The following is a 115,343-nucleotide window of genomic DNA, read 5'->3' on the forward strand; positions in this document are numbered from 1 at the left end:
CCGTACCGAGCGCGGCCGAACCCGTACCCGCCAATCCCGAACCCGCACCGACACCGGCAGAACCCACTGCAGCAGAACCAGTTCCAAGTACCGCAGAACCCGTACCGAGGGCGGCCGAACCCATGCCGGCGGACGCGGATCCGACTGCGGCGGAACCGGTTCCGAGAATGGTGGCGACACCGGCCGAGCCGGTGCCGATGATCGCGCCGACGCCTGCGGAACCGGTGCCGATGATGGTGCCAACATCCACCGAGCCACCGCCGAGGAGCATTCCGAGCAGACCGGTGGCGCCGACCGTGGCGGAACCGGCCGCTGCCGAACCCGCGGCCGCAGCAGGACCGGCGGCTGCCTCGGTGGTATCGACCGTTGACCTCACATTCGACTGGCCGGGAATCGCCAGCGGCATCCAGACATCGCCATTCGAATCCGGTGTCGGATTATTCGGGTCCGTGCATGGCGGACAGGTACCCCCGGGCTGTGCCTCGGCCGAAGCCCCTGCGAGTAGCGCAAAGCCGGCAACAGTCGCGAGTAGTGCGACCACACGCGACGTGCGACCAACGGCCATGCGCCAGCCTTCCCCTCATCGAAATAGCGCAGATCTCCTGCCCGGGTCGCAACATCTCAGTTCCGGGACTTTGACGGACGGGAGCCCATAGTAAACCTCAGTCCGAATCCGCGCAGTGGCTCGGGCCACGCCCCCCATTCGACACGACCGACCGGCCACGCGCCCGTTCTCTGCCGCCAACGCAGAACATATCTTCGGAAGTCCGGCTGTAATCCCGAACGCAGTTCCGCGTTAATCCTTACGAGCGCTGTGCAAACGGCCAGACCAGTACGTATGTCGATGCCGCGCAGACGCGAATAGAACACGCCCGCAGCGAAGGGCTGCCGGTCCGGCACCGAACCCGCCGAGCGACCACACCAGCGCACCCGCGACCGGAATACGAATCAGGGACGCGCCGACATGGCCGCATCGTGTCCAGGAGACGATTGGTACGGCTGTGCCGATCTGCGTTGGAAGAAGCAAACGCCGAGCGGCCTTTACGACAGCCGCTCGGCGCTGCCGCGATTGCTCGGCAGATCGGTCGACGCTCAGGCGCCGTATACCGCCTCCGGCGGAACGGACTTGGCGATCAGATCGGCGACCACGGGGCCGAGTTCGGCGGGATTCCAGCGAGCGCCGCGGTCCACGGCGGTGCCGTGGCGCCATCCGTCGGCCAGCGCGACCTTGCCACCCTCGACCTCGAACATCCGACCGGTGACAGCCGCGGATTGCGAACTGCCGAGCCAGACCACGATCGGCGAGACATTCTCGGGAGCCATCGCATCGAAACCGTCCTCCGGAGCGGCCATGGTGTCGGCGAAGACAGTTTCGGTCATGCGCGTGCGTGCGGAAGGGGCGATGGCATTGACTGTGACGCCGTAGCGCGCGAATTCGGCCGAAGCAGTGAGGGTCAGGCCCGCGATACCCGCCTTGGCGGCACCGTAATTGCTCTGGCCGACACTGCCCTGCAGACCCGCGCCGGAACTGGTGTTGATGATGCGCGCGTCGACGGGACGGCCCGCCTTGGACTCACCGCGCCAGTACTCGATCGCATGGCGCATGGTGGCGAAGTGGCCCTTGAGATGGACCCGGATGACCGCATCCCATTCGTCCTCGCTCAGGTTCACCAGCATGCGGTCGCGCACGAAACCGGCATTGTTGACCAGCACGTCCAGGCCGCCGAAAGTATCTACGGCCTGGCGGATGAGATTGCGGGCGCCGTCCCAGTCCGCGACGTCGTCACCATTGGCGATGGCCTCGCCGCCGAGTGCCTTGATTTCGGCCACGACCTGTTCGGCGGGCGTCTCACTGGTCGCCGCGCCGTCCAGCGCGGAGCCGAGATCATTGACGACCACCCGGGCTCCGGCGGCGGCGAAGGCGAGCGCGTGCGCCCGGCCGATACCGCGGCCGGCGCCGGTGACGATGACAATGCGCCCCGCGCAGATCTGCTCGGTGTCCATAACCTGTTGTGTCCTCTTCGTCGGATTCGATTGTTCAGGCCCGAGCGCTCTGCTCGGCAGTGTTGTTTCGAGCGACCTGCAAGCAGTCGCTAGCGGCGTTGTTTCGAGCGACCTGCAAGCAGTCGCTAGCGGCGTTGTTTCGAGCGACCTGCAAGCAGTCGCTAGCGGCGTTGTACCGAGCGACCTGCAAGCAGTCGCTAGCGGCGTCGTTCCGAGCGACCCGCAACCAATCGCTAGCGGACGTTCGCATTCGAGGCCGCGAGGAATGCAGGACGCTCACCCCCGCCGTGCACTAGCAGCGTCGCGCCGCTGACATAGGCGGCCAGCGATGAGGTCAGGAATGCGGCGCAGCGGCCGATGTCCTCGGGGCGGGCCATCCGACCGAGTGGGATGGTCGCGCCGACAGCGTCGATACCGTCTCGATCGCCATAGTGCAGTTCGCTCAGTTCGGTGACGACCGGGCCCACGACCAGCGAATTGACCCGCACCTTCGGCGCCCATTCGACCGCGAGCGAGGAGGTCAGGCTGTCGATGCCCGCCTTCGCCGCGCCGTAGGCGGCGGTACCGGGCGACGGTCGGTGACCGCTCACGCTGGACACCATCACAATGGAACCGCCGCTCGACTGCCGCTGCATCACCGCATTGGCGGCCTGCGAGACCAGCAGGGGTGCGAGCAGATTGAGCTCCACGATCTTGCTGTGGAAGTTCTTGCTGGCATCGGCGGCGAGCGCGAACGGGGCGCCGCCCGCATTGTTGACCAGGTGATCGAGGCGGCCGTGCCGTGCCACGATCGCATCGACCAAATCCTGTACGGCATCGGCATCGCGCACGTCGCAGGGCAGGTATTCGATCTCACGCCCCTCGTGTTCCACCAACTCTTCACCGGGTCGCCGCGCGCACGCCACAACGGTCGCCCCTGCGGCCAGGAAGGCCCTGCTGACGCCCGCGCCCACGCCGCGCACACCGCCGGTGACCAGGACGACGTTGCCGGTGAGGTCTATTTCGAGTGCCACCGTGCTAACCTACCAAGCAACTGCTTGCTTCGCCACACCGTAGGCACTGCTCGCAGGTCGCTCGGAACGATCGGCAGCGACTGCTCGCAGATCGCCCCGAAAAGAAGCGACTGCTTGCAGATCGCCCGAAAAGATCAGCGCCGAGGTTCGGACCATCTCGGCACACAAGATGGGACATGCGATGGGGATCAACCGTCACTCCGAATCAACCGGCATCACCGTGGTCACGGTCGACTATCCGCCCGTCAACGCCATACCGTCCGACGGCTGGTTCACGCTGGCGGATGAGATCCGCGCGGCCGGGCGCGATCCGGAAACCAAGGTGGTGGTGTTGCGCGCCGAGAACCGCGGGTTCAATGCCGGTGTCGATATCAAGGAGATGCAGCGCACCCCGGGCCATCAGGCGCTGATCGACGCCAATCACGGCTGTTTCGAGGCATTCGCGGCCGTCTACGACTGCCCGGTGCCGGTGATCGCGGCGGTGCAAGGCTTCTGCCTCGGCGGCGGCATCGGTCTGGTCGGCAATGCCGATGTCGTAATCGCCTCGGATGACGCGACTTTCGGACTGCCCGAGGTCGACCGCGGCGCGCTCGGCGCGGCCACCCACCTGTCCCGGTTGGTGCCGCAGCATCTGATGCGCGCGCTGTTCTATACCGCGAGCACCATCACCGCACAGCAGTTGCAGCACTTCGGCTCGGTGTACCAGGTGGTGCCGCGCGCCGAACTCGACGCCGCCGCACTGGAAGTCGCCAAGAACATCGCGTCCAAGGACGGCCGGGTCATCCGGGCGGCCAAACGGGCGCTCAACGGTATCGATGTGCAGGACGTGCACCGCAGCTACCGCTACGAACAGGGCTTCACGTTCGAACTGAATCTGGCCGGTGTCGCGGATGAGATCCGTGCGCGGTTCGACGACGATCTGGCCGCGCGCAAGGAAGAGAGCAAGGAAAACTGATGCGGGACAAGCGAATGTCGCTCGACGAGGTCGTCGGCGAGCTGCGCAGCGGTATGACCATCGGCATCGGCGGCTGGGGCTCGCGGCGCAAGCCGATGGCGCTGGTGCGGGCCATCCTGCGCTCGGATATCACCGATCTGACTGTGGTCAGTTACGGCGGACCCGATCTCGGTCTGCTGTGTTCGGCGGGCAAGGTGCGCAAGGCGTACTACGGCTTCGTCTCGCTGGATTCGCCGCCGTTCTACGATCCGTGGTTCGCCAAGGCGCGCACCTCCGGCGCCTTGGCGGCGCGCGAGATGGACGAGGGCATGTTGAAGTGCGGGCTGGAGGCGGCTGCGGCGCGCTTGCCGTTCCTGCCGATCCGCGCCGGACTCGGATCTGATGTGGTGAATTTCTGGGATGGCGAGCTGAAGACCGTCGCATCGCCGTATCCGGACGGCGACGGACGAACCGAAACGCTGATCGCGATGCCCGCACTGAATCTCGATGCGGCGCTGGTGCATTTGAATATCGGCGATAAGCACGGCAATGCGGCCTACACCGGTGTCGATCCGTATTTCGACGACTTGTACTGCCTGGCCGCCGAGCGTCGCTACGTATCGGTGGAGCGGGTGGTGGAGACCGAGGAGCTGGTGAAAGCCGTTCCGCTGCAGTCGCTACTGCTCAACCGACTGCTGGTCGACGGGGTGGTCGAGGCGCCCGGCGGCGCGCACTTCACCCTGGCCGCCGATAGCTACGGCCGCGACGAGAAGTTCCAGAAGCATTATGTGGAGTCGGCCAAGACGCCGGAGTCCTGGCAGCAGTTCGTCGACAAGTATCTGGCGGTCTCCGAGGACGAATACCAGGCCGCCATTCGCGAGTTCGCACAGGAGGCATCGAAGTGACGTCCACCGAAACTGTTACCCGTGCGGAGATCTGCGCGATCGCCTGCGCCGAGATCTTCAGCGGCGCAGGGGAAATCATGGCCTCGCCGATGTCACCCATGACGATCATCGGGGCACGGCTGGCCAAGTTGACCACCGAACCGGATCTGCTGCTCTCCGATGGCGAGGCGCTGTTGTTCGCCGACACTCCCCCGTTCGGCGCTAAAGCCCCGATCGAGGGGTGGATTCCGTTCCGCAAGGTCTTCGATGTGGTGGCCTCGGGACGGCGTCACGTGGTGATGGGCGCCAATCAGCTCGATCGGTTCGGCAATCAGAATCTGTCGGCATTCGGTGCGTTGCAGCAGCCGACCCGGCAGATGTTCGGTTCGCGCGGTGCGCCGGGCAACACCATCAATCATCCGACCAGCTACTGGGTCTCGCGGCATACGCGTCGGGTGTTCGTCGATCAGGTGGATATCGTCTCCGGCGTCGGCTACGACAAGGTCGATCCGGCCAATCCGGCGTATCGGTTCCACCACCTGCACCGGGTGGTCACCAATCTCGGCGTCTTCGATTTCGGGGGGCCAGACCACACGATGCGGGCACGCAGTCTGCATCCAGGCGTCACCGCCGACGAGGTCGCCGAGAACACCTCGTTCGAGATCGCCGGACTGGCGCAGGCTGGTCAGACCCGGCTGCCGACCGCGGAAGAACTGCGGTTGATCCGGGATGTGCTCGATCCCAAAAGGGTCCGGGAATCGGAGGTGCCGTCATGAGCGCTCTGCGGACACCGCTGACCGAGTTGGTCGGCATCGAACATCCGATCGTGCAGACCGGTATGGGCTGGGTGGCCGGGCCGAGTCTGGTGTCGGCGACCGCCGAGGCGGGTGGGCTCGGAATTCTGGCCTCGGCCACCATGACCTTCGCCGAATTGGAAGCCGCTATCGCGAAGACCAAGGCGCATACCGACAAGCCATTCGGGGTGAATATCCGCGCGGACGCCACGGATGCGCCGGACCGGATCGATTTGTTGATCCGGGAGAAGGTGGCCGTCGCATCATTTGCTCTGGCACCGAAACAGGACCTCATCGCCAAGCTGAAAGATGCCGGTGTGGTGGTGATTCCGTCGATCGGCGCGGCCAAGCATGCGGTGAAGGTCGCCGCATGGGGTGCCGATGCGGTGATCGTGCAGGGCGGTGAGGGCGGTGGGCACACCGGTCCGGTGGCGACCACGCTGCTGCTGCCGTCGGTGCTGGATGCGGTCGATATTCCGGTTGTCGCGGCGGGCGGATTCTTCGACGGACGTGGCCTGGCAGCCGCCTTGGCCTATGGCGCGGCGGGTGTCGCGATGGGGACGCGCTTCTTGTTGACCAAGGAGAGCACCGTGCCCGATGCGGTCAAACAGGAGTATCTGAGGCGGCAACTGCAGGACACCGTGGTCTCGCTCAAGGTCGACGGTATGCCGCACCGGGTACTGAATACCGAACTCGTTGATCGCCTGGAACATTCGGGTCGCTGGCGCGGACTGGCAGCCGCGGTCTCGAATGCGGCGAAGTTCAAGGGTATGACCGGGATGAAATGGTCGACCATGGTCCGCGACGGGCTCGCCATGCGAAAGGCCAAGGACCTCAGCTGGTCTCAGGTCGTCATGGCCGCCAATACCCCGATGCTGTTGCGCGCCGGACTTGTCGAGGGCAATACCCAGGCGGGCGTACTGGCCGCAGGTCAGGTCACCGGCATCATCGATGACCTGCCCACCTGTAAGGAACTCATCGACCGCATCGTCGCCGACGCTGTTGCGCGGATCGACAGCATCGCCGCGCTCACCGCAAGCTGACATCACAGCGCCCTGAATTCCCGTCGACGGTAGTCAGATGACGGTTGGGATCATCGAGCCGCCGCTCGATGATGGTTTGGTTCCGCTGTCCTGGGATGGTTTGCGGTCCGGTGGTTTACCGGGCCGTGCTGGGCACGTCGTATCCCGTACCCGGCTCACCTCCCACCGTCAGGCCCACAGGCTTCCAGCCCAGTGACCTGCTGTGGTTGCGCTCTCGAGCGCTAGGAGGCGAGTCGAGAGGTGGTTGCGATCGGTAATTCGCGCAACCATTCGACTCGCCTCGAGGGCCGAACAGCCAGTTGACTCCGCTCGATGGTATGGGGGCACGGGGCGTACCCGATCGGTGCCGAGGGTAGTCGAAGGGGTATGCAGCGCCCCTTTGACTACTTTCAATGGGTGAGCTGCGCTTGACGGCTCTCGGATGTGAGGGGGCTGCCGGACGTGCCGGATGGCTGTCGAGGGCAGTCGAATGGTTGTTGCGGCGGGGGATGACTGCCGCCATTCGACTACCCTCGGCGGGCTGTTAGGTGAGGCGTTCGATGATGGTGGCGTTGGCGGTGCCGCCGCCTTCACAGATGGTGAGCAGGCCGTAGCGGCCGTTGCGGCGTTCCAGCTCGTTCAGCAGAGTGGCGAACAGCTTTGCGCCGGTGGCGCCGAGCGGGTGACCGAGGGCGATCGCGCCGCCGTTGACGTTCACTTTCTCCGGATCCGCGCCGGTCTCCCGTAGCCAGGCCAGCACGACCGGGGCGAAGGCCTCGTTGATCTCGACGACATCGATATCGTCGATGGTGAGACCGGTTTTCTCCAGCGCCCATTTGGTGGCCGGAATCGGGCCGGTGAGCATCATGATCGGATCGGCGCCGCGGGCGCTCACATGGTGGATGCGGGCGCGCGGACGCAGCCCGTATTCCGCTACGGCCCATTCCGAGGCGAGCAGGGTCGCACTCGCGCCATCGGAAATCTGGCTGGCGACCGCGGCCGTCAGCGTGCCGCCCTCGGCGAGCACCGGCAGTGACGCCATCTTCTCGAGCGAGGTCTCGCGTGGACACTGATCGATCCAGAACTCGCCAACCGGCACGATCTCACGATCGAAACGGCCGTTCTTGATGGCGTCCCTGGCACGCTCGTGGCTGCGTAATGCCCAGCGCTCCATCTCTTCTCGGCTGATATTCCACTTGTCGGCGATCATCTGCGCACCGTTGAACTGCGAAACCTCGCCGGTGCCGTAGCGATGGTCCCAGCCTTGCGCGCCGACGAACGGCGAGTCGAAGCCGTACTCCTTGCCCGCCAACATGGCCGCCGAGATCGGTATGGCGCTCATGTTCTGCACACCGCCCGCGACGATCACCTCGGCGGTTCCGCTCATAATCGCCTGCGCGCCGAAATTGATGGCCTGTTGGGAAGATCCGCACTGCCGATCGACCGTGACACCCGGAACGTCCTCCGGATAACCGGCGGCAAGCCACATGGTGCGACCGATATTGCCCGCCTGCGGACCGATATTGTCGACGCAGCCGACGATCACATCATCGACCACCGCCGGATCAACGGGGTTGCGATCCAGCAGCCCACGCAATGCGGCCGCGCCGAGATCGGCCGGATGCACCGCGGCCAGTGCGCCATTGCGCTTGCCGACCGGCGTGCGCACCGCGTCGATCACATAGGCATCCCGCATCGGGGCGTATGGGCGGCGAGCAGATGGTGCTGACATGGAGAACTCCTACTTGGTGTTGCCCGGCGGCAGCGACGGGCCCGGAGGCGGTAGCTCGCGTAACCACGGAGGGTCCGCGACCGCCGAGATCGACTACGGCACGGTGAGGCCGTCGAGCACGATGGTCAGGTACTGCTTGGCGAGGTTCTCGACGGTGATCGAACCGCCGGGCTCGTACCACCGCACCGCAACCCAGACGGTGTCCCGGAGGAATCGGTAGGCCAATTCGACGTCGAGTTCCGGCCGGAAGCTGCCGTCTTCGACACCATTGGTCAATACCCGGTGCCACAGCTCGCGGAATTCGCGGTTGTAGTCCGCGATATAGGTGAACCGCTCCGAATCACGCAGGCGCTTGGCCTCAGCCTGGTAGATCGCCACCGCGGCGTGCGAGCGATCGAAGGATTCGTAGGAGGCGATCACCAAGGCTTCCAAGGTATCTCGCGAGCTGAGCCCGGCGGCCACGATCTCCCGATACCGCCCGAACAGGTCATCGAGGAAGCCACGCAGAATCTCGTCGACCATCGACTCCTTGGAATCGAAGTGGTGATACAGGCTCCCCGATAGAATCCCGGCCGCATCGGCGATATCACGCACGGTGGTCGCACGCAGGCCACGCTCGGCGAACAGTTGGGCCGCCAGTGCGAGCAATTCATTGCGCCGTGCTGATTTCGAGGCGTCTGGTGCGGTCACACGGCTCATAATACAACCAAGCATTTGCTTGGTCTAGCCCGCCTCCCCCGGCTCAGACGCCAGACCCGATTGCCGCGGCGACCGCGGACATCGGTGGAGTTCCGTTGGCCCGTCCCCGACGAGCTACCCATGTACCAGTGAAATCAGTGGTTCGGGAAGTATCAGCGCATCGAATAGCGCAGGGGTGACGACACCGACAGATCGGCAAGTAGTCGGTCGCAGATGACGACCGGGGAAACGCCCGCGCGCGCCATCCGCGCCACCAGCGCGAGTCTGCGTTCACAGCTGTCCCATTCGACGGTCAGCGGTCCGCGATCCGGACCAGCGTCAACGGTGGCCAAGACGCGCGGCGGACCGAAGGGGACCGGCTCCTCGATGAGTTTGAGGATCATGCCGCGCTGCCAGGCTCGGTAGGTATCCATATCCGCGCCGACGACGAGCTTGTCCGTGGCTGCGCACAGGCCCTGGGCGATCTCGTCGGCGAACTCCACGCGATCGAACCGGTACTTGCGGCATTTGCGAATGACGTCGAGCAGATCCGCTCGCACCTCACACAACAGCGCCGTCTGCCGTCGTCGTCTACGGTCCTGCTCGGACCCGAGCGATGCGACATCGAGCCCGATGCGGTAGGCGCGTTCATAATCGCGTGCCATATCGGCACGCAACGCACCACGCGGATCGCGAGCTACCTCGGATTCGTCGATCGCGCATTGCTCGAGAATCTGAGCGGCCCGGGTCGCGGTCGCGCGCTCACAAGTATGGTCCAAGAGTTCGGCGCCGAGGGTGAGCGCCGCAAGCACCATGCTGTCCATCCGTCGCCTGGCCAGCACGACTTCGCGCACCAATTCGAGTTCCAGTTGTTCGCGGGCCTGTGGGCGATCCAGCCCCATAGCCATCGCCCCTTAGGGAGTACGGGATTCGGCCACACCCAGCATTGCACAGGTGCACGGCCCGCGTCCCGGCCTTTTTAGCTGATCAGGAGGTGTGAGGTGAGGTGTCTTTGGCAGCGCCTTCGGCGCTGCGTGTTCGCTCGTAAGACTCGCTCCGTTGGGTCGCCGGAGCGAGGAGTTCAGCCTCGGCCACTGTTCTGCCGCGACGTTGGGCGTTCCTCAGGCGCGCTGACTGCTGATCGATACCACTTCGCCGGTGAGGTAGGTGGTGTAGTCGCTTGCGAGCATGGCGATGGTGGCGGCGACTTCCCAGGGTTCGGCGGCGCGGCCGAAGGCTTCGCGCTCGGAGAGGCGGTCGAGCAATTCGGTCGAGCTGACCTTGTCCAGGAAGGCGTGTCTGGCGATGCTCGGGGCGACGGCATTGATGCGAACACCGAGTTCGGCGGCCTCGACGGCGCTGCAGCGAGTCAGAGCCATGACACCGGCCTTGGCTGCGGCGTAGTGGGCCTGGCCGTATTGCGCGCGCCAGCCGAGCACGCTGGCGTTATTGACGATGACGCCGCCGTGGCCCGCATCGCGGAAGTAGCCGAGCGCGGCGCGGGTGCAACGGAAGGTGCCGTTGAGGGTGATGTCCAGGACGCGGTCCCACTGCTCGTCGGTCATGTCGACGACCGGGGTCTCCCCGCCGAGGCCTGCATTGTTGACCATGATGTCGATGCGGCCCAAAGCGGTTGCGGCACCACGGACCAGTTCGTTGACCTGTTCGGTGCTCTGCACATCGCATGCGATCGAGGCGACCCGGCGCTGCGGGAATTCCGCCTTCAGCTCGACCTCGGTTTCCGCGAGACGCCGCTCATGCCAGTCGGATACGACGACATCGGCGCCCTCCGCGAGCAACCGGCGCGCGGTCGCGGAGCCGATGCCGGTACCCGCCGCCGCGGTAATGACGGCATTGCGCCCGGTCAGCAGTCCGTGCCCCGGAATGGGCTGCGGCGCAATCGAAAGCGGTCCGGGTCCACCTGTCACCTGAGCGCCACCCTCCGTCGAATCGCTCCCCGATGCGGTATTCATCGAGCCTCCCGCGGCAGGCCGAGCACGCGCTCGGAGATGATATTGCGCTGCACTTCGTTCGAACCTCCGTAGATGGTGTCGGCGCGGGTGAACAGATACAGCCGCTGCCATTCGTTGAGATCGTGCCCATCGGCGAGAAGACCGGCGGGACCGAGCACGGCCATGGCCAATTCACCGAGGCCGCGATGCCAATTGGCCCATAGCAGCTTCGAAACCGAAGCCTGACCACCGTCGTCGGCGGTGCTGTCCTGCATGGTGCGCAGCGCGTGGGCGCGCAGCACGCGCAGGCCGACCCATGCCTTATCGATGCGGTCGGCGATCAACGGATCCTCGGCCGCACCGGTGCGACGGGCGAGTGCTTCGATGTCGGCCAGTTCGCGGGCGAATCGGATCTGCTGGCCCAGGGTGGAGATGCCGCGCTCGAAGGTGAGCGTGCCCATGGCGATGCGCCAACCGTCACCGGGTTCGCCGACGACCAGGTCGGCGGCGGTGCGGGCATTGTCGAAGAAGACCTCGTTGAATTCCGAGGTGCCGGTCAACTGAATGATCGGACGGACCTCGATACCCGGCTGATGCATCGGAACCAGCAGGTAGGAAAGGCCCTTGTGCCGGATCGACCCCTTTTCGGTGCGCGCGATGACGAAGCACCAGTCGGCCACATGGGCCAGCGAGGTCCAGATCTTCTGGCCGTTGATCGACCATTCCTCGCCGTCGAGCCGGGCGCTGGTGGTGATGGCGGCCAGGTCCGAGCCAGCGCCGGGTTCGGAATAGCCCTGGCACCACAACTCGGTCACATTCCGCACGCCCGGCAGGAACCGCTGCTTCTGTGCCTGAGTGCCGAAGGCCAAGATGGTCGGACCGAGCAGTTCCTCACCGACGTGGGAAACCCGCGCGGGCGCATTCGCCTTGGCGTATTCCTCGTGGAAGATCACCTGCTGACGCACCGAGGCCTCGCGCCCGCCCCACTCCTTGGGCCAGCCGAGGCAGGTCCATCCGGCGGCGGCTAGATGCCGGTCCCAGGCGAGGCGTTCCTCGAAGGCCTCGTGTTCGCGGCCGGGCCCGCCGAGTCCGCGCAACGCACGGAACTCGCCATCGAGGTTCTCGGCCAACCACTCGCGCACTTCTGCGGAAAACCGCGCGTCCTGTGCTGCGGTGTCGGAATCTGAGGTCTGGATCGCACCCACGCCGGTAGGATAACCTACCAAGCACTTGCTTTGTTAGAGCCGGACCGCTTTTATCGAGCAAAGGCAGCAAAAGACCCCGCCAACGGTGAGGACACCCGTGACAACCCCTGCACAAACGACACCCATGGCACTGCACGATGCCGCGCACACCTTTGGCACCTCGCCCGCCCTCGGCGACGGCGAGGTGCGGTTCGACTGGGCGCAGTTGCTATCGGCGGTGCAGGAGGTGGCGCGGGCACTCATCGCGCGCGGCGTGCAGTCGGGTGACCGGGTCGCCATGTGGGCGCCGAACACCTACCACTGGGTGATCGCCGCGCTGGCCGCCCACTACACGGGCGCGGCCTTGGTGCCGCTGAATACCCGCTACGTCGCGGATGAGGCCGCCGACGTGCTGGAGCGGGTCGAGGCCAAGGCGCTGTTCATTGCCGGGACCTTCCTCGGCCGTGACCGGTTGGCCGAATTACGTGCCGCCGCACCGGAATTGCGTATCGATACGGTCGTGGTCATTCCGGTCGAGTCGGATACCGTCGATCCCACCGCGCTGAACTGGTCGCAACTGGCGGGAATAGCCGAATCGGTCCCATTGGCGGACGCCGTTGAACGCGCCGAAGGCGTCGACCCCGAGGATATTTCCGACATTCTGTTCACCTCCGGCACCACCGGACGCAGCAAGGGCACGTTGGTCGCGCATCGGCAGGCGCTCTCGGTGGTGCGGGCATGGGCCGAATGCACCACCCTCGACAGCTCCGATCGGTATCTGGTGGTGAGCCCGTTCTTCCACAACTTCGGTTACAAGGCCGGCATTCTCGCGTGCCTGGTGACCGGCGCGACGATCATTCCCCAGGCCACCTTCGATGTGCCGGTGACCATGCGATTGGTCGGCGAAGAGAAGATCACGGTTTTGCCAGGACCGCCGACCATCTACCAGACGATCCTGGACTTCCCGGACCGAGACGACTACGACCTGAGCACCCTGCGGGTCGCCGTCACGGGTGCCGCGACCGTACCGGTAGTGCTGGTCGAGCGCATGCGTTCGGAACTCGACTTCGACGTCGTCATCACCGGCTACGGACTATCCGAGGCCGCCGGATTCGGCACCATGTGCCGCGCCGACGATGATGCCGCGACCATCGCGGGCACCTGCGGTCGCCCGATCGCCGATTTCGAATTGCGGCTGAGCGAGCAGGGCGAAGTACTGCTGCGCGGCCCGAATGTCATGCTCGGCTACCTCAACGATCCGGAAAGCACCACCGAAACCATCGATACCGAGGGCTGGCTGCACACCGGCGATATCGGCACGATCGACGAGCGCGGCTATCTGAAGATCACCGATCGACTCAAGGATATGTATATCTCCGGCGGCTTCAATGTGTATCCGGCGGAGGTGGAACAGGCGCTGGCCCGGCTCGATGGCGTTGCCGAATCCGCGGTCATCGGGGTGCCGGATACGCGAATGGGCGAGGTGGGCAAGGCATTTGTGGTGCGCAAGCCGGGCGCGGCACTGACCGAGGAGCAGGTGCGCGCACATGCGAGCACGGTGCTGGCGAATTTCAAGGTGCCGCGGTTCATCGAATTCCGGAACCAATTGCCGTATAGCGCGGCCGGGAAAGTGCTGAAGCGTGAACTACGTGAGGAGAAGTCGTAATGTCCGAGATCCCCTATGAGCCGGACGTGGTCACGTATGAACGGCGCGGGCGGGTCGCCATCGTGACGCTCAACCGGCCCGACTACCGCAATGCGCAGAACTCGGTGATGACCTACGCCATCGACGCCGCCTTCGAGCGCGCGGTCGAGGATCCCGAGGTCGGCGTAATCATCTTGGCGGGCAACGGAAAACACTTCAGCGCCGGGCACGATATCGGTACTCCGGGCCGCGATCACCATGTGCGCTATCAGAACAAGGCCGCACTCTGGTGGGATCACGTCGACAAGGTCGGCGGCGATCAGCGTTTCGCGCGCGAGCTCGAGGTGTATCTGGGCATGTGCCGACGCTGGCGCGAAATTCCGAAACCGACCATTGCCATGGTGCAGGGCGCCTGCATCGCGGGCGGGCTCATGCTGGCCTGGGTCTGTGATCTGATCATCGCTTCCGATGACGCCTTCTTCTCCGATCCCGTGGTGCGCATGGGCATTCCGGGTGTGGAGTACTTCGCGCACCCGTGGGTGATGGGTCCCCGCGCGGCCAAGGAGTTCCTGTTCACCGGTGACCGCTTCGACGCGGCACAGGCCAAGGAATGGGGCATGGTCAATCGCGTCGTACCGCGCGAGGAGCTCGAAACCGAAACCCTCGCACTGGCCGAAAAGATCGCCGCCATGCCGCAATTCGGGCTCGCGCTGACCAAGAAGGCGGTCAATCAGGCCGAGGATCTGATGGGCATGCGTGCTGGCATGGATTCGGTATTCGGCCTGCACCACTTCGCGCACGCGCACAATGCCGAGGTCGGCGCGGATTCGCTCGGCGGTATGAACGCCAAGTCGATGAAGGCTAATGCGACAACCGCGGCCTCGACGTCCGAACAGAACGGGACAACGTAGTGGATCTGGATCTCGATCAGGCGACACAGGAATTCCAGCGCGAAGTCCGCGCATTCCTCGCCGCCAACAAACCAGCGAAACCGCTGCCCTCGATGGATACCAAGGTCGGGTTCGAGGCGCATCGCGAATGGGAGCGCACGCTCGCCGAGGCGCGGCTGTCGGTCGTCGCTTGGCCGCAGGAGTACGGCGGGCGCGATGCCTCGCTGCTGGAGTGGGTGCTCTTCGAGCAGGAGTATTACGCCGCGGCCGCACCTGGGCGCGTCAGCCAGAACGGCATATTCCTGCTGGCGCCAACGCTTTTCGAACACGGCACGGCAGAGCAGTTGGAACGGATCATGCCGCGGATGGCGCGCGGTGACGATATCTGGGCGCAGGCATGGTCCGAGCCGGAGGCTGGCAGCGATCTCGCGGGTATCCGCTCGACCGCGCGGCGCACCACCGGCGGCTGGTTGTTGAGCGGCCAGAAGACTTGGAGTTCGCGCGCATCGTTCGCGGACTGGGCATTCGGCCTGTTCCGCAGCGATCCCGAGGGCGAGCGGCACCGTGGACTCACCTATGTGATGTTCCCGCTGTCCGCGGAGGGTGTTTCGGTGCGGCCGATTCCGCAGTTGGATGGGGAACCGGGATTCGCCGAAATCTTCCTCGACGATGTCTTCGTGCCGGATCAGGATGTGATCGGCGCGCCAGGCGAGGGCTGGAAGGTCGCGATGAGCACGTCGAGCAATGAGCGCGGACTGTCGCTGCGGTCCCCTGGCCGCTTCAGCGCCACCGCGCAGCGGCTCATCGATCTGTGGCTCGACACCGGCGACCGCACCAATACCGCACAGCGAGATGCGGTGGTGGACGCTTGGATCGGTAGCGAGGCCTACCGGCTGCACACCTTCGGCACGGTCACCCGGTTGAACGAGGGCGGCAAGCTGGGTGCGGAATCCTCGATCACCAAGGTGTTCTGGTCCGAACTGGATATCGCCATGCACGAGACCGCGCTGGAGGTGCTCGGCGGTGCGGCCGAGCGGTCCGGACCGTGGACCGATGGCTATCTGTTCTCGCTGTCGGGCCCGATCTACGCCGGTACCAATGAGATTCAGCGCAATATCATCGCCGAGCGGCTGCTCGGACTACCGAGAGGGAGCAGCCGATGAGATTCGCGCTCAGCCCGGAACAACTCGACTTCGGCACCAGCCTGCGCAAACTGCTCGATGCCGGAAAGACTCCCGCCGCCGTACGCAACTGGGCCGCGGGCGATCCCCAGCCCGGACGCGGACTTATCCGGCAGCTGGCCGGTGCGGGTGCGCTCGGTCTCACCGTCGAGGAGCGACACGGCGGTGCCGGCGCGGAGCCGATCGATCTGGTCGTCGCATTCCAGGAGATCGGCCGGGCCGCCGTGCCCGGACCGCTGGTCGAGACGGCGGCCGCGATACCCGCTCTGCTGCAGGCTCTTCCGAATACCGAATTGGCCGAACGCTGGCTGCCCGGGTTCGCGGAGGGCGCCGCGCTCGGTACGTTGGCATTCACTTCACCGGATCACGGCACGGTCGCATTGGATGCGGATACCGCCGAGGTGTTGCTGATCGCCGACGGTAATCGGATCCGCACCGGACATCCCGCGGGCCTGGTGCGATCGGTCGATCCGGCGCGGCGGCTGTTCGTCGTCGAATCCGATGCGGTTGTCGTCGAGGGTGAGCAGGTGCTCGAGGCCGTCGCGGTGGCCTTCGATACCGGTGCGCTGGCCAATGCGGCGCAGCTGCTCGGCGCGGGACGGGCACTACTGGCTGCGGCGACGGAATATGCCAAGCAGCGCAAGCAGTTCGGTAAGCCGATCGGCGAATTCCAGGCGGTGAAGCAGAAATTGGCCGATGTGCTGGTCGGGCTCGATCTGGCTGAACCGCTGCTCTACCGGGCGACATTGACAATGGGTGAAACCACACGCGCTCGCGACGTTTCGGCGGCCGTGATCGCCTGCGGTGATGCGGCTTATCGGGCGGCGCGGGCTGCCCTGCAGGTACACGGCGCGATCGGTTACACCGCCGAGTACGACCTTTCGCTGTGGTTGACCAGGGTGACCGCGCTACGGTCGGCTTGGGGCACACCGGATCTGCATCGTTCCCGCATTGCCCGCGCACTGCGCGATGAAACTGTTCGGGACCGGGCCTTGCGAGGTACGAAATGACTACATCGCGTGGCGATTCGATGGCGGGTGGCGGTCGGGTGACGGGTGGGCCGAGTACCGAACATCAAGAATTCATCGCCTCGGTTCGGGCACTGCTCACCAAGCACGCCGGATCTGCCGCGGTGCGCGCGGCAATGGATACCGAACTCGGCTATGACGCGACGCTGTGGCGGCTGCTGTGCGAGCAGGTCGGTGTGGCGGCGCTAGCGATTCCGGAGGAATACGGCGGGTTCGGTGCGAGTCTGGTCGAATCCCTGCTGGTGGTAACCGAGTTGGGGCGCACGCTGGCCGGTGTGCCGATGCTCGGTTCGGCCGTGCTCGGTGCGCAGGCGGTGCTGTTGTCCGGTGACAACGAGGCATGTGCACGGCTGCTGCCCGAGGTCGCCGAGGGTGCTCGCACGATTGCCGTGTGCTGGGCGGGGACCGGCGGCTGGGATGAGCCGGGTGTGCATTCCGAAGACGGAATACTTTTCGGCACAGCGCATTACGTGCTCGACGGGTTACCTGCCGACACACTCGTCGTGGTGACTTCTGATGGCCTGTTCGAGGTCGAGTCGGGTGCTGCGGGCGTCACGCGGCGCGCGGTTGCGACCATGGACCCCACTCGCAAGCTGGCCGAAATCACGTTCGCGGCGGCCGCGGCGCGGCGGCTCGGTCCGGCGGATCCGGCACTCATCGCACGCCTGCATGAAATCGCTTGGGCCGCGGTAGCTGCCGAACAGGTCGGTGCCGCGCGGCGGTGTCTGGAGATGACGGTCGACTACGCCAAGTCCCGGGTGCAGTTCGGACGGCCGATCGGCAGTTTCCAGGCGCTCAAGCACCGCATGGCGGATATGTATGTGCTGGTGGAGTCCGCTGAATCCGCGTCGTACGCGGCGACGGTCGCCGTGGCGGAGCAGAGCCCGTCCGCCGCCGAGGATGTCTGGGTGGCGCGGACGCACTGCTCGGAGGCGTTCACGACCATCGCGGCCGAGATGGTGCAATTGCACGGCGGCATCGCCATTACCTGGGAACATGACGCGCATTTGTTCTTCAAGCGCGCACACGGTGATGCGCAGTTGTTCGGGCAACCCCATCGGCCGCTGCCACGCCCCGCCTGACAGCCGCGGCGCATACCCTGGCCATAGATAGTTAGCGTATGTAATAATATTGTGTGCAGCAGGCTCGGGTGGCAACAGCAGATGACATCGTGGTCAACCTTCTCGTCACCGCGGGCCGGCTGACCCGGCTGGCCGGGGTGATCAGTGGCGATGATCTGCCGCGAGCCGTGATGCGGGCCCTTGCGGTGCTCGACGAACACGGCGCGGTCCGCGTCAGCGAATTCGCTCGCATCGACCGATGTTCACAGCCGGCGGCAACGGCGCTGATCGGCAAGCTCGTCGCGGATGGATACGCCTCCCGACGCAAGGATCCGGATGATTCCCGGGCCGTCGTCGTCGAGCTCACCCCGGCCGGACGTACTCGTTTGACGCGTGCCCGCGCCGCCTTCGGCGAGGCGATGGCGGCGGGGCTCACCGGTTTCGATATCGAACGGTTGGCACGGATGGAAAGCGATATGAAGGAACTGCTGGAGGCACTGAAGAAGTCGGTGCCGCGGCATCTGTCCACGTCGCGCTAGTCGATCCGGCCAGTCGGACCGGAGTACGGTCGGAGAGTATGACCGATGAGAAGCGTGGCCGGGTCAAGGTAGCGACCAGCCAGAAGCGAGTCCGGGTCTACCTCGGCGGCCAGTTGGTCGCCGATACCGCCCACCCGGTCCTGGTCTGGGAGAGTCCGCACTACCCGACCTACTATCTGCCCGTCGCGGACCTGCACGCGAAACTCGAGCCGAACGGCACCAGCGCGAAATCACCGAGTCGAGGCACCGCGACCGGCTACGACGTGGTCGTCGACGGCACCACCGCTGCTGGAGCCGCCGTTCGCTACCACGACTCCCCCTTCACCGAACTGAACGAGCTGGTGCGCCTGGACTGGAATGCCATGGACGAATGGTTCGAAGAGGATGAGCCGGTCTACGTCCACCCGCGTGATCCGTACACCCGCGTCGACATCCTCGCCAGCTCGCGCCATATCCGCGTCGAAGTCGACGGCACCACCGTCGCCGACTCGCACTCCCCCCGCATCCTCTTCGAAACCGGCCTTCCCGCAAGGTATTACCTCCCCCTCACCGCTGTCCGCCAGGACCTACTGAAGCCCTCCGACACCCATACCAGCTGCCCCTACAAGGGCACCGCCGACTACTGGTCCGTCCACATCGACGGCAAGGACTATCCGGACATCGTCTGGGGCTACCGCACCCCACTGCCGGAAAGCCAGAAGATCGCGGGCCTGGCCTGCTTCTACAACGAAAAGGTCGACATCTACCTCGACGGCGAACTCCAAGACCGCCCGAACACCCCGTTCAGCTGACCGCTTACCGCATCAGAGCGCAACGATCTCGAGCATGCTCTCGAGCCCACGGAAATCCTTGCCGTTGCGTGTGTAGAGCGGCAGCCCGCGGGCCGACGCTATCGCCGCGATCAGGAGATCCATCCTGCGCGGTTTGGGATCACGCTTCGCCGCAATGGTCAGCGCCACCAACGTGCCGTACCGCGTGGCCGCGTCCGCGTCGAACGGCAGCGGATCGAAGTCCACGATGGCAGCGCCCAATTGCTCCGATCGCGCGGAACGAGTCGTGGCATCCTTGGCCATCGCGACGCCTTGGTTCAGCTCAGCCAGGGTGATCGCGGTGATCTCCGGCATCTTGGGCAAGACATCCGGATCCAGCATGTCCAGATCGAGGTACGTGCAGGTATCCAGGACGCCGGAAGGATATTGGTTTGTCATCGACGGGATTCCCATGCGTCGTCATCGCCGATGCGATCCTCAGTACCGAAAAACTCGTCGGCCTCCTGCCGCATCGCCGCATAATCCACCCGAGGCAGTTTGCGATGCCGCTCCACGAGTTCCGCAGCGGTCAATCGGCGGCGACGGCCGACCGGTCGCAGTTCGGCGACCTCCACGCCATTTCGGGTAACCCGAAACACCTCACCGGCCTCGACGGCGTCCATGACCGCCGCGGAGTTATTGCGGAACTCCCGCTGCGTGATCACCTTCATGACCAATAGCGTAGCCCGACGTAGCACAGAAGGCTACAAGGCTCCTACCAACGGCCAGCGTTCGCCATTCCCGGCGTGCGGCAACCACAGTGGGCGTGAGCAAATTCGGCTGATCAGACCGCGATCAGTGGGGGCTGGTCCTCGGCGCGGCGGTATTGGCCAGGGGCTTGGCCGTATTCGCGTTTGAAGGCCTTGGCGAAGGCGAATTCTGAGGTGTAGCCGACCTGACGGGCGATGGTGCCGAGCGGGCTGTCGGTGTCGCGGAGCAGGCGGGCGGCGGTGAGCATGCGCCAGCGGGTGACGTAGGCCAGCGGCGGTTCGCCGACCGTGGCGGTGAAGCGGCGGGCCAGGGTGGCTCGCGAGACGCCCGCGATATCGCTGAGGTCGGGGACCGTCCAGGTCCGGGCGGGCGCTTCGTGTACTGCGCGCAGCGCGGCCGCTACCGCCGGATCGGCGAAGGCGCCCGCCCAACCGGTGGCGGGTTCGTCGGCGGCCTGCTCGTCGAACCAGGCGCGCAGCATGAACAGGAGCAGGGTCTCCAGAATGGCGGGCACGGCGGCATCGCTGCCCTGTTTCGGCTCGGCGACCTCGGCGGCGAGCAGGTCGACGGCGGCTCGCAAGGACGGGTGACGACCGGGACGCGCTGGCAGATGGATGAATTCGGGAAGTTCGTCGAGCAGCGGGTGGCTGCGTTGCCTGCCGAGTTCGTATGCGCCACAGAGCAGGGCGGTACGCGCACCCGGTCCGGTGATCTCGCGCGGCTCCCCCGGTTGCGCCTTCTCGGTGACCGGGCTATCGAGGCGGTCGAGTAAGTCGTGGTCGGCACCGCGCGGCATGAAAAGGACGTCGCCGACACCGAGGGCAATGGGTTCGCCGCCGGTAGGCACCGCCACGCACGAACCCTGCAGCACCACATGGAAACCCGCACCGGGGACGACCGGATAGGCGCGGCCCCACGGCGCATGCCGAATGAACAGACCCGAGGTCGGGTTGCCGGTGCGGATGGCGGCAATGGTTTCGCTGAGGATGTCCACCTCTGCACCATACCTCTCCACGATGAGTGTTTCAGACATGATTCAGAGCAGACCAGCCATTTGTTTACTCACATACTGCTCATAGTGTCGTACTCATGACAACGACGAAGATTGCCGTCTACGGCGCGACCGGCCACACCGGCCGCTACCTGCTCACCGAATTACACCGGCGCGGGATTGCCCCGATCCTGGTCGGCCGCAGTGCCGCTCGGATGCGGGCGACGGCCGAGGAAGCCGGGATCCCGGACGCCGAGATCCGAGTCGCGACACTCACCGATCACGACGCCCTGGTCGCCGCCTTCACCGGCGCGGCCGCCGTCATCAGCAGCCTGTCCGCGTATGTGCACAATGGCGAGCCGGTGCTCGCGGCAGCCATCGCGGCCGGGGCGCACTACACCGATCTGTCCGGCGAACAGCTTTTCCTCAAGCGCGTTTTCGACGAGTACGGCGCGAAGGCCGAGGCCGCGGGCGTCACGGTGATCCCCGGTGTCACCGATAACAATGTGGCGGGCGACTTGCTCGCCCACCTGACCGCGCGCCGACTGACCGGACCGGTCGAGATCGTGCTCAGCCATCTGAGCAAGAGCGGTGGCAACGGTTCCAAGGGCAGCGCGAAAACGGTCTTCGCCAGCCTCGACTGGTTCCGCGGCGGCGGCTGGCACTTCCAGGACGGCGAACTGCGCACCGGCACCGCCGCCCGTCACGCCGAGATGACATTCCCCGGCCACACCGCGGCCACCACCGTCGCGAAATTTCCACAGCCGCCGGTGATCACTATCCCCAGGCACACCGATGTGTCGTACGTGGAAGGCGTCCTGGACGTCGCCATCCACGACCTCCTCGGCTCTTTCACCGAGGAAATCATCGAATCGCTCCCTGACGAGCCGAGCTCCGACCTGCGCTACGACGTGGTCGTGGATGCCTATGACACCAAAGGACATTCGGCCCGTGGGGTCGTCAGCGGCGTCGACTCCTACCGCGACTCAGCGTTGGAAGCAGTAGAAATCGCAGTCCGCCTGGTCGACGGGACCACCAAGCCCGGCGCCTTGTCCGTAGCCGAAGCCTTCGATGCCGAGGAACTTCTGGACGCACTCGCCCGCTTCGACATCACCTGGCGCATCAGCGATTAACCTTCGCCCGGCGCACCGCGTACAACAGGTCGCGATGCACACCCGCGCGGGCATTCGTCGCATCTTCGGATCCGACAACGACGGACGGAATGCCGCGAGCTGCAGCACCAGCGTCTGCGCCGATCAGCCCGCCCGCGCCGGTGCTTGCCGCAGCGATCGCCGAGGCACTCACATGCGGCCGGTTCGCGGCCCGGCCGCGCCGGTACTTGCCGCAGCGCGATCGCCGAGGCACTCACATGCGGCCGGTTCGCAGCCCGCCCGCGCCGGTACTTGCCGCAGCGCGATCGCCGAGGCACTCACGTGCGGCCGGTTCGCGGCCCGCCCGCGCCGGTGCTTGCCGCAGCGATCGCTGAGGCACTCACGTGCGGCCGGTTCGCTCAGCTGGCCCCGCCGGAGGACTCACCGCGCATCAGCGCCCCGAGTGACTCGCGGTCGGTGACGTCCATCTTGATGCAGGCGCGGTAGAGGTGTCCCTCGACCGTACGGACGGAAACCGTGAGGCGATCGGCGATCTGACGGTTGGAGAGCCCCGCCGCAACGAGATTCGCGATTTCACGTTCGCGGGAGGTCAGCGGCAAGGGCTGGGCGGCCTGGCGTAGAGCAGGGGTGCTCGCACCGCCGCAGGCCGCGGCGAGTCGGTTGGCGGTGGTGGCGGATTCGAGCAGGCGACGGCGGTCACCGGCGCGTTCGTGGGCGGATGCGGCCTGGGCTGCGGCATCGGCGGCCGAGAGCATGGCGCCGATGCGCTCGAATTCGGCTGCGGCCGCGTCCAGACCGGGTCCGTCGTGAGCGGCGAGCGCCACCGCATGGCGGGACTGGACCTGCACCAGCCGCCCGTCGACCCGGGCGGCCAGGTCGGCGAGTCGGCCTGCCACGGAATGGTCGCCGAAGCGGGCGGCGGTATGCAGTGCCATGGCCTCGATGGCGTGCTGATGTGCGCGCGCCGCCGCGTCGGCGGCGCCCATGGCCAACCGGATGGCCGGGGTGACGGTGCCTTCCGCGGCGGCCGCGCAGGCCCGCGCGAGCTCCAACTGCGGGTCGTAGACCGCGCTGTGCCTGCCACCACGAGCGGCCGCCTCGGCAATGGATTCGGCGGCCTCCGCGGGTCGGCCGAGTGCCGAATATGCCTCGGCCAGACGGATTCGCGCCGGAATGTGCCAGGCGGCGGCGCCCTCTGCGGTGAGCGCGGCCAGTGCCTGCTCGAGATGTTCGATACCATCCAGGAAGCGGCCCTGCGCCACGTCTACGGTGCCCTGCAGGATTTTCGACATGCCCCACGCCAGGTACTGGCCGGGTGCCGAATAGCCGAAATACCCGGTGGCGCGGCGGCGTGCGGCATCGAGATCACCGGTGCAGATCAGCGCGAGCACCTCGGCATGGGTCGAGATGAACCGGTTGAGTCCGTCGATATGCGACTCCACCTGATGCCCGCGGGCCGCGTACTGCCGCGCCGCCTCGCCCTTACCCATCAGCGCGAGCGCCAGGCCACCGCCAAAAGACGCCCACCAAACCGCCCATGGCGGTGCGCCTTCGGTCTCCATCACCGACTCGGCTCCGGAAAACGCGTCTTCCAGCAGATTTTCGTGGACCGCACACGCCGCGGCCAAGCCCGCGAAGGTGGCGATGGTTTTCGGATGCTGCACCTTGCCGCGCAACACCGCGAGCACCTCGTCGGCGCGCTCGGCATCACCCATGGCCCAGAAAAGATTCGAGACCCGGGTGCTGCCCCAGCGGCCCAGTTGCACCTCGTTCATCTGATCGGTGTCGAAGCTGGCGAGGGTGCGTTCGGCCTCGATGCGATGGCCCTGCCACAGCAGCGCGCGGGCAAGCAGATCCGCCGCCTCTACCCCGCCGCGACGTTCCACCGCCGCCCTGGCGAAACGTTCACCGAGCGGCATATTGGCCAGTCCGATCGCATCGGCGGCGGCTGCCTCGAAGAGTTCGAGATCGGCGGATTTATCACTGTCCAAAGCCAATTCGGCCAACCGGATGCGGTCCGGCGCGGAATTGATCGGCCGTTCCTTGAGCGAGGAGTACAGCCGACCGCGCAGCCGCCGGGCCGAGGCGATGCCGAGCCTGCGCCGGATGACCTCGCCGAACAGCGGATGGTTGTAGCGCACGATCAACTGGTGGGTGTTCTCGACGACCCTGATGAGACCGCGGGTTTCGGCGGCCTCCACGGCCTGCTCGCCCGCCAGTTCGGAGAGCACGTCGAGATCTATGGGCTCGCAGAAGGTGAGCAGTTCGAGCACCCGCAGCACCGGTTCGGGCAACTGCTCGACCCGATCCTCCAGTAGCGCAGCCAATTCCGAGGTGACCGCGGCCCGGCCGCGCAGCTGCCAGACGCCGTTCACCTGCCGCAGCGCGCCCGCCTCCAGCGCGCCCTCAACCAAATGCCGGAGAAACAGGGCGTTTCCGCCGGAGGACTCCCACATCAGGTTGGCGGTGAACCCTTCCAACTGCCCGCCCAGCATCGACTCCACCAGATCGACGCTCTGCTGCTGGGTGAACGGCGTGAGGTCGATACGCAGCAGATGGCCGTCTTTCCATAACGAGGTGACCGCATCGGGCACCTGCACCCCGCTGCGCACGGTCGCGACGATATGGGCGGCCTTATCGATGGCCAGCTGCAACAGCAGCGTGGCCGAGAGCTGATCGAGCAGATGCGCGTCGTCGACACCGATGATCGCGTGCCCGTCGGCGAGCAGCGCCTCGCGCGCGGCGGACATGAAGGTCACCGGATCGTGCGCCGTATAAATGCCCACCATATGGGCGAATACGCCCAATGGGATGCTGCGGGCCGATTCCGTGCCCGCCACCCACCGGACATTGCCGCCTACCGCGGCCGTCGCCTGTCTCGCCAGCGTCGTCTTCCCGACTCCGGCGTCGCCCGTCAATACCGCACCGACATATTCAGTTCCGGTGAGTGCCGCGCGCATCGCTTCGAACTCGGTCTCGCGCTCGATCATCGGCCAGTTCCGAGCCATAGCTCTAACTGTAGTTCGTCACGGATCATGATCGAGGACAACGAACCATGAACGGCCGCACCGGCTCAACTGTTTCGTCCGCTAACCGAGTACGTCGTGGCGGACAATGGTCTGGTCACGCCCCGGTCCGACGCCGATACAGGAAATGCGGGCGCCGGACAGCTCCTCCAGGCGCAAGACATACGCCTGGGCGTTGGCGGGCAGTTCCTCGAACGTCTTCACATCTGAAATGTCTTCCCACCAACCGGGCATCTCTTCGTAAACCGGCTTGGCGTGGTGGAATTCGGTCTGTGTGGTCGGCATCTGCTCGACCCGCTTGCCGTCGATTTCGTAGGCGACACAGATCGGCACCCGCTCCAGACTCGACAGGACGTCCAGCTTGGTGAGGAAGTAGTCGGTGATGCCGTTGACCCGGGTCGCGTAGCGCGCGATGACTGCGTCGAACCAGCCGCAGCGGCGGGCTCGGCCGGTGGTCACGCCGACCTCACCGCCCTGCTTGGCCAGGAATTCGCCGAAATTGTCGAATAGTTCGGTCGGGAACGGACCCGAACCGACGCGGGTGGTGTAGCACTTCAGGATGCCGAGCACGGTCGTGATCTTGTTCGGTCCGACGCCCGCGCCGACCGCCGCACCGCCCGAGGTCGGGTTGGACGAGGTGACATACGGGTAGGTGCCGTGGTCCACATCGAGCAGGGTGCCCTGCGAACCCTCCAGCAGGACGGTCTCGCCGCGCTCCAGCGCCAGGTTCAGTTCCAGGCGGGTATCGGCGATGCGGTGTTTGAAGCTATCCGCCTGGCCGAGTACCTCATCCACCACCTGCTGCGGGTCCAACGCGCGCCGGTTGTAGATCTTCACCAGGACCTGGTTCTTGAACTCCAGGGCCGCCTCGACCTTCTGGGTCAGGATCTTCTCGTCGAGCACATCGGCGACGCGCACGCCGACCCGGGCGACCTTGTCCTGATAGCACGGACCGATGCCACGACCGGTGGTGCCGATCTTCTTATTGCCGAGGAAGCGTTCGGTGACCTTATCGATGGCCACGTGGTACGGCATGATCAGGTGCGCGTCGGCCGAGAGCAGCAGTCCGGAGGTGTCGACGCCGCGCTCCTCCAATCCGGCCAGCTCAGCGAGCAGGACGCCGGGATCGACCACGACACCATTGCCGATGACGTTCGTCACGCCCGGGGTGAGAATGCCGGACGGGATCAGATGCAGTGCGAACTTGTCGCCATTGGGCAGCACGACCGTGTGACCGGCGTTATTGCCGCCCTGATACCGGACGACCCACTGCAACCTGCCACCGAGCAGATCGGTTGCTTTGCCCTTACCCTCGTCGCCCCATTGGGCGCCGATCAGGACGATTGCCGGCATGGTCGTGTCTCCTACGGTTCGACGCGCGGTACTCGTGTACCGCAGCTACCTGCCGTATCGAGGCGGTGGCCGGAAGCACAGTCTACCCAACGCCCAACCGGGTCCTGCGTCCGTCTGGATCGCAGGGAGGGTCGCCCCCTCACGGTCCACCATGGAGCGAGCCTCACGAGCGAGGAGTTCGCGCCCCGTCTCGCGCCCGAGCCATCGAAGCCCAAGCGACGCAGTCGCGAGTCGCGCCCTTCCGACATGCGTGCACCGGGTGCCGAACGCCCCGCCACCACCGACCACAACGGAGCGAGCCTCACGAGCGAGAAGTTCCCGCCCCGTCTCGCGCCCGAGCCATCGAAGCCCAAGCGACGCAGTCGCGAGTCGCGCCCTTCCCCACACGCGCGCCTCAGGTGCTGAACGCCCCCGCCACCACCAGCCCCGACGGAGCGAGTCTTACGAGCGACCCGTTCGCGGCCCGTCTCGCGTCCGAGCCGTCGAAGCGCATGCGCCGCAGGCGCGAGTCTCGACGGGACGCGAGACACCAGGGGGCCGCGAACACGCCGCGGCGAAGCCACGGCCATTAAACAGAGCCCGCGAACCCGCGGCGCCCGCGCCGCCAAAAACACAGCTATGGTTGCGAGGCACCGGCGGACCGAGCAGGGGGTCCGCCGACAAGTGGCGAGGTGACCGACGGGTTGTCGGCCGAACCGAGGAGGGTGTACGGCAGTTTGAGTACCCACGTTCTCCGTTGCGACGGCGCACCGGTACCCATCGCCCTCGCGTCGCTGCCGATTTCGCAGACGACCGCCATCCCGGAAAACAGCGTCATCGATGAGTTATTGCCCGTCCTCGCCGCCGACAGCCTGCCCCGGCTGATCGTGCTCGGCGACGACGCCGCCCTGGCCTCCGTGCTGACCCATCTGATGCGGACCGAGCGGCTGCATGTGGAGATCGGGTATGTGCCCGTCGACAAGACCTACGGTTCGCGCGTCTACCAGACCGGCACCGGTAATGCCGCCGCAAAACGGGCGGTGGGGGGCCGGGCCGTCGAGACGCCGCTGATTCGCGATGACACCGGAACCGTGTTGGTCGGTCGGGCAGAGATCACCGGTCCCGGCGGCGAGAAGCTCGAGGGCGAGGCCTATGTGGATGACGCCCCGTTGTTCTCCGGCAAGGTCAACGTGATGGTCGTCTCCCCGATGCTGGATCTGCCGGGGGTACGGGCGAGCGTGCGGAAGAACATCATCCGCAGGCGCCGCTGGCTGGCGGGTCGGGCCGCGCAGCTCGGCACACCCGGGGCCGTGGTGACCAGGGACGGCATTGCCAACGATCGCGTGCTGCCGCGCTCGTCGTTCTACCGACATCATGAAAGCTGGCAGCTGGTGCGATGACAGTTCCGTTCTCGAGGAATCGCCGCCTGGGCGCCGTGCGGCCGAGCCCGATATTCCTGCTGGTGATCGCGGTCGCGGTGGCCGGTGGCGTGCTCGCATGGGATGCCGAGGTGCAGTCGACGCGCGCGAAGTTCGGCGTATTTCTGCTCGTCGTATTCGGCTGGATCGTCACGCTGTGTCTGCACGAATTCGCGCATGCGTACACGGCGTGGCGGGCCGGCGATCGTGAGGTGGAGCTGCGGGGTTATCTCACGCTGAATCCACTGAAGTACAGCCATCCGCTGCTTTCGATCGTGTTGCCGATGGTGTTCATCGCGCTCGGCGGTATCGGCTTGCCGGGCGGTGCGGTGTACGTGCACACGCATAATGTCAGCGCGCGCATGCAGCGGATCATCAGCGGTGCCGGGCCCGCGGTGAATGCGGTATGCGCGGTGCTGTTGCTGGCGGTCGTGCGGTTCGCCGGCAGTGATACTTCGCATCGCGCGTTCTGGTACGGACTGAGCTTTCTGGCGTTTCTGCAAATCACCGCAACACTTTTGAACATCCTGCCGGTGCCGGGGTTGGACGGGTACGGCGTGGTGGAGCCGTCGCTGAGCTACCAGACCCGGCGAGCGCTCGATCAGTTCAAGCCGTTCGGGATGTTGATTCTGTTCGCGCTGTTGTTCACGCCGTCGATCAACAAGGTGTTCTTCGATGCGGTGTATTCGCTGTACGAATTGTCCGGGGTCGATGCGGACTGGTCGCGGTACGGCAGCTGGCTGACCCGGTTCTGGACCTAGCCGATAACCGGTCACCCGGTCCGACCTTCCGAACCGGGCGACCTCTTCGCTCGACCGCTGCGCGCCCTCACCCACCCGGGCCACCACACCTTATGGCCGGTAGGGCGGTTCGCCGTCGAGCGAAGCGTCCCAACCGCACTACCCCTCGTAACCGCGGTTGCCTCTCGAGGCTAGGACCGTTGGCATGGGCGAACACGAGTAGCGGACTACGCAAAGGTCATGATTCGCGTGCCCGAAATCGAGCGCGCTGTCCCGCAGCGGCGGGAGTATGTCCGAAATCCGCTGAGTAGTCGGCTCAATTCTCCGGCGGCACATGCGGATTCGGGACCGTCGGGGGCAGCAGTGCCATCGCCGAGATGCGCTGCATACCGCAGACCTGCAGGAGATCGACCAGCATGGAGCGCATCTGCGCGAAGACAACATGAGCCGAAAGTCCCGCGCCGTCAACGAGTTCTGGTCGCGCGGCCTTTGCGATACCGCGCAGCACCCTGGCGGCCTCGGCCTGATCCGGCTGCTGACCGGGATCGGCGAGCATCATTCGGCGCACCACCTCGACGGCTTGGGCGAGGCGCTCCAGTCCCTCGATCAGTCGCGGATCGAGGATTTCGTCGTCCTGGACCAGAGTAAGGGAACGGCGCAGCAGCACCCTGGTATTGCGGACGGCATTGTCGAGCGGATCGGCGGTGGCGCGGATGCGATCGAGACGCTGGCGGGAATTCCAATAGAGCGGGGAAATCCGGCTGATCTCGCGGCCGCCCTCCAGAGTGGAGCGCAGCCGATCGATCTGGGGCTGAGTGGCGCGGGCCGCGGTCAGTACCGCGCGAATCTTCTCGGGATCCTGTTCGAGCAGGCCGTCGGCACATTCGTGCAGCGATTTCGCAAGTACCGCAAGGACTTCCGCAGCTTGCTCGCGGGCCCGACGCACTGGATGCAGCGGTATCGATGCGACCACGACAACGCCGACCAACCCGCCGACGAGTGCGTCGATCATGCGCGAGAATCCGCCGCCCGCCGACGGCGGCAGCAAGGTGGCGACCAGCACCGCCGAACCGGCGGCCTGCATGGTGATGATCGAACCGCCGTCCAGGAATACCGCCAAGGCCATGGCCACCGCGACGACGAAGGCGATCTGCCAGACGCCGGTGCCCGCGCGGGTAATGAACAGGTCGCCGATGCCGATGCCGACCGCGACGCCGACCACCAACTCCACCGACCTGCGCAGCCGGGCCCCGAACGAAATGCCGATCGAGACCACCGCCGCGGTCGGTGCGAAAAAGGGCTGGGTGTGTCCGATGATTTTGTGCGCGATGAACCAGGCCAGCGCCGCGCCGACCGCGCACTGCAGAATCGGCAGCGCGGACAGTCGCAGTCGCGCCCACGAGCTGCGCAGCTTCTCCATACTGCTGGCGCGGGCGACGCCGACCGGAGAATTCGGATCGATCAACGGTTAATCGAGGCCGAGCTCACCCGCGGCGCGCGGGTCGCAATCTTCCAGCAGGTCGAGGCAGCGTGCGTACTCTTCGGTCTCACCGACCGCCCTTGCCGCCCTGGCAAGTGCGGCGACACTGCGCAGGAAACCGCGATTGGGTTCATGGCTCCACGGCACCGGGCCGAAACCCTTCCAGCCATTGCGCCGCAATAAGTCCAGGCCGCGGTGGTAGCCGGTGCGCGCGAACGCGTACGCGGCGACGATGTCGTGATTGACCACCTGCGTATCGCCATCGGCGCCGCCGCGCTGCAACGCGGCCTCCGCGAGATGGGCCCAGGCGATCGAAGCCGCCGGATGCGCGGCAGCGACCTGCACCGGATCGGCATTGTTCAGCAGTGCCTCCTCCGCATCGGAGTCTTCGGGCAGGAGTACCGGTTGCGGTCCGAGCAAGTCACCGAACGAGGTCATGCGGTTCATTGTGCACTGCGCGCGCGTGCCGCGCCGACACGGCGTTCCCCTGGCTGAGCAGTGCCCGGCCCACCGCTCCCCACCCGTCGCCGTCGAGCCGGACAACGCGTCCCACTGCGCAGGGGAATCGTCACAGTCGACCGAATTGCTGGCTAGGCTGGCCGTCGAGTTCAACTGTTCCGCCCGACCGAGGGGTAATAGGTGTCCGACCCGAACGACGAGAAGAGCCCGGCACGAAATCCCGGCCGCCCCGCCGAAGCGGCCGACCCGCGCCCCGCCGCGCCCACGGACCGGAAACCCGCATCGTCCGAGTCAGAAGGCGCACCCTCGCGCCCCGGTCCCGGCGCAGGCACCTCGTCTGGAGCCGGTACCGGTGGGAAGGGCGGCGCCGCGGACGCGACCCGACCGTTCCCGTCATCGTCAGGACCCGGCTCGTCGGGGCCCAACGCGCCATCAGGAACCGGGAAAGCGGCAGCCGAGCGCAGGGCAGCGGCTCCTACTAGGCCGATTCCATCGCCGTCGTTGCCGAAGCAGCCACCCACCGGTGCCGAACAGCCCGGCGCATCGGGTGCGGCAACCGGGGATATCGCCGCACTCGGCAGGCCTGCTGCCCCCATTCAGGGCGGAGCAGCCAAGGCACCGTCATCAGCATCCGCACAGGGCAACGCGACCAAGCCGGGCAGCGCAAACCAGCGAAGCAGCAACCCAGCCCCATCAACTCCAGCACCGGGCGGCGAGGGCCAGAGAGGTAGCGGCCCAGCTGCATCAGCTCCAGCACCGGGCAGCGCAACCAAGCCCGGCAGCGCAAGCCCACGCAGCAGCAATGCAGTCCCATTTGCTTCCACGCCGAGCAACACAGCAGAGCTGGGCGGCGGCGCTGGCCGACAAGGTAGCGGCGCGGCCCGATCTACTGCTGCGCCGAGCAGCGCAGCCAAGCCGGGTGACGGGGACCAGCGAAATAGCGGCACCGCCCCAGCCGCTCCCGCGGCGGGCGGAGCAGCCGAGCCGAGCGGCACGGGCCAACGAGGTGGCGGGACCCCACCGTCTGTCTCCTCACCAGGCACCGCAACCAGGCCGGGTAACGCAACCAGGCCGGGTAACGCAGCTGGGCCGGGCGGCGAGGGCCAGCGAGGTAGCGGCCCAGCCTCGCCTGCTCCTGCGCCGGGTAATACCGCCGAGGCGGGCGGCGGGGGCCAACAAGGTGGCAGCACACCATCATCTGGTCCCGCACCGAGCAACGCAGCCGGGCCGAGCGGCGCGGGCCAGCAAAGTGGCGGAACCCCACCGTCTGTTTCCTCACCAGGCACCGTAACCAGGCCAGGCGGCGCAACCGGGCTGGGCAGCCCAACCAGGCCGGGCAACGCAACCGGGCCTGGCGGCGCGGGCCAGCGAGGTAGCGGCGCGGACTCGTCGGCTCCGGCGCCGCGCGGAACGGCCCAGCAAGATGGTGGCACCGACCCAGCAGCTCCGACGCCGGGCAACAAGCCGAGCGGGGCAACCGGCTCGAGCGGCGCGGGCCGGAAAGACAGCGGCGCGACCTCGCCCTCCCTGGCGCCGGGTGGTGCAGCCACTCGTGACATTGCGGCCCAGCGAGATGGCGGTGCTGCCTCATCCGCACCCACGCCGGGCGGCGCGGTCAAGCCAGGCGGCACAGGCCAACGAGATAGCGGCACCGCCCAACCCGCTCCCGCGCCCGGCGGCACTACCCGGCCGGGCGGCGTGGACCCACGGGGTAGTGGCGTGGCCTCGTCTGCACCCGCTGCTGTGAAGCCGGGCGCAGTTGCCGGTTCCGGAGAGTCCGGGGCTACCGCGGTGAATTCCGAAGGGAAGACTGCGGAGATCTCGCGTGGTGATGTCGCGGACAAGGGCAACTCCGGCCCGACGAAGGCGCCAGAGGCGGGGTCGCCTGGCAAGCCGACACCGGCTGGCGGCTCCGGCGCATCGCGCGGCACCGGCTCCGGGCCGAACGCGCGGACCGTCGTGATCAAACGGGGCGGCCCCGCGGCCCAGGATGCTGGCACGGCGAAGTCCGCTGCGGTGGGCGGGACTGCCGCTGCGGCCGCCGAAGGATCCGACGCAGGTCGGACCAAAGCGGCGGGCGACAAGTCCGCAACACCAACCGCCGAATCGACGAGTCGGTCGTCGAAAGCGACGCCACCGGCTGAAAGCACTGCGCCGAGTGCCACTTCCGCATCTGGCTCCCCTGCGGAAACCGTTGTGGTTCAGCCCGATCCGGATGCAAGCAAGTCTGCGACGCCAAGTGGCGCTGCCGGACCCGCTGGCGAAACCGTTGTGGTTCAGCGCGATTCGGACGCAAGCAAGTCTGCGGCACCAGGTGGCGCCGGCGAAACCGTTGTGATTCAGCGGGGTTCGAAAGCCGACAAGTCCGCGACACCAGACAACAAGGTCGACGATGCCGCGGGTGCGGATGCGGCGACCATGGTGATGCGAGCGGTCGATCCGAAGGCCAAGAGTGCTCCGAGGCGACCGGAACCGGATTTGGCGGGCGCGGACGACAAGACCGTCGCCATGCCGATGATTTCGAAGCTGGATGCCGAGCAGACCGTCGCACTGCCGATTCAGAAGCCAGCCGACAAGGACGCCACGAAGCGGATGCGGACCGATGCCGGGACCAAGCCCGGTACCGACCGGGTCGTTCCGCCGGCGGCGCGACCCGGGCCGATCACCAAGCCGCCGAGCACCCCTCGTCCGGCGCCCGGTCCGAAACAGGCTGGGTCGCAAGGGCCTGCGCAGGGCGGACCGGGTGTCGAGGAGACCGCACCGTCGGCGCCGCGCGGTCCGGGCCGGCCACGTCAGGTCGCTTCGGCGCCGTCACCTGCCGATACCCAGCTGACTCGCCCCGCCAAGCCGGTCAATGCACCGCGACCGATGGCCCAGCCGCAACGAATCACCCCGGCTGATCAGCAACCGGCGGCCGACGAGGCATCGGCCGGGCCCTCGAAGCGCTGGTTGTTCATCGGGGCGGCCGCGGTGGCGCTCATCGCGGTGGTCGGACTCGTGGTCGTGCTCATCGGGAATCGGGGCGACAACTCCCCGGAGGCCAAGGTGCGCGCCACCATCACCGATTACACCGCGGCGCTGAAATCCGGCGATCTCCCGGCGCTGCGCAACAGCACCTGCGGACAGTTGCACGACTTCTATCAGAACATCGCGGCGGACCAGTTCGCGGGCGTGCATCAGCTGTCGACGGATCGCAAGAACATCCCGGTGGTGGCGAGCGTCGATACGATCAAGATCACCGATAAGACGGCGATCGCGCAGGCCAGCGTGTACACCGATGCGGATCCGACGAAGCGCTCGGCGAGGACTTTCGATTTGGAGCAGACCGCCGACGGTTGGAAGGTCTGTGATCCACCGAGCGCCGGGACGCCCTAGTCGGAAGGCGACGAGTCGAACAGGACATATCCAAAAGGTAAGCCCTCTAACCGGTAGCGAACATCACACTCACCTGGTCATCAGACCGGTTCGCCAGTAGCATGGCCCGGATCATGGTCAGGGAGCAAACAATCGAAAAGCCGGAAGTCGAAGCGGGCGAGCAGACAGCCACGGTGGCGGGACGCCGGTTCCGGGTACGCGAACACTATTCGGTCGGCCGAGAGAAAATCCGTGAGTTCGCCCGCGCGACGCAGAGTCGTCACGGTGCGCATTACTCCGAACCTGATGCGCTCGAGCTCGGCTACGACGGCATCATCGCGCCGCCGACCTTCGCCTCGGTCATCGGCATCAATGCGACCAGGGTGCTGCTGGATACGGTACTCACCGAATACGACCTGTCCCAGATCCTGCAGACCGATCAGGTCTTCGAGCTCACCCGCCCGATCCTGGCGGGCGACCGGCTCAGCACCGAAATCGTGATCGACTCGATCCGACAGTTCGGCGATAACGACTTCGTCCTGGTGACGTTCTCGCTGACCAACCAGCACGGTGAAATCGTGCAATCGGGTTCAACCACCATCGTGGCGCGCCGCGGTGTCGAGGTGGATCCGAATATCGCGGCCGCCGTCGAGAACATCATGATGCATGCGCGTCCGGTCACCATCGGTGACATCACCAGGCCGGATCCGCTGGTCGCGTTGCCCGCGGACGCCCCCGCCCCCGGGCAGCCCGCGGTGCGCAGCGCTTCCGTGCGCTCCCTCCCGGACTTCGACCGCCTAGCTGTCGGTGATCAGCTCCCCGCCGAGACCGCCCAGGTCACGCGCGGCGATCTGGCCAACTATGCGGGAGTTTCCGGCGACCCCAACCCGATTCATTTCAGCGAGCGCGCGGCCCAGTTGGCCGGACTGCCGACCGTCGTGGCACACGGCATGCTGACCATGAGCCTGGCCGGTGACTATCTGACCTCATGGCTCGGTGACCCGACGGCCATCGAGAAGTTCAGCGTGCGGTTCGCCGGATTCGTTCCGGTGCGGGCCGAGGCGCCGAGCTCCGTCGAATTCAGCGGGCGGATCAAATCGCTCGATCCGCGCCGACGGACCGCGACCATTGTGCTGGCCGGCAGTTCGGAGGGGCGCAAACTCTTCGGCCGGGCCATCGCCGAGGTTCGATTCGCCTAGCGAGGCAAACTCATCCTATAGTCGCGTGCACGAGATAGACGTTGTAGTCGCTCCACGTCGAAATATTGAAGTAGAGGTCCGAACCCGAGGACCATGGGTGGATGAATCCGCCGTACAGCTCAGGGTATTCGCGCGCCGTTACCGTCGGCACGCCATCGGACCACACACCCTGCGGTGAATCCGCTTCGCGGAGCACCAGTGCTGCTTTCGCGGTATCCAAATAGCTCATCTGCCATAGGTTTCGGGAGGCGTCGAAGCGCACCGACAACTCACCGACGGGTGCGTCGACGATCGAGCTCGCGGAGCCGAATCCGCCTACCGGAGTCCAGTTTCCGTTGCTCCAGTATTGGTAGGCGGTGGTATTGAGGAGCTGATCCTTCGGCACTCGCGCCAGTCCCACCGAGCCGAGCCGGGTATTGGGCGTGCCGAACATGTAGACGTAATCGCCCTGCGGAACCATCGCGCTCACTTGGAAATTCGCCAGTCCGAAGATATTGTCCCAGCGCGCGTAGGCATCCTTGATCCATGTCCGACCGTGATCATCGGAATAGGCGATGCCGCCGTAATTGGTGAAGAACGTTCCCGGAACGCTGTTCCAGGTGCGAATCGACATATAGCTCAGGTACTGGCGCGCACCGAGTGCGAATCCGGAGGTCGGAATTGTGGTCACCTCGACATTGTCGAGTTTGCGGCTGGAGAGCACCTCGGCCGCGTGGCAGCGGTCGTCGGTCACCATCCGGTCGTAGGTCATACCGTCGGTGAGATCGCGGTCGGTGCTGAATGCGAGCACATTGCTGCGCCAATCCGATCCCATTCCGCCAGGCGGGTGGAAGCCGCGTCCGACAGTGTCGCCGAAGGCGGTCGCGATCTCACCCGGCGCGCTCTCCCACATGATGCCGAGATCGGTGCCATCCACCTGCCAGCGCTTATCGGTGCGATTGACCGAATTCGCGCCGGTCTGCTTGGCCACCTCGGTGACCGCGCTGATTCGGGGCGGCGGTCGCACCGCCGATAAAGGGGCGGATTCGATCGGCGGATCGACGCGCGGCGGAGGTGGCGGCACTTGACCGGGATCCGGTCCCGGCCCTGGAATCGCGAAGTGGAAAGGCTTGGGGCTCAACAGGACTTCCGGAATGCCGAGTTGATGCGCCGGGCTCGGTGGCGGTGCCGGTACATCTGTCAGATCCGGGCACGGATTCACACAGGGATCCGACGGCAACTCCATCTCCTTGCGAATCGGCGCGGATTCGGCCGAAGACGGCGGCAGGACGGTGATCACCGGATACGGAATCGGAACTTCCAGCGTCTTGGGCACCAGACCCGCATGCGTCGCCGGCGGATCCGTGACACACGGACCGGCAGGCGCGGCACCGGCAGGTCGCGCCGCGGATGTCAACGCCCCGGCCGTACATATGACCGCACCGAATACCGCCACCCACCGCCGAGTCAACCACAACCCCTTGATATCTCGCGCAAAATGGAGCCTGTCCACGCCGCACCGAAGCCCCACACGATGCCGCGCAACCAGCGCCCGACCCTACCTGTTTCGTCCCCTCTGCCCCATCCGACTTACCGAATCACCTATGCGCGGCACCGACATCCAGAATTAACAGGAAACTTCTGCTTCATTTCCGGGACCGCAACCCGCCGCCCTGCTACCGTCCACGGCACGACAACTCGAGTCGGGGTGAGTGGCCGTCCACCGGAGGAGCAAAGGGCCTCCGGTGGTTCAAAAGCCGCACTGCCGCCGGGGCGGAAAGCGGAGCAGGATGGAGACGTGAAAGCTGCACTGATCTATCGCCGCGCTATACCCGCACTCGGCGCCGCATGTCTGGTGATCGGCGGTCTCGGGATCGCCTTGCCGGTCGCCGTCGCCGATTCATCCACGGCCCAATTGGTTGCCGGGCCTGATAGTTCGCTTCCCGTGCCGAGCTATCGGCCGGGGCCGAAGGGGTCGAATGTGCCGCCGCCGCAGGAGTCGAAGGAGGAGTCGCCGAGGTATTACACCGATTGCGATCAGGTTCGGGCCGAAGGAAAGCTGCCGCTATATCGTGGTCAGCCCGGGTACAACCCGTATCTGGATCCGGACGGGGACGGCATCGCCTGCGACTGAGCGCTTACTGGACCGCCTGGAATACCAGAACCGTTGCGCCGATGCGGATATTGTCGCCGTCGGCGAGCAGCGCACCGCTATCGATCGCCTCGTCGTTGACGTACACGCCATTGGCCGAATGCAGATCCTTGATCAGCAGGCCGGCCCGGCTCGGCATGATATGCGCGTGGTAGCGACTGGCCTTCGGATCGTCGAGGACCAGATCGTTATCGGTCATCCTGCCGATTCGCATGCCGCCCTGCGCGATTGCCGTGACCCGGCCGTCCGGCATGCGCAGCTGACCGCTGCGGACCGCACGCGGCATCTCGGTGACGGTCTCGGTCATCGCCGCGGCCAGCCGCTCGGTGCGCTTGAGCTCCATCGTGCTCAGCGGTTCCTGGCGCAGCACCCGCTGTTCGAGATCGACCAGGACCGGGCCGGGATCGATACCGAGTTCGTCCGCGAGCACCGTGCGCACCCGACGGCACGCGTCCAGCGCATCGGCCTGCCGGCCGGATAGGTACAGCGCGGTGATCAGCTGACCCCACAGCGGTTCGCGCAGCGGATGTTCATTGGTCATCGAGACCAGCTCACCGATCACCGATGACGCACGTCCACAGGCGATTTCGGCATCGATGCGAGCCGAGGCGGCCTGCAGCCGCTCCTCGTCCATCGCGGTGGCGAAACCGTCGGCGAACTGCAAGCCGGCCAGATCGGCCAGTGCGCGACCGCTCCACTCGCGCAACGCATTTCCGAACAGCTGGGACGCGCCGACATGGTCGCCGACCTCGGCGGCACGCGCGCCCGCGTCCCTGGCCGCTTCGAAGCGACCGAGATCGCAAGCGTCCTCGGGGATCTCGAGCCGGTAGCCGGACGATTCGGTGCGCAGCACGACGGCCGGATCGACACCCGAATTACGCAGTGCCTTACGGATATTCGAGACGAATACCTGCAGGCTCGCGGCATAGGAATCGGGCGGATCCTCGTTCCAGACCATATCGGCCAGCGCAGCCGAAGCCACCGCGCGCCGTCGATTGACAGTCAGCGCGGCGAGCAAGGCTCGCGGCTTGGGCCCGCCGACCGCCACCGGTTCACCACCGACCAGCAGTCGCACGGGCCCGAGCACACGCACATCCAGACTCATGTACTAAAAGCCCCCCGAAGGGTAAATAGGGTCAGGCGCTGATCGAGCGACCCGCGGACTTCAGATCATTGCACGCCTCGAGGACGCGCGCCGCCATGGCCGATTCGGCCTTCTTCAGGTAGCTGCGCGGGTCGTAAGTCTTCTTGTTGCCGACCTCGCCGTCGATCTTGAGCACACCGTCGTAGTTGGTGAACATGTGCGCGGCGACCGGGCGGGTGAACGCGTACTGAGTGTCGGTGTCGACGTTCATCTTCACCACACCGAAGCGCAGCGAATCCTCGATCTCCGACTTCAGCGAGCCCGAACCGCCGTGGAAGACGAAATCGAACGGCTGCGCGTCCCCCGCCAGACCGAGCTTGGCCGCCGCGACGCGCTGCCCCTCGGCAAGCACCTCGGGCTTGAGCACCACATTGCCCGGCTTGTACACACCGTGCACATTGCCGAAGGTCGCGGCGAGCAGGTACTTGCCGTTCTCGCCCGAACCGAGCGCGTCGATGGTCTTCTCGAAGTCTTCGGGGGAGGTGTACAGCTTCTCGTTGATCTCGGCCTCGACACCGTCCTCTTCACCACCGACGACGCCGATCTCGACCTCGAGGATGATGTTCGCGGCGTTGGTCGCCTTGAGCAGCTCCTTGGCGATCTCCAGGTTCTCGTCGATCGGGATCGCGGAGCCGTCCCACATATGCGACTGGAACAGCGGGTTCTTGCCCGCGTTCACTCGCTCCTGGGAGATGGCGATCAGCGGCCGCACGAAGGAGTCCAGCTTGTCTTTGGGGCAGTGGTCGGTGTGCAGCGCGATGGTCACGTCGTAGCGCGCGGCGACCACATGCGCGAATTCGGCCAGTGCGACCGCGCCGACGACCATATCCTTCACACCCTGGCCCGAGCCGAACTCCGCGCCGCCGGTGGAGAACTGGATGATGCCATCGCTGCCCGCGTCGGCGAAGCCCTTGATGGCCGCGTTGACGGTTTCCGAGGAGGTGCAGTTGATGGCCGGGAAGGCAAAGGAGTTCGCTTTGGCCCGACCGAGCATCTCGGCGTAGACCTCCGGAGTCGCGATGGGCACTGTGAAGACCTCCGTGTTGTGCGGCAAAAGACAATTCTGTCAGCTCACAGACTAGGCCAGCGCCTTTTTGCCGTGTTTGACGGCCAGCCACTAAGTCGCAAGGCCCGTTCCCGACCTGCCACACACGGAGCTGTCTTACGAGCGAGGAGTTCGCGGCCCGGGGGGGGGGGGGGGCCGCGCCCCCCCCCCCCCCCCCGCGCGGCGGGGCAGGGCGGGGGCGCCCGAGCCCCCCGGCGCGCCCCCCCCCCCCCCCCCCGGGGGGGCGCCCCCCGCCCCCCCCCCCCCCACACCGGGGGGCCGCGAACACGCCGCGCCCGCGCGGCCAAGAACACAGCACACGCCGTGCCGCAGGCGCGGCAAATCAAACACAGGTACTGTTGGCCGCGTAATTGCGCTGGCAGCTTCCAATGCGGTGGCAAGCAATGCAGGCCAGCCGTACCCGGGACAGGAGGCCGCGTGATTCTGCTGGCAGCGACAGAATCGGTGACGAGCAACGTCGCATTGACCCAGTTGCTGGACCCGATGCACCTGCTCACGGAGACGTGGCTCAAGAACGCGGTACTCCCGGCGATCCTGGTGATCGTCTTCATCGAGACCGGTCTGCTCTTCCCGATCCTCCCGGGCGATTCGCTGCTGTTCACCGGTGGCCTGCTGTCCGCGACGGAGCATCCCCCGGTATCGATCTGGCTGTTGTTGCCCGCCGTCATGGTGACCGCCTTCGCCGGTGACCAGTGCGCCTATTGGATCGGCAGGGCGATCGGGCCCGCGCTGTTCCACAAGGAAGACACCCGGTTGTTCAAGAAGCATTACGTCACCGAGACGCATGCCTTCTTCGAAAAGCACGGGCCGAAGACGATCATCCTGGCCCGTTTCGTGCCGATTGTGCGCACGTTCATGCCGGTGCTGGCCGGTGTGTCCAAGATGGACTATCGCAAGTTCGTCACCTTCGACATCGTCGGCGCCGTGCTGTGGGGCGGCGGTGTCACCGTGCTCGGCTACTTCCTCGGCAATATCGAATTCATCCGCAAGAACATCGAGCCGATCTTCCTGCTCATCGTCCTGATCTCGATCCTGCCCGGCATCATCGCGGTGGCCAAAAAGGTGCTCAACCGCGGTGCGGACGAGGCCGCTCAGCACGATGCCGCGCTGACTGCCTCGACGAACGAGCCGACCCACTGAGCCGGTGTCCACGGCGCAGTTGCCCCTAGCGGTGGGCAGTTTCGATCCGCTGACCTCGGCGGGACCCGCGCTCGTCTGGACGGTGGTGCTGACCTTCGTCTTCCTCGAATGCGCGCTGATCATCGGGCTATTTCTGCCCGGTGACTCGATGCTGATCACGGCGGGCATCGTGATGGCCTCCAACGCCGCGGGCGAGGCCCATGTCTGGGCGCTGTCCATCGGCGCGATGATCGCGGCCGTGGCGGGAAACCAGGTCGGCTACGTCGTCGGACATCGCACCGGCCACCACCTGGTAGCCAGAAAGAACGGCCGCTACATCAACATCCGCAACCTGCAGCGGGTCACCGATTTGCTGCAGCGGCACGGTTTCCTCGCGGTGCTCATTTCGCGCTGGATCCCATGGGTGCGCACACTGTGCCCGATGGTCGCGGGCGCGGCCAGGATGGATCACCGCAAATACACCGTGGCCAGCACGCTCGGCGCCATTATCTGGGCGCCGGTGCTGCTGCTGATCGGCTACTACGCGGGTAGTTTCCTGGACCGGGTGCCGTGGCTGATGCCAGGTGTCATCGGCACCCTTGTCGTCGGGCTGATCATCGGCACCGCTATCGGCATCCGGCACTACCGCCAGGAGATCGCCAAACCCGCCGAGGATTTCGATTTCGAAACCGCGCCCTCGGGCGTGCTGGAGTCCGAGTGCTGATGGCTACAGCCCGGCGGCGCTGACCTGGTAGGCCGCCTCCATCAGCAGCCAGCCCGACAGTTGCACCGACATATCGCGTTCGGGCACCTGCGACGAAGTCACCGAACCGCCCTCGGTGAAATGTCCGGCACCGGACCGGCCGCCGGGTAACTGCGCGGGTTTGCTCCAGTCCTGCCCGAACAGCGGCTCGCCCTCGACCTCGAGCCGGTTCGCCCAGGCCGCCGCGGCGCTGGCACGCACAATGGCGGCCGCGGTGCGCCGATCGGCCGCCTGTTCGCGCTCATCTCCGGGCAGCATCAGCGCGACCACCGCGAGATAACGAGCCAGGATTCCATTGAACAGGCCGCCGTCGCCGCCACCACCGCCAATGATCACGCCATTGGTGGTCATCTGCTCCTCGACGGCGGTGAGCAGCCGGTGCACCCGTTCGCTATGGCGCGGTTCACCGGTGTGCACCGCGAGTTCGGCCTCCAAACCGAGCACCACGCCCTGGCAGTAGGTGAAGGTCGGGGACTCGATTTCGCCGGAGGGCAAATGGATGCCATCCAGGATCAGCCCGGATTCCTTGTCGCACAACGTCGCATCGATCCAGTCCGCCATTTCCTGCGCGCGGACGTGACGGCCGAGGCGCAGCAGCGCGATGGCGGCCGGTCCGTTGGCAGGGGCATTGAAATAGTCCGAGTCGACCCGCCACGGCACACCGCCGCCACGCGCCGGATCCCAAGCGCCGTACAGCTCCTTCTCGAGTGCGATCAGACCACCGCGCGCCTCGGTGATGCCCTGCGTTCGCTCGGCACGCTCCAAAGCGATTGCCAGCCAGGCCATATCGTCGTAATAGTTATTGGTCCATCCGGTGATATTGCGCAGCCGATGCGCCCGCGCGATGGCGGCGATGCGCTTGCGTCGCGCCGGCGTCGGCACCCGGTTGGCGGCATCGACCGCGCAGTCGATCAGATGCGCCTGCCACCAGTAGTGCCAGGTCGCGAAGCCCCGTTCACGGCGGGTCGCCGGCCAACCGACAACACCCAATTCGGTACCCGGCACGCCCCATAGCGCGCGTAGGTGCCGAGAAACGATCGCGGATTCGGCCATATCCGCGCGCTCGGACCACAGCGCGGGCGTGGGGGCAGCATCGCGCCCGGTATCCGGGCTCCGCGAGGTCATGGGTCAATGGTGCCAGCTTCGAGCCGATTAATACCTATCTTTTCGTTACCAAGCCGACGTCAAATCGGCATGTTGCCGAATCCATGCGTGCATCGCGATGCCAGCCGCGACTCCAGCATTGATACTGCGGGTCGAACCGAACTGCGCGATCGAAACCGTCAGCGCGGCCGCCCCCTTGGCATGTTCTGTCACACCTGGCCCTTCCTGCCCGAACAGCAGCAGGCAGCGGCGCGGCAACTCCACGGTTTCCAGCGGAACCGAGCCCGGCACATTGTCCACCGCGACCACGGTCAGATTTTCCCGCTCGGCGAAGGCGAGTAGCTCGCCGATATCGGAGTGGTGTTCGATGTGCTGATAGCGGTCGGTGACCATGGCGCCGCGGCGATTCCAGCGCCGTCGGCCGACAATGTGCACGGCGGTCGCGGCGAAGGCATTGGCAGTACGCACCACGGTGCCGATATTCGCGTCATGGCCGAAGTTCTCGATGGCCACATGGAACGGATGCCTGCGACGGTCGATATCGGCGATGATCGCCTCCCGCGTCCAATAGCGGTAGGCATCGACGACATTGCGGCGGTCACCGCCGACAAGCAGCTCCGGATCGTAGCGGGGATCCTCGGGTGGGGCCTCCCCGTGCTCTTGCGCCCATGGCCCGACACCGTGCGGATGCTCGCCCCATTCGGTGGGGCCTGGCTGCTCGGCCGTATCCGGCGCGGGGTGGTTCACTCCGACGATGCTAATTCCCGCGGCAATCACGATGGGCCCGGAGGCGGTAGCGCGGCGCAACTACGCATGGACATGCGAATGCCGCAAGTCGAACACCGCCCTCCGTCAGGTGGCCGGTCAGTAGGTCGAGGACGAGGAGCCGAGTACGCCGATAGCGGCGAGTACCACCATGAGGATGACGAACACAATGGTCAAGATCAGCAGTATCGAGGCGATTATGCCGCAGATATATCCGGCCTGGACGCTGCCGCGACCACCGATGGCACCGCCGGAGGCGTCGATCTCGTTGAGCGCCTTTTTCCCCATCACCCACGCGACCGGGCCCAGGAACTGACACATCAGCAGGCCGAGAATGCCGAGGATCATGATCGTGATGGCCTGCGGATGATCCTGCGGCGGGCCATAGGCCGGGTAGCCGTACGGCGAACCGTACTGCGGCGGCGGCGGATAGTTCATGCACAGGATGCTAGTTGGTGGTGTGGCTGGCCACACCTAGGATTCGGCGGGCAGCTCGATCGAATGCCGCCGTGCCGGCGACAACCATGGAGTCCATGACCGAGACACAAACCCTCGTGCTCGACGCGCCCGCCGGCAAGACCGGTCCGGACGCGCGAGCGCTGCTGCGCACGGTGCTGCGTGCGCCGATCCAGGCCAGGACCTGGAAGCAACTCGCCTACGTATTCACGGTTTTCGCGATCGGCATGCTCGCCGTCTGCTATCTGTTCTTCGGTCTCGGCGGTGGTTTGTACGCCTCGATCTTCCTGATCGGCATTCCGATCCTCGCGCTGGTGATTCTGGGCGCGCGGCTGTGGGCGAAGGTGTATCGTGCGCTGGCCAGGGATCTGCTGGATACGCCGGTGGACGCGCCGCCGCCGTATGTTTCGCAGCGGGGCTTTTTCGGATTCCTGAAGAGCGCGTTCACCGATCGCGCGAGTTGGCGCGCAATTCTGTTCCTGTTCGCGCAGGCCGTGCTCGGTGTGGTCGGCGGCTATCTGGTGCTGGTTGTGGTGGCTGTGACGGTATTCGTCGCGATATCGCCCATTCCGTGGGTGCTGTTCGACCCGACGAATATCGACGACAACGGTGTCGAACACCATTCGCTCGCCCAGTTCGGATCCTTGTATATAGACACTTGGCCAAGGGTTTTGCTGATGTCCGCGGTCGGCATCATCTGCTGCTTCGCACTGCCGTGGCTGCTGCGCGCGGTGTGCTGGGTGCACGGACTGCTCACCATCGCATTGCTGTCGGCGACGGCGCGAGACCGTCAGCTGGTCGAATTGCGCGCGAGCCGTCGTGCGGCGGTTGAGGATTCGGCCGCTACGCTGCGGCGCGTGGAGCGGGATCTGCACGATGGGACCCAGGCGCGGCTGGTCACCATCGCCATGGCCTTGGGCCGGGCCGAGGAGCGGATATCGCTCGGCGGCGACGCACGCGACCTGATCGCCGACGCACACGCCAATGCCAAGGAGGCGCTCACCGAATTGCGCGAACTGGTGCGCGGAATCCATCCGCCCGCACTGGAATTGGGGCTCGAACCAGCACTGGAAACGCTGGCCTCGCGATGTGCCGTTCCGGTGGAACTGCGAGTCCATCTGCCGCAGCGGCCGAATCCGGCCATCGAGGCGATCGCCTACTTCTCGGTCGCCGAACTGCTCACCAATGTGGTCAAACATGCGAACGCCACGAGTGCGTGGGTGTCGGTCGTGCCGACCGATGCGCACACCATCGCGGTCTCGGTGCGCGACAATGGAATCGGCGGTGTGCTGCGGCCGATCGACGGGGAACATGGCGCGGGCAGCGGACTTTCCGGACTGGCTGCACGGGCGCGCGCGGTGGACGGCACGCTGACCGTGCAGAGTCCGACCGGCGGACCGACCGTGGTGACCATCGCGCTGCCGATGGCCGGGCCGCGATGAGTTCGCCGGTGCGGGTGGTCATCGCCGAGGACAATGTGATCCTGCGCGACGGGCTGGCCGGGCTGCTGACCGAGCGCGGCCACGAGGTCGTCGCCATTGTCGGCGACGCCACCACCTTGAGCGATGTCGTCGGTACCTACAATCCCGACGTGGCTGTGGTGGACGTGCGGATGCCGCCGACCTTCACCGACGAGGGACTGCTCGCGGCGATCGAGTTGCGCCGCAAGTATCCACTCACCGGCGTGCTGGTGTTCTCGCAGTGGATCGAAACCCGCTATGCCACGGAACTTCTCGCCGGTGGCGCGAGCGGCGTCGGCTATCTGCTCAAGGATCGGGTGGCCGACGTCCGCGACTTCGTCGACGCCCTCGACCGCGTCGCCACCGGCGGCACCGCACTCGACCCGGAGGTGGTGAGCCAATTGATGGGTGCGTCACGCCAACAGGATTCGCTCGCCCGACTCACCCCCCGCGAGCGCGAGGTCCTAGAACTGATGGCACAGGGACTATCGAACAACGCGATCGCGACCGCACTCACGGTCACCGAGCGCGCGGTCGAAAAGCACATCGGCAACATCTTCACCAAACTGGATCTGCCGCCGTCGGACACCCACCATCGCCGAGTCCTGGCAGTCCTGCGCCTGAAGGGCTGACTCGGCTCGTCCACGCCTGTCCTACCGCAGGTAGCGTGCCGGAAACCGTCCATCTCCTGCGAGCCCCGATAATGGCGGTCACGGCGTCCCAGTTGTCGAGATCGACGTGACCCAGGACCACGGTCCTGTCCGGTTGCGGCAGATCCGGCTACGGGGAGGCGTCGGCAACGCGGCAGCGTTCATGGTGTCGGTACCCGTACCTTCACCGCGACCACACCGGGCAACTCGGCCCGATCCTCGTCCAGGGGTATCGGGCGTCGCCCCACACCATCCAGTCCGAAGGGTGCGGATCGCATCACCGTGCGGCAAGTCGACCCCGGGTTCACCGTGCCGCTTTGACCAAGCGGGTACGGCGATCCACTACGAGACATCATCATTGCGCATCCATCGCACACCTCAGCCGTAATCCGGCGGTGCCCATAACCGTGGGCACGGATGGGCCGGACGGTCGTGTGCGCCGCCATACCGCACGCAGTCGATCAGAGATTCGATGCGTTTGCCGGACAGTGGATCGGCGGCAATGCCGGGTATGCGGAATAGCTGCTCAGCTCGGCGGCACTGCTGCGCGCGAGACCATGCGCCGAGACCGAACCCGGCTAGGGACCATGACGGATCGCGGACCATTCGCTTGTTCATCGGCTGGCCGGGCGCGGTGGAAACGGGCAGGTCACGGTTGTGGGCAAGGCGCATTCCCGCCGTAGTGGCCGGTCCTATCCTTGAAGTGCAGGCAGTCGGGTGGAGGCTGGCATGGATCACGCACGCGTTCTCCGCACAGTGCTCGGGGTGACCGCCGGGTATTTGATCGTGCTCGCATTCTGGCTGGGTTGGCTACTACCGCATACGCCACCGGGGACCGAGCCATTTCAGATTGCCGCGCTGGTCGGTCTGTTCGGATCATGCGTGGGCGTCGGAATGCTCTTGGCCGCTCGGCCATCGCGCGCTGATCGGCAGTTGTGGCGGCACGGACTAGAAGGTTGGGCGACGATCGAGGGGGCGCATACCCTGCAGCGCACCGATCACCACACCGAGTTGACCGAATTCGATCTGGAACTCGTTGTGCCGGGATCCGAAAGCTACCGTGGCACCATCGTTTTCGATGTCACCCCGGCAGACAAGCCGCGGCTGGCGGTCGGCGAGACAATCTCGATTCGAGTCGATCCCCAGAATCGGGATCGGATCATTCTCGTTCTCGGGCAATAGCTTTCGATCAGCCGCACATCTCGCCAATCAACGGGCGCGAGGGTTGATCCTGCGCCTGCGCTCACTGGTCACCCACACAACTCGCCGAATCAACGGGCGAGCTCGGCCAGCACAAGCGCTCGCCAGTCACCCACACAACACGCCGAATCAACGGGCGCGAGGGTCGGTCCCGCGCCTCCGCTCACTGGTCACCCAGACAACACGTCGAATCAACGGTGCGAGGGTCGATCCCGCGCCCGCGCTCACCGGTCACAACACGCTGAATCAACGGGCGCGAGGGTCGGTCTCGGCGCCCGCGTTCACCGGTCACCCACACAACACGCCGAACCAGCACACGAGGTCGCCCCGTACAAGCGCTCACCGCTCACCGAGCATTCGGCCGAATCGACGAGGCGCGAGATCAGTCCAGCGCGTGCGCTCGCGGGTCCGCGAGCAGATATTGCGCGGCCGCATAGGTAGCCAGGATGACGCCCTCGGTGACCCGCCGGGAACGCTCACTGCGCCCGAATAGCCGCCGTAGCACGATCAACGCATCGGAAACGGTGAACAGCAATGCACCCAGGCCCAGCCGACTACGCGGATCGGCACTCGGAATATTCAGTCCGGCAATATTTTTCGCGGCCGGAGCCAATCCGGGATCGGAGGCCAGCACCGCCGCACTGCCCAGCGTCGCACCGTAAGCCGTCAGCGCGGCCGCGACGGTCGGCGCCTTGGCCCGCATCAATGCCGCGGCACCGAGCCAGGCCAGCAGCCGGGGAACCGCGATCTCCGGACACGGCCGCCCACCTCGGCGCCACCACAGCACCGAATATCCGGTCTGCATCACCGCGAACGAGGATGCCCCCGCGATCAGGCGCCAATCCTCGTCCGGCTGGATCAATAGGACATCACCGATGGTCGCGGCACCGAGGGAACCGAGCAGCACCGTGCGATCGACCGGAGCCAACGCCGGATCGGTTGCCGCATCCGCCGCCAACAGCGGCATCAGCAGCGGCTTCGCAACCCATTGCACCTTGTCTCGGCCGGTGACCGCGCCATATACGGTCGCCGCCGCAGCCACCAGGAATCCGGCTCGGAACGGACGCACGACCCGCGAATGCCGCAAATCAGACACCGAAGCTCGGCTCTTTCGGGGCGGGCGGCAACGTGACGACCTGACCCGCATAGCTGAGACCCGCACCGAAGCCGAGCAGCAAAGCCACCTGGCCGCCCTTGGCCTTACCGGTCACCAACATCTCCTCCATCGCCAGCGGGATGGACGCGGCGGAGGTATTGCCGGTGTTCTCGATGTCGTTGGCCACCGGGATGTCATCGGAGAGCCCGAGGTTCTTCTTCATCAGCTCGTTGATGCGCGCATTGGCCTGATGCGGGATGAAGACCTCGATATCGTCCTTGGAGACACCGGACACCTCGAGCGCCGAGGCCAGCGCGCGCGGCAAAGTGACCGCCGCCCAACGGAATACCCGCGGTCCCTCCATCCGCAGCGACATCCGGCCGATGGGCTCGACGGCCGGATCGGTGCCCTGCAGCCGCTGCGCCCTCTCCATGTATTCGAGGAAGTTGACGTCCTGCTCGATCGCCGAGGCATTCTCGCCGTCGCTGCCCCACACCGTCGGGGAGATACCGTTCTCCTCGCTCGGGCCGACCACCACGGCACCAGCACCGTCACCGAAGATCATCGCGGTGCCGCGATCGGTCGGATCGAGTCCGACCGTCATCGTCTCGGCACCGATGAGCAGCACGTATTCGGCCGATCCTGACCGGATGAGATCGGCGGCGACGCCGAGGCCATAGCCGAAACCGCCGCAGCCGGAGGTCAGATCGAAGGCCGCGATCCCGTTCATCCCCAGGTCGTTGGCGACCTTGGGGGCGCCGTGCGGGGTGAGCGTCAGCCAGCTCGAGGTGGCCAGGATCAGCGCGCCGATCTTGGACCGGTCGATGCCGCTGTTGACGATCGCGCGCTCACCGGCTGCCGCCGAAATCGACTGCAGCGTTTCGTCACCGCTGATCCACCGACGGTTGCGCACACCAGTGCGCTCGTAGATCCACTCCGGGGTCGAATCGAGGACCTCGCACACCTCTTCATTGCTGACCAGGCGTTTCGGACGGTAAGCACCGATGCCGAGCATCGCGACATTCGCACGGCTGTTATTGACTGCAATGCTCACCACAGGTAACTCACACGACCCTTCACTGTCCGAATGCCCCCGTATCGGGTCGCATCGCTGTTGGCGTTTCAGAGCGATTCGGAGCTCCGACCACCAGCGATAGCGACCCCGGGGACCGCATTCGCAGCTTACCGCGTGTCTAGAAGACAACTTTTCGGCATTTACCGGCACCACCCTTTTCGGATGTCCTCCATGCCCACCCTGAGACTTCGCACCTCGGTTTCGCGTCATCCGCGCGGGGTCACCGACACGAGCGTGCAGGCCAGCGCCCTCCTGATCACGGACATTCGTCACCGGGGCTCGTGCTCCCGGATCCGGGCGCCCCGGATAGACGGCAGCTTGCCGCAGGGTACCGATGCAGTTTTCAGACGCACTCTCAGCCGAGGGCGAGATCCTTCAAACCGAGAATGGACCGGTACTCCAGCCCCTCGGCGGCGATGACCTGATCGGCACCGGTCTCCCGATCGACCACGGTCGCGACGCCGACGACCGTCGCGCCGGCCTCGCGCAGGGCGCGCACGGCGGTCAGCGGCGAATTTCCGGTGGTCGTGGTGTCCTCGACGACGAGCACCCGCTTGCCGACGATGTCCGGACCCTCGATCTGGCGCTGCATGCCATGGGTCTTGGCGGCTTTACGCACCACGAAGGCGTCGATCGGTCGGCCGGGCGCGTGCATGACGGCCAGCGCGACCGGATCCGCGCCCATGGTGAGCCCGCCAACGGCCTCGAAATCCCAGTCCGCCACGAGTTCGCGCAGTAGCTTGCCGATCAACGGTCCGGCACCGTGGTGCAGGGTGGCGCGGCGCAAGTCCACGTAGTAGTCGGCCTCTTTGCCCGAAGACAGTGTGACCCGGCCGTGCACGACGGCGAGCTCGCGCACGAGTGCGGCCAATCTGTCGCGGTCGTCGGTCGAAACGGCGGCCTTGTTCACCTGGTCGATCATGTCTGTCAAGTCCTTCCGCGTGCGTTGAATATGCCGCGATTCAGTCGGGCCGCCAGGGCTCGCGGGATCATCCCGGCGGCGGTGGTGAGCACTTTGTACTGCACACCGGGCACGCTGAGCACCCGGTCCTTCTCCAGATCACGTAGCGAACCGGCGACCACCTGGTCGACGCTCAGCCACAGCTGTTTCGGCAGCGAGGACATCTCGATGCCGGCCCGCTCATGGAATTCGGTATGCACAAATCCGGGGCACAGGGCTTGGACCCGGACTCCGGTTCCGGCCAGTCCACCCGCCAGCCCCTCGGTGAAGGATACGACGTAGGCCTTGGAGGCCGAATAGGTCGAGCCCCGTCCGGGAATCAGACCCGCGACGCTGGCCACATTGACGATCGAACCCTTCGCGGCCGCGATCATCGACGGCAGCGCGGCCCTGGTGAGCTGCACCACCGCGGTGACATTCACGTCGAGCTGAGCCTGGACCGCAGCGGGCGGCTGCGTCCAGAACTCCCCCGATTGGCCGAATCCCGCATTGTTGACCAGGAATTCGACGCCGTCGGCGGCACGGGCCAACACCCGATCCCGATCTTCGGTATCGGCCAGATCGGCGACGAGCACCTCCGAGCGGGTCGCGAATTTCCGCTCCAATTCCGCGGCGAGTCCATCCAGCCGGTCCCTGTCGCGGGCGACGAGCACCAGGTCATAGCCGAGTGTGGCCAAGCGCACGGCGAAGCCGCGCCCGATACCGGAGGTGGGTCCGGTGATCAGCGCGACGGGACGGATGGCGCCGGGCAAACGCGTTGGACTGACCAGCCCATCCGTTTCCCGGCCAGCACCGCTCATCGAATCGCTGCGCGATCCCGCATTCATTGCACAATCCAGGTCATCGGGGCGCTATGCCCGCTCACTGCGGCACAGGTCCCTGATATGGGCGGAACCCCGGATGGAACGGACCGCCGGGCTGTTGCGGCTTATGCTCACCCGAGGGCCATTCGTCCTCATCCGACTCGGATTTCGCGCGCTTGCGCTCGGCCGGGCGATCCTGCGGCGACCAGTCGTCGTCCGGCTCCGCTGCCCAGCGCTCGTCGCGGGCCCGCGAGCGGGAGTCGGGGACCACGGCGAGACTGGGGCGGCGCGGCGGCTCCGGGTCGGGCCCCGCCTCCTCGTCGTAGTAGTCGTCGTCGGAGTACTCGCGGTACTTCGGACGGTCGAAATCGTCTTCGCCATACGACGATTCGTTGTAGTCCTCGTCGTCGAAGTCCTCGCGCTTACGCAGATCCGCCGACGCGACCCGCCCGGCCACCGGACTTTCGGCCTCATCCCGCGCACCCGAGCGCTTACGTGGATGCGGCCGTCCCGGATCGTGACCACCGGAATCCACCCCCCGCACATCGCTCACCGGCGGCAGCACATGCAATAGACCGGACAGGCGAAGCACCGCATCGATCGCGGTCTCCCAATCCTTGGCCGCCGTACCGACATTCAGCATGCCGAGAGTCCAGTTGCCCTCACTCCACAGCATCTGCACGGAATCGGGCAGCGATTCGATGAAGGCGACCATGCGCTGGTCGACGGCGTGCCTGGCGATCTCCGGATTGGTCGCGAACACCACCCGGTCACCGATCGCGCCGAGCAGTTCCAGATCGGCATCCTTGGGCGGAGACGCGGTCTTGAGCCGCATATCCACATCGATATCGGAGCCGATCTGCCTGCGCACCGCGACCAGCGTCGCGGCATCTTCCAGATCGAAGAGGACGAATTTCTCGCCCTTGCGGATGCCGGACACCACATCCACCGCGGACAGGTAGCCGAGCTTGGCCAACGCACCGCGGCGCCAAGTGGAGGCGAGCGCCGGCTCCACCGACACATACGTATAGCCCTGGGCCTTCGCCCACACTTGGCGCGCATGACCGGTCCGCTGTCGCTGGACCCGATCGAAATACAGCAGCACGATCGCACCAACGAGCGCGATCGCCGCCAACCCGAACCACATTGCCGTCATCGTCGCCTACCCTATAGAGCCGACAGAGCTATTGCGCATCACTGCCCGCCGATATTTCACCGCGTGCCTCCGGGCAGTGCGGTGCTGATGATGATCTTCGCGTCGATCGAACCATCCGCGGCCTTATCGCCCTGCACCACGACCATGTCGCCGACCGGAAGATCGGACGCCTTGGACCCGGCCAACGAGATCACCTGGGTCTTATCGGTGGTACGTACCGTCACAGGGGATCCGCCGCCGAGGGTGTCGAGGGTCAATTGGCCACCGGCATTGGCTTTGATGGTGCCCATGGTCGCGCCGAGGCTATCGATGCCGCCGAGTCCCGGAATGCTCGGCAGGACCTGGGTGGATGACGGACCGCGCGAGGGCGCGGTACCAGTGGCACGGCCCGCGGTCGGGAAGGCCGAGGTGCTCGCGGCCGAACTCGACGAAGTGTCCTTTTCGCCGAGCAGCATCCCCGCGACCGCACTGACCGCGCCGATCAGCAGGATCACCCCCAGTCCGAGGGCGATCCACAGGCCGGTATTGCGCTTGCGCGGCGGCGGTCCCTGATCCGGGGGTAGCGGCGCACCCTGCGGTCCGGGCGGATACTGCACGCCGGGCTGGCCGTATGAACCGACCTGGGTCGGCTCCTGCCACGCGCCACTGTCCTGGCCCCATTGGACCTGGCTGTCGTACGGCGGGAACTCCTCGGTGGCATTGACCGGTGGCGGCGCCCACGGCTCGAATTGTTCGGTAGACGGGTAGACCGAGGTCGCATCGCCATGGCCATACGGCTCGGTGTATTCGCTGGTAGGCGCGGACGGCTGAAATCCCGACTTACCCGACGGACCGAAATGTTCCGTCGGCGCATCCTCCGGTCGCTGAGCCCAGGGATCGTTGGGACTACTCATGCCCTCAAGGGTAGGCTGTGTTGCTTTGGCCGCGCCTTCGGCGCGGCGTGTTCGCGGCCCCCTGGTGTCTCGCGTCCGAGCCGTCGAGACTCGCGCCTGCGGCGCATGCGCTTCGACGACTCGCGAGACGGGCCGCGAACTCCTCGCTCGAGACCTGCTCCGTCGTTGTCACCGGGTGACCCAGCTTGCGATTGATCGCAAGCTGGGCCGCGTTGTCAGCCCCGTCCGACGATGAGGCCCTCGCCGTTCGGGCTCACGTTGACCGCGACGGTGTCGCCGTCGGCGACCTCACCGGCGAGCAGTTCCTTGGCGAGGGTGTCGCCGATGGCCTGCTGGATCAGCCTGCGCAGCGGGCGGGCGCCGTACAGCGGGTCGTAGCCGCGCACGGCGAGCCAGAACCGGGCCGAATTGCTGACGTCCAGCTTCAGCCTGCGTTGCGACAGTCGCTTCTGCAGCTGGTCGAGCTGGATATCGACGATGGATTCCAGCTGCTCCTCGTTGAGAGCATGGAACATGACCACATCGTCGAGGCGGTTCAGGAACTCCGGTTTGAAGGCCGAGCGGACCGCGTTCATGACGAAATCCCGATTGCCACCCGCACCCAGATTCGAAGTGAGGATGAGGATGGTGTTGCGGAAATCGACCGTGCGGCCCTGGCCGTCGGTCAGGCGACCCTCGTCGAGAACCGCGAGCAGGATGTCGAAGACATCCGGATGCGCCTTTTCGATCTCGTCGAAGAGCACCACGGTGTACGGGCGACGCCGCACCGCCTCGGTCAGCTGACCGCCCTGGTCGTAGCCGACATAGCCGGGCGGGGCGCCGACGAGCCGAGCGACCGAATGCTTCTCGCTGTACTCGCTCATATCGATGCGGACCATGGCGCGTTCGTCATCGAAGAGGAAGTCGGCCAACGCCTTTGCCAGCTCGGTCTTACCGACACCGGTGGGGCCGACGAACATGAACGATCCCGTCGGCCGGTTCGGATCCGCGACTCCGGCGCGCGCCCGGCGCACCGCATCCGAAACCGCCTGCACCGCCTCGGGCTGACCGACCACGCGCTTACCCAGCTCCTGCTCCATGCGCAACAGCTTCTGGGTTTCACCCTCCATCATCCGGCCGACCGGAATACCGGTCCAGGACGAGACCACCTCGGCGATATCGTCGGGGCCGACCTCCTCCTTGAGCATCACTTCGCCGTCAGCGGCTGTGGCGGAGACCTTTTCGGCCTCGGCGAGCTGCTTCTCCAACGCCGGGATGCGCCCGTAGCGCAGTTCGGCGGCCTTGCCCAGATCGCCGTCGCGCTCGGCGCGCTCGGATGCACCGCGCAGGGATTCCAACTCCTCCTTGAGGACGCGGACCTGATCGATGGCGCTCTTCTCGTTCTGCCAGCGAGTCATCAGCTGATTGAGCTTTTCGCGGTCGTCGGCGAGTTCCTGGCGCAACTTGTCCAGGCGCTGCTTGGAGGCCGCGTCGGTCTCCTTCTCCAGCGCGACCTCTTCGATCTCGAGCCTGCGCACCGCACGCTCGACCTCATCGATTTCCACTGGGCGCGAATCGATTTCCATACGCAGCCGCGATGCCGACTCGTCGACCAGGTCGATCGCCTTATCCGGTAGGAACCGGGAGGTGATGTAGCGGTCGCTCAGCGTGGCGGCGGCGACCAGCGCGGAGTCGGTGATGCGCACACCATGGTGCACCTCGTAGCGCTCCTTGATGCCGCGCAGGATGCCGATGGTGTCCTCCACCGACGGCTCGCCGACCAGCACCTGCTGGAAACGACGCTCCAGGGCGGCGTCCTTTTCGATGTGCTGGCGGTACTCATCCAATGTGGTGGCGCCGACCAGGCGCAGCTCACCGCGGGCGAGCATCGGCTTGATCATATTTCCAGCATCCATCGCCGATTCGCCGGTCGCGCCCGCACCGACAATGGTGTGCAGCTCATCGATGAATGTGATGATCTGTCCCGCACTGCTTTTGATCTCCTCGAGTACGGCCTTGAGCCGTTCCTCGAATTCGCCGCGGTACTTCGCACCGGCCACCATCGCGCCGAGGTCGAGCGCGACAACGGACTTGCCGCGCAACGATTCCGGCACGTCACCGGCCACGATGCGCTGGGCAAGGCCCTCCACGATCGCGGTCTTACCGACACCGGGTTCACCGATCAGCACCGGATTGTTCTTGGTGCGACGGCTCAAAACCTGTACGACACGGCGAATTTCGGTATCGCGTCCGATGACCGGGTCGAGTTTGCCGGAGCGGGCGGCCGCGGTGAGATCGGTCGAATACTTCTCCAGCGCTTGGTAACTGCCCTCTGGATCCGGATTGGTGACCCGCGCGCTGCCGCGCACGGCGGTGAATGCCTCGCGCAGCGCCTCGGGGGTCGCGCCGTACTTCTTCAGCAGCGTGGTCACATCCGAATCGCCCTCGGCCAGGCCGACCATGACGTGTTCGGTGGAGACGTATTCGTCGCCGAGTTCGGTAGCCAGGCGCTGGGCGGCGGTGATCGCGGCAAGGGCCTCGCGGCCGAGTTGCGGACTAGTGGTCGCACCGGTCGCGCGTGGCAGCCTGTCCACGATGTCCTGTGCTTCGCGTCGAATCGTCGCCGGATCCACCGCGACGGCCTTGAGCAAGGGGGCGGCGATGCCATCGGTTTGATCCAGCAACGCCACCAGCAAGTGCGCCGGACGAATCTCCGGATTGCCCGCGGCCGACGCGGCCTGCAGGGCGGCGGTCAGGGCCGCCTGGGTCTTGGTGGTGGGATTGAACGAGTCCACAACTCACCTTCCTACTAGTCGATTCGCACTATCCAACGTCGGAAAGGTTGAGTCTGTTCCACTCAACTTTGATTTTTTCGCCACCGAACAGACTCGGGCGCAACGCTACGCCGCGACACTGCCGAATGGCCTCAATCGCGGGGTCCAGGGCACCGCGATGCCTACGATGGCCTTGGCCGTTGGTTGATGCAGCACAATCCAGCCCGACCCGAGGAGCGATGGATGCGCGCGATCGTGGTACGAAGCTTTGGAGCAACGCCCGAACTGGCCGAAATGCCGACCCCCGAACCCGGCGCGGGCGCGGTCAGAATCCAGGTCGAGGCGGCCGGGGTGAACCCCTTCGACCAGAAGATGGCCGGGGGCATCCTGGATGGCAAGCTGCCGCATGATTTTCCGATGATCCTCGGCGTCGACGGTGCGGGCACGGTGGCCGCGGTCGGCCCCGGCGTCACCAAATTCGGCGTCGGCGACCGCGTCGTCGGCAAATTCTTGTTCCCGCCCGCGGGCCACGGCAGCTTCGCGGAGTATTCGGTACTGCCCGAGAATGCCACCCTGGTCCCGATCCCGGACCGGGTGCCCACCGTCGCGGCGGCGGCCCTGCCGACCGCGGGCATAACCGCACAGGACATCGTGGATGCCACCAAGATCGAACCGGACCAGACGGTATTGATTGTCGGCGCGACCGGCGGTGTCGGCTCATTTCTGGTGCAGTTGTCGAATATCGCCGGGGCACATGTCATCGCGACGGCGCGGGGGGCGGTCGCCGATCAGATGACCAGACTCGGCGCGGCCGAGACCGTCGATTACACCCTGGGTCCGGTCGTCGAGCTGGTCGCCGCCGCGCATCCCGACGGCGTCGATGCGCTGTTCGATCTGGTGAGTCCACCCGAGGTGCTCGCCGAACTGACCACATTGGTCCGCGACGGCGGCACGGTCTACTCCACCATCTGGTCCGCCGATCCGGACGCACTGCGCGATCGCGGCATCAAGGGCGGCAATATCGAATCCTCCGGCCGGGCACCGGAATTGGCCCGCCTGCTCGATCGAGTCGCCGCCGGTGACGTGGTCGTGCCGATCGACGTGACCGTCCCACTGGACCTCGGCCCTTCGGTCATCGGCGCGATCGGCGCGCGGGGCAAAACCGTACTGGCCATCTGAGATCGAGTGACTGGCCGCAAAAAGGGCCCATCACGCCCGCCCGAGTTCGGCCTCTTCCTGATTCCGGAGGCCGATAACTACCAGCAGCTCACCGAGTTGACGACATATGCGGAGACCGCCGGGCTCGACCTGATCGGCATTCAGGACCACCCCTACCAGCGCCGCTTCCTCGACACCTGGACCCTGATCACCGGCTTGGCCATGCGCACCGAGCGACTCACCTTCTTCCCCGACGTCGCCAACCTGCCGCTGCGCAATCCCGCCGTACTCGCGAAATCCGTTGCCTCCCTCGACATCATGACCGGCGGCCGGATCCACCTCGGACTCGGTGCCGGCGCGTTCTGGGCCGCCATCGCCGCCATGGGCGGTTGCCACCTGAGCCCAGGCGAATCGGTTCGGGCGCTGGCCGAGGGCATCGCGGTCATCCGGGCCATGTGGAGCGACGAGCGTTCGGTCCGGGTGCCCGGCACATACCATCTGCTCGACGGTGCCCACCCCGGTCCGCGGCCGCAACACGATCCCGGCATCTGGCTCGGCGCGAAGGGCCCGCGCATGCTCGCCCTGACCGGACAGCGCGCCGACGGCTGGCTCCCCTCGGCGGCATGGGCGCCGCCGGAATTCCTGGCCGAGGCGGGTAAGCGCATCGACGATGCGGCGGCGGCGGCACAGCGCGATCCGCGCGCCATCCGTCGGGTATACAACCTCTCCGGCACCATCACCACCGACGGCACCGACCAGGGCTTCCTGGAGGGGCCGCCCGAGCGCTGGGTGGACGATCTTTGCGCGCTACATCGCGACCAGCGCATCGACGGCTTCATCTTCTGGCCGACCGAGGGCGACCCCGTCGACCAAGTGCATCGCTACGCCGAATTGGTCGTGCCCGCGGTGCGCGCCAACGTCGCGAGTTGACCCGGCGGTAACCCGGAGCGGGCTCGGTCGCGATATCCTGCATGTCCGGCCCAGAGCAGCCCCGATTTGCCGTCGGATTACCGTCGGCGCGGACGTGATCGGCCATACCTACACGACCACGTGATTTTCAGGGATACTTACGGCGGAGGACCGCCGGTTACGGACATGTCCCTGGGCAGATTTTGAGGGAAAGGAAGCTCCACGTCGTGGATGCGCGTTCGGCAGCGCTGGTCCGCGCCAACTTCCGATCGGTGATCGAGTCGCCGAACGGACCCGAGCGGTTGATCAGTGCGTTTTATGGTCACCTGTTTGCGGAGAAGCCGCAGTTGCGGGAATTGTTCCCGCCCGCGATGGAGATGCAGGCCAAGCGGGTGGTGACCGCCATCCATTACGTGCTCGACAATCTCGAGGACTGGGAACGGGCGCAGAAGTTCCTGGAACAGCTGGCGCGTGATCACCGCAAATACGGCGTCATCGCCGCGCACTACGACATCGCCGGGCGGGCGCTGCTCGCCGCCTTCCGGGTCTTCAACGGGCCGATGTGGAATCGCGCGCTCGAGGAGGGCTGGCGCGATATCACCATCCTCATCTCCGCCTCCATGGCCATCGGCGCTAATTCCGATAAATCGCAGCCGTACTGGGATGCGACCGTGGTCGGCCATCGCCGCGTGCTCGAGGATCTGGCCATCGTGCGGCTGCAGTCCGACAGTCCGATTCCGTATCAGGCCGGACAGTACGTGCCGGTCTCGCTGCCGCAGCGCCCCAAGATGTGGCGCTATCTATCGCCGGCGATTCCCGCGAATCCCTACGGCGAAATCGAATTCCACGTCCGCAAGATTCGCGGCGGTTGGGTGAGCCCGGCCGTCGTCAACGAGACCAGGGTCGGCGATCGGTGGATGATCGCCGGTCCGCTCGGTGGTCTGCACATCGATCGCGACAGCGGCCGTGACGTGCTGCTGATCGGTGCTGGCACCGGCATCGCCCCGCTGCGCGCCCAGTTGATCGAGATGGGTCAGCGCGGCATCAATCCGCGTGTGCACTTCTTCATCGGCGGCCGTTATCCCTGCGATCTGTACGACGTGGAGAATATGTGGCAGCTCTCGCAGAGCAATCCGTGGCTCACCGTGGTCCCGGTCTGCGAACAGAAGACCAACCCGTGGTGGTATCCGCATCCACCGCAGGACGAGCCGTACGGCATGCACCGCCGCCTGATCGGAAATCTGGGCGCGGTCGTGGCCAGCTTCGGTTCATGGGCCGACCGACAGATCCAGATCGCCGGTTCGGCCCGCATGATCGCCGACACCCGCCGCGCCCTCATGGCGGTGGGCACCCCCGAGTCGGTAATCAGCTCAGACCCCGTATGAGAGAAGTAATGACAATTGATCCGAGCTCGCACGCCAATGGTGCGGCGCCCGAATGGAAGTCGACCGTTGTCGGTCATCACCGGCTGCGCCACGACATCGCGGTGATCCGCCTCATCGGCGAGTACGTCCCGTTTCTCGCGGGACAGTCGGTCGAGGTCCGGGTGCCGCAGCATCCGGGGATGCGTCGTCGGCTCTCCCCGGCGCTGCCGCCGTCGCTGGACGGCAAGTTGGAATTCCACGTCCGCACCGTGCCGGGCGGCTGGTGCAGCGGCAGTATCGTCGCCGATACCCGCCCCGGCGACGAATGGCAGATCAGTACTCCCCTCGGCACTCTCGCCGTCGACCCCTACGGCGACGAGGTCGTGATGATCGCGGGCGGCACCGGCCTGGCCCCGATGCGCTCCCAGATTCTCGACCTCGCCAGGCACGAGGATCCACCGCCCACCTACCTGTTCGTGGGTGGACGCTCCCCGCGCGACCTGTACGCCGATGACATGCTGTTCCTGCTGGCCAACGAATTGCCCTGGCTCACGGTGATTCCCGTGGTCGAGAGCCCGGAGGATCCGGGCTGGGTCGACGAATGGTACGAACAATCGCGCGTGGATATCGGATTCCCGCTCGACGATATGCTCTTCGGCACGCTCGCCGATGTCGTCGGTTCACACGGTGCGTTCGACCACCATCAGGTGCTGGTCTGCGGATCACCCAATATGGTCCGCGTGACTCTGGATCGACTCGTCGAGACCGGAACCCCCGCCGCGAATATCCAATTCGAGGGACTGTAACCAGCAGACGCAACCCCAACGGAGCGAGCCTTACGAGCGAGGTGTTCGCGGCCAAAAATTCACAAGAGCGGATCGTGGCGGATGTTCTTGGTTTGTGTTCCGGCGGCCATCAACCGGAACTTGGTGGTCTGCACCATCGATGGTGATCCGACTATCTGCACATCCCGGTCGGACCAGGAGCCGTAGCTCGCGACGACCTTGCCGATCTGGCCGGTTACCCTGGCTTCCAACCCTGGCCAGGTGCGCTCCGGTTCGCCGGAATCCAGATACCACCAAGGGTTTTCATCGGTCTCGGTGACCGGCGTTACGGTGAGCCATTTATTGGCGGTGGCCAGTTGGCTCAGGATCTCCAGATCGTAGAGGTCACACGGGTGATGGCCGCCGACGAACAGGTGCACCCGTGGATTGACGCGCCGCTGTGCCATCGCCATGAGCTGGGCGCGCAGGGGTGCGATGCCGGTACCGCAACCGACCATCAGCATTTTGCGTTTCACATTGCGCGGTATGCCGAGTCCGCCGAGCGGTGAACCGAGCAGCCACTGGTCACCGATATTGGTGTGGCCGACGATGGCCGGACTGACCCAACCGCCGAGCACCCCGCGGATGTGGAATTCGATCTCTCCGTTGGCATTCGCGGGCACCGCCGGGGACAGATAGCGCCACATGCGCGGCCGCGCCGGGATCTGCACGCTGATGTACTGGCCCGCGGCGTATTGCATCGGCTGATCCAATTGCAGCCGCACCACGGCGAGATTGCGCAGCACCTCGCGCCGCTCGACGACGGTTCCACTCCAGACCGGAGGCGTCGATTCCTGTTCGGCCGCGCCGATCATGGTGTCGCCGATGATTTTCAGACCCTCATCCCAGGCCCGGTCGACCTCATCGGTCCACATCTCGGTGCCCGCGAAGATCCGCATCGCGGACTTCAACGAGGTCGCGACCGCGTTGTAATGCGCGGCCTGCACCCCGTACTTGCGGTGATCGCGCCCGAGTTGGGCGAGGAATGGCAATAACTTATTCGGCTCTTCCAGCCGATCCAGCGCATAGGAGATCGCCTTGACCAATCTGTCACGCTGGGAATCCATCGCCGCGGGGAAGAAATCCCGGACGGTGGGATAGTTCGTGAACAGGATTGCGTAGAACGAACTGGCTAGCTTGGCCTGGCCCCCCTCCTCCGCAGCAACCGCCTTGAACGTCGTTCTTATCAAAGCGACCGTCCGCGAGTCCATTTGTGTCACAACCCCTTTTGCACTCGAACACAAACCTCTGCCGACGAGTGAAGTGCTGCGGGACACTCGACAGCAGCCGATGCGAACGAGTGTATGCGAGGTTTGCCAGCTTCGGAATCAGTCGCATAAACATCAAGCGTGTAATTCCGTCGAAACGAGGATTCGCGCCACGAAAACCCTTGAAAACAAACCGAAAGAACGAACACGACGGCGAAATCCGTCATATAACCACCGGATTCGGAAGGCCCGGTTTGCAAGTTTCATCCCAAACGAGGTCGTGGAGCGATCGCACGGCAACCCGCGGTGCGGTACGGCCCATCGATTCGGTCACACCGCGAGCACCCACCGACCTGGCGATCGACGGCACCGACGACCCGCCCCGGCATATAGTTTGCTGAAGCACGAGCCACAGCAAACTTCGCAGCTCGGCACATCATTGGCAACCCTTCAGAAGCACGCCGACACCCACGCGGCGCTGAACCGACTGCCCGGTAATGAAACCCGGGTCGGGAGTTTTGCTCGAGCACTGCCAGCAGTTATTCGAGGCCATAACCCGATACGGCGTTGCAAGAGAAGGCATTCACTTATCGGCACGAAATGACAAAAGGCTCCGGGGCTCGGCCGAAACCGAATCCCGGAGCCTTCGCGCTTATCAGCGCCTATTGCGCGGCTTCCACACCACCAGTGCGGTACTGCGTTGCGGCGGCGTGAGATCGGGGCGATACCCCGCGCGCAGCCGGTCCAGCTCCGCCGACATTTCGGCGACGCGCTGTTGCAGTTCCTCGACCTGATTGGTGAGTTCGATGATGCGCTTGATGCCCGCCAGGTTGACGCCCTCGTCCTGGGACAGCCGCTGCACCTCGCGGAGCAGTTCGACGTCCCGTGTCGAATAACGTCGACCGCCACCCGAAGTCCGTTGCGGGGTAACCAGGCCGAGGCGGTCATACGTGCGCAGTGTCTGCGCGTGCATACCCGCCAACTGGGCCGCCACGGAGATCATGAAGAACTCCGCTCGCGACGCCGCGCCGGATGCCTGCTTCGGATTATCGGACATTACGCACCTGCCCATCCCGCACGTGGATCGAACCCGCTGGCCTTCTCCGCCTCCGCGTAGCGCTTGAGCGCCTCGGCGGCATTGTCGTCCAGCTTCTGCGGCACGGCCACCTTGACGGTGACGAGCAGATCGCCCGCCCCGCCGCCGGGACCGCGCTTGGGCACGCCACGGCCGCGCACCCGCAGGATCCGACCGTCCGCGGTGCCCGCAGGCACCTTGACGCCGACGCGCCCTTCCAGCGTCGGCACGGAAACCGTTGTGCCCAGCACCAATTCACTGTAACTGACCGGCAGCACCAAGGTCAGGTCGTCGCCGTTGCGGCCGAAGACCTTGTCCTGGCTGACATGCACGGTCACATAGAGATCACCCGAGGGCGCACCACGCAGTCCGGCCTCGCCCTGTCCGGCCAGCCGGATCTTCTGCCCATCGCTGACACCAGGGGGAATCCGCACCGTGATGGTGCGGGTCCGATTCTGGATGCCGCTGCCGCGGCAGTCGACGCACGGATCGTCGATGATCGAACCGGTACCACGGCATTCGTCGCACGGCTCGCTGAAGCCGAATGCGCCCTGGTTGCGGCTGATCACGCCGTTTCCGTTGCAGACGGGACAGACTCGCGGACTGGTCCCCGGCTTGGCGCCGCTGCCGTGACAGGTCGTACACGGCGACGGACTCGTCATCCGCAGCGGAACCGTGACACCCTGTGCGGCCTCGCGGAAGCCGAGGGTCGTCTCGGTCTCCACATCGGCGCCGCGGCGGGGGCGGCTCGCGGTGCGCGTGCCGCCTCGGTTGAACAGGCCACCGAGCAGGTCTCCGAGGCCACCGTCGCCGGCATTCGCCTGGCCGAAGATGTCCCCGATATTGAAGTCCTGCGAGAAGCCGCCACCCGCACCAGGAGTGAAGCCGCCGCGTCCGTATCCGCCACCGGCGAACAGCTTTCGGGTCTCGTCGTACTCCTTGCGCTTGGCCGGATCCGACAGCACGGCATGCGCCTCACTGACGGATTTGAACCGTTCCTCGGCCCTGGTATCGCCGGGATTGGCATCCGGATGTAGGTCACGCGCGAGCTTGCGGTACGCCTTCTTGATCTCGTCCTGCGAGGCGCTGGAGGAGACACCCAGCTCCTTGTAGAAGTCCTTTTCGATCCACTCCCGTTGGCTCACTGGGCATCTCCTCCTCTCGGGTTCTTATTGGTTGTTCGCATTGGCATCAGCATCCGATGCCTCTTCTTCGACCAGATCGGCCACGCCATCGGTTACCCCGACGAGCGCGTGCCGAAGCACTCGATCGCCGAACCGATAGCCCTTGCGCATGACAACGCCTATCACCGGGTCGTGGCCGGAGCCCTCGTGCTGCACGGCCTCGTGCAGGGTCGGGTCGAAAGGTTCACCCTCCGCACCGAATTCCTGCAGCCCCTGCTTGTGCAGCGCGTCGGCGAGCTTATCCGCGACCGACTTGAGCGGTCCGGCATCGAGATCGCCGTGCGCCCGCGCACGATCGAGATCGTCGAGTACGCCGAGCAATTCAGAGACTACGGCCGCCTTGGCGGAATCGATGGTTGCCTGCCGGTCCCGCTCGACCCGACGCCGGTAGTTGGCGTATTCGGCGGTGAGCCGCTGCAGATCGGCGGTGCGCTCGGCCAGCTCCTTGGTGATGGCCTCGGCCATGATCTCGGCGCCCGCATCGGAACCGATGACAGGTTCGGTGCCGTTCCCGGCTTCCGGGCCGGGCCCGGCGGCGGATTGTTCCGCCGCCGGTTCCCGGATTTCTCCTGTCTCCGGATCGATCTTGCGGTTGTCGACGAAGGTGATCGGCTCCTGTTCGGAGTTTCCCTCGCTCACTTCTTCTCCGTGTCGACCGGCTCGTCCACGACCTCGGCATCCACGACCTGGTCATCGCTCGCGGAGCTCGACGCGCCGTTGCCGGACGCGGCCTGCTCGGCGGCAGATGCCTCGTAGATCGCCTGACCCAGCGCCTGCGATTCGGTCGCGAGCTTCTCCACCGCGGACTTCACGGCCGCGATATCGGTGCCCTTGAGCGCCTCGTTCGCCTCGGCGATGGCCGCCTCGACCTTGGTCTTGACGTCCGCGGGGACCTTGTCCTCGTTCTCCTTGATGAACTTCTCGGTCTGGTGCACCAGCGACTCGGCCTGGTTGCGGGTCTCGGCCTCCTCGCGGCGGGCCTTGTCCTCGGCGGCGTGCGCCTCGGCGTCCTTGACCATCCGGTCGATCTCCTCCTTGGACAGGCCGGAGCCGTCCTGGATCTTGATCGTGTTCTCCTTGCCGGTGCCCTTGTCCTTCGCGGTCACGTGCACGATGCCGTTGGCGTCGATATCGAAGGTGACCTCGATCTGCGGCACACCACGCGGGGCCGGCGGGATGCCGGTCAGCTCGAAGGAGCCGAGCAGCTTGTTGTGCGAGGCGATCTCGCGCTCACCCTGGAACACCTGGATCTGTACCGATGGCTGGTTGTCATCGGCGGTGGTGAAGGTCTCCGAGCGCTTGGTCGGGATGGTGGTGTTGCGCTCGATGAGCTTGGTCATCACGCCGCCCTTGGTCTCGATACCCAGCGACAGCGGGGTGACATCGAGCAGCAGGACGTCCTTGACCTCACCCTTGAGCACACCGGCCTGCAGCGCGGCGCCGACCGCGACGACCTCGTCCGGGTTCACGCCCTTGTTGGGCTCCTTGCCGCCGGTCAGCTCACGGACCAGGTCCGAGACGGCGGGCATACGGGTCGAGCCGCCCACGAGCACGACGTGGTCGATATCGGCGACATTGATACCGGCGTCCTTGATCACGGACTGGAACGGCGCGCGGGTGCGGTCGAGCAGGTCCGAGGTGATCTTCTGGAATTCGGCGCGGGTCAGCTGCTCGTCGAGGAACAGCGGGTTCTTGTCGGCGTCCACGGTGATGTAGGGCAGGTTGATCGAAGTGCTCTGCGAGGAGCTCAGCTCGATCTTGGCCTTCTCAGCCGCCTCACGCAGGCGCTGCATGGCCATCTTGTCCTTGGTCAGGTCGATGCCCGCGCTGGCCTTGAACTTGTCGACCAGCCAGCTGACAACGCGCTCATCCCAGTCGTCACCACCGAGGTGGTTGTCGCCGGAGGTGGCACGGACCTCGACGACGCCCTCGCCGATTTCCAGCAGCGAGACGTCGAAGGTGCCGCCACCGAGGTCGAAGACCAGGATGGTCTGTTCCTTATCGCCCTTGTCCAGGCCGTACGCGAGTGCGGCCGCGGTGGGCTCGTTGACGATGCGCAGCACGTTCAGACCGGCGATCTGACCGGCCTCCTTGGTGGCCTGGCGCTGTGAGTCCTCGAAGTACGCGGGCACGGTGATGACCGCGTCGGTGATCTCCTCGCCCAGGTAGGCCTCGGCGTCGCGCTTCAGCTTCATCAGCACGCGCGCGCTGATCTCCTGCGCGGTGTACTTCTTGTCGTCGATGGCCACCGACCAGTCGGTGCCGATGTGGCGCTTGACCGAGCGGATGGTGCGGTCGACGTTGGTGACCGCCTGGTTCTTGGCGGGCTGGCCCGTCAGAACCTCTCCGTTCTTGGCGAACGCGACGATCGATGGGGTAGTGCGCGATCCTTCAGAGTTCGCGACGACGACCGGCTCGCCGCCTTCGAGAACGGCGACGACCGAGTTCGTGGTCCCGAGGTCGATTCCGACCGCACGAGCCATGGTGGTTCCTCCTAGTTGACGTAACTTCTTGTGCTGGTGCTGGGTATTCGCGGTTTTCGGGTGCTCCACCCGCTCTGCGACATCCCGCTCGGGACTACCGAGTCGACTGCCGCGAGACCTCGCCCCAAGCACCTCACGGAGCACGGTCCCAGCAACGCTGAGCGTGGTCGGCTCAATCCTGCACCCATTAGACACCGGGCGTCAACTGAAACTTGAGCCGCACACACTCAACGTTGTCGAACAGCTCAACCGACCGCCCACGCGGTCTATTCCCGATTCGGCGAGAACGAGGCGCCATTTCTCGTCAGGCCCGAGAGCGCGAGCCAGTCGACACTTCTGATCGACAGTCGCTGGATCCGCCCCGTGCAGGTTGCCCGTCCGTCCGGCGGTCCACGAGGATGGCGGCGATGGCGGTGCCGATCCCCGAGAGGAGTGGAAGTGTCGACGAAGACGCGGTCGTGGTGGGGCTGGGGGAATATCGAGGACGCGGTCGTCGGCGCGGAGCGGGCGGCGCTTACGGCGCGGGTCGCGGCGATGCTGCCCGGTGCCGATCTCACACCACACGAACCGCCCTCGATCGAATCGCTCGGGCTTCCCGAACCGCGAGTGACCGCGCCGGATTCGCTCGCCGAGTCGGTGTCGGCGGACCCGGCCGATCGAGCCGCGCATGCGCACGGTCAGGCATTTCGCGATGTGGTGCGCAATCTGCTCGGCGAGGTGCGCAATGCGCCGGATCTGGTCGTTCGGCCGCGCACGGAGAGCGCGATCGTCGATGTGCTCGACTGGGCGGCCGGGGCGAATATCGCGGTAATCCCGTTCGGTGGCGGCACTTCCGTGGTGGGCGGGGTCGAGCCGAGATTACCCAGTCGAGCCGCATCTGCCGGGCCGAGCACTGCCGGTGCCGGAGCAGACGAATTCGCGGGGGCGATCAGTCTGGACCTCGGTCTTCTCGATCGGGTGCTCGAGCTCGACCGCACCAGCCGGGCGGCGCGAATTCAGGCCGGAGTCCTCGGACCCGCACTGGAGGATCAACTGCGCGGTGCGAATCTGACGCTGCGGCATTTTCCGCAGTCGTTCGAATTCTCGACGCTCGGTGGCTGGCTGGCCACCAGGGCCGGTGGACATTTCGCGACGCTGTACACCCATATCGATGACCTGGTCGAGTCGATGCGGGTGGTGACGCCAACGGGTACAAGCGAATCGATGCGGCTGCCCGGATCGGGGGCGGGGCCGTCACCGGACCGGATGTTCCTCGGGTCCGAGGGCGCACTCGGCGTAATCACCGAGGCGTGGATGCGCTTACAGGACCGACCGCGTTGGCGCGCAACGGCTTCCGCGCACTTCGACGACTACACCCAAGCGGTCGCCGCGACCAGGGCCATCGCGCAGTCCGGCCTTTACCCGACCAACTGCCGACTGCTCGATCCGGCCGAGGCATTTCTCAATGCCGGTGCCGCGACGAACGGCGGTGTGCTGGTACTCGGATTCGAATCCGCCGATCACCCGACACGCACCTGGCTGGAACGCGCGCTCGAGCTGGTCGCCGACCACGGCGGCACCCTTCCCGAACCCGCGCGCTACACCGAGTCCAATGAGCACCAAGGCGGTTCGGGCGCGGGCGACACCTGGCGTTCGTCCTTTCTGCGGATGCCTTATCAACGCGATGCCCTCGCCGCCCAGTCGATGATCACCGAAACCTTCGAAACCGCCTGCACCTGGGACAAATTCGACAATCTGAAGGCAACGGTGACCGAGGCCGCGAACGCGGCCATCCGATCAGTCGGTGCCACGGGCGTGGTGACCTGCCGCTTCACCCATGTATATCCGGACGGTCCGGCACCCTATTTCGGCATCTACGCCGCCGGTCGCTGGGGCAGTACGCTCGCGCAGTGGGATGACATCAAAGCCGCTGTCTCCGAGGCGCTCTCAACCGCGGGCGGGACCATCACGCACCATCACGCGGTGGGCCGAGACCACCGAACTTGGTACGACCGCCAGCGCCCCGACCCGTTCGCGAACGCGCTGCGGGCCGCCAAATCCGCGCTGGATCCGGCCGGAATCCTCAATCCTGGCGTGCTGATCTGAACTCAGCACTTATCCGCCGGGCGGGCCAAACCCGGATGGATGCCAGGGATCAGTCCGTTCGCCGCCGCGGTGCGCTGTAGTAGGTCGACCAGGGTGGCGCGCTCGTCGGGATCGAGCGCGGCCGTGATATCCGCATTCAATCCGGTCACGAGCTCCTCGGCCTGGATGAGCAGCTCGTGCGCCGCCGGAAGTAGATAGACGGCGTGCGCGCGCCGGTCCTTCGGATGTTTGCGCCGCTCGACGAGTCCACGCTTCTCCAGTTCGTCTACCAGCCCGACCATCACATTGCGATGGATCCGCTGCGCCTCGCACAACTGCTGCTGCGATTGGCCGTCGTTGGCACGCAATATCCGCAGCGTGCCGTAGTGACGTGGGCTGATGCCCAGCGGCGCGAGCAGGTCGGCGAAGCGCTGAGCGACGTGGAATCCGAGTTGGCCGAAAAGGAACGCGGGGTGCTCGGACAGCGGCACGAAGGTCGGATCGGTCACGCACCGAGCATACCCCGGTCAATGCACTATTAGTGATTGCACACTTGATTGATAATCACTTCATGTGCATAGTTTGAGGGGTCGTCCTACTCCACCGATTCGAAAAGAGCCTCCTCGTGGATACCGACATCTCCCCCGGCGCGGACGCGCCCCTACAACTCGACCCCCGCCGCTGGATCGCCTTCGCGGTCGTACTCGCCGCGGGCTTCATGGATCTGCTCGACGTCACCATCGTCAATGTCGCGGTCCCGAGCATTCAGACTGATCTGGGGGCCCAGTATTCGCAGATCGAATGGATCATCGCGGCCTATGTGCTCGCCTTCGCCGCAGTGCTCATCACCGGCGGCCGCCTCGGCGACATCTACGGCCGCAAGCGGATCTTCCTGATCGGCATGACCGGATTCACGCTGGCCTCGGCAGCGTGCGGCGTCAGCGCCGATCCGACCATGCTGATCACCTCACGGTTCATCCAGGGCGCGATGGCGGCGCTGATGGTGCCGCAGATCCTCGCCATCATCCGGGCCACCTTCCCGCAGCAAGAGCGCGCCAAGGCCATCGCGATCTACAGCGGTGTCGGCGGCTCCGCTTCGGCGGTGGGACTGTCACTCGGCGGACTGCTGGTGCAATGGAATCTGTTCGATCTGGACTGGCGGCCGATCTTCCTGGTCAATGTGCCGGTCGGGATCGCGGCACTCATCGCCGCGACCATCGTTATGCGAGATTCGCGCTCGGCAGCCGCGCCGCGACTGGATCCCATCGGCATGGTGCTGGCGATATCCGCGGTACTCCTGCTGGCCTATCCGCTCACCGAGGGTCGCCGATTGGATTGGCCCGCGTGGACTTTCATCATGATGGCAAGCGCGGCAGCGGTCTTCGGGGCATTCGTCGTCTTCGAGCGGCGGCGGGCGCGGACCGTCGGATCACCGCTGATCGATCTGGAGCTTTTCCGGTCCCGACCGTTCGCGGTCGGCCTGGCGAGTTGGCTGCTGTTCTGGATCGGGCTCGGCGGGTTCTTCCTGATCTGGACGCTGTTCATGCAGGGTGGCCTGGGCTGGTCGGCGATGCGGGCCGGGCTCACGGCGGTCTTCTTCGCGGTCGGCGCGGGCATCGGGGCCGGGGTTTCGGTGAGCGTGCTCGCGCCTCGGTTCGGACGCATAGTGCTGGTCACCGGTGGTGTGGTGAATGCCGGTGGATTCGCGCTGTACGGATGGCTGGCCGCACACTACGGTGCGTCGATCACGTCGTGGCAGATGGTGATTCCGCTGATCATCACCGGTGTCGGATTCGGCATTGTGGTCGCGCCGACCATCGACCTGCTGCTCGGTCAGGTGCCGGCGCGCGAGGCGGGGGCGGCGTCCGGACTACTCAATACCGGACAGCAGCTCGGCACCGCACTCGGCGTCGCGCTGGTCGGTGTGGTGTTCTTCGGTCAGCTGGATCATGATTCGGCGCGCGGGGTCGAGGCGGTCACACCGCAGGTGCGCACCGAACTCTCGACGATCGGCCTTCCGGAACCGGCACAGGACCAGATAGTCGCTAATTTTCTTGCCTGCGTTCGCGATCGGTCCGCTCAGGTTGACCCGACCACGATCCCGGACAGTTGTCAGAGCTCCGACGCGGCCGATTACGCTGTGGCACGGGGGCTCACCGATGCGGGCGAACGGGCCAATGCGGTGAATTTCGCCAACACCTTCCGCTACACACTGTGGTACGGCATCGGCCTGCTGGCCGTCATGTGCCTCGGCTTCCTCATGCTCCCCAAGGACGCACGGCTCGAGCAGCACGAAATCGGCGATCCTCTGGAACTGGTACCGACGGGGGTATGAGTTGAAAGTACTTGCCATCGGACGCGCACAAGACATCGTGGACACCGCCGCCGAACTCCTGCGGGCCAACGGATTCGCTGCCGTGGGGACCATCGCCGATGCCGAGGCGCTACGCGTGCTCGATATCGGCGAAGTCACCGATCTGATCATCGGTGGTGGGGTGGAACCGGATTCGCGTGCGGCACTGCGGCGGAAGGCGGCCGCACAACAGGTCATCGTGCACGAAGCCCAGCGCGGCGGCCGCGGCATCGAGGACTATCTGAACGACGTGGTGATCCCGACGCTGAAGCGTCGGTAATACCGAGACGGCGGTTCCCGCATGCACGCGGGAGCCGCCGTAGTTTGCCCTCGCCAGACGCGACTGTCCGATCCAGACCCGCGATTCCCGCTGTGCCCGATGAACACGGCAGTAGGGTGGCCGCAAGAGCAGGCTTTCGCCGAAGCACCGCGCGCCGCCGATCCGAGGGAGTTCGATCATGAGGGCCGCCGTCGTCACCAATACCAAGTTTTCGGTGGAGGAGTTGCCGACACCGACGCCCGGGCATGGGCAGGTGCTGATCAATGTATCGCGGTGTGGCATCTGCGGGTCCGATCTGCATGCCCGTACCCATGCCGATGAGATGGCCGAGTTGGCCACACGCACCGGATACGACCACTTCATGCGTGCGGAGCAGAGTGTGGTGCTCGGACACGAATTCAGTGGCGAGATAGTCGAGTACGGGCCGGGCTGCCGCAAACGCTGGCGCACGGGTACACCCGTGGTGGCACTGCCGATCGTGCGGCACGACGGCGCACCGCAGCTGACCGGGCTCTCGACAGCCGCGCCCGGCGCATATGCCGAGCAGGTGGTGGTGCAGGAATCGATGACGATGCCGATCCCGAACGGGCTCTCGGCCGAGCATGCCGCACTCACCGAACCGATGGCCGTCGCCTGGCACGCGGTGCGCAAGGGGCGGGTAAGCAAGGGGCAGACGGCTTTCGTAATCGGCTGCGGACCTATCGGTTTGGCGGTTATCAGCATGCTGAAGGCGGCGGGCGTACGCACCGTTGTCGCCAGTGATTTCTCGCCACGTCGCCGCGAACTCGCCGTCGGTTGCGGAGCCGATATCGTGGTCGATGCCGCGACCGAATCCCCCTGGGCGGCAGCACCTCAGCGCGGGCGCATCAAAGGTGTCACCGACGTTCTCAGCCTCGGTTTCGACACCATGGAACGGCTGCGGCGCATCCCGAATCTGCCCTGGTGGTACGTCTTCCGGCTGGTGCATGCGCTCAATGCGGGTCCGACCGGTCCGGTGATCTTCGAATGCGTTGGCGTGCCGGGCATCATCGATCAGATCCTCACGGCCGCGCCGCCGCTTTCGCGCGTTGTCGTGGTCGGCGTATGCATGGAGACCGACCGATTCCAACCGGCGATGGCGATCAACAAGGAAATCGAACTTCGCTTCGCCTTCGGCTACGACCCGGGTGAATTCCGCGACACACTGCATATGATCGCCGACGGGAAGGTCGACCCTGCCCGCCTGATCACCGGCACCGTCGGGCTCGACGGTATCGATAATGCGTTCACCGCGCTGGCCGATCCGGAACAGCACGCGAAGATCCTGATCGACCCGGCCAGTACGGCGACGACGCCCTGACGCTCAGCCGAGGTGGCGGTCGCGGTCGGGCTGCCGGTCGAGCCACGAGGGCGCGGCGGTGTCCAGATAGCTGAGCGCGGGTTCACCGTGTTCGAGATAGGCGGCGTGGCCCTCCATCCGGGCACGGAAGGCCTGCCAGATGCGACGGGACGACTCGGGTCCGGCGAAGGTGTCCACGGTGTCGACGCGGACCCACTGCCAGCGGTCGAGTTCGCTCGCCCGCAGCTGGATGGCCGAGGCGTCGCCGAGCTCACCGCAGTCGAAGATGTAGCGGATTTTGTCACCCGCGGGTTTGCGCGCCCAGTCGTGCACGAGCAATCGGCACGGCGGGCGGTCCAGGCCGAGTTCCTCGCGGATCGCACGGCGACAGGCCGCTGCCGGTGATTCGCCAGGCGCGACAATGCCGCCCGGAATGTCCCAACCGTCCCGATCGACCGGATGGACAAGCAGCACCTCCTCGCCGCGCACGAATAAGGCTCCCGCGGCCAGTCTCACCTGGGCGAATGGTTTCGTGTCGCGGTCCGACATCACCTCACGACCTTCCTTCGCCGGGTCCGGAAATACGCGGGTTCGGCGGAGTTGCCGCCGTTCGGCCGCCCCTGCTGCGACGATGGGCACGGTCTCTCCACTTGTACACCAGCAGCGCACATACGTCCTCGAACAGCTCGAGAAGGTGGGCTAAGCATGGCCGAGAAGATCTTCGACATCGTGTGGGATGCGATCGATGACATCCGCGGCGACGTCGAGAATATGCGGCTGCGGTCGCAGTTGATATTCGAACTGACCGACCGGATCGCGGCCGAGGGTTGGTCCCCGGAGGTCGCCGCCGAGCACCTGGGCGTCACCGCCGCGCGGATCTCCGATCTGCTCGGCGGCCGAACGCAGCTGTTCAGCCTGGACGCGCTGGTCAATATGATCGCCGCGGCCGGACTGCGGGTGCAGGTGCTGATCACCTGAGCCTCAGCTGGCGGCGAGTACCTCATCGGCGATCTGGCGGTCCAATGTGACCCGGACCAGCGCCGCGGCCAGATCGGCGGTGTGGTTTTCCGGCGCGAGACCGGCCAAGCGGTCCGGATCTTTCGGAAGTCGGACGCGTTCGGCGCCGCGCAGCGCACGTTCGTCGAAATGCGGTCGAACCCAGGTCCATACGTCCTGGACTTCCCTCAGGAAGATATCGCTGCCGGTCGGGCCGATGCCCTTGAACTGTTGCAACAGTTCGGCGGCGCGGGACGGGTCGTGCTCGGCTTCATCGGCCAGTTTGCGCAGATCGCCGCCGTAGCGGTCCAGCACGCGCGACGCAGTGACGCCCAAGCGCGACGCCGTACTCTCGTCATAGCGTTTGTAATGGGCGCGGCCGAGAGCGTCGACGAGCTCTTGCCAGTCGGCGTCCGCGACCCGGCTCGGCGTGCGATATCCGCTGCTCACCAGCTCCTTGGTCGCCGCGACGGCGATATCGGCGGAGATCCGGGTGCTGAGCAGTTCGGCGAGCATGAGCAACTGGAATAGCGGTGCGGGTTTATCGGCCAACTTGATACCCGCCTCGGCCGCGTAGCCCGTGCCCGCCCGGTCCAGCAAAGCGTTCACCACATCTTTTTGAGTCATCGCATGCTCCTGGGTTCGGATATCCGGGGCGTACCCCCGGGTCGCGGGTCCACACCGGGGCTACGCCGCGTAATCCTTGGCGACGACTGTGCGGGCAACCTTCTGCGGCGCACCGCCGATCAGCCCCCGCCACGGCAGATACGGCAGCAGGCGGACATTGAGATTGCGCATGCGGATCATCGAATTGCTCGGCGGCGCATACCATTTGCCGACGCCCTCGGCGAAGTTCTGGCAGGCCCGCACCATCGGCAGGAAATCGCGAGGATCTACTGGCGGGCGCGCGCCGCTGCCTGTTCGAGAAGGGCTATACGCGCACCACCGTGCGGGATATTTCGAATGCCGCGGGCGGGGTCAGCATGGCCGCCACCGGCTACCACTTCGGCTCCAAGGAGGCGCTGCTCAATGCGGCACTGGCCGAAGCGAATCGGGAGTGGGGCGATGAGCTCGAACGGACACTGAGTGCGGCCGCCCCACCGAATTCGACTGCGCTGCAACGTTTCGAAGCGAACTGGACCGCAGTGCTCGACTCGATCGCGGACCATCGCGGACTCTGGTCGGCGACCTTCGACATCCTCGCCCAATCGGGTCAGGACGAGGCGACCCGCGAACAGTTGGCGGCAAGTCTCGACGAAGCTTCCCGTGGGTTGGCCCGGCTCTTCGAGGGCATCGATGAATCCGACACCAGAGGTGGGCGCACCATCGGGTCCTTTTACCAGGCGCTACTGACGGGACTTGCCGCCCAGGTGCTGATCGATCCGGACCACGCGCCGTCAGGAAAGGACCTGGCAGCCGCTTTACGCCGAATCACCAGCTGACCAGCCCACCACCACCTACAGGTTGCAGTAGGTCCTGTGGTCGGGCACCGACATCCCCGGGCCGCCGCCTCGATGAACCGAACCGCCATTCAACTCAGCTCGGTGCGGGACTATTCCGGCAGCAGGCTCAAAGTTCCTTCGGCGCTGCGAGCCGCGGTGAGGCAGGCGGTTGTCGTGAACTGGTCGGCCAAGGGGTGGCGGGCACGGGCTCGCCATTTGCGCACGGCGGCCATGGCCTCGGAGCGCTGGATGGCGGGATCGGTGCCGAAGGGCAGGCCGAGTCGCAGATGCGGCGCGACGCCGGAGCCGCCGATCAGGCGGTGTAGTTCGGCGAGATCCGCTGCGGGCAAGGCCAATTCATCGGTGCGTAGGCGACCGAGCAGACGGAGTTCGGCGAAACCGTGCACGTCGGCGAGCAGGGTGCGAACTCTGGGAAGCAGCTGGTCGGCGGGGGTGCCGGGGTATGCGGTGAGCACTCGCGCCAGCGCGGTGAGGGCCGAGTGAGCCTTGAGTTGATCGGCGCGCTGGCCGAATTGGACGTCGAGGACCGAGCGGAGTTCGTCCACGCCGCTGCGATTGGTCAATTCCGCTGCCAGCGCGGCGGAGTCGCGCACGCCGAGGCGGATCAGTGTGACCGCCATACGAATTCCGAAGAGGCCGAAACGTGCCGCGAGCTGGGCGCGGAGTTCGGGCGGTACCGGGAGTGGAATATCAGCGCGCGCGAAACGATCTGCCGAGAGCAAAGCGGCGCTCAACTCCTCGACCGGGACCCGGGCCAGCGCCTCGAAGGCGGTGAATTCCTGCTGACGCAGCGTCGCCGCGGCGAATGCGAGCAGACCGGCGACCGGAATTACCGCCTGACACAGTCCCGTTCGCTCCAACTCGGCAGCGAAACGTGTCGCGACATCGCGGGCGGAGTGCAGCGCATCGATCCGCCCCGCGCCGATCTCGTCGGCACGCGAAACCACACCGATAACGCCCAGCGGACCCGAAATGCCCTGCGCACCGGCGGTTCCGGCACCGACCTGTTCGAGGAAACGGACATCGGCATCATCGAGGCGACGCAGCAGATAGACCACGGCGTCCGCGCCCGGAATCGATACGGCCGCCGCGCCGCGCTCGCCGTCGGCATCACCGGGGGTGAGCAGTCGCGCGGTGCGCAGTGACACCTCCCGCGACAGCGACGATGTCCCCGGAGTGTCGATGATGGTGGTGTTCGCCAGCGCGGCGGCGGGCCACTCGACCTCGAGATGGTCGACCTCGCGCGGTCCCGGCGCATTCCAGTTCAGTCGCTCCAGATCGAAGGTGAGCCCGTGCGTCCCGCTGCCGCGGCGCACCACCACATTCGCCGTCGAGCCGTCCGGTGCATAAGCCGTCACGCTCGGGGTCGAGCCGTTGCGGTACCAGGTGACCACGCGCGTGCATTCGGTCGCGTCGGTCGGAGCGATGTCCTGACCGACCAGTGAGTTGAGCAGGGTCGACTTGCCCGCCTTCAGCGAACCCGCCAGCGCCACCCGCAGCGGTTGATCCAGGCGGCGGGCACAGTCGGCCAGCAGCGCACGCGGTCGCGGCTCGCGGGGAAATGCCTGTCTGGCCGCGGCGACCAGCTGATGCGCCTCGGCGACAATGCCGGGCGAGCGCCGAACATCATGCCGGGTCACGTCTCTTCTCACGGGGTTACCGTACCGGCGGCCCCTTTCCGCGGCGCGGCGATGGCAGGTTGCATAGCATCGGCATAGCGTCGCAGCTCGGCGACCATGTGCAGCTGCCGATCGAGCACCGCACAGCGCTCGGTCCCGCGGGCCGTTTCCATATTCGCCGCCTCCTGCGCGGCCCGCAGCGAATCGTCGATGGAGCGCAGGCTGCGTTCGGCGACGCCGGTGTAATGATCGCGCAAAGCCCGATGGATGCGATGCAGTCGGTCCTTGGATTCCTTGCCCGCCTGGAACGCGACGTCATCGATGAAACGCCGGATGGCGACCTTGGCCTCATTGCGGCGCCGGGCCAGCCTGGCCTGCTTGTCATCGCGGAATGCCTTGCCGCCCACCAGGACACCGGCGCCGATGGAGATCGGGTTCAGCATCGCGAGCCCCGCGAAGGTGGTCGCGAGCCCGACCATCAACACACCGCCGTACGAGCCGCGCATGCCAACCAGGATTTTGCTGCCGAAGCTGATATCGGGCTCCAGATCGGCGAGGGTACCCCCACCGGCGCGGCTGTCCCCGGTGTGCAGGCCGGAGCTGACATCGGGCAGCTCGACCATGCCGAGTTCGGTGAAGTGCTCGGCGACCCGCTCGGCGAGTTCCACGGCGCGGGTATGCGTCCACAACAGATTGTCGCCGAGCGCGGTGTCGATATCGCCGGTGAGCCATTCGGCAATCCGGTCCCAATGGCGGCCCGGATCATGTTTATCGATCCATTCCTCACCCGTTCTGGCGATCTCGCGCAGGCGCTCACGCAGATCGTGATCGACATCGCCGGCCAGATCAGTGATGCCGTCGGAGAGCGTCAGCTGCCAGGCCGAGGTGCGCCGGTGCAGATCCTCGGCGCTGGTCTTCGCCAACTGCAGCTCGCGCACCGCCATCGCGCCCTGGCGGGGATCGCGCAGCGCGACCAGTTCACTGCCGAGCGCGAGGGCCAAATGCTCTGCCGCCGACTGGATGTCATGCGCGACCGCGACCAGCGTCGCGGCCTGGTCGCGCGCGACCACCTGTTCACGGAGGAACTGATACAACACACCGAAGCCCGATTCGACACCGAGTTGCTGGTCCTGCAGCAGCATCGCGTGCCTGCGCAGTACCGCGGAAACCGGGATGATCGGCACCTCGACTCGCGCTCGGCTCAAATGCCCTTGATCGGCCTCATGCACTTGACGCCAATGCGGATACAGATCGATCTTGGTGAGCAGCAGTGCGGTGGTCGGGCACAGTTCGCGGACCTGCCGGAGAAAGGCCAGTTCCGGCTCGGTGAGTTCGGTGGAGGCATCCGAAAGCACCAGGACCGCGTCAGCGGTCGCGACCAGGCCGAGTACGCCTGCCGCATAGCCACTTCCGTGGCCGCCGACGCCGGGGGTGTCCACCAGGACGATGCCGTCGGCGAGCAGCGGATTCGGGAGTTGGACGTCGATGCGCTGCACCCGGCGGCCGTGGGCCTGCGGAGTATGAACGGTGATCATGCCGATCTCATCGACCGGCACCGGAACTCGCGCCTCCTCGGTTCCACTCGGCCCGGCCAGCACCAGTTCGGCATACGGTTCTGGACTGTGGGAGAGCAAGGTGGGTACCGCGGTGGTCGCGTCATCGCCGACCGGACAGATCTCCAGATTCAACAGGGCATTGACGAAACAGCTCTTGCCTTGACCGAGGTGTCCGACGATGACGATGCGCCGCCGCGGATCGCGGACCCGGTCGGCCGCCATTTCCAGGCGACCGACCAGATCATTGCGACCCGCGGCGCGCGCCGCGGCGATGGTTTCACCCAATACCGTCAGCAGCGGTACCGCGGGCGGTTGAGCATTCACTGCCGGTGTCCCCATCGAACCTCTTTCGTACTCACAACTCTTAGTGCAGGAAGGCGTCGCCGCCGAGATCGCCGCCAGCATGTCCGGCCAGATCGGTACCCGCATGAGTATCGGTGAAGAGGCCGGAATCGCTGTGGCCGGTAACCGAGGTGTCCAGATGCGAACCGGCCGAACTGTCGAGTCCGGAACCGAAGGCATTCGAAACATCCAGCGACGACCAGGTATGCGCAGTGGACCCGACGGTCGAGGAGGCGCCGCCGGTCAGTGTGGAACCGGCGTGGCCGCCCAGATCCGCGGCGCCGCTGGTCTGTGCCGCGGCACCGGAGTGCGCCGTGGAGTCGACACTCGACGAGAGACCGAGGCCCGCATCCGTCGTGCTGGAAAGCCCTGTCGCCAAACCTGATCCGGCGTGCGCACCACTATCGATGCCACCGCCGAGACTGGTTTCCAGACCGCTACCGGCATGCACGCCGCTGCTGATTCCGCTGGAAAGACCGGTCTCCAGCCCCGTCCCCACATGCGTACCCGCGTCGACCGCACCCTGCGCTCCGGTAGACACACTGCCACCGAGACCGGTAGCCGCACCGACTCCGCTGGACAGCCCCGTCTCCAGACCGGTAGCCGCATGGCCCCCGGCATCAGCCGCACCGCTCACACCTGTTGACAGACCCACGCCGAGTTCAGAACCCGCGTGCGCACCAGCACCGACCGCGCCATTCACACCGGCACCGAGCTCCGAACCTGCATGCGCGCCAGCGCCAACCGCACCATTCACACCCGAGGACAGGCCCGCACCGAGCTCCGACCCCGCGTGCGCACCAGTGCCGACCGCGCCATTCAGGCCAGCACCGAGCTCCGAACCAGCGTGCGCACCAGCACCAATCGCACCGTTCAGTCCCGAGGACAGGCCCGCACCGAGACCGGCACCAGCCTGTGCACCCGTGCCGACCGCACCACTCAGACCGGACGCCAGGCTGCCACCCAGATCAGCACCCGCCTGTGCACCAGCGCCGAGGCCCGTGGACAGACTCCCACCGGCTTGTGTCCCGGCGCCGACGGCACCCCCCAGACCTGTGGACAAACCGCCACCCAGATCAGCCGCGCCACCGATAGCGCTGGAGAACCCGGAGGTAGCGTGCGTCCCAGCGTCACCCAGATCCGATCCGACCTGCGCACCGCCGTTGAGCGCACCACCCAGCGTGCTCGACAACCCGCCACCGAGGTCAGCACCCGCACCGAGCGCCGCACCGGTAGCCAAACTCGACTCCAGCCCCGACGTCACCTGAGCACCGGTACCGATCGCCGACGAAACCCCACTCGACACCCCGCCACTGGACACGCCACCACCGAGCCCAGCACCGGCGTCCAGCCCACCGCCCAGACCGGCCTCCAGCCCACCACCGAGCCCACTACCCGCATGCGCCCCCGCATCGAAAGCGCCCTCGATCCCGGAAGTCGCCTGCGCCCCAGCATCAACAGCACCGCTCAACCCTGTGGACAAACCACCCTCAACTCCCGCAGCCCCACCAATCCCAGTGGACACGTCCGCTTCCAGACCGCTCGTCGCCTGAGCACCTGCATCAACAGCACCACCGAGCCCCGTGGACAAACCGCCGCCCAGACCCGCGCCCGCCTGTGCACCAGCACCCGCCGCACCCTCCAGGCCAGTCGATAAAACGCCGCCCAGATCAGCACCGGCACCAGCCGCACCTTCGAGACCCGTCGACAAGGCGCCACCGAACTCAGAACCCAACTGCGCACCACCACCGATTCCGGTGGACAAGCCGGAGTCCAAACCACCGCCAGCATGCGCCCCAGCATCAACAGCACCACCAAGACCGGTGGACAAACCGCCACCCAGATCCGCGCCAGCCTGTGCACCAGCACCGGCTGCACCCTCCAGGCCGGTCGACAGACCGCCACCCAGATCCGCGCCAGCCTGTGCACCAGCACCGGCTGCACCCTCCAGACCGGTCGACAGACCGCCACCCAGATCCGCACCGGCCTGTGCACCAGCACCAGCCGCGCCCTCGAGCCCCGTCGACAGATTGCCACCGAACGCAGAACCCAGCTGCACACCACTATCGAACGCGCCACCAATGCCGGTGGACAGGCCGGATTCCAAGCCGCCGCCAGCCTGTGTGCCGGCACCAACAGCGCCACCCAGGCCTGTGGTCAAGCTGCCGCCCAGATCGGCGCCCGTCTGCGCACCGGCACCAACAGCACCGCCGAGGCCAGTGGACAGGCTGCCGCCCAGATCGGCGCCCGTCTGCGCACCGGCACCAACAGCACCGCCGAGGCCAGTGGACAGGCTGCCGCCCAGATCGGCGCCCAGCTCCGCGCCGCTGCCGACCGCGCCACTCACACCTGTGGACAGATCGGCACCCGCCTGGGTTCCGGCGTTCACCGCGCCGCCGAGACCCGTCGACAGATTGCCACCGAGTTCGGAACCCAGCTGCGCTCCACCACCGAGTGCGCCGCCGAGGCCGGTGGCGAGGCCCGCTTCGAGGCCGGATCCGGCCTGGGTACCAGCATCCACCGCACCACCGAGACCGGTGGACAGGCTGCCGCCGAGATCGGCACCCGCGTCGAGTGCTCCGCCGAAACCTGCCTCCAAGCCCGAAAGCGCTTGTGCACCTGTGCCGATCGTGCCGCCCAGTCCAGCGCCGAGATCCGCACCGACCTGACCACCGGCACCAACAGCACCACCTAGACCAGCCCCGAGACCTGTCGCGGCTTGTGCACCCGCGTCGACTACCCCACCGAGGCCAGCGCCGAGCTCGCCGCCTGCACCGACCGCGCCACCGAGCCCGGTCTCCAGACCCGCGCCGGCCTGGGTGCCTGCGTCAACGACGCCGCTGAGGCCGGTCGAAAGACCAGCGTCGAGCTCAGCGCCTGCTTGGGCACCGGCGCCAATGGCACCGCCGAGGCCAGTACCGAGGTCGGCTCCCAGTTGAGTGCCTGCTCCGATGACACCGCTCAGCCCGGCGCCGAGGTCGGCACCCCCGCCGAGAGTGCCACCGAGACCCGTCTCCAGGCCGGAAATCACCTGCGCACCGCCGTTCAGGCCCGCACCGAGAGCTCCCTCCAGACCCGTGCCGACCTGCGCTCCGGCACCAAGCGCGCCCTCCAAACCAGCGCCCAGATCCGCACCAGCCTCCGCACCCGCGCCAAGCGCACCACCCAGCGCGCCACCGAGACCGGTCACGGCCTGCACACCGGCGCCGATGGCGCCGCCGAGACCGGCGGTCAGATCCGCGCCCGCGCCGACAATGCTGCCCAGACCGGCGCCGAGATCGGCTCCGGCCTGCAGCCCGGCTCCGAGCGCGCCGTTGAGCCCGGCACCAAGGTCGAGCCCGGTACCAACACCGAGGCCGAGGTCCGCGCCGAGGTCGATATCGGTGCCCAGGTCCACGCCCGCGTCGGCGGCCGCACCGAGTCCGACCGCGGCGGCGGTATTGGCTCCGGCGGCGGCACTCGCATCCGCGGCCCCGGCACCACCGGCCGCCACAATCGCGGACAGCTGCGAGCCGCCCGCGATCAGGGCCGATTCGGCGACCATGGGGGCGACAGCGGCGATATCCTCCGGCGTAACGGCGGGCAAACCGGCAGCTGCCAGCGCCTGGCCGGGGTTGGCGCAATAACCCACCGCCGCCTCGTGGTCACGGAGCAGGTTGAGAATGAACTCCAGAATCGCGTTGGGTGTCATCGAAATCATCTCCTGGATGAGCGGACCCTCGCGATCCGCAGTCGTTGGAATGCTTTTCACGCTAGGGACGCCCGGCGTTACTTCGAAACGGGGCGCACCCCTACTACGCACCGCACGTTCCGGTTAGGGGCACCCGAACGGTTAGGGGAATTTCCCCGCAACTTCCCCGACTAAGTAACGGCTGACCCCCAGCAACCGACAGAAGTGGTGCGGCTGGCAGGTCAACTCCGCCTTCCTGTCCACACAACAGCGATTACCGGGCCACACAGTTTCGAACGGGGTTCTCGAATGACAGAGCGTCTGGCGCTCGGCATCACTGTCGGAGCGTCGAATTCGGTCGCCGTGGCGACCCCGGGGGACGGCAGCGACTATGACCGGGGCCACTCCGGCGACACCGTCATTACCCATCCGAGTGTGCTGCGCCTCGCCCCACATGCGGCGCCCGCATTCGGGAGCGGTGTCCGACCCACCGGCAGGCACTCGAGTGACGTAGTACTCGAGGGTTTCCTCGCCCGGGTCGGTGATCCGGTGGATATCCTCGCCGAGGACGGAACCGCCCACTCCGCAGCGGATCTCGTGGCCACCGCCGTCGGCTGTCTGATCGATGAGATCGGTGCCGCCGCGCATTCCATGGTCGCCTGCCATCCGGCGTGGTGGTCGCGACATACCGTCGATGTGCAGCGGGCCGCGCTGGATCGCGCGGGCCTGCGCGAGGTGACCTTGGTTCCGGAGCCGACCGCGTCGGTGCGCTGGTTGGAGGCCGCGCACGGCCCGCTCGTCGAAGGCACGGTTGTCGTATACGACCTGGGCGCGTCCGGCCTCACCGTCTCGGTGGTGCGCACCGGCGCGCAGGCCGCCGTGCTCGGTGCGCCATTGCGCACTACCGATGTCGCCGGCGCCGAATTCGATCTGTTGACCATGCGCTATGTCTTGGCTAATGCCTTACGTGGAAATGATTTCGATCCGTTCGATCCGGTGGTGGAACGGGAATTGTCGGCATTGCGCGATCGCTGCCGATATGCGAAAGAAGAGCTTTCCACAAATACCGCGACAGTTGTCCCGGTCCGTTTGAACCCGGCCGATCATGACGCCGAAAACATCCGACTCGTCCGCGACGAACTAGAGGACCTACTGCGCGGGCCTTTACTGACTTCGCTCGATCTCATCCGCGATGCGGTCCATCGCGCCGGCCTCGATATCGGCGATATCGGCCGGGTGCTGCTCACCGGCGGCGGTGGTGCGGTTCCGCTGGTGGCCGAGTTGATCTCCACCGAATTCGGACTCCCCGTGGTCGCGGCACCGCAGCCGCGGCTCACCAGCGCGCTCGGCGCCGCCGAACTCGCCGCGGACCTGTTGACGGTCACCGTGGATCGCACCCCGATGGCGGCCATGGGCAGCAACGCGCGAACCGAGGAACTGCCCACCGTGCCTCGGCCGGTCGAAAAGCCCGCCACCAGCGCGGTGGCCGGTGGTGGCGCTTCACGCGATGACACCTCGCCCAAAAAGACGCTGCCCAGCGCGAGCGAACGACGCCGCAGGCTCAGCGGCCGCCAGCGCGCCGCCATCATCGCGGGCGCGGCCCTGGTGCTCGGCGCACTCGCGACGGGCACCGTCGCAATCGGCGCGCAGTCCGGCCCGACCCCACCGACGAACTCCGATCCGACAACAACACCGGGTGGATCCGTCGTCGCGGCGACCAATGGCGGCACTTCCACCGGCTCGGTGACGACCTCCGCAAAGGATTCGCCCGTCGGCAGTCCGAATCCGAAACCAGCTTCGGGACAACAGGGTTTCGCCGCAACGAGCACCGTCGCTGGCACGAGTAGCCAACCTGCCGCAGGCGAGTCCACCGAAGGCCAGTCCACCCAGAGCCAACCGGCTCCCGCCCAACCGGCACCGGCCGCCGAGCCCTCGGCGCAAGCTCCGGCAACGCAAACCCAACCCGCGCCACAACCGCAGCCGGCCCCGCAGACGCAGACGCAGGTGCAGGTCCCGACCGTGCCGTCCCTGCCGACGAACACCTTGGGCGATGCGGTCGGCGACACCGTCGGCGGCGTCGTATCCGCACTTCCCAAGATCCCCGGAGGCAGATGATGGGTGATATCGCCTTCGACACGCTGCCCTGCGCACGCGAGATCTTCCGCGAATTGGACTCCGCGGACCGGGAACCGGTCGTCTATCTGATCAGGGGCCGCTCCGGTTCCGGCAAATCCACCCTCCTCTCGGTGATCCGGGCTCGCCTGCGCGCTCACGGCATCCCGTTCCGAGACGATCCCGTAATGCCCGAAGACCTTGCGGCGCAAGTGAATGGCGCGCATGCGGTGGCGAATGTCCCCCGCGCCGACGGGCGGCGCCTCAACTACGATGATGCGCTCACCGGCAACGGCGCGGCCCACGCCACGGGCGACGGACACGCGACCCGAACCGCCGAAAAACCCAAGATCATCCAGCGCTCCGATAACGGATCACATCCGATCCAGCGCACCGACGGCGCAGGCCCACGCATGCCGCGTCCGGCTCTGATCATCGACAATGCCCACACTCTGAGCCAATCCGACCTCGCACTGCTCTGCGCGACAATCGAATCCGGCCGCTTCACGGTCATTGTCGCAACCCAGCCGCGCCCGCACGATCCGCAGCTGCGCACACTCGCCGACACCGTCGCGCGCCGCGGACGGGTAGCCGATCTGCGCGCACTCGGCGTCTCCGATATCGCACCGTTCGCCCGCGAATTGGGCATGGCGGTGCCACGCCCGGTCGCCCAGCACATCCATCGCCAGACCGGTGGCAGCCGCGGTGGCGTGGTCGCCGCGCTGACCGCCGCCTGCTCGGCCCGACTCGATGCCGGAATCCGCACCGTCGACGACGCCGTCGCCGCCTGGGCCCGCGCCCTGCTGGACAATCTCGAACCGGATCTGCTGGAGACCCTGGTCGTCGCCACCACCGGCACCGGCCTGGACTCCACCGAACTCACCGAGGTGCTCGGCGTGGACACCGCCGTGGCCCAAGACCTGATCGATCGGGCCAGGGCGAGCGCGCTGGTAACCGATGCCGATTTGCTGCTGGAACCCGCGGTCGCACCGCTGCGCACCCTGCTCGGGGACCGCCGATTCGTGGCCGTGCAGCGTCGCCTGCTCAATGCGCGCCTGGATGCGGGTCTGCTGCGCGACCACACCGCGCTACTGCTCGCCGAATCCGGCGTCCGCGACCATCGCCTCGCCGAATTCCTCTGTGCCGCAGCTGAAAAGGCGGGGCGTGCGGCCGTACGTTACTACGCCGCCGCAGCAGCGGCCGGGGCGGATCCGGACGTCATCGCGCTGCGTTGGGCAGAGGCGGCCGCATGCACCGGTGACGGCGATACGGCCATGCGACTCGCCGAGCCGGTGCTGGCCCGTCCGGGTGTCACCAGCACGGAACTCGCTGCGGCCGTGCGGATCTGCGCGGCGGTGCTGACCCGCCGCGGTCTGGTCGGGCGCGCCGCTCAGCTGTATTCCTGGCTCGGCGCACATCGGGTCGGCGCGGATTGGGCGGTCGGCGCGACCATTCAGTATCTCGCCGGTGAGGTGGCCGCGGCCGCGCAGCTGTCCGAATCGGCCACGCAATGGCCGCCCACCGAAGCCAATGCGCACGCCCGGCTGATCGCGACCGCACTCGCGTGCACCATCGTCGAACACGAAACCGGCACCGCCGCAGCAGTATCCGCACTCATCCAGGCCGCGCAGGCCGATGCTGGCACCGATCGGTTCCTGCCGTGCACCGCGGTCTCCATCGCGACGCTGCTGTGCTTGAGCACCGGCGAACCCCGTCGCGCCGGTGAGGCGCTGCGCCGGGCCAGCACCAGCGGCCTGCGCTGCCATCAGTTGCAGGTGCTCACCGCTTGGGCCGCGATGCTCGGCGGCGATGAACAGGCCGCCGCGACCACCGTCGCCGCGCTGCACATGGATTCCCTGGATATCCGCGACCGCCTGCTCGCGCACGGTGTCGCGGTCGGTCTGGCCCGCCGCGGCGGTGACCACGCCGCACTCACCCGCGCCTGGCAGGCGGCCTATCCACTCTTCGACGATGTCGACGCCGACCTGCTCACCCTCTTGCCGATCGGCGAACTGTGGCTGGCGGGCATCCGACTGCGCGATGAGCGCCGCATCGCGCCGCTGGTCGATGCCTGCCTGGCACTGCTGCGGCGACTCGACCAGCCACCCGCCTGGGCCAATGCCTTCCACTGGTACGGCGTACAGGCCGCGATCGCTCACGAGAGTCCGGAGGAACTGATTCCGCACGCCCGGCTGCTCAAGGCCGCGGCCGAATCCGGTGACCGGCATGCCGCGATCCTCGCCGACGCGGGCCGCACCTGGGTGCTGGTGCTGCGCGGTCAGGTCGCCGCGGCTCCGGTGCAGGCAGCGGTGGCCGGACTCAGTGAAATCGGCCTGACCTGGGATGCCGCCCGGCTCGCGAGCGAGGCCGCGCTGAGCGCCGCCGATTCCGCGACCGCGACCGCCCTGCTGAAACTGGCCAGAACCGTGCGTGCCGACTCCCGTCCGCAGGAACCCGTGGTCCGTCCGAGCGCACCAGCCGCTGGCTCGGGTGACGGGCCGGCCGCGGCCCCGGAACCGGTCGCCGACGCGGCGATTCTCAGCGAACGTGAACGCGAGGTCGCCGAACTCGTCCTGCTCGGTCTGACGTATCGGGAAATCGGCGCTCGCCTGTACATTTCCGCCAAGACGGTGGAGCATCATGTCGCCCGTATACGACGCCGGATCGGTGCTCGTTCCCGTTCGGAGTTATTGTCGATGCTCCGCGCCATGGGACACGGCTCGCTGCTGGTGTGATCGGGGCGCGGCCCGATCCGTGACGCCGAAGCGAGGTATTGAGGATGGCCACTGGGGTGGGCCTGCGCATCGCCGAGGACAACTGCACAGCGGCCATCGTCACCGATAACGACGAACCGACGTTCGTCGTCCGCGAGTCGATCCTGCACATGTCCGATGACGGCGACACTGTGCTCGGCGGACCGGCCCCGGCCGGTCATACGCATTCGATCACCGGTTTCGCGTCCGCGGTCGGCGATCCGGCCGGTATCTCGGTCGACGACGGCGAGGCCTATCGGGCCGAGGATCTGGTCGCGACCGCACTGTTCTGCCTGATCAATCTGACCGCTGAACATCTCAACGGCGCCGCCGAGTTCTACGCGACCTACCCCGCGGGCTGGCCCTCGGAGTACGTGCTCTCGCTCCGCGACGCACTGGACTACCTGGGCCTGAAGTCGGTATTGCTGGTCAGCGAGGGCGACCTCCCCGGCAGCGCCACCGTCGCACCGGAATTGGCCTACGCCTACGACGCCGCGCGCGCGGCGCTGGCAGCGGTGCTGGCGACTCCGGCGGGCGTGACCCCGCCGGATCCGAGCAATGCCGAGAACTCGACCGTGGTCACCGACGTCATCCCGGCGGTGCCGACGCCCGAGGTGCAGCCGCAGGCCTATTCGGCGGCGATGCCGGTCGCGGCACCGCTGGTCGCGGCGACCGCGGTCGAGGCGACCACGGAGCCGCCCCCGCCCGCGAAGCCCAAGAAAGATCGCGGCACACCACTGCTGATCGCGGTCGCGGTCGGCGTCGGCCTGATACTCGGCGGCATCGGCATCGCCGTGCTGTTCCGTGATCCCGGCTCCACCCCAGTGCCGCCGGTGCGCGACGCCAAATCCGATCTGGTCTCGACGAGCCCGACCCCGCAGCCGCCGGTGAACCTACCGACCGTGCCGGAAACCACGCCGCCGCCGACCACCGAACCGCCGGTCGTCATCACCAGCAGCGAACCGGAGACCACCGAGCCGCCGACCACGACACCATCGACCACCCCGACTATGACGACACCGCCGACCACCACCCGGTCCAGCCGGACCACCACCACCCGCCCCGGCTTCCCCATGTTCACGCCTCCGACGTGGACGCAGTTGCCGTGGCAGCAGCCTTTTCCGTTCGAGATGGCACCTCGTCGCTGATTTCGTAGGGACCTACCCGGGTTTGTGCCTTAAAGTGATCGGCTGACCGGTGTAGAAGCTGGCACACCCCGTGCCGACGAAGGGACTTCATGCGCAAGTTGGTGGCGCGCAGCGCCGCGGTCAAGGCAGCCTCGATCGGATTGGCCGCGACCGTTTTCATCGCACCCCTGCTCGTCACCACCGCCGCTTCGGCCGAACCGACAGCACCCGGGCAGCTTTCCGCCGAGAACCTGCCGCCCGAACTCGTCGAGGCCATTTCCCGTGATCTGAAGATGACGCCCGCGGAGTACCTGGAACGCTCCGCCAAGGCCCAGGAGCTCAGCGAATACGCGGAATCGTTCCGCAGCGAGCGCCCCGATACCTACGCGGGCGCCTGGCTCGGCACCGACGGCAAGCCGGTCGTCGCGGTCACCTCGGTCGATGCCGCCAAGATCGCCGCGGCCGACGGATACCAGACCCATCTGGCCCCGATCTCGGCGAACAGCCTGGAGACCTCGCTGATGCAGCTGAATCAGTGGATCAACACGCTGCCCCAGGGCATCTCCCAGTCGATCAACTCCGTCGCGGTCGACTTCCTCAACAGCCAGTTGGTGCTGTCGGTCGCCAATACCCCGGTCGGCCACGCGCTGAACCTGCCGACCCTGATCGCCAACGTCAAGGTCATTCTCTCGCCCAATAGCGGCGGTCCGATCGAGCGCCGTCCGATGGGCGGCGACACCTACATCACCGCGCCGACCTCGCTGAAGGACACCTCGCTGCGCGGCGTCGATGTTTGCTCTTTCGGCTTCAACAGTGTGGACGCGGCGGGGAACGCGCTCAACATCAGCGCGGGCCACTGCGACCCGAACCTGGAAAAGGACGACCAGCACGCGGCGGTCTACCTGCCCAATATCAAGGACATTCCGAACAGCATCGAGCTCGGCAACTTCGTCAAGGCGCGCCTCGGCGGCCCGACCGCACTCGACTACTCCGTCATCAAACTCAACGAGCGCTCGGTCAACGCGGGCATGGACCAGCCTTCGGTGCGCGGCTCCAACGGCACCACGCTGACCATCACCGGTACCGCCGAGCCGGTCACCGGCGCGCCGGTCTGCAAGTCGGGCCAGTCCTCCACCTTCACCTGCGGGTTCGTGGTGGCCGATCGGGTCGAAACCCAGCTGTACACCGCCGAAGGTGTGAGCAAGACCGTGCGCGGCTTCGCCAGCTCGGCCTGCACGCTGGGCGGCGACAGTGGCGGTGCGATCGTCTCGGGCACGCTGGCCCTCGGCATCACCAGCGGTTCCAATGCGGCCGACGCGCCCGACTGCAATGAGGCCAATGTCGCCCTCGCGCAGTACGGCGGCACCGCGACGCTCGGCATTCCGATCCGGTCGATCCTGGCCGATATCGACGCATCGGCCGGCGGCGGCGTCGGCTCCGGTATCGCGCTGCGGACCCGTCCGAACGCCGGGTGAGAGGCCTTGTCGGACACCGTCTTTCCGACAAACCGGCGGCCGGTCGCTTAGTGGGCCGAACAACATCGCAACATAAGTAGGCATAACCGGCCGGACACTTTAAGGTATGGGCATGCTCCTGCCACGTATAGGTCAGTTCCGATCAGCTGCGCGACAGACCCGGGTCCGAAAATCAGTTATCGCCGCCTCGGCGGCGATTCTGCTGTTCGGCCCAACGGCGGCAGTAGCGAACGCACAACCGGACCAGCCGGCCCTGCCCGCCGACCTGATTGCCGCGGTCGCGCGCGATCTGAAGATCTCCCCCGAGGAGTACCTGCACCGCGCCGATCTGGCCCAGCAGCTCGCGGCCTTCGCCACCACGGCGCAGCGTCAGTTCCCGCAGGTCTTCGCGGGTTCGTGGCTCGATGACGGCGGCAAAGCCGTGGTTGCCCTTGCGCAGGGCCCTGGCGCCGATGAGGCCCGCCAGGCGGCCACGTCGGCCGGATTCGAGGTCCGCAATGTCGCCAAGAGCGAGGCTGCGCTGCGTGGGGAGAAGAGCGCCTTCGAGCGCTGGCTCGAGGGGCAGCCCGAGGCGGTCTCCGCCCTGGTGCGCGGTGTGGTGGTCGATCCCGTCAACAACAGCATCGCGGTGCGGGTCGAGCAGGCCGGTTTGCCGATGCCGAACTTCGTCGATCCATCGCGGGTCATCGTGACCGCGCCGCCGGTCGCCGGTGAGCAGTTGCAGACCACCCCGGTCGCGGGTGCCATGCAGACCGGTCCGCTGGCCGGTGGCGACGGCTTCGCCTCGATCGCGGGAAAGACGTCGCTGCGCTGCTCGCTGGGCTTCAACGGCACCGACCGGAACGGCAATGCCGTGAATATCACTGCGGGCCACTGCAATCCGGACATCGCGTCGGCGGGTTCGGGGAACGCGGCGGGCGTCTACGAGCTGGCCGGCGATCGGCCGGGGGCGCAGGTCGGCACGTTCCAGAAGTCGGTGCTCGGCTCCCAGGACTACTCGATCATCCGGATCAACGATCAGGCCAGGGACCGGTTCACCAACAACTTCGTGCGCCAGCCCGGCCAGCCGGTCGCGGTCGAGGGCGTTGCCGTTCCGGTGGTCGGCGCGCCGGTCTGCAAGTCCGGCGCGCGCACCGGCTTCAGCTGCGGCATCGTGAACGCGGTGGACCAGACCGTTCAGGTCGGCGACCGGGAGCTCACCCAGGCCTTCTCCGCGAACATCTGCGCACTGCCCGGTGACAGTGGCGGTGCGATCGTCACCGGCCGGTTGGCGCTCGGCATCTCCAGCGCGTCGTCGGTGGCCGACTTCCCGATCTGCGAGATCCCGAATCTGATCGGTGCCCTCACCGGCAATGCGCCGCAGCTGTTCGCGCAGCCGGTCAGTGTGGTTCTTTCGGACAATCCAGGGCTGAAGGTCAACAACTAGCCAGACCCCTGGAAAAGGCCGACAGCGGCGACGCTGTCGGCCTTTTTGTCGTCTCTGGACCCGAGCCACTGAACTTGCGTTGCCGAGCACGCGTAAATGCCCTGTGGGGCCCGGTGACATTCCGGCATCCTGGAATGCATGTGTTTGGTGTTGATCGGTTGGCGAGCGCATCCGGAGTATCGGTTGATCGTCGCGGCCAATCGCGACGAGTTCTACTCCCGCCCGACCGAGTCGATGCGATGGTGGTCCGAGGTGCCCGGACTGCTTGCCGGACGTGATCTCGGGGCGCTGCGCAAGGTCGCGGGCGATCCGCCGGGCACCTGGCTCGGGTTGACGCGGGAAGACAACGGCCGCAATCGATTCGCCACCGTAACCAATGTGCGCAATCCGAAAGACGAACGCGGCGACGCCCGTTCCCGCGGGGCGCTACTGATGGATTTCCTGCGCGACACCAGGCAGAACCGCGAACTGGCTGGTCCGGAAAAGTATGTGCTCGACGTCGCCGCCGCCCCCGACGACTACAACGGCTACAACGTGCTGGTCTCGGACCTGGAATCGCTGTGGTGGCATTCCAACCGCAGCGCGCTGCCGCCCCAGGAACTGACGCCGGGCTTTCACGGCGTATCCAACGGCAGGTTCATCACCTCGGCCGCCCCGGGCCCGGCGGCGGCATTCGAAGCGCCCCAACCCATTTGGCCCAAGGTACGCGGCGGTCTCACCGACCTGCGTGCGGTCGTCGAGTCGGATCCCGGCAATGTGGCGCGCTACTTCGAGGTGCTGGCCGATCGCACCGAGGCGCCCGATGAACTGTTGCCGCACACCGGAGTTCCGCTGCGGCGCGAGCGCACGCTCTCGGCCAGATTCGTCGCCAACGCACTGCACGGCACCAGAGCGAGCACGGTCCTGCTCGTGCGCGAGGACGGTTCGTTCGAGATGGCCGAGCGTTCCTTCGGGCGCTTCGGACGGCACAGGGGCGAGGAAACCTTCAGCGGCAGTTTGGATCTACGCGAACACCAGGCCTGAAACACAACCGGCCCGCTCCTGGTGGGAGCGGGCCGGTCGAGTTCGATCGAGATCAGTTCGGCTGCTGAGCCGGCACGGGCTGCTGAGCCGACGCGGGCTGCTGAGCCGGCACCGACTTCTCGGCGAACTTGGTGGTGCCGGGCGCCGCCTGCAGGGTGTTGACCAGGTCGATGCCCGCGAGGGTCAGGATCGGACCACCGACGGCGAGCGTGCCGAGGATGCCACCGATTCCCGCGCCCGCGATCGCGGCCGGAATGCAGCCGACACCGAGCAGTGGCAGGCCGAGGATGCAGCCGATGACACCACCGGCAACGACACCGATGGCGGTGCCGACGAATCCGCCGACCGCCGTGGCAATGCCGAACTGAGTGGAGAACTCGTTCATTGCCCGCTGGTCTTCATCCGGGGAGGCGATCGGCTTGGCGATAGCGTTGACCGTATTCGCCTTTTGCTCGACCTTGACGCTCTGGTCAGGGGTCAGTTCGAGGACCTTGCCGTCGTCCTTCACAACCGGCTTGACGTCGACCGGGGTCTGGTCGACATTGACGTCGAGCGGCACCGAGACGACGGTGTTGCCGAGCTCGTCCTTGACCGTGTAGAGGTCCGGTTCCTGCAATTCCTCGTCGGACTTCGTCAGCTCAAAGGTTCCCCCCTTGAGCGTGGCGACGACCGTCTTGTCCACGAGCTTGACGGAGTAGCTGATCGGTTGAGCGGCCGCGGGAGCGGGCTCGGCGTGAGCAACTCCGAATCCGATGGTCATCGCGCCGATTACCATCGTGGCAGCCGCGGTAGTGCTGCGGAGATTCATTCAGTTTCCAATCCATCATCAGGTTGTCCGCGCGCCGCTTCCGTACACGCGAGAGCGCTCATCAACCCGAGGTGGTCGGACCCCGGATTCTCCCCGAGCAGTGTGAAAGACAGGCGCAGCAAACAGAACGTGGTGAGCGTAATCGAACCGACATGTAGATGCGAGATCGGTTTTTCACATTGTGATCTCCGCGTGACTAAGCCTGTCCTTACCGCTGTGCGCGCAACTTGTCCTGTTTACGGTGGTTGTCGCCCCCACCGTCAGTCGGACCGCACGATCTTCGTGAGATCCCTCACAGGCCGAATCCGGGTCAAGCCCCAGGAAGATGGGGCAGTAGCCAACCGGCGATCGTACGATAGACAAGTAAGTTACCGGTGGGTAACTTACTTGCAGTTAGTATACGAGCCAACCGGGTGGCGCGACCGCCGCCCACGCTCGTGTTGCCTCAAAGAAAGGTCGCGACATGAATGCCCTGACAGTGACGCTGGGCACGATTGGTGTGGCGTTCAGCCTGTTGGGTTGGGCATCATTCGTCGGTGGCGTCGGCAAAATGACCCGCGCGATCATGATCGGCCAACCCGCGCCGGATCGTTGGCGACCATTCTTCCCGCGCTTCAAGACGATGGTCGTCGAATTCCTCGCCCACACCCGGATGAACAAGTTCCGCACGGTGGGCTGGGCGCACTGGCTGGTGATGATCGGCTTCCTCGGCGGTTTCATCCTGTACTTCGAGGCGTATGGGCAGACCTTCGATCCCGAATTCCACTGGCCGATCCTCGGCGGCTGGGGCATCTATCACTTGTGGGACGAGCTGCTCGGCATCGGCACCGTGATCGGCATCCTGGTGCTGATCGCCATTCGCCAGCTCAACCACCCGCGGATACCCGCGCGACTGTCGCGATTCAGCGGTTCACGGTTCGCTCCGGCCTATGTCATCGAGGCGATCGTCTTCCTCGAAGGCATCGGCATGGTCATGGTGAAGGCGGGCAAGATCGCCACCTACGGCCACTCCGAGGCGTGGACCGACTTCTTCACCATGCAGGTCGCCAAGCTGCTGCCCTCCAGCGTGGCGATGGTCGCCATCTTCGCCTTCATCAAGATGGTTTCGGGCAGCACCTTCCTGCTGCTGGTCGGTCGCAACATCAACTGGGGTGTGGCCTGGCACCGGTTCGCGGCCTTCTTCAATATCTACTTCAAGCGTGAGGACGACGGCGGCGTCGCGTTGGGCGCGGCGAAGCCGATGATGTCCGGGGGCAAGCCGGTCGATATGGAGACCGCCGACCCTGATGTCGACACCTTCGGCGCGGGCCGGGTCGAGGACTTCTCCTGGAAGGGCTGGCTGGACTTCACCACCTGCACCGAATGCGGCCGCTGCCAGTCGCAGTGCCCGGCCTGGAATACCGGTAAGCCATTGTCGCCCAAGCTGCTGATCATGTCGCTGCGTGACCACGGTGTGGCCAAGGCGCCGTATCTGCTGGCCGGTGGCCGCAAGGATATGAGCGGCGACGAGGTCGGCTTGGTCGACGGCGACGGCAAGCCCAACGAGGCGAAGCTGGCCAAGATCTCCGAACTGGCCAAGGCCGAGGCGGAGCGTCCGCTGGTCGGCGGCGAGGATGTCAACGGCATCATCGATCCCGAGGTGCTGTGGAGCTGCACCACCTGTGGTGCGTGCGTCGAGCAGTGCCCGGTCGATATCGAGCATGTCGATCACATCATCGATATGCGCCGCTACCAGGTGTTGATCGAGTCGGAGTTTCCCTCCGAGCTGGCCGGTTTGTTCAAGAACCTGGAGAACAAGGGCAACCCCTGGGGTCAGAACGCCAAGGACCGGCTGAACTGGATCAACGAACTCGACTTCCAGATCCCGGTATTCGGGCAGGACGCGGACTCCTTCGACGGATACGAGTACCTGTTCTGGGTCGGCTGTGCGGGTGCGTACGAGGATCGCGCCAAGCGCACCACCAAGGCCGTCGCGGAGCTGTTGGCCACCGCGGGCGTGAAGTTCATGGTGCTCGGCGCCGATGAGACCTGCACCGGCGACTCCGCGCGACGGGCCGGTAACGAATTCCTGTTCCAGCAGCTCGCGCAGCAGAACATCGAGCTGTTGAACTCGGTGTTCGATGGTGTCGAGCAGTCGCGCAAGAAGATCGTGGTCACCTGTGCCCACTGCTTCAACGCGCTGAACAATGAATACCCGCAGGTCGGAGGCGTCTACGAGGTGGTGCACCACACCCAGCTATTGAACCGGCTGGTGCGCACCAAGCAGCTGATCCCGGTCGCCTCGGTATCGCAGAATGTCACCTACCACGACCCGTGCTACCTGGGTCGGCACAACAAGGTCTACAACGCACCGCGTGAGTTGATGGAGGCTTCCGGCTCCACCCTGGTCGAAATGCCGCGGCACGGCGAACGTTCCATGTGCTGTGGCGCCGGTGGCGCGCGGATGTGGATGGAAGAGCAACTCGGTAAGCGCATCAATATCGATCGCGTCGACGAGGCGCTGTCCACCCTGAACGGTGGTAACGAACCATCCAAGATCGCGACCGGTTGCCCCTTCTGCCGGGTCATGCTCACCGATGGCGTCACCGCCCGCAAGGATGGCGGCGAGGTCGGCCAAGGCGTCGAGGTCGTCGATGTCGCGCAGTTGATGCTCGATGCGATCGATCGGGTGGACCCGTCGAAGCTCACCGAGAACCTGACCGTGGTGCAGGAACCGAAGCAGGCCCCCGAGCCGGAACCGGTTGTCGCCGAACCCGAACCGGTCCCCGCCGCCGAAGCACCCGCCGAACCGAAGGCGGCTCCGGCCGGTGGCGGTCTGGCGATGAAGGGCGGCAAGGCGCCCGGTGGTCTGGGTATGAGGGGTGCGGCCAAGGCGCCCGGTGGTGGTCTCGGTATGAAGGGGGCCGCGAAGGCACCCGGGGCCAAGGCAACTCCGGCTCCTGCCGAGGACACCGCGGCCGCTGCTCCAGCCGCGCCGGTCAAGGGTCTCGCGATGAAGGGCCCCGCGAAGGCACCGGGTAAGGGCCTCGGCGTGAAGGGTGGCGCGAAAGCGCCCGGAGCCAAGGCGACTCCCGATGCTGCCGCACCCGCCGCCGAGGCACCGGCCCCTGAGTCTGCCGCTGAGGCACCGGCCGCACCGCCGGTCAAGGGACTGGCCATGAAGGGCCCGGCGAAGGCACCCGGCAAGGGGCTCGCGATGAAGGGCGCGGCAAAGGCGCCCGGAGCCAAGGCACCGGAGGCGCCGGCCACGGCCGAAGCCACCCCGGCGACGGAAACCCCTGCCACCGAACCGGTCTCGACGCCCACCGAGACCAAGCCGTCCGTCCCCGCCAAAGGCCTGGCCATGAAGTCCGGCTTCAAGCGCCCCGGCCCCAAGGCCCCCGGCACGGCCACTCCGGCCCCATCGGCCCCCGCGGAACCGGCCTCCCCCACCCAGGAAGCCGCAACCGAACCCGCTGACGAACCGGACCAGCCCGCCAACGGCAACGGCGCCCCCGCCGCAACACCGCCACCCGCCAAGCCCGGCGGCCTCGGCTTCAAATCCGGTGCAAAGGCCCCCGGCCGCAAGAACTGACGGGATAAAGCTCGGCCCGGGTGTGCAGATCCACCCGGGCCGATCTCTATCTTGTGCAAGGCAGCACAGCGCCCGTCATTCGGTCTCTTTCGGATGTCCAGTCAGGCAACGTTCGAGCAGGACACGTCCTGCGGTTTTGCTTCCTTTCTCGGCGGGCTCGACGAAGTACCACAGGCGGCCACCATCGGTGAACTTGTACTGATATCGCTCGAAGGTCCGTCCCTGATAGTTGCCATAGCGCAACTCGCCCTTCAGCGAATAGAGCCGTGCCGACTGCACTTCCGGCGCACGAGTAAGTGTCTCCCACGCCTCGACCATGGCGTTACGTGCAGCCGCGAGGCAGTCGGTCCAACCCTTCTGGGCCTCGGTGGTAATGAAGACGATCTCGTACTCACTACGTTTGAGCGGCCGGGGCACCGCATCGCGCTGCTTGCTCATTGGCCACCGTCTGGGGCTGGGACCTCGACAGCCTCGTCGAGATAGTGCAGATCCGAACCATCAGCCCGGATCCTGGGATCCGCATGGGCAACCGCGGTGTCCCGCCAGGCTGCCAATGTCGTCGTCAAGCGATCCAGCCGACCGACGGCCAAGCCGCCGCGGGCGTTGTTCAGGAAGTCGGCAACGAATTCGGCGCGCTCCGATTCGGGGAGCAACTCGATCCAGGGAAAAGCGATCGTGAGCCGATTCACCAACCGCTCCAAGGTTTCGTCATCGAGCGCAATCGCCAGCAGCTGAGTAAGCGCGCCCAGGGTCTCCTCTTCCGCAGCCGAGGCAGCGGCATCGGACAACCGTACCGGCGGCGCAGACCGTCGAACGAGGATCACATCCCCGTTCTCCTCCATTGCCTCGATGACCCGGTTCGGATCGCGTAGAAATTCCGACCAGGTTGCTGTCACGCTCATGCGACCAGTATGTCAGAACTAGTTCTGATGTCGATGCGTTGTTCGATATAGACCGACAATCCCCATCGACTTGCCCTGGCTAAGACAACCAGTCATCCAGGAGTGGGAGTCGGTGGCTACTTTCCAGTGAAGAAGGGTGGGCGTTTGTAGGAAGACGAGGATGCCTTCGCGGAGGTCGGGACTGGAGAATTCGATGCCAGACTGCGATTCAGCGCTGGCGGGACGGGTAGAGATGAGCGAGTCGACCGCGGCGGTGCTGGCGCAGATCGTCCAGCCGCCCTCCCTACGGCCTCGTCAACGCCACATACCGAGCGAGGTGTTGGTCGCTGGAACCGAATTCGTATTCGATCGCGGTCAAGCGCTTGAAGTAGTGCCCGATCGCGAGCTCTTCGGTCATACCCATGGCACCGTGCAGCTGGACGGCATTCTGGCCGATGAAGCGCGCGGCCCGGCCGATGGTGACCTTCGCGGCCGAGACCGCTCGCGCCCGGTCCGCCGCTGGCGCACCCAAGGAGTAGACGGCCAGGTATACCGCGGCAATGGCCTGCTCGAGCTCGATGTACATATCGACCATGCGATGCTGGAGCACCTGGAAGCTGCCGATCGGCTGACCGAACTGCTGTCGCTGTTTGGTGTATTCGACAGTGTCCGCCAATACCTTTCGCATGCAGCCGACCGCCTCGGAGGCGATCGCCGCGATCGCTTCGTCCGCAGTGGCATCGATCGCGTCCCACGCCGCCCCCTCGGTGCCCAACAATCCATCGGCGGGCAATCGGAAGTCGGTGAAGGTGAAATCGGAGCCGACCCGGTCATCGATCGTCCGATACGAATGCACGTCGACACCCGCGGGCGGATCGGCGGCGTCGAATTCGGTGAGAAATAGCGAAATTCCGTCCTCAGCGCGCCGATCACCGCCGGTGCGTGCGGTAATGAGCAGATGCGTGGCCAGCGGCGCACTTGTCACGACGGTCTTGACGCCATCGAGCACCCACCCGTCGCCGTCGCGGCGCGCGGTTGTCGATACATCGTGCAGCGTCTGCCCCGAGCTCGGCTCCAGCGCGGCGAACGCGGTCCGCGCCGCACCGGAAACAATCTGTCGCAGTACCGAATCCGCGCGTTCGCCACCGAGACGATTCAGCAGACCAGCGCCGACAACCACGGTATCCACATACGGCTCGACGACCAGCGCACGACCGAGTTCCTCGGTGATGATCATCAACTCGACCGGACCACCGCCCATGCCGTCGACCCGCTCGGGCAAGGTCGCGCCGAGAATGTCCAGCTCCTCGGCGAATCCGCGCCAAATGCTCGGCTGCCACCCGGCATCGGATTTCGCCGCGCCTCGGCTTTTGTCCAATTCGTAACGGGCGCCGAGGTATCCGGCCACCGCGTCGCGGAGCAGTTCCTGCTCATCGGTGAAGGTGAAGTCCATCAGAGCCCCAATGCTGCCTTGGCGAGGATATTTCGCTGAATTTCGTTGCTGCCCGCATAGATCGAGCCCGCCCGGTCGTTGAAGTAGCGCAGCGGCGCGACGGCCTGCCAGTCCGCGCCGCTGCGATAGCCGTCTGCGGGCGGGGTGAATTCGGCGATCGGTCCGCCTGGCGCGGTGGCATGCGGCTGATAGACGCGCCCGCGTGAACCGGCTGCCTCCAGCGCCAATTCGGTGAGCCGCTGACTCAATTCGGTGGCCAGGATCTTGAGCATCGAGGAGGCCGGACCCGGATTCTTACCCTGCGCCATCGCCGAAAGCATGCGGTACTCCAGGATTTCCAGCACCTCGGTGCGAATTCGAGCCTCGGCGAGCTTCGCCGCGAATGCCGCGTCATCGATGAGCGGATTGCCGTCGGGGCCGGTCTGCCCGGCCGCCGCGGTGGCCACATCCTGGGCCATGACCTGCAGCATCGGGGCGGCCGCACCGCCGCGCTCGTGCACGAGCAGATATTTCGCGACGGTCCAGCCGTCATCGATGCGACCGAGCACATTGACCTTCGGCACCCGGACGTTATCGAAGAAGACCTGGTTCTGCACCTGTTCACCGGAGGTCATCACCAGCGGGCGGATCTCGATGCCCGGCGTGGTCATATCGATCAGCAGGAAAGTTATGCCCTGCTGCTTCTTCCCCTCGCGCGAGGTCCGGACCAGGCAGAAGATCCAATTCGCCTCGGTGGCGTGGGTGGTCCAGATCTTGCTGCCGGTGCAGACGAAATCGGCGCCGTCGTCGACGGCCGTCATGCTCAGCGCGGCCAGGTCCGAACCGGCCTCCGGTTCCGAATAGCCCTGGCAGAAGAAGATTTCCCCGGTCAGGATGCGCGGCAGATAGAAGGCTTTCTGCTCCGGCGTACCGAATGCGATGATCGCGGGCGCGACCATCCTGATGCCCATCGGCGAGAGCGAGGGCGCACCGGCCAGCGTCGATTCGCGATGGAAAATGTAGTGCTGGGTGAGAGTCCAATCACAACCGCCGTGCTCCACCGGCCAGGCCGGTGCGGCCCAGCCGCGCTCGTGCAGTATGTGCTGCCACCGCATGCTCGCCTCGTGATCCGGGTACACGCTCGTCGCCAAGCGTCCGGCCCGCCGCAGCTGCGGTGTCAGCTTCTCGTCGAGAAATGCGCGAACCTCGTCGCGAAAGGCCAGATCGGCCGCTGACCAGTCGTAATCCATCTGACCTCCCGGAGGGATCCGCGTCTATTGCATCGGGTCGTCCTGCGGCCCGATGAGACGCAATGTACGTCTGTCCCAGCCGGAAAATCAAACTGATGCCACCTGCCTGCACTTGCGGGCGCTAGCAGTCTTCGAAGAAGGCCTTGACGTACCCGACGGACTGGTAGACGTAGTCGTAGGCCCACCTGACGACCGAAAGATGCGGCCGCGGGTCCACCATCAGCACCTCGCCGTCCCAGCATTTCCCGAGGATGTAGCGGGCCCGCGAAATATGCGGTGTGAAGGTGATGACGATGACTCGACGCCAACCTTGCGCGGCGGCGAGTTCGGCGAGTTCCCGACCTTCGCCGCGCGTGGTGCGCGGCGAAGGATCGAAGCAGGTGACCTCAAAGCTGTAGCGGCTGTGGCAGATTCGATTCACCAGCGCGCTGTTCTCATATGGGTCGGACAACAGCACCCGGGGCGCGTACCCCTCGCTGGCCAGCCGCAGTGCCAACTTCTCGCGCCCATCGTGCGCACCGCCGAGCACCACAATCGCATCGGCTTTCATGGGCACGTCCACCTGCGGGCGGACATAAACCGGCCACAGACCAGAGATCAACACCACTACCGCAACGCCGAGTACCAGCCAGGCGCTGCGTACCCGAATGCTGCGCCGGCGTCGCACAGGATCGATCGTAACCGGGTCGTCACCGGAGTGATTTGCGCAGGTCAGCAATGGTATCCGCAATTCATGTCGCCACCTGTACATCTGCTGTTGCGCAGAGCCTTGCCTTGCTGACGTGGGGCGGCCATCGGCGAGACCTATCAATCGATCATGCGATGCACAGTCTTCGGAACCGGGTACCTCGGGGCCACGCACGCGGCGTGCATGGCCGAACTCGGACACGATGTGATCGGCGTGGATATCGATCCGGGCAAGGTCGCGAAGCTGTCCGATGGCGTGGTGCCGTTCTACGAACCCGGGCTCGAGGAGGTAGTGCGCCGGAATCTGGATGCCGGTCGGCTGCGGTTCACCACCTCGTACACCGAGGCGGCCGATCATGCCCAGGTGCATTTCCTCGGGGTCGGGACACCGCAGAAGAAGGGCGAATACGCCGCGGACTTGAAATATGTGCACGCCGTGGTCGATACGCTCGCACCACTGCTGCAGCGACCGTCGGTAATCGTCGGAAAGTCGACGGTGCCGGTCGGCACCGCAGCGGCATTGGGTGCGCGGGTTCGCTCGCTCACCGATGCCGAGGTCGAGGTGGCCTGGAATCCGGAGTTCCTACGTGAGGGTTTCGCGGTGAAGGACACGCTGCGCCCGGATCGACTCGTGCTCGGTGTGGATCGCGAACGCGAAAGCACGGCCTGGGTCGAGGAATTGGTTCGCGAGATCTACGCCGACCTGATCGCGGCCGAGGTGCCGTTCCTGCTGACCGACTTGGCCACCGCCGAATTGGTCAAGGTCTCCGCGAATGCCTTTCTGGCGACCAAGATTTCCTTCATCAATGCCGTGTCCGAGGTCTGCGAGGCGACCGGCGCCGATGTGACCATGCTGGCCGACGCACTCGGCTACGACGCGCGCATCGGTCGTCGATTCCTCAATGCCGGACTGGGTTTCGGCGGCGGCTGCCTACCCAAGGACATCCGCGCGTTCATGGCGCGCTCCGGCGAACTCGGCGCCGATCACGCGGTTGCCTTCCTGCGCGAGGTCGACAACATCAATATGCGCCGCCGCACCAAGATGGTCGATATGGCCGCGCGGGCCTGCGGCGGATCGCTGCTCGGCGCCAATGTGGCGGTGCTGGGTGCGGCCTTCAAACCCGAATCCGACGATGTGCGTGACTCGCCCGCGCTGAATGTGGCCGGGATGATCCAGTTGCACGGCGCGGTGGTGACGGTGTACGACCCGAAGGCGGCGGAGAATTCGCGACGGGTCTTCCCCACCTTGAATTACGCGACCTCGGTAACCGAGGCCTGCGATCGCGCCGATGTGGTGTTGGTACTGACCGAGTGGGACGAATTCGTCGCATTGCGTCCGCAAGACCTCGATCCGGTGGTTCGCAAACGATCGATCATCGACGGCCGGAACTGTCTCAATCGTGCCATCTGGAGAGACGCCGGATGGGTGTACGCCGGACTCGGTACACCGTAGAGTTGCCTGCGACGCGGGGGCGACGCCGGAACGATCAGATCCTGCCTTCGGGTCTGTCGTACGTCGACGGTAGGGTCCCGAGAGCGGGCCGATCCACCGGCGGGCGGCGCAAGCTCGCATGTCGTGATGTGTGAAACGGGATGGGCAGCTGATGAGTTCGGTTCTGGGAGTTTCGGTGGGGGCCGGCGCCGTCCGAATGGCGCGACCACACACCGCGAGCCCCCACGGCCCCATCGCCCCGCATTCCTTCGATCTGCAGACCATTCCGGTCGTCGAACACCAGGTGGAGGAGCTGGCCGCCGAGGCGATCGGCGTGACGCTGGAATCCATGCCGGGTATCGCGGCCACCGCGATCGCCTACCGCAGTGAGCAGCATGCCAAGGCGCTGCGCGCGGCCATGGCGCGTCAGCAGCTGACCAATTACGAACTGGTGCCCGAAATTGTCGCGGCGGTGGAATTCGCGCAGGCCACCGGAGACATTCGCGGTATCTCCTCACTCGTCGTGTACGACCTCGGCAGCTCCGGTCTCACGGTCAGCGTCGTCGACACCCAGACCCGTGAGATCCGTCACAGCGAACGCACCAGCGATATCAGCGGTGACTACCTGGATTCGCTGATCCGTGAACAGCAGATCGCCTCGGGCCGGATCGCACATCCGCCGGATTCGGCGGGCCTGGCCGCGCTGGACGCGCTGTGCCGCGAGGCCAAGGAGCAACTGTCTTCGAATACCGCGGTGGCGCTGCCGAGCGAACAGGGTCTGGTGCTGCTGGCCCAGGAGAATTTCGAAGCCCTGATCATGCTGGCGATCGAATCGTCGGCGCGGATGGCGCGCGATGTCATCGTGCGCTCGGATCGCCCGGTGCACGGTGTGCTCGCGATCGGCGGTTGTGCGCGAATTCCGCTGATCGCCAAGGTGCTCGAACGCTGGATGGGTGTGCCGGTCATCGTGCCCGACAGCCCGGAGACGGTGGTCACCCGCGGTGCCGCGCTGATGGCACGTCCGGTGCGCACCGTCGTGCAGACTCCGCAACAGCGCGCGCCCGCCGCGGATGCGCTGCTCGATGACGATGAGCTCTCGCCCGCCTGGCTGTCCGCACCGCCAACGCGGCGCCGCGGCAAGCGGGAAATCAATGGCGCAGTGCTGACCGTCAGCGCGCTAGTCGTCGTGGCGGCGATCGGACTCGGACTCGGTTACGGTCCACAGGTTCTCACGCGCGATTCGCAGAGCAGTGACCGCCCAACCTCGGTCTCCCCGACCAGCCCGCCGCGCACTACCACCCTGGACCCGCAGATCGCGGTCGCCCCGGCCAACACCACCGAGTCCAGCGAGTCCGTGGCAGCCCCGCCACCGTACCGTGCGACGACCACGGATCCGCCTTCGCCCACGCCAGGCCCGAATACCATTGTCGTGCCAGGACTTCCGCCGATCGTGGTGCCGACGATTCCGCCCGTGATCCTCCCCTTCCCGCCACCCGCGCCACGCTGAACCGGTCAGGCTCACTCCAGGCATTATCCGGCGGCAGTTACCGAGGGGCGGGACCCTCATCGCCCCAGGTGCTCTCGTATCCGCGCGGATCCGGACGGCGGTAGCCGCGCGGGTCGGTGTCGTAGTCGGGCTCGTATTCCCGGGGATCGGGGCTGCGGTAGCCGTGATCGCGGTCGTATGCACGGGGATTCGCCACTTGATCGTTTCCGGAGACCTGCCTGTTCGAGCCGGTGCCCGGCTGCTCGTCCCAGGATTGATCCGAGATCCGCCGCCGTCCGGTATCTCTCGTATCGGTGGCGACGCCGCCGCTGGACGGCTTGGACGGACGTGACGGACCGCCGGAGCGCCGGGAAGATGCGGACGACTCGGACTTCGCATGCCGTGAGTGCCGGGACGGGGCAACGCGTTCGGGCTTGTGGCCGAAGGGACGGGCGAGCATTACGGCGATCGCCGTGGTCAACGGGACCGAAAGCGCCAGCGCGATACCACCGACGCAGGAGCGAGCGATTTCGATGGCGACCGCGTCACCGGTCAGCACGTCGCGGATGGAACGGCCCGCGACGCTGAACAGCAGCAGCAAGGGAAGCGCGCCGCCGGCGTAGGCCAGCACCAGGGTGTAGACCGTACTCGCGATGTGGTCCCGACCGACGCGCATGGCGGCGGCGAAAACCTCACGACGCGAGGCGGATTCGTCGATGGCGGCAAGTTCGAAGGCGGCCGAGGCTTGGGTGATGGTGACGTCGTTGAGCACACCGAGTGAACCGATAATGAAGCCAGCCAACAGTAGACCGGTAATGCTGACGTGCTGAATGTAGGTGGCGACGTTGGTGTTCTGTTCCTCGGACAGCCCGGTCAGATGGGTGATCTCGATGGCGATCCAGGACAGCACCGCCGCGACGATCATCGAGGTCAGCGTGCCGAGCAGCGCCGAACTGGTGCGCAGATTCACACCGTGCGCGAGATACAGCACCGCATACAGGATCATCGCACCCGCGACCAGCGCTACCGGAATCGCGGGCTTACCGTCCAATAGCGCGGGCAGCATGAACAGGACCAGCACCGCGAAGGCGAAGATCAACCCGAGCAGCGCCCGCAACCCGCGCCAGCGCGCCACCACGATCACCACGACGACGAAGGCCAGCACGATCAGGGTCAGCGGGAGCCCGCGCGAGTAGTCCTCGAACGAGTACAGCGGCATCCCGCTCGGATCGGTCTGCCGCACGATGCGGATGTGATCACCGGCGTGCAAATCGGGTTGTCCTGGGCCGGGCGCGATTTCGAACAGGGTGTGATTGCCCTTGTGCGGACCGGAATCAATGCTGATCAGACTGCGCTGACAGGTATATCCGGCAGCACGCGGCTGCTCGGGTTTATCGATGAACACCTTGCCGATCGAACTGCTGCCGCAGGCGCCGATGTCCTGCATCACCACGGTTCCGGCCTCGGTCTGCACCGCGCCACCGCCCGCATTCTGCATCGGCAGCGGGATATCGATGTGCTGGCTGCTCGGCCACAGCACGATCGCGGCGATTACGACGACGACACCGATCGCGGCGAGCAACCCGACGACAACGCGGGCCGCGGTCGCGCCGATCGCGATGGGGCCGGAATGGTCGTGGTGATGGTGATGATCACTCATGGCTCACCGGACTCCTACCTTTTCGTCTGTAGTCCAGGGTGCGAGCTTAAAGGATTTCATTTTCAAGATCGGATCCACGACCGACAGCGACTGTCAGGCAGTCGTCAAAAGATTCCGAATGGAAAATCGGGAGGGGGCGGCGGAGAGCAGGGGGATGTCTCCGCCGCCCGCAGGTCGGCGCCCAGGGGGGTAGGCAGCCTAACCCGAGGTCAGGTTGTCCAGGGGGGGTAGACAACTTGACCGGGCACTCGAAGTGCCAAGAGACACTGTACACAAAAAGTCTCGTTTAGCGCTAGCTAGTAACTAAAACTCCTAAATATCCGTACGCGGGGTATGTTTCGGCCCCAGAAGCAGGGCGATCCGGTAGCCCAGCGCACGCTGGCGCGGGAGACCGGACCGACCAGCCCGCTACTGCCGGTAACTCGACAGGAAGTTCCCGAAGCGCTCGATGGCAACCGCGAGATCCCGCGCCCACGGCAGCGTGACGATCCGCAGATGATCATGATTCGGCCAATTGAACCCGGTGCCCTGCACCATCAGGATCTTCTCCTGCAGCAGCAGATCCAGGATCAGCTTCGCATCGTCGCGGATTTCATAGACGTTCGGATCCAACTTCGGGAACGCGTAGAGCGCACCCTTCGGCTTCACACAGGAAACGCCCGGAATCATATTCAGCCGCTCCCACGCGACATCACGCTGCTCGAGTAGTCGCCCACCCGGCAGGATCAGATCCTCGATGCTCTGATGACCGCCGAGCGCCACCTGAATCGCATGCTGCGCAGGCACATTCGGGCAAAGCCTAGTCGAGGCCAGCAGATCGATACCCTCGAGGAAACCAGCCGCATGCTCCTTGGGTCCGGTGATCGCCAACCAGCCGGAACGGTAGCCCGCGACCCGGTAGGCCTTGGAGAGTCCGTTGAAAGTCAGACAGAGCAGATCGGGCGCCAGCGTCGCCAGCGAAATGTGCTTGGCATCGTCGTAGAGGATCTTGTCGTAGATCTCATCGGCGAGCAGCAGCAGCTGATGCTTGCGCGCGAGATCGACCAGTTGCTGCAGCACCTCGGTGGAGTACACCGCGCCGGTCGGGTTGTTCGGATTGATCACCAACAGCGCCTTGGTCTTATCGGTGATCTTGGATTCGATATCGGCGATATCGGGCTGCCAGCCGTTGGATTCGTCACACAGGTAATGCACCGGAGTGCCCCCGGCCAGGCTGGTCATGGCGGTCCACAGCGGATAGTCCGGCGCCGGAATCAGCACCTCGTCACCGTTATCGAGCAGCGCCTGCATGGTGATGGTGATCAGCTCGGAGACGCCGTTGCCCAGGTAGACATCGTCGACATCGAGTTCAGGAAAGCCCGGGACCAGCTCATATCGGGTCACGATGGCGCGCCGGGCCGAGAGAATGCCCTTGGATTCGGAGTAGCCCTGGGCATACGGCAGCGCGGCAATGATGTCGCGCATGATCACATCGGGCGCCTCGAATCCGAAGGGCGCGGGATTGCCGATATTCAACTTGAGGATGCGATGCCCCTCCGCCTCCAGCCGTGCCGCATGCGCGCCCACCGGTCCACGAATTTCGTAGAGGACGTTCTGCAGCTTCGTGGATTGCTCCAGCACGCGCGGCGGATGGTGCGGTAGATGGCTAGGACTCACCCTGCCTATGGTGCCATCTGTATTTTTGGCCGCGCGGGCGCGGCGTGTTCGCGGCCCCCTGGTGTCTCGCGTCCGAGCCGTCGAGACTCGCGCCTGCGGCGCATGCGCTTCGACGGCTCGGACGCGAGACGGGCCGCGAACGGTCGCTCGTAAGACTCGCTCCGTTGGGGTCGGTAGTGGCGGGACGTTCGGCACCCGATGCACGCATGCCGGAAGGTCGAGTCCCGCGCCTGCGGGCGCACGCGCTTCGACCACTCGAACACCAGACGCACCACCAACTCCTCACTCGCAAAACTCTCCGTAGTGGTTGGTGGTGGCAGGGCATTCAGCACTTGTTGCACGCATGCGGCAACGGCGAGCCCCGCGCCCGCAGCGCATCCGCGTCAACGACTCGAACGCCAGACCCGCCACGAACTCCTCACTCGTAAAACTCGCTCCGTCAGGGCTGAGAGCGCACGGAAGTGGCCTGATGTCGACTGGTGGGCCGAATCAAGACGAGGACTTGCCCGGCGGGATGCCTTTGGCCGCAGTGGATTCGCAGAACTCTTCGATTTTCTCATCGAGTAAGCGCGCCTCGACGGCGTCGCGGAACTGGGGTCCGGCGATCCGATGCCGCAGGCCGATGAGCCGTTCCTCGAGTTGGGCGATTCGCTTGTCCTCGGCAAGGCCCAGCACCGGAAGCAGGGCGGCGGACGCACCGTCGAGACTGCCGTTGATCAGATGCGCTGCGGCGCTGTCGACCCGGGCCATCGCCTCGGTGCCATAGGAGCGCCGCTCGGACGGCCCGTTCGCATACAACTCGATGGCCTGCTGCGTCGCGGCCAATGCGGGTTCGGCCTGACCGAGATGGATATAGGTCGCGCCCGCGTAGTAGTGGGCCTTGGCCTCGTTGAAGCCGAAGACGCCGCCGACCTCGTCGTGCAGTGAGTCGGTGTCGGCCGTCTCGCGGGCATCATCGGCGGCCCGAATGCAGCGATCGGCATCGGTGTCACTGCCCAACCGGGACCAGATCCTGGCCTCGATATTCAATAGTCGCACCTTGGCAGTGGCCGATTCGGCGAACTCCTGCCCGCTCTGCGCCAGTAGCACTCCCCGGCGCGGCCGATCCGACCAGTATTCGATCAGCGCGTGCATGCCGCGGGTCCAGGCGCGCAACCCGTTGTGACCACACAATTCCGAATAGGCCCATGCCGCTCTGATCTGCTCGCCGGCGGCATCGAGATAGCCGAGGTCGGTGCTCGCATTGGCGAGCAATCCCGACAGCGTGCCCGCCAGCAGATACAGGTGGCTGGTATCGGCGGGACGCTGATGGCCCTCCAACAGCCGGTAGACCCGGCGTCGCACCCGCAGCATCTCCACCATCATCGGTACCGGCGGGATGTGCACATAGTCGTTCGCGATGCGCGTGACATCGGCATCGAGCTGTTCCAAGGTGGTGGCACCAACATTGGTGCTCTCGGCCCGGCCGGCGTGCTCGCTCGCCTCATGGGCAGCCGCCATAATCAGATCCCTCTCCGAAATCGCCGCTAACGCATCACCTCTCATCGCACCGGCGTCTATGAGAGCCAAAAGGTCCGCGTCACTGGAATAGTTGGCGCGGGCCGATGCCTCGACCCGCCTGTCGAATCCGGGCGCGGTCGGTCGATCGAATACGGGTTGATCGATCATGGCCGCGAACCGTGCCCGCACAACATCGTCGGACCTGGCCAGGGAGGTATCGAGGGCGGCTTGATTGACCGGACGCGGATGGACCCGCGCACCGCCGGCCTCCCACTTCGATACGAGGCGCTCGTGCACTCCCAGATGAGCCGCGAACTCCCGGATACTCATCCGCCTGGCATCGCGAAGGGCTCGGGCTTCCTTACCTGACCATTGCCGGACCACGATGTCACCCCTTCCGAGCGAACTCCTTCTCAGAGTACGAGCGGTTTGTGAGTGCGGCCACAGGCAAAAGCATTCCGCTATCGGCGGTGTGAGCGACGGGTCCCGGAGGCGGTAGCGAAGCGTGACCACGTAGGGCACCGAAAAACGCCGCAAATCCGATACCGAGGCAGCGGAAAGGCAGTGGAAGGCGGGCGGGTGGGCAATTCCCGAATCGCCGTCCGGCACAGGACCCTTGGATTCGAGGAGGCAAGGAGTTGGCCGTGAATGTGGAGAAACTCAGAACAGTCGACGATTGGGTGGCCTACTACCGGCGCGAGTTCGGTTTGCCGGTCGCCGAGCGCGGCGGGTTCGTGATGCTACCCATCACCGGCCGGGTCTGCGTGGTCCATCTACCGACGGCTCGGGCCGAAAAGGTCAGGGCCGCATTGGAAAAGCAGGGGACGAGGGGTCCCATGCTGGCCAGGCAGATCCGCTGGAGCTTCCTCGCCGAGCCGGACAGTCGGCCGGGCGCACAAATATTGGAGGTGCTGAACCGTCTGGATATAGGCATTCCGGCCATCGGCAGTGCCGTGATGTTGCCGACCGGGCTCGGACGGTGGACCCGGGAAGGGTGCTTCTGGGTCAACCCACCGAGTCTCGGCGACACGCTCCCACCGTTATCCGTCATCATCACGACGGCACTCGCGGTGGGGGCGGGTGGCGGGGACTGAATGCGTCGTCGGTCCCCGCCGCCGCTCGGCGCCGGGCCTACCGAGTCCGCCCCTCTTAATGGCAGTCGACAGGGGCGGACTCGGTCGGGTGTTCGCAAGCCGGTTCCACACGCGAATGGCAGTGAAAGGGCACCGGAGTCGCGTGCCGGCGCCGGTAACCCGTACGCAGGCGCAAGCTTCGAGCGAGACGAGGAAGATCGTTCGGATCAGCGCCGCGTGCGGGTTGCTGCCGTCAATGCCCGCCGCTGGTCGCAACCGCCGAAACCCGCGCTGCCGCCGAGTAATCGACTAGTGGCGGAGCTTCCATCGAGCCGAGTCGAATGGTGGTACTGCCCACTGTCCGGAACGGTCTATCGACTCGGCTCGACGCCGGATGGTGGCCTCGGAGACCGACTTCGAGACAGGGCCTAGGTGGGCAGCGGGAAGTTCAAGTAAGACCGCGACGGCGTCGGTCCGCGCTGGCCCTGGTACTTCGAGCCTGCGCTGGTGCTGCCATAGGGGTTCTCGGCCGGACTGGTCAGGCGCAATAGACACAGCTGCCCGATCTTCATACCCGGCCACAGGGTGATCGGCAGATTCGCCACATTCGACAGTTCCAGCGTGATGTGGCCACTGAAGCCCGGATCGATGAAGCCCGCCGTCGAATGGGTCAGCAGGCCGAGCCGTCCGAGACTGGACTTACCCTCCAACCTACCGGCCAGATCGTCCGGCAACGTGCACACCTCCAATGTGGAGCCGAGCACGAATTCGCCGGGATGCAGTACGAACGGCTCGCCCTCGTCCGGCTCGACCAGACTGGTCAGCTCATCCTGACGTTGCGCGGGATCGATATGGGTGTAGCGACTGTTGTCGAAGACCCGGAACAACCCATCCAGGCGCACATCGATACTCGACGGCTGGATCAGGTTTTCCAGCAGCGGCTCGACGCCGAGACGCCCAGCGGCGATCTCCGCACGGATGTCACGATCGGAAAGCAGCACGCCGACGAGCGTAGCGCCTGCTCGATCCCGCTCCTCAGCCGCCATTCGGGCACGAGTTCGGCCGCATGCGCGGCGATAGATTCGCCGAGGTCGGGTATTGCGCAACCATGACAGCAGTCGACACTTCGGCGCCCGTTCTGCCTCGACCGCGCGGGGAACTCTCCGCGGGGATCATCGAGACGTTGCGCGGAGATATCGGTCGTTCCGTCCCATCCATGATCGATGCGGACCCGTACGGCGAGGATCTGCAACTGGCTCTGCAGCTGTGTTACGAGCTGCATTACCAGGGTTTCGACGGGGTCGATCCGGGGTGGGAATGGAATCCGCGGTTATTGGAATTGCGGGCCGCATGTGAAAAACGGTTCCTCGACGCGCTGCTGCGGGACGTGCCGGGCGGCGTCGACTTGGACGCCGAGCTGGCGCAGTTGGTCACCGAGCCCACCGAACCGACCGACATCGGCGCGCACCTGCGCGAGGCCGGTGAATGGTGGCAGATGCGTGAGTATTTCGTGCATCGATCGATCTACCACCACAAGGAGGCCGATCCGTATGCGTGGGTGATCCCCAGACTGCGCGGTCAGGCCAAGGCGTCGCTGGTCGCGGTGGAGTTCGACGAATTCGGCGGCGGACGCGGCGAGCGTGTGCACGCACAGCTCTATGCGGACCTGATGGCCGCGGCCGGGCTCGAGTCCGGCTACCTGTACTACCTCGATGTGGTGCCCGCGCCGATGCTGGCGGTGGTCAACATGATGTCGCTATTCGGGCTGCACCGGCACTTGCGCGGTGCGCTGGTCGGGCATTTCGCAACCGTTGAGACAACCTCGCCGCCGGGGGCGGCGCGGATGGTCGAAGCCCTGCGCAGACTCGATGCGGCGCCGGAGTGCGTACGGTTCTACGCCGAACATGTGGAGGCGGACGCGGTCCACGAACAGGTCATGCGACGCGGTGTGATCGGCGACCTGATCACTCGACAACCCGAGCTGACCTCGTCGATCGTCCTCGGCATCCAGGCCACCAACCTGCTCGAAGATCGCTTCGCCGATCATGTTCTGGCCCAGAACTGGGCATCCGGGCGCAGTTCACTGCGCAGTCCGGGGCTCGTCGCGCCCGATTCGATACCAGCGGACCGATTGCGCAGCACTATTCGGGTTAATCGGCGAATGTGATGTTGATTCGCCCGCCGGGCGTTTATCGCCCGCAAGCAGATACCTGGTTGCTCGCCCGTGCCATGCGGGATGCGCCGGTGCCGCCCGGTGGGCGCGCACTGGATGCCTGCACCGGAACGGGTGTACTCGCGATCCATGCGGCACTGGCCGGAGCCGCGTCGGTCACCGCCGTGGATATCTCCCGGGCGGCGGTCGCCACGGCCTGGCTCAACAGCCGCATCCGCGGCATCGGCGTGGAGGTCGTGCGTGGCGATGTCGCCACCGCACTTGGCGATCGTCGATTCGATGTGGTGGTCGCCAACCCGCCCTATGTACCGAGTGCTCACCCGGGTCGGGGGCGCACGCGCGCTTGGGACGCCGGACACCACGGACGTGTCGTATTGAACCAGTTGTGCCACCGGTTGCCGGCACTGTTGGCACACAACGGTATCGGCCTGATCGTGCATTCCACGGTCTGCGATCCGGATCGAACCCTGACCCAATTGCGCGGCGGTGGACTGAAAGCGGCGATCGTCGCCCGGGCCATCCTGCCGTTCGGGCCGGTTATGCGCCGCAGAGCTGCCTGGCTCGAGGCGACCGGTCTGATCGGTCCACGACAACGACATGAAGAGCTGGTGGTGATCCGTGCCGACCGAATCTGATCCGGTGCGCAGACTGTCCTTCACCGCCGATGGACCTCTCTTGGTGGAGGGCCCCGTCGAGTTGGTGACGGCCGACGGGCGGACCCTGCATTGCGACCGTTTCCAGGTGGCCATCTGCCTGTGCCGTCGCTCGAAGAATTACCCGCTGTGCGACACCAGCCACCGCAAACACCGCCGCGACTGAACCGCACAGCTTGCCGGAAAAGAAAGGCCCCGACCGCAAATATGCTGGTCAGGGCCCTTTTGAGCCGATGACGGGAATCGAACCCGCGCTGTCTGCTTGGGAAGCAGAAGTTCTACCATTGAACTACATCGGCAGTGCGCTGTGCGCGTCCGCGACTTTATCAGACCAGACACTGAGCCGGTCAACTTCCTTGCTCGAGCCGCTGAGTGTCGAAGTGAGGCAACGGCTTCAGCGGGTCACGCCCCGAACCCAGGAGTCCGGGGCGCATAAACTTGGCCAACCCGCTATTTCGCGCGACATTCGGTGAAGATCCTGGTGTTGGCCGCGCGTGCCTTGTCGGCATCGGACTGGCTCATGCCGAAGTTATTGGCGTCGGCGGCCTTGGCGTCGTATTCGTCGCTGATCATCTTGCGCAGGCCCTCCTGCGAAATACCTTGGTCCACATAGAGCTTCGCGGCGCAGTCGGCCAGGCTCTTGTCCTTGAGTCCCTTGTCCTGGAGCGACTTGGAGAGGTCGGCTTGGGTTACCGCGGGCTGGTCCGAGCCCTTGTCGTTACCGCACGCCGCCAGTATCGGCAGCGCGACGAGCGCTGCGGCGATCAGGAAGGTCCGCACCTGATTCCTCTTCTCGATTCAGTTCGAATACACGGCCACCGCGGTGGCGCCGCAACGATAATGCCGTACGGCGCCGCGCGGTAGCGCAGCGATCGACTTCCCAGCCGGGAAGTGGGTTACAGGTCCATGGCCGCGCGCAATGCGGTATCCAACCGATCCAGCGCATCGGCTTCCATCTCATCGATGGGCTCGGCCAACCATCCGCGATAGATGCGACCGATATTCCCGGCATGTACCCACCCGTGCCGTTCGACGGGCACAGCCAGAATGTCCTGCGGATCCTCGTCGAGGACCTCGGCGGCGATCAGCCACTGCCTCGGTGATTCATTGATGCCGTCGCTGCTGATGAGCACGACGGTACGGCGCCGCGGCGAACCGTGTGGGTGATAGATCCACAGTTCACCCCTGCGCACGCATCGCCTCCTCGGCGGCGGCCAGCTCCGCCTCGTCCGTCGTGGCCAGGGCCGTCACATCGGGTATCGGGCCGACGCCGGTCCGCACGGCTTCGCGACGCGCTGCCTTCGATATCCACGCCGACGGCGACATCCCAGCGCGGGCCGCCGCCTGTTCGGCGAAGGCCCAGGATGCCTCGTCCAGCGAGAGGGTGACCTTACGCGTTGCCATACCATTTATCGTACCGGCGTTTCGGTCGACTGCCAGCGGAAATCCGGCCGGAGGTGGTGGCCGGAAATCTCGGTCCAACGGGTGCGAACCGCTGTACGGTCACAGCTATGACTACGTTGAACCATCACCGGGTTGGCGCGGGGGAACCGCTGGTCATGGTGCACGGCGTAGGTAGCCGCTGGCAGGTGTGGGAGCCGATCATCGACACCCTCGCCGAATCCTTCGACGTCATCGCCGTCGATCTGCCCGGCTTCGCGGGGTCGGCGCCGATCGAGCACACCACCGTCGACACCCTCACCGAAGCGCTCACCGACTTCCTCAGCGAACAGGGCATCGAGCGCCCGCATCTGGCGGGCAATTCGATGGGCGGACTCATCTGCCTGAACCTCGGCGCACGGGGTGCGGCCCGCTCGGTCACGGCATTTTCGCCGATCGGATTCTGGGACACCCCCGGCCGCGTGTGGTGCCAACAATCACTCGGCAAATCCCGCCAGCTCGCGCGGGTGCTGCGCCGATGGCTGCCCGACGTGCTCGGCACCGCCGCGGGTCGCACCGTATTCCTGTCATTGATCTTCGGCAAGCCATGGGCGATCGATCCACAGGTGGCCATCGACACCGCCAGCGATGCGGCCGACGCGCCCGGTTTCGAGCCCGCCCTTACCTCCTTCACCGATGCGAAATTGCACGAAATCGGGGCACTGGCCGACATTCCGGTCACCATCGCTTGGGGCAACCGGGACATTCTGCTGACCTACGCCACCCAGAGCAGGAAGGCTCGCGCCGTGCTGCCGAACGCCCGCCACGTCACGCTGCACGGCAGCGGCCACACGCCGTTCTTCGATGATCCGGCCGGATGCGCGCGGGTTCTGCTCGACACCATCAGCCCACGTCACTGATCGGTCGGGTCAAGGTTGTCGGATCCGCCTCGCCGAGCAGGATCCGCACCGCGTTTCCCCAGCGGTGTCGCAGGATTCGATTGCGGTCCAGATCGCCGGTGAGCAGCACACGCATGGCGAGACCGGTCATGATCTCGATGGTGAATTCGGTAATGGTTGGCACGCGCGGGTCCTCCGGGAATTCCTGACGGAAGATATCGCGAATGCTGTTGTGCATCAGGTCGAATAGTCGATGCTCCAGCGGCAGAAAGGCCGCGAGCAGTTCGGGATCGGTGCGCGCGCCGACCCACATCTCCAGCGCCGCCCAGAATGACGGTCCGGTGAACATGTGCATGGTCAGCTCGACCGCGGTTTCGAGGCGATCCGCACCGACCGGAATTGCCTCGAATTCCCTTGTCAGCTGGGCGAATCGGCGTTCGGCCAGATGTTCGACGGCACCGGCGAGCAGATCGGCCTTGGTCGGGAAGTGATGTTGCAGCGTGCCGCGGGGCACCCCGGCACGCTTCTGCACTCCGAGGGTGGTGGTACCGGCGTAGCCGACCTCGACCAGACTCTCCACCGCCGCGTCCAGGAGCCGCGTGCGCATGCGCGAGCGCCGCTGCACTTGCGTCTCCCGGACGCGTTCGGGCATCGGATCAGCGCCCCTGCCACTGGGGTTCGCGCTTCTGCGCGAATGCGAGCGCACCTTCGGCGGCATCCTTGGAGAACAGCGCGGGCAGCGCGATTTCGCCTTGTTTGGCGAAGCTCTCGGCGACGGACCAGTCCGGCGATTCATCGATGATTCGCTTACTCGCCGCCACCGAAAGCGGTGCGGCCGCGACGATCTCGGCTGCCAATGCCAATGCGGCGTCGAGCGCCGCACCGGGTTCGGTGACCCGGTTGACCAGTCCGAGCTGGTAGAGCCGTTCGGCATCGATGCGGCCACCGGTGAGCGCCAGCTCTGCGGCGATGGGACGCGGCAACCGCTGGGTCAGCCGCAGTACACCACCGCCCGCGGCGACCAGACCGCGCTTGACCTCCGGAATACCGAACTGGGCATTATTCGCGGCGACAATGAGATCACCGGAGAGTGCGAGTTCGAAACCACCGGCCAATGCGAAACCTTCCACGGCCGAAATCATCGGTTTGGTAGGCGGTTTCGCGGCAATGCCCAGCGGACCCCGGTTGCGTGTTATCGGCATCTCACCCTTGGATGCCGCGACGAGATCCATTCCAGCACTGAAGGTTCC

99 protein-coding genes, 1 tRNA gene and 2 pseudogenes (1 of these 102 running past the window's edge) are annotated in these 115,343 nt (G+C 66.0%); 46 read left to right on the forward strand and 56 right to left on the reverse strand.

Features of this window, described 5'->3' with window-relative positions; all coding sequences use genetic code 11:
• The 3 genes and pseudogenes from ACIBG0_RS08345 to ACIBG0_RS08355 form a co-directional block, all read right to left on the reverse strand.
• A pseudogene (locus ACIBG0_RS08345) lies at positions 1–565 on the reverse strand (hypothetical protein); the annotation flags it as partial.
• A gap of 527 nt (positions 566–1,092) precedes the next feature.
• A complete protein-coding gene (locus tag ACIBG0_RS08350) occupies positions 1,093–2,004 on the reverse strand; it encodes an SDR family oxidoreductase (protein ID WP_397030558.1) in 912 nt (303 codons plus the stop codon).
• A gap of 233 nt (positions 2,005–2,237) precedes the next feature.
• A complete protein-coding gene (locus tag ACIBG0_RS08355; RefSeq protein WP_397030559.1) occupies positions 2,238–3,017 on the reverse strand; it encodes an SDR family oxidoreductase in 780 nt (259 codons plus the stop codon).
• A gap of 181 nt (positions 3,018–3,198) precedes the next feature.
• Here ACIBG0_RS08355 and ACIBG0_RS08360 point away from each other — a divergent pair, with 181 nt between their 5' ends.
• The 4 genes from ACIBG0_RS08360 to ACIBG0_RS08375 are packed head-to-tail and all read left to right on the forward strand — an operon-like array spanning position 3,199 to position 6,672.
• Positions 3,199–3,972, forward strand: a complete 774-nt coding sequence (locus ACIBG0_RS08360; protein ID WP_397030560.1) for an enoyl-CoA hydratase family protein — start codon at positions 3,199–3,201, stop codon at positions 3,970–3,972.
• Positions 3,972–4,856, forward strand: a complete 885-nt coding sequence (locus ACIBG0_RS08365) for a CoA transferase subunit A (protein ID WP_397030561.1) — start codon at positions 3,972–3,974, stop codon at positions 4,854–4,856. The genes ACIBG0_RS08360 and ACIBG0_RS08365 overlap by 1 nt, the downstream gene beginning before the upstream one ends.
• Positions 4,853–5,611 (forward strand): CoA-transferase subunit beta, encoded by a 759-nt coding sequence (locus ACIBG0_RS08370; protein ID WP_397030563.1) that lies wholly within the window; start codon positions 4,853–4,855, stop codon positions 5,609–5,611. The genes ACIBG0_RS08365 and ACIBG0_RS08370 overlap by 4 nt, the downstream gene beginning before the upstream one ends.
• Entirely contained in the window at positions 5,608–6,672 is a 1,065-nt protein-coding gene (locus ACIBG0_RS08375) for an NAD(P)H-dependent flavin oxidoreductase (RefSeq protein ID WP_397030564.1), read from the forward strand. Before ACIBG0_RS08370 ends, ACIBG0_RS08375 begins: the two co-directional genes overlap by 4 nt.
• Before the next feature lie 523 nt (positions 6,673–7,195).
• Here the strand turns inward: ACIBG0_RS08375 and ACIBG0_RS08380 are convergent.
• From ACIBG0_RS08380 to ACIBG0_RS08400, 5 genes are all read right to left on the reverse strand, one after another.
• On the reverse strand, positions 7,196–8,347 hold the full coding sequence (locus ACIBG0_RS08380; RefSeq protein WP_397031176.1) for an acetyl-CoA C-acetyltransferase: 1,152 nt from the start codon (positions 8,345–8,347) through the stop codon (positions 7,196–7,198).
• A 129-nt stretch (positions 8,348–8,476) separates the two neighbouring features.
• Positions 8,477–9,082, reverse strand: a complete 606-nt coding sequence (locus ACIBG0_RS08385; protein ID WP_397030566.1) for a TetR/AcrR family transcriptional regulator — start codon at positions 9,080–9,082, stop codon at positions 8,477–8,479.
• A gap of 152 nt (positions 9,083–9,234) precedes the next feature.
• On the reverse strand, positions 9,235–9,963 hold the full coding sequence (locus ACIBG0_RS08390; protein WP_397030568.1) for a hypothetical protein: 729 nt from the start codon (positions 9,961–9,963) through the stop codon (positions 9,235–9,237).
• Positions 9,964–10,182: 219 nt separating this feature from the next.
• On the reverse strand, positions 10,183–11,034 hold the full coding sequence (locus ACIBG0_RS08395) for an SDR family oxidoreductase (RefSeq protein WP_397030571.1): 852 nt from the start codon (positions 11,032–11,034) through the stop codon (positions 10,183–10,185).
• Positions 11,031–12,218, reverse strand: coding sequence for an acyl-CoA dehydrogenase family protein (locus ACIBG0_RS08400; protein ID WP_397030572.1), 1,188 nt, complete (start codon positions 12,216–12,218; stop codon positions 11,031–11,033). Before ACIBG0_RS08400 ends, ACIBG0_RS08395 begins: the two co-directional genes overlap by 4 nt.
• Positions 12,219–12,315: 97 nt before the next feature.
• On the opposite strand from ACIBG0_RS08400, the gene ACIBG0_RS08405 reads away from it, so the two are divergent.
• The 7 genes from ACIBG0_RS08405 (at position 12,316) to ACIBG0_RS08435 (ending at position 19,332) form a co-directional block, all read left to right on the forward strand.
• Entirely contained in the window at positions 12,316–13,863 is a 1,548-nt protein-coding gene (locus ACIBG0_RS08405; RefSeq protein WP_397030574.1) for a FadD3 family acyl-CoA ligase, read from the forward strand.
• Entirely contained in the window at positions 13,863–14,753 is an 891-nt protein-coding gene (locus ACIBG0_RS08410) for an enoyl-CoA hydratase (protein WP_397030575.1), read from the forward strand. The genes ACIBG0_RS08405 and ACIBG0_RS08410 overlap by 1 nt, the downstream gene beginning before the upstream one ends.
• Positions 14,753–15,895, forward strand: coding sequence for an acyl-CoA dehydrogenase family protein (locus ACIBG0_RS08415; protein ID WP_397030576.1), 1,143 nt, complete (start codon positions 14,753–14,755; stop codon positions 15,893–15,895). Before ACIBG0_RS08410 ends, ACIBG0_RS08415 begins: the two co-directional genes overlap by 1 nt.
• The gene (locus ACIBG0_RS08420) at positions 15,892–16,923 is read left to right on the forward strand and encodes an acyl-CoA dehydrogenase family protein (protein WP_397030578.1); all 1,032 of its coding nucleotides are present in this window, start codon (positions 15,892–15,894) and stop codon (positions 16,921–16,923) included. Before ACIBG0_RS08415 ends, ACIBG0_RS08420 begins: the two co-directional genes overlap by 4 nt.
• Before the next feature lie 20 nt (positions 16,924–16,943).
• Positions 16,944–18,023: an acyl-CoA dehydrogenase family protein gene (locus tag ACIBG0_RS08425; protein ID WP_397031177.1), complete on the forward strand. Its 1,080-nt coding sequence runs from the start codon at positions 16,944–16,946 to the stop codon at positions 18,021–18,023.
• Positions 18,024–18,091: 68 nt separating this feature from the next.
• Positions 18,092–18,541 carry a MarR family winged helix-turn-helix transcriptional regulator gene (locus ACIBG0_RS08430; RefSeq protein ID WP_397030579.1) on the forward strand — a complete coding sequence of 150 codons (450 nt, stop codon included), beginning with the start codon at positions 18,092–18,094 and terminating at the stop codon, positions 18,539–18,541.
• 38 nt (positions 18,542–18,579) lie between these two features.
• Entirely contained in the window at positions 18,580–19,332 is a 753-nt protein-coding gene (locus tag ACIBG0_RS08435; RefSeq protein WP_397030580.1) for a DUF427 domain-containing protein, read from the forward strand.
• Positions 19,333–19,344: 12 nt separating this feature from the next.
• On the opposite strand, the gene ACIBG0_RS08440 is transcribed toward ACIBG0_RS08435, so the two are convergent.
• The 3 genes from ACIBG0_RS08440 to ACIBG0_RS08450 all read right to left on the reverse strand — a co-directional run bounded on the left by ACIBG0_RS08440 (position 19,345) and on the right by ACIBG0_RS08450 (position 21,094).
• Positions 19,345–19,749 (reverse strand): type II toxin-antitoxin system VapC family toxin, encoded by a 405-nt coding sequence (locus ACIBG0_RS08440; protein ID WP_397030582.1) that lies wholly within the window; start codon positions 19,747–19,749, stop codon positions 19,345–19,347.
• Positions 19,746–20,021, reverse strand: a complete 276-nt coding sequence (locus tag ACIBG0_RS08445) for a type II toxin-antitoxin system Phd/YefM family antitoxin (protein WP_397030584.1) — start codon at positions 20,019–20,021, stop codon at positions 19,746–19,748. Before ACIBG0_RS08445 ends, ACIBG0_RS08440 begins: the two co-directional genes overlap by 4 nt.
• A gap of 113 nt (positions 20,022–20,134) precedes the next feature.
• Positions 20,135–21,094, reverse strand: a complete 960-nt coding sequence (locus tag ACIBG0_RS08450; RefSeq protein WP_397030586.1) for an AraC family transcriptional regulator — start codon at positions 21,092–21,094, stop codon at positions 20,135–20,137.
• Positions 21,095–21,150: 56 nt separating this feature from the next.
• Here ACIBG0_RS08450 and ACIBG0_RS08455 point away from each other — a divergent pair, with 56 nt between their 5' ends.
• The gene (locus ACIBG0_RS08455; RefSeq protein WP_397030588.1) at positions 21,151–22,185 is read left to right on the forward strand and encodes a saccharopine dehydrogenase NADP-binding domain-containing protein; all 1,035 of its coding nucleotides are present in this window, start codon (positions 21,151–21,153) and stop codon (positions 22,183–22,185) included.
• A gap of 377 nt (positions 22,186–22,562) precedes the next feature.
• On the opposite strand, the gene ACIBG0_RS08460 is transcribed toward ACIBG0_RS08455, so the two are convergent.
• The gene (locus ACIBG0_RS08460) at positions 22,563–25,172 is read right to left on the reverse strand and encodes a LuxR C-terminal-related transcriptional regulator (RefSeq protein WP_397030590.1); all 2,610 of its coding nucleotides are present in this window, start codon (positions 25,170–25,172) and stop codon (positions 22,563–22,565) included.
• Between the two features lie 81 nt (positions 25,173–25,253).
• A complete protein-coding gene (locus ACIBG0_RS08465; RefSeq protein ID WP_397030591.1) occupies positions 25,254–26,543 on the reverse strand; it encodes an adenylosuccinate synthase in 1,290 nt (429 codons plus the stop codon).
• A gap of 716 nt (positions 26,544–27,259) precedes the next feature.
• Here ACIBG0_RS08465 and ACIBG0_RS08470 point away from each other — a divergent pair.
• Both ACIBG0_RS08470 and ACIBG0_RS08475 read left to right on the forward strand, forming a co-directional pair.
• Positions 27,260–27,922: a hypothetical protein gene (locus tag ACIBG0_RS08470; protein WP_397030592.1), complete on the forward strand. Its 663-nt coding sequence runs from the start codon at positions 27,260–27,262 to the stop codon at positions 27,920–27,922.
• Positions 27,919–28,701, forward strand: coding sequence for a site-2 protease family protein (locus ACIBG0_RS08475; RefSeq protein ID WP_397030593.1), 783 nt, complete (start codon positions 27,919–27,921; stop codon positions 28,699–28,701). The genes ACIBG0_RS08470 and ACIBG0_RS08475 overlap by 4 nt, the downstream gene beginning before the upstream one ends.
• 295 nt (positions 28,702–28,996) lie before the next feature.
• Here ACIBG0_RS08475 and ACIBG0_RS08480 read toward each other — a convergent pair whose 3' ends face one another.
• Positions 28,997–30,145, reverse strand: a complete 1,149-nt coding sequence (locus tag ACIBG0_RS08480; RefSeq protein WP_397030594.1) for an aromatic acid exporter family protein — start codon at positions 30,143–30,145, stop codon at positions 28,997–28,999.
• Between the two features lie 3 nt (positions 30,146–30,148).
• Positions 30,149–30,598 carry a DUF3151 domain-containing protein gene (locus ACIBG0_RS08485; protein ID WP_397030596.1) on the reverse strand — a complete coding sequence of 150 codons (450 nt, stop codon included), beginning with the start codon at positions 30,596–30,598 and terminating at the stop codon, positions 30,149–30,151.
• Between the two features lie 1,812 nt (positions 30,599–32,410).
• Between ACIBG0_RS08485 and ACIBG0_RS08490 the strand changes: the two genes are divergently transcribed.
• Positions 32,411–33,994 (forward strand): hypothetical protein, encoded by a 1,584-nt coding sequence (locus ACIBG0_RS08490; protein ID WP_397030598.1) that lies wholly within the window; start codon positions 32,411–32,413, stop codon positions 33,992–33,994.
• A 113-nt stretch (positions 33,995–34,107) separates the two neighbouring features.
• Positions 34,108–35,172, forward strand: coding sequence for a fused (3R)-hydroxyacyl-ACP dehydratase subunits HadA/HadB (locus ACIBG0_RS08495; RefSeq protein ID WP_397030600.1), 1,065 nt, complete (start codon positions 34,108–34,110; stop codon positions 35,170–35,172).
• 10 nt (positions 35,173–35,182) lie between these two features.
• Here ACIBG0_RS08495 and ACIBG0_RS08500 read toward each other — a convergent pair whose 3' ends face one another.
• Complete coding sequence (locus tag ACIBG0_RS08500; protein ID WP_397030601.1) at positions 35,183–36,622, reverse strand: DUF4185 domain-containing protein; 1,440 nt, start codon at positions 36,620–36,622, stop codon at positions 35,183–35,185.
• A gap of 327 nt (positions 36,623–36,949) precedes the next feature.
• Between ACIBG0_RS08500 and ACIBG0_RS08505 the strand changes: the two genes are divergently transcribed.
• On the forward strand, positions 36,950–37,285 hold the full coding sequence (locus ACIBG0_RS08505; RefSeq protein ID WP_397030603.1) for an excalibur calcium-binding domain-containing protein: 336 nt from the start codon (positions 36,950–36,952) through the stop codon (positions 37,283–37,285).
• Positions 37,286–37,289: 4 nt separating this feature from the next.
• Here ACIBG0_RS08505 and ACIBG0_RS08510 read toward each other — a convergent pair whose 3' ends face one another.
• Together ACIBG0_RS08510 and fbaA are read right to left on the reverse strand one after the other, a co-directional pair.
• Positions 37,290–38,408, reverse strand: coding sequence for a BTAD domain-containing putative transcriptional regulator (locus tag ACIBG0_RS08510; RefSeq protein WP_397030604.1), 1,119 nt, complete (start codon positions 38,406–38,408; stop codon positions 37,290–37,292).
• 31 nt (positions 38,409–38,439) lie between these two features.
• On the reverse strand, positions 38,440–39,474 hold the full coding sequence (gene fbaA, locus ACIBG0_RS08515; protein ID WP_397031178.1) for a class II fructose-bisphosphate aldolase: 1,035 nt from the start codon (positions 39,472–39,474) through the stop codon (positions 38,440–38,442).
• Between the two features lie 522 nt (positions 39,475–39,996).
• On the opposite strand from fbaA, the gene ACIBG0_RS08520 reads away from it, so the two are divergent.
• Positions 39,997–40,653 (forward strand): DedA family protein, encoded by a 657-nt coding sequence (locus tag ACIBG0_RS08520; RefSeq protein ID WP_397031180.1) that lies wholly within the window; start codon positions 39,997–39,999, stop codon positions 40,651–40,653.
• Between the two features lie 19 nt (positions 40,654–40,672).
• Complete coding sequence (locus ACIBG0_RS08525) at positions 40,673–41,356, forward strand: DedA family protein (protein ID WP_397031182.1); 684 nt, start codon at positions 40,673–40,675, stop codon at positions 41,354–41,356.
• Positions 41,357–41,359: 3 nt separating this feature from the next.
• Here the strand turns inward: ACIBG0_RS08525 and ACIBG0_RS08530 are convergent, their stop codons facing one another.
• The 3 genes from ACIBG0_RS08530 to ACIBG0_RS08540 all read right to left on the reverse strand — a co-directional run bounded on the left by ACIBG0_RS08530 (position 41,360) and on the right by ACIBG0_RS08540 (position 43,702).
• Positions 41,360–42,448, reverse strand: a complete 1,089-nt coding sequence (locus ACIBG0_RS08530; protein WP_397031184.1) for a glycoside hydrolase family 76 protein — start codon at positions 42,446–42,448, stop codon at positions 41,360–41,362.
• A gap of 117 nt (positions 42,449–42,565) precedes the next feature.
• Positions 42,566–43,246, reverse strand: coding sequence for a TrmH family RNA methyltransferase (locus ACIBG0_RS08535; RefSeq protein WP_397030606.1), 681 nt, complete (start codon positions 43,244–43,246; stop codon positions 42,566–42,568).
• A gap of 117 nt (positions 43,247–43,363) precedes the next feature.
• Positions 43,364–43,702 carry a DUF4190 domain-containing protein gene (locus tag ACIBG0_RS08540; protein ID WP_397030607.1) on the reverse strand — a complete coding sequence of 113 codons (339 nt, stop codon included), beginning with the start codon at positions 43,700–43,702 and terminating at the stop codon, positions 43,364–43,366.
• A gap of 95 nt (positions 43,703–43,797) precedes the next feature.
• Here ACIBG0_RS08540 and ACIBG0_RS08545 point away from each other — a divergent pair, with 95 nt between their 5' ends.
• The 3 genes from ACIBG0_RS08545 (at position 43,798) to ACIBG0_RS08555 (ending at position 47,012) form a co-directional block, all read left to right on the forward strand.
• Positions 43,798–45,162, forward strand: coding sequence for a sensor histidine kinase (locus ACIBG0_RS08545; RefSeq protein ID WP_397030608.1), 1,365 nt, complete (start codon positions 43,798–43,800; stop codon positions 45,160–45,162).
• Entirely contained in the window at positions 45,159–45,812 is a 654-nt protein-coding gene (locus tag ACIBG0_RS08550; RefSeq protein WP_397030609.1) for a LuxR C-terminal-related transcriptional regulator, read from the forward strand. Before ACIBG0_RS08545 ends, ACIBG0_RS08550 begins: the two co-directional genes overlap by 4 nt.
• 747 nt (positions 45,813–46,559) lie before the next feature.
• Complete coding sequence (locus ACIBG0_RS08555) at positions 46,560–47,012, forward strand: hypothetical protein (RefSeq protein ID WP_397030610.1); 453 nt, start codon at positions 46,560–46,562, stop codon at positions 47,010–47,012.
• Between the two features lie 400 nt (positions 47,013–47,412).
• On the opposite strand, the gene ACIBG0_RS08560 is transcribed toward ACIBG0_RS08555, so the two are convergent.
• The 7 genes from ACIBG0_RS08560 to clpB all read right to left on the reverse strand — a co-directional run bounded on the left by ACIBG0_RS08560 (position 47,413) and on the right by clpB (position 55,788).
• On the reverse strand, positions 47,413–48,099 hold the full coding sequence (locus ACIBG0_RS08560; RefSeq protein ID WP_397031187.1) for a lysoplasmalogenase family protein: 687 nt from the start codon (positions 48,097–48,099) through the stop codon (positions 47,413–47,415).
• A gap of 19 nt (positions 48,100–48,118) precedes the next feature.
• The gene (locus tag ACIBG0_RS08565; RefSeq protein WP_397030612.1) at positions 48,119–49,183 is read right to left on the reverse strand and encodes a beta-ketoacyl-ACP synthase 3; all 1,065 of its coding nucleotides are present in this window, start codon (positions 49,181–49,183) and stop codon (positions 48,119–48,121) included.
• A 373-nt stretch (positions 49,184–49,556) separates the two neighbouring features.
• Positions 49,557–50,123 (reverse strand): orotate phosphoribosyltransferase, encoded by a 567-nt coding sequence (pyrE, locus tag ACIBG0_RS08570; protein ID WP_364397182.1) that lies wholly within the window; start codon positions 50,121–50,123, stop codon positions 49,557–49,559.
• 5 nt (positions 50,124–50,128) lie between these two features.
• On the reverse strand, positions 50,129–50,962 hold the full coding sequence (locus ACIBG0_RS08575) for an SDR family NAD(P)-dependent oxidoreductase (protein WP_397031189.1): 834 nt from the start codon (positions 50,960–50,962) through the stop codon (positions 50,129–50,131).
• Positions 50,963–51,023: 61 nt separating this feature from the next.
• On the reverse strand, positions 51,024–52,121 hold the full coding sequence (locus tag ACIBG0_RS08580; RefSeq protein ID WP_397030614.1) for a hypothetical protein: 1,098 nt from the start codon (positions 52,119–52,121) through the stop codon (positions 51,024–51,026).
• Between the two features lie 56 nt (positions 52,122–52,177).
• The gene (locus tag ACIBG0_RS08585; protein ID WP_397030615.1) at positions 52,178–53,014 is read right to left on the reverse strand and encodes a DUF5666 domain-containing protein; all 837 of its coding nucleotides are present in this window, start codon (positions 53,012–53,014) and stop codon (positions 52,178–52,180) included.
• 215 nt (positions 53,015–53,229) lie between these two features.
• Positions 53,230–55,788, reverse strand: coding sequence for an ATP-dependent chaperone ClpB (gene clpB, locus ACIBG0_RS08590; RefSeq protein WP_397030616.1), 2,559 nt, complete (start codon positions 55,786–55,788; stop codon positions 53,230–53,232).
• 222 nt (positions 55,789–56,010) lie between these two features.
• Between clpB and ACIBG0_RS08595 the strand changes: the two genes are divergently transcribed.
• From ACIBG0_RS08595 to ACIBG0_RS08610, 4 genes are all read left to right on the forward strand, one after another.
• The gene (locus tag ACIBG0_RS08595; protein WP_397030617.1) at positions 56,011–56,946 is read left to right on the forward strand and encodes an NADP-dependent oxidoreductase; all 936 of its coding nucleotides are present in this window, start codon (positions 56,011–56,013) and stop codon (positions 56,944–56,946) included.
• A gap of 6 nt (positions 56,947–56,952) precedes the next feature.
• Positions 56,953–57,855, forward strand: coding sequence for an LLM class flavin-dependent oxidoreductase (locus ACIBG0_RS08600; RefSeq protein WP_397030618.1), 903 nt, complete (start codon positions 56,953–56,955; stop codon positions 57,853–57,855).
• 206 nt (positions 57,856–58,061) lie between these two features.
• Entirely contained in the window at positions 58,062–59,219 is a 1,158-nt protein-coding gene (locus ACIBG0_RS08605) for an FAD-binding oxidoreductase (RefSeq protein ID WP_397030619.1), read from the forward strand.
• An 8-nt stretch (positions 59,220–59,227) separates the two neighbouring features.
• On the forward strand, positions 59,228–60,004 hold the full coding sequence (locus tag ACIBG0_RS08610) for an FAD-binding oxidoreductase (RefSeq protein WP_397030621.1): 777 nt from the start codon (positions 59,228–59,230) through the stop codon (positions 60,002–60,004).
• Positions 60,005–60,063: 59 nt separating this feature from the next.
• Here the strand turns inward: ACIBG0_RS08610 and ACIBG0_RS08615 are convergent, their stop codons facing one another.
• From ACIBG0_RS08615 to dnaK, 5 genes are all read right to left on the reverse strand, one after another.
• Complete coding sequence (locus ACIBG0_RS08615) at positions 60,064–61,233, reverse strand: FAD-binding oxidoreductase (protein ID WP_397030623.1); 1,170 nt, start codon at positions 61,231–61,233, stop codon at positions 60,064–60,066.
• A gap of 652 nt (positions 61,234–61,885) precedes the next feature.
• Entirely contained in the window at positions 61,886–62,287 is a 402-nt protein-coding gene (locus ACIBG0_RS08620; protein WP_397030625.1) for a heat shock protein transcriptional repressor HspR, read from the reverse strand.
• Positions 62,287–63,450 (reverse strand): molecular chaperone DnaJ, encoded by a 1,164-nt coding sequence (gene dnaJ / locus ACIBG0_RS08625; protein ID WP_397030627.1) that lies wholly within the window; start codon positions 63,448–63,450, stop codon positions 62,287–62,289. Before dnaJ ends, ACIBG0_RS08620 begins: the two co-directional genes overlap by 1 nt.
• 24 nt (positions 63,451–63,474) lie before the next feature.
• A complete protein-coding gene (gene grpE, locus ACIBG0_RS08630; protein ID WP_397030628.1) occupies positions 63,475–64,128 on the reverse strand; it encodes a nucleotide exchange factor GrpE in 654 nt (217 codons plus the stop codon).
• Positions 64,125–65,972 carry a molecular chaperone DnaK gene (gene dnaK / locus ACIBG0_RS08635; protein ID WP_397030629.1) on the reverse strand — a complete coding sequence of 616 codons (1,848 nt, stop codon included), beginning with the start codon at positions 65,970–65,972 and terminating at the stop codon, positions 64,125–64,127. Before dnaK ends, grpE begins: the two co-directional genes overlap by 4 nt.
• A 438-nt stretch (positions 65,973–66,410) precedes the next feature.
• On the opposite strand from dnaK, the gene ACIBG0_RS08640 reads away from it, so the two are divergent.
• Positions 66,411–68,057, forward strand: a complete 1,647-nt coding sequence (locus ACIBG0_RS08640) for an FAD-binding oxidoreductase (RefSeq protein WP_397030630.1) — start codon at positions 66,411–66,413, stop codon at positions 68,055–68,057.
• 2 nt (positions 68,058–68,059) lie between these two features.
• Here ACIBG0_RS08640 and ACIBG0_RS08645 read toward each other — a convergent pair whose 3' ends face one another.
• A complete protein-coding gene (locus ACIBG0_RS08645; protein WP_397030632.1) occupies positions 68,060–68,545 on the reverse strand; it encodes a MarR family winged helix-turn-helix transcriptional regulator in 486 nt (161 codons plus the stop codon).
• A 116-nt stretch (positions 68,546–68,661) separates the two neighbouring features.
• Here ACIBG0_RS08645 and ACIBG0_RS08650 point away from each other — a divergent pair, with 116 nt between their 5' ends.
• The 3 genes from ACIBG0_RS08650 to ACIBG0_RS08660 all read left to right on the forward strand — a co-directional run bounded on the left by ACIBG0_RS08650 (position 68,662) and on the right by ACIBG0_RS08660 (position 72,008).
• Entirely contained in the window at positions 68,662–70,371 is a 1,710-nt protein-coding gene (locus tag ACIBG0_RS08650; RefSeq protein WP_397030633.1) for an MFS transporter, read from the forward strand.
• Between the two features lies 1 nt (position 70,372).
• Entirely contained in the window at positions 70,373–70,669 is a 297-nt protein-coding gene (locus ACIBG0_RS08655; protein WP_397030634.1) for a hypothetical protein, read from the forward strand.
• A gap of 178 nt (positions 70,670–70,847) precedes the next feature.
• Positions 70,848–72,008, forward strand: a complete 1,161-nt coding sequence (locus ACIBG0_RS08660) for a zinc-binding dehydrogenase (protein ID WP_397030635.1) — start codon at positions 70,848–70,850, stop codon at positions 72,006–72,008.
• A gap of 3 nt (positions 72,009–72,011) precedes the next feature.
• Here ACIBG0_RS08660 and ACIBG0_RS08665 read toward each other — a convergent pair whose 3' ends face one another.
• On the reverse strand, positions 72,012–72,626 hold the full coding sequence (locus ACIBG0_RS08665) for an NUDIX domain-containing protein (RefSeq protein ID WP_397030636.1): 615 nt from the start codon (positions 72,624–72,626) through the stop codon (positions 72,012–72,014).
• A gap of 66 nt (positions 72,627–72,692) precedes the next feature.
• Between ACIBG0_RS08665 and ACIBG0_RS08670 the strand changes: the two genes are divergently transcribed.
• Complete coding sequence (locus tag ACIBG0_RS08670; RefSeq protein ID WP_397030638.1) at positions 72,693–72,965, forward strand: helix-turn-helix domain-containing protein; 273 nt, start codon at positions 72,693–72,695, stop codon at positions 72,963–72,965.
• A 3-nt stretch (positions 72,966–72,968) separates the two neighbouring features.
• On the opposite strand, the gene ACIBG0_RS08675 is transcribed toward ACIBG0_RS08670, so the two are convergent.
• On the reverse strand, positions 72,969–73,610 hold the full coding sequence (locus tag ACIBG0_RS08675; RefSeq protein ID WP_397030640.1) for an endonuclease: 642 nt from the start codon (positions 73,608–73,610) through the stop codon (positions 72,969–72,971).
• A 60-nt stretch (positions 73,611–73,670) separates the two neighbouring features.
• Positions 73,671–73,856, reverse strand: coding sequence for a hypothetical protein (locus tag ACIBG0_RS08680; protein WP_397030642.1), 186 nt, complete (start codon positions 73,854–73,856; stop codon positions 73,671–73,673).
• Positions 73,857–73,879: 23 nt separating this feature from the next.
• On the opposite strand from ACIBG0_RS08680, the gene ACIBG0_RS08685 reads away from it, so the two are divergent.
• Positions 73,880–74,425, forward strand: a complete 546-nt coding sequence (locus tag ACIBG0_RS08685) for a TetR/AcrR family transcriptional regulator (protein WP_397031191.1) — start codon at positions 73,880–73,882, stop codon at positions 74,423–74,425.
• A gap of 110 nt (positions 74,426–74,535) precedes the next feature.
• On the opposite strand, the gene ACIBG0_RS08690 is transcribed toward ACIBG0_RS08685, so the two are convergent.
• From ACIBG0_RS08690 to ACIBG0_RS08700, 3 genes are read right to left on the reverse strand one after another with little or no spacing between them, the layout of a single operon-like run.
• Entirely contained in the window at positions 74,536–76,098 is a 1,563-nt protein-coding gene (locus tag ACIBG0_RS08690) for a dynamin family protein (RefSeq protein ID WP_397030643.1), read from the reverse strand.
• Positions 76,095–77,960 (reverse strand): dynamin family protein, encoded by a 1,866-nt coding sequence (locus ACIBG0_RS08695; RefSeq protein WP_397030645.1) that lies wholly within the window; start codon positions 77,958–77,960, stop codon positions 76,095–76,097. The genes ACIBG0_RS08690 and ACIBG0_RS08695 overlap by 4 nt, the downstream gene beginning before the upstream one ends.
• Positions 77,961–77,985: 25 nt before the next feature.
• Positions 77,986–81,654, reverse strand: coding sequence for an IniB N-terminal domain-containing protein (locus ACIBG0_RS08700; protein ID WP_397030647.1), 3,669 nt, complete (start codon positions 81,652–81,654; stop codon positions 77,986–77,988).
• A gap of 288 nt (positions 81,655–81,942) precedes the next feature.
• Here ACIBG0_RS08700 and ACIBG0_RS08705 point away from each other — a divergent pair, with 288 nt between their 5' ends.
• The 6 genes from ACIBG0_RS08705 (at position 81,943) to ACIBG0_RS08730 (ending at position 91,549) form a co-directional block, all read left to right on the forward strand.
• Entirely contained in the window at positions 81,943–83,748 is a 1,806-nt protein-coding gene (locus tag ACIBG0_RS08705; protein ID WP_397030649.1) for an Hsp70 family protein, read from the forward strand.
• The gene (locus tag ACIBG0_RS08710; RefSeq protein WP_397030650.1) at positions 83,748–86,480 is read left to right on the forward strand and encodes a LuxR C-terminal-related transcriptional regulator; all 2,733 of its coding nucleotides are present in this window, start codon (positions 83,748–83,750) and stop codon (positions 86,478–86,480) included. The genes ACIBG0_RS08705 and ACIBG0_RS08710 overlap by 1 nt, the downstream gene beginning before the upstream one ends.
• Positions 86,481–86,524: 44 nt before the next feature.
• Complete coding sequence (locus tag ACIBG0_RS08715) at positions 86,525–87,646, forward strand: hypothetical protein (protein WP_397030652.1); 1,122 nt, start codon at positions 86,525–86,527, stop codon at positions 87,644–87,646.
• Positions 87,647–87,735: 89 nt separating this feature from the next.
• Positions 87,736–89,100, forward strand: a complete 1,365-nt coding sequence (locus ACIBG0_RS08720) for a S1 family peptidase (protein WP_397030654.1) — start codon at positions 87,736–87,738, stop codon at positions 89,098–89,100.
• A gap of 112 nt (positions 89,101–89,212) precedes the next feature.
• Positions 89,213–90,526 carry a S1 family peptidase gene (locus ACIBG0_RS08725; RefSeq protein WP_397030655.1) on the forward strand — a complete coding sequence of 438 codons (1,314 nt, stop codon included), beginning with the start codon at positions 89,213–89,215 and terminating at the stop codon, positions 90,524–90,526.
• Between the two features lie 138 nt (positions 90,527–90,664).
• Positions 90,665–91,549, forward strand: a complete 885-nt coding sequence (locus ACIBG0_RS08730; RefSeq protein ID WP_397030657.1) for an NRDE family protein — start codon at positions 90,665–90,667, stop codon at positions 91,547–91,549.
• A 52-nt stretch (positions 91,550–91,601) separates the two neighbouring features.
• Here ACIBG0_RS08730 and ACIBG0_RS08735 read toward each other — a convergent pair whose 3' ends face one another.
• Complete coding sequence (locus ACIBG0_RS08735) at positions 91,602–92,357, reverse strand: hypothetical protein (protein WP_397030658.1); 756 nt, start codon at positions 92,355–92,357, stop codon at positions 91,602–91,604.
• Positions 92,358–92,820: 463 nt separating this feature from the next.
• On the opposite strand from ACIBG0_RS08735, the gene ACIBG0_RS08740 reads away from it, so the two are divergent.
• A complete protein-coding gene (locus ACIBG0_RS08740) occupies positions 92,821–95,931 on the forward strand; it encodes a (Fe-S)-binding protein (protein WP_397030660.1) in 3,111 nt (1,036 codons plus the stop codon).
• 75 nt (positions 95,932–96,006) lie between these two features.
• On the opposite strand, the gene ACIBG0_RS08745 is transcribed toward ACIBG0_RS08740, so the two are convergent.
• The 5 genes from ACIBG0_RS08745 to ACIBG0_RS08765 form a co-directional block, all read right to left on the reverse strand.
• Positions 96,007–96,369, reverse strand: coding sequence for a hypothetical protein (locus tag ACIBG0_RS08745; protein WP_397030661.1), 363 nt, complete (start codon positions 96,367–96,369; stop codon positions 96,007–96,009).
• A complete protein-coding gene (locus ACIBG0_RS08750; RefSeq protein ID WP_397030662.1) occupies positions 96,366–96,833 on the reverse strand; it encodes a hypothetical protein in 468 nt (155 codons plus the stop codon). Before ACIBG0_RS08750 ends, ACIBG0_RS08745 begins: the two co-directional genes overlap by 4 nt.
• A 283-nt stretch (positions 96,834–97,116) precedes the next feature.
• Positions 97,117–98,265 (reverse strand): acyl-CoA dehydrogenase family protein, encoded by a 1,149-nt coding sequence (locus ACIBG0_RS08755; RefSeq protein WP_397030663.1) that lies wholly within the window; start codon positions 98,263–98,265, stop codon positions 97,117–97,119.
• Positions 98,265–99,494 (reverse strand): acyl-CoA dehydrogenase family protein, encoded by a 1,230-nt coding sequence (locus tag ACIBG0_RS08760; protein WP_397030665.1) that lies wholly within the window; start codon positions 99,492–99,494, stop codon positions 98,265–98,267. Before ACIBG0_RS08760 ends, ACIBG0_RS08755 begins: the two co-directional genes overlap by 1 nt.
• Positions 99,495–99,615: 121 nt before the next feature.
• Complete coding sequence (locus tag ACIBG0_RS08765) at positions 99,616–100,161, reverse strand: YdcF family protein (RefSeq protein WP_397030667.1); 546 nt, start codon at positions 100,159–100,161, stop codon at positions 99,616–99,618.
• A gap of 150 nt (positions 100,162–100,311) precedes the next feature.
• Here ACIBG0_RS08765 and ACIBG0_RS08770 point away from each other — a divergent pair, with 150 nt between their 5' ends.
• A complete protein-coding gene (locus ACIBG0_RS08770; RefSeq protein WP_397030668.1) occupies positions 100,312–101,634 on the forward strand; it encodes a UDP-glucose dehydrogenase family protein in 1,323 nt (440 codons plus the stop codon).
• A gap of 151 nt (positions 101,635–101,785) precedes the next feature.
• Positions 101,786–103,120, forward strand: a complete 1,335-nt coding sequence (locus ACIBG0_RS08775; RefSeq protein ID WP_397030670.1) for an Hsp70 family protein — start codon at positions 101,786–101,788, stop codon at positions 103,118–103,120.
• Positions 103,121–103,490: 370 nt separating this feature from the next.
• On the opposite strand, the pseudogene ACIBG0_RS08780 reads toward ACIBG0_RS08775, so the two are convergent.
• The 3 genes and pseudogenes from ACIBG0_RS08780 to ACIBG0_RS08790 all read right to left on the reverse strand — a co-directional run.
• Positions 103,491–104,759: pseudogene (locus tag ACIBG0_RS08780) on the reverse strand (YibE/F family protein); the annotation flags it as partial.
• A 408-nt stretch (positions 104,760–105,167) separates the two neighbouring features.
• Positions 105,168–106,424: a pyridoxal phosphate-dependent aminotransferase gene (locus ACIBG0_RS08785; RefSeq protein WP_397031193.1), complete on the reverse strand. Its 1,257-nt coding sequence runs from the start codon at positions 106,422–106,424 to the stop codon at positions 105,168–105,170.
• Between the two features lie 480 nt (positions 106,425–106,904).
• Positions 106,905–108,245, reverse strand: coding sequence for a helix-turn-helix domain-containing protein (locus ACIBG0_RS08790; RefSeq protein ID WP_397030671.1), 1,341 nt, complete (start codon positions 108,243–108,245; stop codon positions 106,905–106,907).
• 314 nt (positions 108,246–108,559) lie between these two features.
• On the opposite strand from ACIBG0_RS08790, the gene ACIBG0_RS08795 reads away from it, so the two are divergent.
• A complete protein-coding gene (locus tag ACIBG0_RS08795) occupies positions 108,560–109,009 on the forward strand; it encodes a hypothetical protein (RefSeq protein ID WP_397030672.1) in 450 nt (149 codons plus the stop codon).
• A 407-nt stretch (positions 109,010–109,416) separates the two neighbouring features.
• Here the strand turns inward: ACIBG0_RS08795 and dcd are convergent, their stop codons facing one another.
• Positions 109,417–109,989, reverse strand: a complete 573-nt coding sequence (dcd, locus tag ACIBG0_RS08800) for a dCTP deaminase (RefSeq protein WP_397030674.1) — start codon at positions 109,987–109,989, stop codon at positions 109,417–109,419.
• Positions 109,990–110,096: 107 nt separating this feature from the next.
• On the opposite strand from dcd, the gene ACIBG0_RS08805 reads away from it, so the two are divergent.
• The 3 genes from ACIBG0_RS08805 to ACIBG0_RS08815 are packed head-to-tail and all read left to right on the forward strand — an operon-like array spanning position 110,097 to position 111,980.
• Entirely contained in the window at positions 110,097–111,155 is a 1,059-nt protein-coding gene (locus ACIBG0_RS08805) for an iron-containing redox enzyme family protein (RefSeq protein ID WP_397030676.1), read from the forward strand.
• Positions 111,155–111,796 carry a HemK2/MTQ2 family protein methyltransferase gene (locus ACIBG0_RS08810; RefSeq protein ID WP_397031195.1) on the forward strand — a complete coding sequence of 214 codons (642 nt, stop codon included), beginning with the start codon at positions 111,155–111,157 and terminating at the stop codon, positions 111,794–111,796. Before ACIBG0_RS08805 ends, ACIBG0_RS08810 begins: the two co-directional genes overlap by 1 nt.
• Positions 111,780–111,980 carry a CDGSH iron-sulfur domain-containing protein gene (locus tag ACIBG0_RS08815; RefSeq protein WP_397030677.1) on the forward strand — a complete coding sequence of 67 codons (201 nt, stop codon included), beginning with the start codon at positions 111,780–111,782 and terminating at the stop codon, positions 111,978–111,980. Before ACIBG0_RS08810 ends, ACIBG0_RS08815 begins: the two co-directional genes overlap by 17 nt.
• A gap of 62 nt (positions 111,981–112,042) precedes the next feature.
• On the opposite strand, the gene ACIBG0_RS08820 is transcribed toward ACIBG0_RS08815, so the two are convergent.
• The 4 genes from ACIBG0_RS08820 to ACIBG0_RS08835 all read right to left on the reverse strand — a co-directional run bounded on the left by ACIBG0_RS08820 (position 112,043) and on the right by ACIBG0_RS08835 (position 113,218).
• A tRNA-Gly gene (locus tag ACIBG0_RS08820) sits at positions 112,043–112,113 on the reverse strand.
• Positions 112,114–112,264: 151 nt separating this feature from the next.
• Positions 112,265–112,594, reverse strand: a complete 330-nt coding sequence (locus tag ACIBG0_RS08825) for a hypothetical protein (RefSeq protein ID WP_397030679.1) — start codon at positions 112,592–112,594, stop codon at positions 112,265–112,267.
• Positions 112,595–112,710: 116 nt separating this feature from the next.
• Positions 112,711–113,007 carry a hypothetical protein gene (locus ACIBG0_RS08830; protein ID WP_397030681.1) on the reverse strand — a complete coding sequence of 99 codons (297 nt, stop codon included), beginning with the start codon at positions 113,005–113,007 and terminating at the stop codon, positions 112,711–112,713.
• On the reverse strand, positions 112,994–113,218 hold the full coding sequence (locus tag ACIBG0_RS08835) for a hypothetical protein (RefSeq protein ID WP_397030682.1): 225 nt from the start codon (positions 113,216–113,218) through the stop codon (positions 112,994–112,996). Before ACIBG0_RS08835 ends, ACIBG0_RS08830 begins: the two co-directional genes overlap by 14 nt.
• Positions 113,219–113,325: 107 nt before the next feature.
• On the opposite strand from ACIBG0_RS08835, the gene ACIBG0_RS08840 reads away from it, so the two are divergent.
• Complete coding sequence (locus tag ACIBG0_RS08840; RefSeq protein WP_397030684.1) at positions 113,326–114,114, forward strand: alpha/beta fold hydrolase; 789 nt, start codon at positions 113,326–113,328, stop codon at positions 114,112–114,114.
• Here ACIBG0_RS08840 and ACIBG0_RS08845 read toward each other — a convergent pair.
• Complete coding sequence (locus tag ACIBG0_RS08845; RefSeq protein WP_397030686.1) at positions 114,098–114,700, reverse strand: TetR/AcrR family transcriptional regulator; 603 nt, start codon at positions 114,698–114,700, stop codon at positions 114,098–114,100. The genes ACIBG0_RS08840 and ACIBG0_RS08845 overlap by 17 nt on opposite strands.
• 49 nt (positions 114,701–114,749) lie before the next feature.
• Positions 114,750–115,343, reverse strand: the 3' portion of a protein-coding gene (locus ACIBG0_RS08850) for a crotonase/enoyl-CoA hydratase family protein (protein WP_397030688.1). Its footprint extends 225 nt past the window's final position; the window shows 594 of its 819 coding nt (coding positions 226–819); the start codon falls outside the window, past its right edge — the gene reads right to left on this strand; the stop codon is at positions 114,750–114,752.

It is taken from the genome of Nocardia sp. NPDC050630, assembly GCF_044457245.1.
Taxonomy (GTDB): Bacteria; Actinomycetota; Actinomycetes; order Mycobacteriales; family Mycobacteriaceae; genus Nocardia.

Coding starts and splice junctions, on each gene's coding strand:
- ACIBG0_RS08350 (WP_397030558.1), bottom strand. CDS start 2,004: ATGGACACCGAGCAGATCTGCGCGGGGCGCATTGTCATCGTCACCGGC.
- ACIBG0_RS08360 (WP_397030560.1), top strand. CDS start 3,199: ATGGGGATCAACCGTCACTCCGAATCAACCGGCATCACCGTGGTCACG.
- ACIBG0_RS08365 (WP_397030561.1), top strand. CDS start 3,972: ATGCGGGACAAGCGAATGTCGCTCGACGAGGTCGTCGGCGAGCTGCGC.
- ACIBG0_RS08375 (WP_397030564.1), top strand. CDS start 5,608: ATGAGCGCTCTGCGGACACCGCTGACCGAGTTGGTCGGCATCGAACAT.
- ACIBG0_RS08380 (WP_397031176.1), bottom strand. CDS start 8,347: ATGCGGGATGCCTATGTGATCGACGCGGTGCGCACGCCGGTCGGCAAG.
- ACIBG0_RS08385 (WP_397030566.1), bottom strand. CDS start 9,082: ATGAGCCGTGTGACCGCACCAGACGCCTCGAAATCAGCACGGCGCAAT.
- ACIBG0_RS08390 (WP_397030568.1), bottom strand. CDS start 9,963: ATGGGGCTGGATCGCCCACAGGCCCGCGAACAACTGGAACTCGAATTG.
- ACIBG0_RS08395 (WP_397030571.1), bottom strand. CDS start 11,034: ATGAATACCGCATCGGGGAGCGATTCGACGGAGGGTGGCGCTCAGGTG.
- ACIBG0_RS08410 (WP_397030575.1), top strand. CDS start 13,863: ATGTCCGAGATCCCCTATGAGCCGGACGTGGTCACGTATGAACGGCGC.
- ACIBG0_RS08420 (WP_397030578.1), top strand. CDS start 15,892: ATGAGATTCGCGCTCAGCCCGGAACAACTCGACTTCGGCACCAGCCTG.
- ACIBG0_RS08425 (WP_397031177.1), top strand. CDS start 16,944: ATGGCGGGTGGCGGTCGGGTGACGGGTGGGCCGAGTACCGAACATCAA.
- ACIBG0_RS08435 (WP_397030580.1), top strand. CDS start 18,580: ATGACCGATGAGAAGCGTGGCCGGGTCAAGGTAGCGACCAGCCAGAAG.
- ACIBG0_RS08440 (WP_397030582.1), bottom strand. CDS start 19,749: ATGACAAACCAATATCCTTCCGGCGTCCTGGATACCTGCACGTACCTC.
- ACIBG0_RS08445 (WP_397030584.1), bottom strand. CDS start 20,021: ATGAAGGTGATCACGCAGCGGGAGTTCCGCAATAACTCCGCGGCGGTC.
- ACIBG0_RS08450 (WP_397030586.1), bottom strand. CDS start 21,094: ATGTCTGAAACACTCATCGTGGAGAGGTATGGTGCAGAGGTGGACATC.
- ACIBG0_RS08455 (WP_397030588.1), top strand. CDS start 21,151: ATGACAACGACGAAGATTGCCGTCTACGGCGCGACCGGCCACACCGGC.
- ACIBG0_RS08460 (WP_397030590.1), bottom strand. CDS start 25,172: ATGGCTCGGAACTGGCCGATGATCGAGCGCGAGACCGAGTTCGAAGCG.
- ACIBG0_RS08465 (WP_397030591.1), bottom strand. CDS start 26,543: ATGCCGGCAATCGTCCTGATCGGCGCCCAATGGGGCGACGAGGGTAAG.
- ACIBG0_RS08475 (WP_397030593.1), top strand. CDS start 27,919: ATGACAGTTCCGTTCTCGAGGAATCGCCGCCTGGGCGCCGTGCGGCCG.
- ACIBG0_RS08485 (WP_397030596.1), bottom strand. CDS start 30,598: ATGACCTCGTTCGGTGACTTGCTCGGACCGCAACCGGTACTCCTGCCC.
- ACIBG0_RS08495 (WP_397030600.1), top strand. CDS start 34,108: ATGGTCAGGGAGCAAACAATCGAAAAGCCGGAAGTCGAAGCGGGCGAG.
- ACIBG0_RS08510 (WP_397030604.1), bottom strand. CDS start 38,408: ATGAGTCTGGATGTGCGTGTGCTCGGGCCCGTGCGACTGCTGGTCGGT.
- ACIBG0_RS08520 (WP_397031180.1), top strand. CDS start 39,997: ATGCACCTGCTCACGGAGACGTGGCTCAAGAACGCGGTACTCCCGGCG.
- ACIBG0_RS08530 (WP_397031184.1), bottom strand. CDS start 42,448: ATGGCCGAATCCGCGATCGTTTCTCGGCACCTACGCGCGCTATGGGGC.
- ACIBG0_RS08540 (WP_397030607.1), bottom strand. CDS start 43,702: ATGAACTATCCGCCGCCGCCGCAGTACGGTTCGCCGTACGGCTACCCG.
- ACIBG0_RS08545 (WP_397030608.1), top strand. CDS start 43,798: ATGACCGAGACACAAACCCTCGTGCTCGACGCGCCCGCCGGCAAGACC.
- ACIBG0_RS08550 (WP_397030609.1), top strand. CDS start 45,159: ATGAGTTCGCCGGTGCGGGTGGTCATCGCCGAGGACAATGTGATCCTG.
- ACIBG0_RS08555 (WP_397030610.1), top strand. CDS start 46,560: ATGGATCACGCACGCGTTCTCCGCACAGTGCTCGGGGTGACCGCCGGG.
- pyrE (WP_364397182.1), bottom strand. CDS start 50,123: ATGATCGACCAGGTGAACAAGGCCGCCGTTTCGACCGACGACCGCGAC.
- ACIBG0_RS08575 (WP_397031189.1), bottom strand. CDS start 50,962: ATGAGCGGTGCTGGCCGGGAAACGGATGGGCTGGTCAGTCCAACGCGT.
- ACIBG0_RS08580 (WP_397030614.1), bottom strand. CDS start 52,121: ATGACGGCAATGTGGTTCGGGTTGGCGGCGATCGCGCTCGTTGGTGCG.
- ACIBG0_RS08585 (WP_397030615.1), bottom strand. CDS start 53,014: ATGAGTAGTCCCAACGATCCCTGGGCTCAGCGACCGGAGGATGCGCCG.
- ACIBG0_RS08595 (WP_397030617.1), top strand. CDS start 56,011: ATGCGCGCGATCGTGGTACGAAGCTTTGGAGCAACGCCCGAACTGGCC.
- ACIBG0_RS08610 (WP_397030621.1), top strand. CDS start 59,228: ATGACAATTGATCCGAGCTCGCACGCCAATGGTGCGGCGCCCGAATGG.
- ACIBG0_RS08615 (WP_397030623.1), bottom strand. CDS start 61,233: ATGGACTCGCGGACGGTCGCTTTGATAAGAACGACGTTCAAGGCGGTT.
- ACIBG0_RS08620 (WP_397030625.1), bottom strand. CDS start 62,287: ATGTCCGATAATCCGAAGCAGGCATCCGGCGCGGCGTCGCGAGCGGAG.
- dnaK (WP_397030629.1), bottom strand. CDS start 65,972: ATGGCTCGTGCGGTCGGAATCGACCTCGGGACCACGAACTCGGTCGTC.
- ACIBG0_RS08660 (WP_397030635.1), top strand. CDS start 70,848: ATGAGGGCCGCCGTCGTCACCAATACCAAGTTTTCGGTGGAGGAGTTG.
- ACIBG0_RS08670 (WP_397030638.1), top strand. CDS start 72,693: ATGGCCGAGAAGATCTTCGACATCGTGTGGGATGCGATCGATGACATC.
- ACIBG0_RS08675 (WP_397030640.1), bottom strand. CDS start 73,610: ATGACTCAAAAAGATGTGGTGAACGCTTTGCTGGACCGGGCGGGCACG.
- ACIBG0_RS08680 (WP_397030642.1), bottom strand. CDS start 73,856: ATGGTGCGGGCCTGCCAGAACTTCGCCGAGGGCGTCGGCAAATGGTAT.
- ACIBG0_RS08695 (WP_397030645.1), bottom strand. CDS start 77,960: ATGGGGACACCGGCAGTGAATGCTCAACCGCCCGCGGTACCGCTGCTG.
- ACIBG0_RS08700 (WP_397030647.1), bottom strand. CDS start 81,654: ATGACACCCAACGCGATTCTGGAGTTCATTCTCAACCTGCTCCGTGAC.
- ACIBG0_RS08705 (WP_397030649.1), top strand. CDS start 81,943: ATGACAGAGCGTCTGGCGCTCGGCATCACTGTCGGAGCGTCGAATTCG.
- ACIBG0_RS08710 (WP_397030650.1), top strand. CDS start 83,748: ATGGGTGATATCGCCTTCGACACGCTGCCCTGCGCACGCGAGATCTTC.
- ACIBG0_RS08715 (WP_397030652.1), top strand. CDS start 86,525: ATGGCCACTGGGGTGGGCCTGCGCATCGCCGAGGACAACTGCACAGCG.
- ACIBG0_RS08720 (WP_397030654.1), top strand. CDS start 87,736: ATGCGCAAGTTGGTGGCGCGCAGCGCCGCGGTCAAGGCAGCCTCGATC.
- ACIBG0_RS08725 (WP_397030655.1), top strand. CDS start 89,213: ATGCTCCTGCCACGTATAGGTCAGTTCCGATCAGCTGCGCGACAGACC.
- ACIBG0_RS08730 (WP_397030657.1), top strand. CDS start 90,665: ATGTGTTTGGTGTTGATCGGTTGGCGAGCGCATCCGGAGTATCGGTTG.
- ACIBG0_RS08735 (WP_397030658.1), bottom strand. CDS start 92,357: ATGAATCTCCGCAGCACTACCGCGGCTGCCACGATGGTAATCGGCGCG.
- ACIBG0_RS08740 (WP_397030660.1), top strand. CDS start 92,821: ATGAATGCCCTGACAGTGACGCTGGGCACGATTGGTGTGGCGTTCAGC.
- ACIBG0_RS08745 (WP_397030661.1), bottom strand. CDS start 96,369: ATGAGCAAGCAGCGCGATGCGGTGCCCCGGCCGCTCAAACGTAGTGAG.
- ACIBG0_RS08750 (WP_397030662.1), bottom strand. CDS start 96,833: ATGAGCGTGACAGCAACCTGGTCGGAATTTCTACGCGATCCGAACCGG.
- ACIBG0_RS08755 (WP_397030663.1), bottom strand. CDS start 98,265: ATGGACTTCACCTTCACCGATGAGCAGGAACTGCTCCGCGACGCGGTG.
- ACIBG0_RS08760 (WP_397030665.1), bottom strand. CDS start 99,494: ATGGATTACGACTGGTCAGCGGCCGATCTGGCCTTTCGCGACGAGGTT.
- ACIBG0_RS08770 (WP_397030668.1), top strand. CDS start 100,312: ATGCGATGCACAGTCTTCGGAACCGGGTACCTCGGGGCCACGCACGCG.
- ACIBG0_RS08775 (WP_397030670.1), top strand. CDS start 101,786: ATGAGTTCGGTTCTGGGAGTTTCGGTGGGGGCCGGCGCCGTCCGAATG.
- ACIBG0_RS08790 (WP_397030671.1), bottom strand. CDS start 108,245: ATGAGTATCCGGGAGTTCGCGGCTCATCTGGGAGTGCACGAGCGCCTC.
- ACIBG0_RS08805 (WP_397030676.1), top strand. CDS start 110,097: ATGACAGCAGTCGACACTTCGGCGCCCGTTCTGCCTCGACCGCGCGGG.
- ACIBG0_RS08810 (WP_397031195.1), top strand. CDS start 111,155: ATGTTGATTCGCCCGCCGGGCGTTTATCGCCCGCAAGCAGATACCTGG.
- ACIBG0_RS08835 (WP_397030682.1), bottom strand. CDS start 113,218: ATGGCAACGCGTAAGGTCACCCTCTCGCTGGACGAGGCATCCTGGGCC.
- ACIBG0_RS08840 (WP_397030684.1), top strand. CDS start 113,326: ATGACTACGTTGAACCATCACCGGGTTGGCGCGGGGGAACCGCTGGTC.
- ACIBG0_RS08845 (WP_397030686.1), bottom strand. CDS start 114,700: ATGCGCACGCGGCTCCTGGACGCGGCGGTGGAGAGTCTGGTCGAGGTC.